The following is a 93,501-nucleotide window of genomic DNA, read 5'->3' on the forward strand; positions in this document are numbered from 1 at the left end:
GGTCCTGCGGCAATTGCGTTGCTGCAGCCGATACAGGTTGGGCCGGGTTCAAGCAAGAAGCCTCGATCGGTCCACAGCGCGGCCCTTTGACGGGACAGGCAAAAATGCTAGGAGGCGCGCGAAACCGGCGAAATCGGGGCTCCCCATGGATGCAAGGCAGTTGAAGGTCGAAGCCGCGCGGGCCGCGCTCGCCCATGTCGGCGACGGCATGCGGCTCGGCATCGGCACCGGCACCACGGCGGAAGAATTCGTGCGGCTGCTGGCCGAGAAGGTTGCGACCGGCCTCAAGGTCATCGGCGTGCCGACTTCCGAGCGTACCGCGGCGCTCTGCCACGAACTCGGCGTGCCGCTGTCTACACTGGAAGAAACGCCGGAGCTCGACCTCACCATCGACGGCGCCGACGAGGTCGATCCGGACCTGACCCTGATCAAGGGCGGCGGCGGCGCACTGCTGCGCGAGAAAATCGTCGCGGCGGCATCCGACCGCATGATCGTCATCGCCGACAAGTCCAAGATGGTCGGGACGCTGGGCCGGTTCCCACTGCCGATCGAAGTCAACAAATTCGGCCTGCGCGCCACCGAGATCGCGGTTCGAACCGCCGCGGCAGAGCTCGGTCTTTCCGGCCCGGTTACATTGAGGATGACGGGGGGCCAGCCATTTGTTACAGACGGCGGCCACTTTATCCTCGATGCATCTTTTGGCCGCATTCCGGATACAAGAGCGCTGTCGAATGCTCTCTTCGCCATTCCAGGCGTTGTCGAGCACGGTCTATTCATCGGGCTGGCGTCAACGGCCATCATCGCCGGCGGCGACGGTATCGAAACCGTCCATGCAGCCTGAAACCAGGGAGTTCTATCGACCATGATGTTGCCTAAACGAGTTCGCCGTTTTTCGATGCTTCTGGCGGCCTCGGCCGCCCTTGCGCTGTCTTCGCCGGTGTTTGCGCAGGATGTCAGCGAATCGCATCTGAAGGCGGCGCGCGCGGCCGTCGCGGCGATCCATGCCACAGACACGTTCGACAACATCCTGCCACAGGCGGCCGGCGCGCTCGAGGCGCAGCTCATCCAGAAGAACCCCGACATGCAGGAGCTGATCGGCAAGACCGTGGCCGAGAAAGCGCTCAGCCTCGCCTCGCGGCGCGCCGATCTCGAAAAAGAAGCAGCACTTGCCTATGCCAAGGTGTTCTCCGAGCAGGAGCTCAACGACATCGCCGCCTTCTACAGCTCGGAAGCCGGCAAGAAGCTGCTGGACAGCGGTCCCGCGGTGACGCGCGACCTCGTGAAGGCTGCCGAGATCTGGCAGAACGGCGTCGCCCGCGACCTCGCCCAGCAGGTCGGCGAGACGATCGCCGCCGCCGCCAAGGCCGCGGCGCCGGCAGCACCGGCTCCGGACGCCACCGCGCCCGCCGATGGTTCCGCTCCGGCGGACAATTCGGCTCCCGCCGACAATTCGGCCCCGGCGGACGATTCGCAGAACTGATCCCAGTCAATCCGCCGACGGCGGCTGGACCACAAAGCCCGGGTTTGCCCGGGCTTTTCTTTTGCCGCTTTGCAGCCTACCTGTGACCTGTCTTTCTCATCCGCAGGAGCCCATGCGATGGCTGGTTATGACTATGATCTGTTCGTCATCGGCGGCGGCTCCGGCGGGGTGAGGGCAGCCCGGGTGGCGGCGGCTCTCGGCAAGCGCGTCGCCGTCGCGGAGGAATACCGCTTCGGCGGCACCTGCGTCATCCGCGGCTGCGTGCCGAAGAAGCTCTATGTCTATGCCTCGCAATTTCCCGAGCATTTCGCCGACGCCGCCGGCTATGGCTGGACGGTGCCCGAGGCAAGCTTCGACTGGCAGACGCTGGTCGCCAACAAGGACAAGGAGATCGCGCGGCTTGAGGCGATCTACAAGAGGAATGTCGAGGGCTCCGGCGGCGAGACCTTTCATTCACGTGCAGTGGTCGTCGACCAGCACAGCATCTATCTGGTTGCCGAGGACCGCACGGTCAGCGCCGACCAGATCCTGATCGCGACTGGTGGGCGGCCTGCGCCGCATCCGGCGCTGTCAGGCCACGAATACTGCATCTTCTCCAACGAGGCCTTCGATCTCAAGGAGCTGCCAAAGGCGATCATGATCGAGGGCGGCGGCTACATCGCCGTCGAATTCGCCAATATCTTCCATGGCCTTGGCGTCGACACCACGCTGGTCTATCGCGGCCAGGAAATACTCAGCCGCTTCGACATGGATTTGCGCCGCTCGCTGCACGAGACCATGGAGAAGAAGGGCATCAAGATCCTCTGCCCCGCCATTTCGGAATGGGTGCGCAGGACCTCGGAGGGTCGGCTCGACGTGCTGCTGTCTTCCGGCCAAACCCTGACGGTCGACCAGGTCATGCTGGCGATCGGGCGTATCCCCAATACCGAGAATATGGGCCTGGAGGGCGTCGGTATCGAACTCAGCAAGACGGGCGCGATCGTGGTCGACCAATATTCGCGCACCAATGTCGACAACATCTGGGCGATCGGCGACGTAACCCATCGCGTGCAACTGACGCCGGTCGCTATCCACGAGGCGATGTGTTTCGTCGAGACGGCCTTCAAGGACAACCCGACTGCGCCGGATCACGACACCATACCGACGGCGGTGTTCTCGCAGCCGGAGATCGGCACCGTCGGCCTCTCGGAAGACGACGCGATCAAGCGCTATCCGGATGTCGAGATCTACCGCGCATCGTTCCGTCCGATGCGGCATACGCTGTCCGGCCGCGACGAGAAGATGCTGATGAAGCTGGTGGTCGACGGCGCGTCCAGGAAGGTGGTCGGCGCGCATATTCTCGGGCCCGACGCCGGCGAGATGGCGCAGCTTCTCGGCATTGCGCTGAAGGCGGGCCTGACCAAGGACGATTTCGACCGCACCATGGCCGTGCATCCGACCGCGGCCGAGGAACTGGTGACGATGTACAAGCCGACCTATCGCGTGAAGAACGGCGAACGCGTCTGACATTTTAGCTGGTCCGTCATTCCGGATTTCAAGGAGCCCGTAATGTCCGCCACCGCCGCGCCGCCAGACCGCAATTTCGCCCGGCGCGTCGATCAGGTCGCGGATGGCGCGATCGAGGAGCGCCGTATCGTCGGCGCGGTCGTTGTCGTCGCCCGGCGCGGCAAGATTCTTTATGGCCGCGCAGCCGGGGTCGCCGACCGCGAGGCGAACGAACCCACGCGATCTTCCGCCCGGCCTCGGCGATATCCTGAAGCTGCTCGAAGCGCTGCGGCGCGGAGACCGCCCCGAGACGGCGGCAGCAATGATCAGGGATGCGATCGCCGGCATGATGGGCGCTTTCCCGGACGCGCTGCGCGACGCGATCTACGGCTGGCAAGCCGGATGACGGAGACAACCCGCCGCCGGCGATACCGGCGGCGGTAGAGTCTTCTACAGCAGCGTGCCGCGCAGGATCACCAGCGCCACCGAGAAGTAGATCACCAGCCCGGTGACGTCGACCAGCGTGGCGACGAAGGGTGCCGAGGCGCTCGCCGGGTCGAAGCCGACGCGCTTCAGCGCGAAGGGCAGCATCGATCCCGACAGCGAGCCGAAGGTGACGATGCCGACCAGCGCCGCGCCCACCGTCGCCGCGATCAGCATCCAGTGCGGACCGTAGTCGTAGAAGCCGAAATACTGCCAGAGCGCGATGCGGCAGATGCCGACAATGCCGAGGATCGAACCGAGCACCACCCCGGTCGGCAGCTCGCGCAGCGCCACCCGCCACCAGTCGCGCAGCCCGATCTCGCGCAGCGCCAGCGCGCGGATGACGAGCGACGTCGCCTGCGAGCCGGAGTTGCCGCCGGAGCTCATGATAAGCGGGATGAACAGCGTCAGCACGATCGCCTTTTCCAGCTCGCTCTCGTAGCTCTGCATGGCGTTGGCCGTCAGCATCTCGCTGAGGAACAGCGCGCAGAGCCAGCCGGCGCGCTTCTGAATCATGGCGAGGAAGCTCATCTTCATATAGGGCTCGTCCAGCGCCTCCATGCCGCCGAAACGATGCACGTCCTCAGTCGTCTCCTCGATCATCGTGTCGATGATGTCGTCGACGGTGACGATGCCGAGGATCCTGCCGTGGTCGACCACCGGCAAGGCGAGCAGGTCGTATTTCGAGATCGTCTGCGCCAGGTTCTCGCGATCGGTGAGCGGCGTCACCGTCACGGGCACGCGATCGGGCGCTACCGACAGGATCGGATCCTCCGGGTTGCCGGTGATCAGCCGGCGCAGTCCGGTCGAACGCAGCAGGAGCTGCGTCTCCGGATCGACGATGTAGATGGCGTAGATGGTTTCGCGGGTGCGCTCGACCTTGCGGATGTAGTCGAGCGTGCGCCCAACGGTCCAGTCCGAAGGCACGCTGACGAATTCCGTCGTCATGATCGAGGCGGCACTGCCTTCCGGATAGCCAAGGATGGATAGCAGCGTCGCGCGCAGCGGCGTGGCCAAGGCGCCGAGCAGCTCCGAGCGGGCCGGCTCATCCAACTCGCGCAGAATGTCGGCCGCGCGGTCGACCGACATGGCGGTCAAAAGCTTGCTTGCCTTGGGACGGGGCAGGGCTTCGGCGAGCTCGGGCGCTGCTTCGAGCTCCGGCTGGTCGAAAATCTCGACCAGCCGCTCGAACGGCACGGCGCAAAGCAGCTCGATGGCCGTCTCGCAACGTTCGTGGTTGAGGGCTTCGACGACGTCGGCGACGTGATCGTTGGCAAGAACACGGGCGACGGCGGTTGCTTCGTCGTCCAATACGGGGGCGAATTCGTTCATGGCTCACTCCTTGCCGTCCGGCAGGACGTGAGCCATCAGGTCACGTCAGGGCGGACGGCGGTTGCGTTCGACTGTGACTGTCGCCAGGCATGGGCGGATTGACCTTTCTGCTCGCCGGGTTCGAGTTTGAATTTGGCGAGCGGGCGCAACATAGGAGCGCTTTTTGCCGAGTCAATTGTCAAAAGCTCGGAAATCGGGTGAGGGGAGGTCGGATCGCGAGACTGTGATCGGCAGCCGCAGCAGCCAAGCCATGGAATCAGTTAAAAGCTTGGCCTGACTGCTATTTCTGCTTCAGCCGGCGGAACCGCAGCCATTTGTCCTCGGCCGGCCGCGGCGGCTGGGCGAGGATGGTGGTGAGCTCGCGCGGCAGGCTGGGAGCGAGCGGCTTCTTGGTGGCGACGCCGTCCGCGATCGCGACCACGCTGTGGTAGAAATCCTCGCCCGTAAGCGAGCGCGGTGGCACTGCCTCATGCATGACGCTGATGACGGTGACGTTCGCGCAATTGTCCTTGATCGCTTGGTGGAAGGCGATCTTGCCTTCGGGATCGAGCGCGCCGGTCGCTTCGTCGAGGAACAGAAGTCCGGGCTGCTGCAGGATGATACGTGCGACCACCAGCTTCTGCTTCTGGCCGCCAGAAAGCACCTGGTCCCAGATCTTGCCCTCGCGGCTCTCGTCGGCCAGGTGCCCGATGAAGTCGCCGAGGCCGGCCTTGTGCAAGGCCGCCGCGACCTGCGTGTCGCTATGGTCGTTCTCGGAACCCGGCAGGCATACGAGCTGCTTCAGCGAGACCTGCTGCAGCTTCACCTCCTGCGCGGCGTAGAAACTCGTCACGCCCTCTGGGAAGACGATGGTGCCGCGGCCATATGGCCACAGGCCGTTGATCGCCTTGATCAGCGAAGTCTTGCCGCAGCCGGACTCGCCCTTGAGGAAGGTCCATTCGCCACGGCGGAAGCGCAGATTGGCGGCGCTGAGAAACGGCGTCGCGTCCTCGCCCTGATGCGCCAGCTCGAGCTTCTGGATGGTCAGGCCGAACACCGGGTTCTGGGTGGCGTAGCCGAAGTCGGAGCGGCCGGTCTGCTGATAGAATTCGCGCGGGTGCTGGACGTTCTCGATGGCGTTGGCGAGTTCGGTGACACGCTGGCTGTTGGCTCTGAGTGTCGCGATCGCCGGCATCACATGGATGAACCACGAGCACTGGCTGATCAACTGGGCGACCATTTCGGAGCCGGTGATGTAGCCCTTGTAGTCGAGGCGGTTGTGGATGAACGACACAAGGCCTGGCGAATAGGCAACAATACGGGCGCCGACGAAATTGTAGATCAGCTCGAACGACGTGTAGCTGGTGTTGACGACATTGAGCCGTCCCCATGTCTTGTCGATGTCTACATAGAGCCTGTCATGCATCGACTTTTGCACGCCCTCGCCATGCGAGGCGGCGACGTGGAAGCTGCGGCGCAGGAATGTCGTCAGTTCGCTGCGGTAGCTGCCCTCGGCCTGCTGCATGCGCACATTGAGCCGCTCGAGCAGCCGCCCGAGCTTGACCGCGATCCAGGTGTTCAGCGGCACGTAGATGGCGACGGCAAGGAAAGCCAGCACCGCGGTGCCGTAGCTGCCCAGGAATTCCAGACCCTTGACCTCGACCGAGGACCCAATCAGGTTTTCACCGATGAAATAGAGCGAAGTCGCGACGCCCAGCACGCCCATGGCAAGCCCGATAGCGCCGCCGGTCATGTCCTTGATCGATTCCTGGATGCGCTGGTCGATGTTGTCCGGAGCGACGATGCCGCCGGCCACCGAACCGTGCTGAGCATGGAAATGGGTGTGGTTGCCGTCGAGCAGGGCCTGGTTGAACTGGTTGTTCAGCCAGCCCCGCCATTTGCGGTGCAAGGTCGTTGAAACGAGATTGCGCACGCCGGTGAAGCAGGCATCCTTCAGCACAACCAGCAGCACCAATATGCCGGCATTGGTCAGGATGGTCTGCAACGGGTGAGTGTTGGCGGCGTCGTGGAGGAAGGCGATCGAATTGCCCAATTCGCCCAACGCCACGGCAAACCAGACGCCGGCCTTGCTGGACAACGCCGTCAGCAGCGCGATGACGATGGTGAGGGTCCAGGCTTCCTTCCAACGGTCGGAGAACCAGTAAGCCCGCATCAGCCCCCAGAATGTACGCATCGACGATACCGGCGTCAGGGACGAGGTCTTTGCCTCGCTGGATGTTTGCTCCGGTACTGTACGTTGCGGTCTACCGACCCAAGTCACGATCCCGCCCAAACCTTTCTTAGTTTTGTTACACAGGGTAACACCAATTGATCATTTTCCATTAATTTTCTGCCGAGGAATGTGAGCAGGGTTACCCGCCGTGGCGCGATGGCAACAGAGAGGCCGTACCGGGCGGTCGCCAGCCACGCCGATTTCGTCTTTTATTCCAGCGCGTTAAAGACGATTGCGCCAGCCGGCGGCAACCTTCCCTTGGGGAAGCGGAAAACACGGGTTTGTGAATGGAAAAGAGGTATCCGCGCGCCGGGATGGCTACTGGGCGGTGACCGGAATGCCCGAAAACTTACCGTCAATGAGATCTTCGGGCTTGCCCGATTCGTCTTTTCCCGACGCGCTGAAACGACCGGAAACGGTCATCGCGGCGGGATCGTATTTGTCGACGACGATCTCGCCGCTGGCGAAGCGGACATGGCCGACCATGGCGCCGGAATCGAGAACGTTGAAGCTGGCGCTGTTCGCGGATGACCCGGTCTTGAGCGGATAGGTGCCGGCAAAGTCGTTCGGATCTTTCAAAACCAGCATCGAATTGAAGGTCATGGTCGGCGAGCCCTGTTCTGTTCCCGACAGGTTCAAAACCGGCTTGCCGCCCATCTGCATCGTCTGGGCCAAGGTAAAGGACGCCGTCCAGGGTTTGCCTTCGAAGGTCGCCGACATAACGGCTTCCTCGGCCGATACGCGCTGCAACGACAATGGGAGCCCCAGGGCAAAAGGCAAGGAGAGCAGCAACAATGCGCCACGCCTGACTGCCATTTATGTCGTCCTCAAATCAGCCAAACCCCTCTCAGTCCTAACCCAGCGCCGTGTCCGAGGCGATTCACCAGATCGTGTTCGGCCAGGACGGGCATGATTTGACAACACGGCTCCTCGGGTCGAACCTTGTCGGTGTGGGCTTGCTGGGGGGTATGACATGCCTGCACGGGTATTTGCTGTCGGCAGCGCATGCCGGCAACCAGAGCATTCCGGCAAGCGCCGAGGGCCAGATCGAGTTCAACACGCCGTCCGGCAATATCGGCTGCATTTTATACGCCGAAGGGCGGCACCAGCACCTACCAGCCGCGGGATGGCGGGCCGGAGCTTTCCTGCTCGCGCGTCGAGCCGAGCTACGTGAGCGTAATCCTGGGCCGAAGGGGCCGGCGACACTGATCAAGAATCCCAGCCTTCCGTCCCGATTGTGCGGAAGGAGCCTTCAGTTCGCGGTTTCCAGCTCGCCTCGCGCCTTGGCCTGGGCCACCTGGCGGATCGCGTCGGCAAGCGTGTCGGCATCCTGCGCGCCCATCACCGCGTATTTGCCTTCGAGCAGGAAGCAGGGCACGCCGGTGATACCCATGCGCGAAGCGGTGGCGATCTCGTTGCGGACTGCCTCGACATCGGCGTCGGTCGGCAGCAGCGTTTCGACCACCGACGCATCCATGCCGGCCTCGCCGGCGGCGTTTGCCAGCACGGCGTGGTCGCCGATGTTCACGCCTTCCTCGAAATTCAGCTGGAAGAGGCGGCGCACCAGTCGGTTCTGCACATCTTCACCCGCGGCTCCCGCCCAGCGGATGACGCGATGAGCGTCAAGCGTATTGGCCGCGACCTTGATGGCGCCAAATGCAAAATGGATGCCCTCGGCCTCGCCGAGCGGCTCGATGCGCGCGTGGATCTGTTGGACGCGTTCCTCGCTGCCGAACTTGCCGAGCATATATTGACGGCGATCCATGCCCGCCGGCGGGATGGTCGGATCGAGCTGGAACGGCCGCCAGCTGACATGCACGTCGACGTCGCTTGCAGCAGCAATGGCCTTGTCCAGCCGCTTCTGGCCGATGAAGCACCAGGGGCAGACAACATCGGACACGACATCGACAGTGATGGAGTTCTCGGCACTCATGCTCGTCTCCTTTTCGGTTCCGATCGTCGCTGGGCTTGCGTCAGTTGGACTTTCGCCACCAGGTCGGCAGCTGATAGCCGAATATGGGGGTCTTTTGCGGATGTTCCAGATAACTCCAGTAAGCGAGCCATTGCTGCGTGTTGTATTGCATCGGCACCAGGTAATTGCCCGAGATCAGCAGCCGGTCGAGCACACGCACCGCGGCGACATAGTCTTCCTTGGTGCGGGCGTTCAGCATGGCGTCGATCGCGGCGTCGATCGCCGGGTCGGCGACGCCGGCGAGATTGAACGATCCTTCTGTCTTCGCGGCGATCGATCCCCAACGGCCGAGCTGCTCGCTGCCGGGCGACAGCGAATTGCTGAAGCCGCTCGTCCCGATCAGAACCTCGAAGTCGAAACGCTGCTTGCGCGACTGGATCTGGTCGCCATCGAGGCTGCGGATGCCGACGTCGATACCGATCTTCTCCAACGTGCGCTGGTAGATAGCGGCCAGCCGCTCTTCGTCCTGCGATGAGGTCAGGATCTCGAAGCCGAACGGGTTTCCCAGCGGGTCGAGCATCTTGCCGCCCTGCACGCGGAAGCCGGCGCTCTTCAACAATTCGAAGGCCGCTTTGAGCACCTTGCGATCCTGGCCCGAACCATCCGTCACGGGCGGGCGCCAGGTGCCGTCCATCACATCGGGCGGCACGCGGCCGGGGAAGGGGGCAAGCAGCGCCTTTTCGCGATCGTCGGCCGGGTGGCCAAGCGCGGACAGGTCCGAATTCTGCCAATAGCTCATGGTGCGGTTGAACTTGCCGCCGAACAGATTCTTATTCGCCCACTCGAAGTCATAGAGCGTGCCCAGCGCGCGGCGCACGACCGGGTTGGCGAACTTCGGCAGCCTGGTGTTGAACAGGAAGCCGGTCACCACCGGGGGAATGCCGGTGGTGAAATACTCTTCCTTCACATCGCCTCGCCGGAAGGCTGGAAAGTCGATGTCGCGCTCGCGCTTGACCGGATCGGCCTCGTCATCGAGGGCGCAAATGCCTTTCTTGAATGCTTCCGTCTTGGCGTTGGCGTTGAGAAAATACTCGATGGTGATCTGGTCGAAATTGTCGAAGCCGCGTTTCGACGGAATGTCCTTGCCCCAATAGTCCGGGTTGCGCTTGAAGACGATCCGCTGCCCCGGCAGCACCTTGTCGACGGTGTAGGGTCCGCTGCCGATCAATGGCTTCAGCGTGGTTCTGTCGAACGTGTCCTTGTCGAAGGCGTGCTTAGGGACGATCGGCGTCAGCGCGACGATCAGCGGGAATTCGCGGTTGGCCTTGTCGTTGAAGGTGAATTTCACACTGTGGTCGCCGGTCTTTTCCAGCTTGGCGATCATGCTCATGCGGTCGCTGTAAGGCGGGCGGCCCTTGTCGGTGAAGACGTCATAAGTGAACAGCACGTCCTCCGGAGTCACCGGCTGCCCGTCCGACCATTTTGCGTCGGGGTTGAGATGGAACTCGATGCTCTTTCGTTCAGGATCCATGTCGGCGCTGTCGGCAAGCAGCCCGTAGAGACTGAAGGGCTCGTCATAGCTGCGCTGCATCAGCGGCTCGAAGACGAGATTGCCGTAAACGATATCGATCATGCCGCGCGCCGTGGTGCGCAGGCTTTTCAGGATGAAGGGGTTGAGGTTGTCGAAGGAGCCGACGACGCAATAGGTGACGCTTCCGCCTTTCGGCGCGTCTGGATCGACGTAGTCGAAATGCTGGTAGTCGGGCGGCAGCGCCGGCTCGCCCTGCATGGCAATGCCGTGCTTCGGCTCCGACTGTGCCGGAAGGAGCGCGAGAGCCAGAAACGAGGTCGCGGCGATCAGCCGAACGAGAACGCGGTCCATGACCGTCTCCTTGCCGGGCGGCTTTGTGATTCGCTATGCACCCTAGAGCATTTCCTTACCCGATTGAATCGGCGCCCGATTGGGAATCGGGTTCAGCCGCTCCGGCACCGATCGATGCTCGCCCCCGAGAGAGGAAACCGCGAAGAAATCGCGGAAACCGGGCTGGATTCGATGCCGCTGGCAGTGTAACACGCGCTCCGAAGTCATCCTGTTGCCTCATTTGGGCAACAGGTAGCTGGACCACGGCACGAAGAAGCCGGTCCCCGGGATCATTTGAGAGGAAAGTGCACCATATGACGATCAACGCGTACCGCCTTTCGGTGCTGGCCGCAGGCGTGGTCGGCGTTCTGGGCGCCGGGCTTTTCACCGCCTCGGCCCAACAGCAGCCGCAGATCCCGCAGGGCTGGTTCAAGGCCTGCACCAAGCAGGAAGACGTCGACATCTGCAATGTGCAGAACATCGTCACCGCCGGCAACGGCCAGCTCGTCACCGGCGTCAGCCTGATCGAGCTCAAGGGCAAGGTGAACCGCAAGGTCTTCCAGGTCACGGTTCCGACCGGCCGCCTCGTTCCTCCGGGCATTGCGCTCCAGATCGATGCCGGCAAGGCGCAGAAGCTCGATTATGTGATCTGCTTCCCGGATCGCTGCGTGGCGGAAGTGCCGCTGAGCGACCAGCTCGTCGCTTCCTTCAAGAAGGGGCAGGGGATCACGCTCACGTCGATCAACTTCCAGAACCAGCCGAACCCGATCAAGATCGCGCTCACCGGCTTCAGCGGCGCCTATGACGGCCCGCCGCTGCAGCAGTCGGACATCGAGGACCGGCAGAAGAAGCTGCAGGACTTCGTCGCCAAGAACAATCAGGATTTCGCCAAGAAGCTCAAGGACGAGCAGGACAAGGCCAAGACCGCGAACTGATCCCGGAAGCGTATTTCTCGGAAAACAAAAAAGCGGGGCAAATGCCTCGCTTTTTTGTTGTCGCCGCGCCGCGCGCGATGGGCAACATTCGTTGGCCTCAGTGCCTCGACTGGCGCTTTGGCTCGTAGCGGCCATCCGGCAGTTTGTCGAACATTTCGCCGATCTGCGGATGCCGAACCGGCTCGCCCGACCGGTCCTCGAGCAGGTTCTGCTCGGACACATAGGCGATGTATTCGGTCTCCGAATTTTCCGCCAGAAGATGGTAGAAAGGCTGGTCCTTGCGCGGACGCACATCGGCGGGAATGGCCTCGTACCATTCCTCGGTGTTGGCGAATTCGGGATCGACGTCGAAGATCACGCCGCGGAACGGAAACAGCCTATGGCGAACCACTTGTCCGATCGAGAATTTGGCCGTTTTCATCACGTTCACCACTTAGGTTCCGAGGCGCCTGTCGTGGCTGCGCGCAAGGCGCCTAAGACCTTGAATTTACACGTCACCCGGCCAAAAATCGACCCCGACTTTCGGCTTGGTGCTATTTGGCGCAGACGCTGCGGCAATTCAATAGCCGAACTCCTTGACCTTAGCCGAAGCGACGGGTTAGCCCGCATGGGAGTTTCCCGCCCGAGCGAAAATGTCTGAAATCATCGGTCTCGTTCTTCCATTCTTCGGCATGATCTTTGTCGGTTTCCTGGTGGCGCGCATCACCAGGCAGCCGCTGGAGGCGCTCGGCTGGATGAACATTTTCATCGTCTATGTCGCGCTGCCGGCCTTGTTCTTCCAGCTGCTCGCCAAGACGCCGTTCGAGCAGTTGACGGAGTGGAGCTTCATCCTCGGTTCGCTAATCGCCACCTACGCGATCTTCACGCTGATGTTCGCGTGGTCGGTCTTCATTTCCCGCGGCGGTATCGCGCCTGCGACGATCACCGCCCTTGCAGCCGCTTACGGCAACATCGGCTATATGGGGCCGGGCCTTGCTTTGCTGGCGTTCGGCGAGCAGGCGGCGGTGCCGGTGGCGCTGATCTTCTGCTTCGAGAACATCGTGCATTTCACCGTCGCGCCGATGATGATGGCGTTGTCGGGCAAGGAGAAAGCGCCGCCGCTCCAACTGGCGTTCGGCGTCGTGAAGAAGATCGCGCTGCATCCCTTCATCATCGCGACGGCCCTTGGCGTCGCCGCCGCCTATGTGGAATTCCGGCCGCCGCTGCCTGTCGATCGCTTCCTCGACTATCTTGCCCGCGCGGCCGCGCCTTGCGCCTTGTTTGCGATGGGGGTGACGCTCGCGCTCAGGCCGCTCAACCGCGTGCCGCACGAACTGGCATTGATCGCCGGGCTGAAGCTGGTCGTCCACCCGCTGCTTTGCTATGTCGTGCTGAGCTGGATCGGCAATTTTTCGCCCACCTGGGTCTTTTCCGCCATGCTGCTGGCGGCGCTGCCGACGGCGACCAACGTCTTCGTGATCGCGCAGCAATACGATGTGTGGGTGCAGCGGGCTTCCGCCAGCGTGCTGATCACGACATGTTTTTCGGTGGTGACGGTGACCGCGTTGCTCTATGCGATCCGGCACGGAATCCTACCGGCCGACCTCTTTCCTTAAGCCGCCGGCAATCGCGCGAAAACCACTGCCGGGCCGCAGTCCCTCGCGCATGAAGAACGCGCGCAGCGGCGCGGAGCCGCCCAGCGCGTTAAGGCCGGCGCTGCGCGCCAGCTGCGCCGGCAGCATGTCGGACAGAAGCGACATGTTGAGCAGGTTCACCGCACCGCTGCGCGCCCATATGTCGGGTCGACGTCTTGTGTCATAGGCGGCGAGGGGCCCGCGTGCACCGGGATCTCCGCTGTTTTCACTCGCGATTCCAATCAGATCGTCGATATCCCTGATGCCGAGGTTGAGGCCCTGGGCGCCGATCGGCGGAAACACATGCGCCGCCTCACCGACCAGCGCCACGCGGTTTTGCGCGAAGCGGCCGGGCGAGGCCGCCGACAAGGGATAGACTTGGCGACCCGGCTCGACCGAGACGCGGCCGAGCATCGACTGCATCTGCTCCTCGACACGCTCCGACAGGCTTGCATCGTCGAGCGCGGCAAGCTCCTGCGCCGTTTCCGGCTTCACCACCCAGACAAGGCTGGAGCGCCTGCCGGGCAGCGGCACCTGCGTGAATGGCCCCGTTTCGGTGTGGAATTCCGTCGAGACGAAGCCATGCTCGCTGCGGTGGCCGAAATTGAGCACGAGCGCCGATTGCGGATAGGGCCGCGCGAAGGCGCGAATGCCGGCGGCTTCCCGTGCCGGGGACAGGCGACCGTCGGCGGCGACCGCCAGGGACGCAGAGACTTCGCTGCCGTCGGCCAGCCGGGCGCGGGCCTGATCGGCGCCGAGGCGCCATGACTCGACAATGGATTTCAGCCATTCGATGCCGCGATGGGCTGACACGGCCTTGGCGAGGATCGGGGTCAGAACCATGTTCGGCAAATTGAGCCCGAACTGTTCCTCGCCGATCTCGCTGGCGCGAAAGGTCACGGTCGGGCTTCGGATCAACCGGCGGGTTGCGTCGACGATGCGCATCACCTTGAGCGGCGCGGCCTGCGGCCTCAGTTCGGCAAGGATGCCCAGCCGGTCGAGAACCTTCAGCGCTGGATTCATCAGGGCGGTGGTGCGGCCGTCGGTGGTGTTGGCCTCGGGGCCGACCAGCATCACGTCAAAACCGGCCTCGGCAAAGCCGAGCGCCGCGATCAAGCCGGCCGGACCGCTGCCGGCAACCAGGATGCGGGCTTTGTCGTTGTGCTCCACGCCAAGCTTCCACAATGCGAGGCGACCCGTCGGGCCTTTGTGCGGATATAGGGCAGATCAGCCGGCTTGATCAACGCGACGATTCAGCCCATTCGAATGCCATGAGTGGTGAGCAGCACGATTTCAGCCATCTCGACCGGGCGGGCCGCGCGACGGCGGGCGTGGCGCGCAGCCCGCGCCGCGCTGTCATGCTGACGATCGGTATGGGCGTCGCTCTTGCCTGGCTCCTGCTCGGCGCGATGGCGATACGCGGCGCTGAAAGCAGCCCCGCCGGCGTCCCCGGCGACATGCTGCTGAAGAATCTGCCGAGCCTGCCGTTGCCGGGTGTTCTGGACCGGTTCTTCGCTCTTTGCCTCGCGCCCGCGCCGCTTGCCGGCCCGTCCGGTCTGCAGGCGCCGGCGCTGGTGCTGATGTGGTTTCTGATGGCCGTGGCAACGATGCTGCCTTCGGCGGCGCCGCTGATCCGCACCTATTGCGAAATCGCCGACACGGCGAGGATCAAGGGCGAACCCGCCGTTCATCCGCTGTTGCTTGTCGCCGGATACCTTACCACGTGGCTTGGCGCATCCGTGGGCTTCACGCTGTTGACGCTTGCGATCTACACCTTTGCCGGTTCCGGCCGGATGCTCGATCCCGCCATCGGCATTGCCGGCGCCGCCGCGCTGCTCGTCGCCGGCCTCTATCAGTTCAGCGGCTTGAAACAGGCATGCCTGGAAAAGTGCCGTAACCCGTTCTCAATCCTGTTCGCCAACTGGAGCGCGAAACCAGCCCGCATCTTCCGTTTGGGGCTGGAGCAGGGCGTCTGGTGCCTCGGTTGCTGCTGGGCGCTGATGCTGGTGATGTTCGCCGTCGGCGCGATCAACGTCTTCTGGATGGCGTTGATCGGCCTGTTCACCCTGATCGAAAAACAGACTACCGGCAGGGTGGTCAGCCGGGTTGCCGGTGCGATACTGCTTGTGTGGGCGGCTGCCCTGCTATTAGTTTCGGCGTGACGGGGAGATTTCGATGAGCGATCAAAGCTGGGCAATGAAAGGGGAGTTGGTACTCTCCTGCAATTGCACGGTTTTCTGCCCCTGCGTGCTGTCGCTCGGCAGCCATCCGCCGACCGAGGGCTATTGCCAGACCTGGGCCGGCTTCCGCATCGACGCGGGCCATTTCGGCGACGTCGACCTGTCGAGCCTCAATCTCGGGCTGGTGATGGAAATCCCGGGCTATATGAGCCGCGGCAATTGGAGCGCCGGGCTGTTCATCGACAAGCGCGCCTCGGTCTATGCGGTGAAGGCATTGACGAAGATATTCACCGGCAAGGCCGGCGGCACGACATCGCTGCTTTCGATCCTCGTCGGGAGATTCCTCGGCGTCGAGCAGGTACCGATCACCTACGAGACGCGCGACAAGACGCGCGTCTTCCAGATACCGAAGATCATAGACGGTGCGGTGACGCCAATTCCCGGCAAGGATCGCGAGAAGGATACGGTGATCACCAATTCGGAATATTGGATCGCGCCGGAAATCATCGTGGCGAAGTCCGACAAGAGCAAGATGCGGGCCTTCGGCCGCAACTGGAATTTCGCCGGCCGCTCGGCCGAAATCTGCAAGCTGGACTGGCGGGGACCGTGAGCAAGAACACAGCGGCCAGGAAGGCAGCCAAGAAGATCGCGGAGCGGCTTCCGCTGCCGAAGAAGAAGGTGACGTGGCCGCAGGCGCGCGCGTTCTCCGTTCATCTGCTCACGGCGTCAGGATCATTCCTTGCCTTCCTGTCGCTGGTGGCGGCGAGCGAGGAACGCTGGACGGCGATGTTCTGGTGGCTGGGGCTGGCGCTTTTCGTCGACGGTATCGACGGCCCGATCGCCAGGAAGCTCGAGGTCAAGGAGATCCTGCCGACTTGGTCGGGCGAACTTCTCGACAACATCATCGACTATGTCACTTACGTGCTCATACCGGCCTTCGCGCTCTATCAGCGCGGCTTCATGGGCGAGAACCTGTCCTTCCTATCCGCGGCCATCATCGTGGTCTCCAGCGCGATCTACTATGCGGACACCGGCATGAAGACGAAGGAGAACTTCTTCAAAGGGTTCCCCGTCGTCTGGAACATGGTGGTGTTCACGCTCTTCGTCATAGAGCCCGGGCAATGGGTGTCTTTCGCCGTGGTGGTGGTCGCCGGCATCCTGACCTTCCTGCCGATCAGCTTCATCCATCCGGTGCGCGTCGTGCGGCTGAGGCCGGTCAATCTCGGCATGACGCTTCTATGGTGCGCCTTCGGCGCGCTGGCGCTGGCGCAGGCAGCACTTGCCGCCTTCTATGACAAGATCGGCGTGCTGGGAGAGCAGGTCAGCAGCTTCACCAAGATCGGCATCACGATCACCGGCCTCTATCTCGCCTGCATCGGAGGCGTCATGCAGATGTTTCCCAATCTGGGCACCAAAAAGTCCTGATCCTGGATCAGGATAATTTTTGGTCGAATGGTCATCCTGGCGCAGCCGTCTATCGGCGCATCACGTTTCGAAAACCGGTTCTCCCTTTCGGGATCATGTTTCAGATTGTGTACGTATCCTTCAGAGAGTTGAGCGATGTCCAAGGCAATCCGCATCCACGCCAATGGCGGCCCCGAAGTCCTGGCCTATGAAGACGCCGATCCGGGCCAGCCGGGAGAAGGCCAGATCCTGATCCGGCACACGGCGATCGGCCTCAATTTCATCGACGTCTACCACCGCTCCGGGCTTTACCCGCCACCCGGCGGCTTTCCGCTGATCCCGGGCGGCGAGGCGGCAGGGGTCGTGCTGGCGCTCGGCACCGGCGTCGACTGGCTGAAGCCCGGCGACCGCATCGCCTATGCCGTCAATGTCGGCGCCTATTGCGAGAAGCGGGTAATCGCCGCCGACCGTGTGGTCAAGGTGCCGGACGGCATCAGCGACGAGCAGACTGCGGCCATGATGCTGAAGGGCATGACGGCCGAATACCTCTTGCGCCGCACCTTTCCCGTCAAGGCCGGCGACACGATCCTCTATCACGCGGCCGCCGGCGGCGTCGGCCTCATCCTCGGGCAGTGGGCAAAGCATCTCGGCGCGACCGTGATCGGCACCGCGAGCTCGGCGGACAAGATCGAACTGGCGCGGGCGCATGGCTTCGACCACGTCATCAACTACAAGGAGCAGGATTTCGTCGCCGGCGTCGCGGCGCTTACGGGCGGGAAGAAATGCGACGTCGTCTACGATTCCGTCGGCGCCGACACCTTTCCGGCATCGCTCGATTGCGTGCGGCCGCTCGGCATGTTCGTGAGTTTCGGTCAGTCGTCCGGGCCGATCCCGCCTTTCTCGATGTCGCTCCTGGCGCAGAAGGGCTCAATCTACGCAACCCGGCCGACCCTGTTCGTCTACAACGCCGGACGCGAGGAACTGGTGAAATCGGCCGAAGCGCTTTTCGACGTGGTCAAGAGCGGCGCCGTCGAGATCAAGATCAACCAGCGCTATGCGCTGAAGGATGCGGCAAAGGCGCAAGCGGATCTCGAGGCCCGCAAGACGACGGGAACGACCGTCCTCATTCCCTAGAGCGTTTCACTGCTTCGCACTTTTCGGCGCCATGCTGTAGCCGGCTGCCCTGTTTTTCGGCGACTTGCCGTCCCCGAAGGCAGGGCCTTGCCCGAAAAGCGCTGTTGATTTGCTGTCGTTCTCTATGGGTCTATCTTAGCCCTTGAGTTTCCGCTGAAATTCTTGAAGCTCTTTCAAGTTGGGTGCTGCTTTCCGATGGGAGCCGGCCGCGCATACCATGCTTTCGGGAACACAGAACATATCCAGGAAACTGGATGGGAGGCACTGTGAGTGCAAATCATGACAGGGCGAACCTGCTTGAGGTTCGTGGTCTAACCAAGATTTTCGGCACGCTGACGGCGTGCGATCACATCGATCTCAATATCGCAAAAGGCGAGATCCACGCGTTGCTCGGCGAGAACGGCGCCGGCAAGTCGACGCTGGTCAAGATGCTGTTCGGATCGCTCGAGCCGAACTCGGGCGAGATCTTCTGGGACGGAAAGCCGGTCAAGATCACCAGCCCGGGCGTGGCCAAGAAGCTCGGCATCGGTATGGTGTTCCAGCATTTCTCGCTGTTCGAAGCGCTCACTGCGGCCGAGAACATCGCGCTTTCGCTCAATGACGGTTCGCCGATCGGCAGCATCGCGGCGAAGGCAAGGGCGCTATCCTACAGCTACGGCCTGCCGCTCGATCCGGATTCGCTGGTCGGAGACCTCTCGGTCGGCGAACGCCAGCGCATCGAGATCATCCGCTGCCTCTTGCAAACACCGCAGCTCATCATCCTCGACGAGCCGACCTCGGTGCTGACGCCGCAGGAAGCCGACAAGTTGTTCGAGACGCTGGAGCGGCTGCGCTCGGAGGGCAAATCGATCCTCTACATTTCGCACCGGCTGGAAGAGGTCAAACGCATCTGCGACCGCGCCACGGTGCTGCGCCACGGCAAGGTTGTCGGCCATTGCAACCCGCGCCAGGAGACCGCCGCGTCGCTCGCTCGCATGATGGTCGGCAGCGAAGTGAAGGCGGTGGTGCGCGCGCCGGCGGAAGGCATCGAAACGGCGCCGGCGCTGCTGGAAATCCGCGGCCTCAGCCGCAAGCCGGCGACGCCCTTCGCGATCCCGCTCAAGAACATCAACCTCACCGTGCGCGCCGGCGAAGTGATCGGCATCGCCGGCGTCGCCGGCAACGGCCAGGGCGAGTTCTTCGAATCCGTTTCCGGCGAAGTGCAGCAGCAGGACGCCGGCTCAGTGCGCATTCGCGGCAAGGACGCCGGAGGCCTGTCGATCACCGGCCGCCGCCTGATGGGGGCCGCCTTCGTGCCCGAAGAGCGCCTCGGCCATGGCGCGGCGCCGCGCATGAAGCTTTCGGAGAACCTGCTGCTCTCGCGTCACGCCACCGACGGCAAGGCTTTCGTCGGCTCAGGCGGCATGGTCAAGAACGGCGCGGTGTACAGCGCCGCGCAGCGCATCATCACGGCCATGGACGTGCGCAAGAGCGCGCCTGATCCGGAGGCGGCTGCGCTGTCGGGCGGCAATCTGCAGAAATTCATCGTCGGCCGCGAGCTCGACCGCAAGCCGAGCGTGATGATCGTCAACCAGCCGACATGGGGCGTCGATGCAGGTGCAGCTGCCCACATCCGCCAGGCACTGATCGAGCTTGCCCGCAGCGGCTCGGCGGTCCTCGTCATCAGCCAGGACCTCGACGAATTGTTCGAACTGTCGGATGCGATTGCCGTCATGCACAACGGAGAACTGTCGGTGCCGCTGCCGATCGCCGAAGCGACGTTCGAGAAGATCGGCCTGTTGATGGGCGGCGCCGAGCCCGGCCACGCCGAACACAGCCTGGAGGTGGCATGATGCGCATCGAACTCGTCAAACGCCCGCAGCGCTCGGCGCTGTTCTCGATGCTGTCGCCCTTCATCGCCTTCGCGCTGACGATCATCGCCGGCGCCATCATGTTCGCCTTGCTCGGCGTCAATCCGCTCAATGCCTTCGAGATCTATTTCGTCGAGCCGATCAGCCAAGTCTGGCAGTTGCACGAGCTGGCGATCAAGGCAGCACCCCTGATCCTGATCGCGGTCGGCTTGTCGGTCTGCTACAAGGCCAACATCTGGAACATCGGCGCCGAAGGCCAGTTCATTTTCGGCGCGATCTTCGGCTCGATCATCCCGGTGCTGTTCCCGCAATTCGAAGGCCCGCTGGTGATTCCGCTGATGCTTCTGCTCGGCATGGTCGGCGGGGCGTTCTACGCCTCCATCCCGGCGTTGTTGAAGACCCGCTTCAGCACCAACGAGATCCTGACCAGCCTGATGCTGGTCTATGTCGCGCAGCTCTTCCTCGATTGGCTGGTGCGCGGTCCGTGGCGCGATCCGCAAGGTCATGGTTTCCCGCAGACGATCCAGTTCGGCGATTCCGCCGTGCTGCCCGAACTGATGCCGGATGCCGGCCGCGCCAATTGGGGCTTCGTCTTCGCCTTGGTGGCCGCCGTGCTGGTCTGGCTGATGATGAGCCGCATGCTCAAGGGTTTCGAGGTGCGCGTGATGGGCTCCAGCCCAAGGGCAGGGCGCTTTGCCGGCTTCGGCTTCAACCGGATGGTGTTCTTCACCTTCCTTCTGTCCGGCGCGCTGGCCGGCCTTGCAGGCATCTCGGAAGTCTCCGGCGCCATCGGTCAGTTGCAGCCGGTGATATCGCCCGGCTACGGCTTCACCGCCATCATCGTCGCCTTCCTCGGGCGGCTCAATCCGCTGGGTATCGTGGCCGCGGGCCTGGTGCTGGCGCTGACCTATCTGGGCGGCGAGGCGGTTCAAAGTGCCCTCGGCATTTCCGACAAGGTGGCGCGCGTGTTCCAGGGCATGCTTTTGTTCTTTGTGCTCGGCTGCGACACGCTCATCCATTACCGCATTCGCCTGATCGGCATGGCGCTGACGAAGCCGAACGGCGCGGCGCAGCTCGAAGCGGCGCCCAAGCTCGAGGAGGCCCGCTGATGGACATCGCCGTCAACATCCTTTTGACCATTGCGACCGCGGCGACGCCGCTTTTGATCGCGGCGATCGGCGAGCTGGTGGTCGAGCGCTCCGGTGTGCTCAATCTCGGCGTCGAGGGCATGATGATCATGGGCGCCGTCGGCGGCTTCGGCGCCGGCTACCTCACCGGGTCGCCGTGGCTCGGCCTACTTGCCGCTATCATCGTCGGCGCGCTGTTCTCGCTGCTGTTCGCCGTCATGACGCTGTCGCTCGCGACAAACCAGGTGGCGACCGGCCTGTCGCTGACGCTGCTCGGTCTCGGCCTTTCGGGCATGATCGGCACCAGCTTTGTCGGCCAGCCGGGCGTGAGATTGCCAAATCTCGACATCCCGGGGATCAGCTCGATCCCGGTCGTCGGCAGGCTGATCTTCGGTCAGGATCCGGTCTTCTACATCTCGATCGCGCTCACTGCGGCCGTCATGTGGTTCCTGTTCAAGACGCGCACAGGGCTTACGCTGCGCTCGATCGGCGACAGCCATACGTCGGCGCACGCGCTCGGCATCAAGGTCATCCGCTATCGCTACCTGTCGGTGATCTTCGGCGGCGCCTGCGCCGGCCTTGCCGGCGGCCACCTGTCGCTGGTCTACACGCCGCAGTGGGTGGAGAACATGAGCGCGGGCCGTGGCTGGATCGCGCTGGCGCTGGTGGTGTTCGCTTCCTGGCGCCCATGGCGGGTGCTGGCGGGCGCCTATATCTTCGGCGCGGTGTGGATCGGCCAGCTTCATGCACAGGCTTTTGGCATTCCGGTGCCTTCGCAGTTTCTTTCTTCGCTGCCCTATCTGGCAACCGTCGTGGTTCTCGTTCTAATCTCGCGCAACAAGCGGCTGACGATGATGAACACGCCGGCTTCGTTGGGGCAGCCATTTGTTCCGGATCGTTGACAACAACAAAAAGACGGGAAGCTCCAAGGCTTAACTCAGAGAGGTAACACAATGAAAAAACTGCTTATTGCGTTGATGACCACGGCCGCGGCCCTGTCGCTGGCGGCAACCGCCCAGGCCGCCGACAAGCTCAAGGCCTGCTGGGTCTACACGGGTCCGATCGGCGACTTCGGCTACTCCTACCAGCATGACCAGGGCCGGCTCGAGGTCGAGAAGGCGCTCGGCGACAAGGTCGAGACCGCGTATCTCGAAAACGTCTCGGAGGGCCCGGACGCCGACCGCGCTTTCGAGCGCCTGGCGCGCGAGAATTGCAAGATCATCTTCGGCACTTCCTTCGGCTTCATGGATGCCGAGGTGAAGGTCGCCAAGAAGTTTCCCAAGGTGATGTTCGAGCATGCCACCGGCTTCAAGACCGGCGACAATCTCGGCATCTACAATGCGCGCTTCTATGAAGGCCGCTATGTGCTCGGCCAGATCGCGGCAAAAGAATCGAAAAAGGGCCTCGCCGGCTACATCGTTTCCTTCCCGATCCCGGAAGTGGTGATGGGCATCAACTCCTTCATCCTCGGCGCCCAATCGATCAATCCCGACTTCAAGGTGAAGATCGTGTGGGTGAACTCCTGGTTCGATCCGGGCAAGGAAGCCGATGCCGCCAAGGCGCTGTTCGACCAGGGCGCCGACATCATCGTCCAGCACACAGATTCGACCGCCGCGCTGCAGGTCGCCGAGGAGCGCAAGCTGCATGGTTTCGGCCAGTCGTCCGACATGATCAAGTTCGCGCCGAACGCGCAGCTGACCTCGCTGACCGACGAATGGGGTCCATACTATATCAGCCGCGTCCAGGCGGCGCTCGACGGCAGCTGGAAGCCGGACAATGTCTGGCTCGGCATCAAGGACGGCGCCGTCAAGCTCGCGCCCTACACCAACATGCCGGACGATGTGAAGGCGATGGCCGAGGCGACCGAGAAGAAGATCGCCGGCGGCTGGAACCCCTTCACCGGACCTGTCGCCAAGCAGGACGGATCGCCCTGGCTGAAGGACGGCGAGGTCGCCGACGACGGCACGCTGCTCGGCATGAATTTCTACGTCAAGGGCATTGACGACAAGCTGCCGCAGTAAGCGGCAAGCCGCGGAACCGAAACGAAAAGGGCGCCCCGGGCGCCCTTTTTCTGTGAAACTGCGAAGGTTCGCGTGGGCTGTCAGACCGCCGAGCCATAAAGGTCATACGCGTCGGCGCGGTCGATCTTGACTGTGACGATCTCGCCGGCGCGCAGCGGCCGCCGCGACTGGATGTGCACCGAGCCGTCGATCTCCGGCGCGTCGTATTTGGTGCGGCCTTTGCCGGACGTGCCATGCGCCTCGTCGATCAACACCGGCAGGCGCTTGCCGACCTTCCTGGCGAGCTGCGCTGCCGAGATTTTCTGCTGGCGCTGCATGAAACGGTGCCAGCGCGCTTCCTTGATCTCCTGCGGCACCTGCTCCAGCCCGAGGTCGTTGGAGCGCGCACCCTTGACCGGCTCATATTTGAAACAGCCGGCGCGGTCGATCCTGGCTTCGTCCAGCCAGTCGAGCAGCATCTCGAAATCGTCTTCGGTCTCGCCGGGAAAACCGACGATGAAAGTCGAGCGGATGGCGAGGTCAGGGCAGACCTCGCGCCAGCCGCGGATGCGGTCCTGCGTCTTTTCGCCATGCGCGGGACGGCGCATGTTCTTCAGCACCTGCGGCGAGGCATGCTGGAAGGGGATGTCGAGATAGGGAAGGATCTTTCCCTCCGCCATCAGCGGAATGACGTCGGCGACATGCGGGTACGGATACACATAATGCATGCGTATCCAGATGCCGAGCTTGCCGAGCTCCTCGGCGAGGTCGAGGAATTTCGCCCGCACCTCGCGATCGCCGAACATCGACGTCTGGTATTTGATATCGATGCCGTAGGCGCTGGTGTCTTGCGAGATGACGAGGATCTCCTTGACGCCAGCCTTGGCGAGCTTTTCGGCTTCGCGCAGCACATCCGCGGCCGGGCGCGAGACGAGGTCGCCGCGCAACGCCGGGATGATGCAGAAGGTGCAGCGGTTGTTGCAGCCCTCGGAAATCTTCAGATAGGCGTAGTGGCGCGGCGTCAGCTTCACGCCCTGCGGTGGCAACAGGTCGACATAGGGATCGTGGCTGGGCGGGGCCGCCTCGTGGACCGCGGCCATCACGCTCTCATAGGCCTGCGGGCCGGTAATCGCCAACACATTGGGGTGCTTTTCGCGGATGACTTCCGGCTCGGCGCCGAGGCATCCTGTGACGATGACGCGACCGTTCTCCGACAGCGCCGAGCCGATGGCGTTGAGCGACTCGTCGCGCGCGGAATCGAGGAAGCCGCAGGTGTTGACCACGACGAGGTCGGCGCCGTCATGCTTGCGCGCGATCTCATAGCCCTCGGCACGCAGCCGCGTGATGATGCGCTCGGAATCGACGAGCGCCTTCGGGCATCCAAGACTGACGAAACTGACGCGTGGGGCGGACATGAATTTTGTTTTCCAAGAGATGAGAGCGAGATCGAGGATTGAGCCTCAGGCTCCGGAGATCGATCAACGCGCGCGGCTTTGAGCCATTTCGCGCGGCGCAATAGCACGCTTCGGCAGAGAAGCAAACCTGTCAGCCGGCCAGGAAAAAGGCGATGCGGCAAACGCTCGCCTGAAAGGGCGTCAGTGGCCGTCCGGTCCGAACCACGGCGCCAGGAAGGCAAAATGGTCGGGAAACTGCTGTACGGCGCCTCCGAGAAGCATGTTCACCGCGACGTAGAGAATGATCAGCAGGCCGATATAGGCGATCCAGCGATACCTGTGCAGCAGGCGCGCGACGAAGGATGCGGCAAAGCCCATCAGCGCGATCGAAAGCACCAGGCCGATGATCAGAACGGTGGGATGCTTCATGGCCGCGCCAGCGACAGCGAGCACGTTGTCGAGCGACATCGAGACGTCGGCGATGACGATCTGCCAGGCGGCTTGCGAGAAGGTCTTGCGCGGTGCTTTGCCAGCGATCCTGCCATCCTTGTTGTAGTCGCCGTTCGACAGCGCTTCTGTCGCGTCGCGCTCATCCTCGTGGCTGACGCGCAGTTCGCGCCACATCTTCCAGCAGACCCACAGAAGCAGGAGCCCGCCAGCGATGAGCAGCATCGGGCCGATGCTCAGCAGCCATTGCGTGATCAGGGCAAAGATTATGCGCAGGACGGTGGCTGCCGCGATGCCGACCAGGATGGCGCGCTTGCGCTGATCCGCGGGAAGGCCGGCTGCCGCGAGGCCGATCACAATCGCGTTGTCGCCCGCGAGCGCGAGATCGATTGCGACGACCTGGAGGAGAGCCGAAAGGCCTGCGGCAGTGAATATTTCCATCGACTAGAAATCCTTGCCTGAAATGAGCGTAGCCCTTACCGAGACGGCCCTAAAGGCATGGCCCATCGGCGTCAAGGCGCAGGTTTGGACATCGCCGGAAAACAACGCCGGCAACGCAAGCCGCAAGGATTTCGGGTGGTCGCCGGCAGGCGGATAGCGCCGAAAACTAGTCGTAGAGATTATATTTCGCCCAGTCGGACTCCGGGATTTCGTCGCCGATCTTGTAGCGGAACTGCAGCACTTCCATATGGTCCGGCGCGGTCTGACATTTGAACTTCAGCCGGTACCATTGACCCTTGCTGCGGAAGGCGGCGCCCGAGCTCTTGATGGCATCGGCGCTCATTTGCGGCGAGGCGAAGGCGTAGGCCACGACGCGGTCGGCCTTGTAGTTGCGGTCGTCGCGACTGATACGGTCGAGCACTTCGGCGTCACAGCGCTGCTCGAGGCGAGTCTGCGGGTCGAGTTTCATCAGGCCGGCGCGCAACGCATTGTCCATCGCCTTGGCCGGCAAGACCGGCGTCAGCGACGCCAGAACCATCAGGCAGAGCTTTTTCATGGGCGCGAGAAGCAGCATATTTTGCCCGAGAAATCAAATGAACGCTGCTTCACCAACCGTTGATCGTTCCACCAATGCGCGCCGGAAGCCGCTTCGGTCCATCAACCGCTGCACCCGGCGCACAACTCTCGGCGGCTGCGACTTGCAGAATCGCTAATGCTCGCGAAACACTCGCGTCTGCGCGGGGCGCCATGTCCGTGCGCCTCTCCTTCAATCGGGTCGCGATATGCCCAGAAAAAGTCAGCCCCGACAGGGCATATCCGGCCGCGTGCGCGGGCGCCATGCGCGTCGCATGGCGGGGCTGGCAGGGACATCGATCGGGTGAATTTACCTGCGGTAAAAAATCAGGAAATCCAAATGGTTCAATACTTTTCATCGCAACCAGTCGTAAGCCGGATTACTTGGCGCCGATAACAAATCCGTGAAATCACTCGGGTATTGATGGTTGGAGCGAAGTTGACAACACGCTTCCCTTGGGTCACGCCATGGCCGGACGGGGACGGGCTGGTTGGACGGCCCGGGGGGAACTGCGGCAATGACGAAGATCGAGACGGCCAAAGGGTCGAAGTTCGGCCTGGGACGTGTATTGCGTGCCCGTCATAACGATCCAGTTGCAATCGCCGCCGTCGCGGCCTCGCTCCTGTTGTTCAGCGCGGAGGCGGCGGTGGCCGTTCCTATCGTGGTGGGCCAGCAGATCACCAACCCGGATACCGGCGCGCTGGAGACGGTGGACAGAGATCTCGGCTCTGGCTGGGCACTCACCAAGGTTACCGTCGGATCGGTCGTCGAATACAACGCGATCCTGGTAAATGCGCCGGCCGCGCTGAACGACACGTATGTCTCAGGTGGAATCACCTATAAGGTCACTAGCGAAACGCGTGACCCCGTCACCAATTTGATTCTCGATTTCACGGTCGAAAACGAGACTGACAGTAATCATCCGACGACGGTTATCGACGCCTATAAGCCGAACATCTTCGACAACAGCGGCGCAGCGGGCTCCGCGGGTAACGGCGGCAGCAGCAGCAACACCAATGGCGAAGTCTATGTAAACCGTCAGGTTGGTACGCAGGGCGCGGGCGGAAGCAATGGCTATGGCGTCCATATCGACCTTGGCCTGCTGGGCAGCATCACCATCGGTTACGACGGGTCCAACGGCAGCCCCGGCGGCAACGGCCCGACCGTCGACATCACGCTGGTCGGCGGCGTCGATGGTCCCTATGGGAACGATGCCGACAACACGCCTGCCGTCACAGTCGCCAGCATCGGCGGCAATGGCGGCAATGGTGGGGACGCCTATGGAGCGCTCGGCCCCTACGATGGCGGCGCGGCCGGCGCCGGTGGCTCCGTCACGCTGCACAATTCGGTCGACCTGACCACCGGCGGCACCAATTCGCCCGGCATCTTTGCGCTCAGCAAGGGCGGCAAAGGCGGCAATGGCGGCGGCGGCTACATCCTCAGCCCCAGCGGTTCGGGCGGCCCGGCGACCACGGGCGGCGCGGTAACAGTGATCAATAGCGGCCACATCGTCACGACCGGCCAGAAGTCACCCGGCATCCTTGCCCAGTCCATCGGCGGCGCTGGGGGCGGCAGCGGCGACAGCTTCGGCATCGTCGGCCTGCCCGGATCGGCCACCTCAGGCGGCAATGGCGGCACGGTGACCGTCACCAATAGCGGCGTCATCGAGACATCGCAGAAGGAATCGCATGGCATCTGGGCGCAGTCGCTCGGCGGCAGCGGCGGCAACGCTGGCGATGCGGGCGGCATCGTCGCGCTCGGTGGCAAGCTCGGCGGCGGCGGTGGCACCGGTTCCACCGTCACAGTCAACAACGATCTGGGCGGCGACATCACCACCCATGGCATCGGCGCGTATGGCATCTTCGCCCAGTCGATCGGCGGCGGCGGCGGCGCGGCGGGCGATGTCGGCGGCCTCGTCGCTATCGGCGGCACCGGCGCGGCCGGTGGGGACGGCGGCACCGTCGTCGTCAACAATGCGGCAGGAACCATCATCAGAACGTTTGGCGGCACCAATCCCGACGCCCATGACGTGGGCGCTGACGCGATCGTGGCCCAGTCAATCGGCGGCGGCGGCGGCTCGGGCTCGAACGGCGGTGGCCTCGTCGCCATCGGCGGCGACGGATCCGCGGGCGGCATCGGCGGCTCGGTCACCGTCAACAATGACGGCACGCTGTTCACAACCGGACCGAAGGCGCGCGGCATCTATGCTCAGTCTGTCGGCGGCGGCGGCGGCAATGGCGGCGACAGCGGCGGCGCGGTCGCAATTGGCGGCAAGGGCAGCGCCACGAGCAACGGCGGCGAGGTTACCGTCAACAATACCGGCGTCATCATGACGGCAGGCACCGCCATCCAGGCGGAGTCGATCGGCGGCGGCGGCGGCGATGGTGGTTCCAGCGGTGGCCTTTTCTCCATCGGCGGTTCTGGGGGCGGGGGCGGCGACGGCCAGAACGTCACCGTTAACTCCTCAAACAGCTTGACGACAACCGGCGACAATTCGGTCGGCATTCTTGCCCAGTCACTGGGCGGCGGCGGCGGCAATGGCGGCGGCTCGTATACTGTCGGTGAAGCCGTGGCGATCGCCATTGGCGGCTCCGGCGCCAAGGGCGGCAATGGCGGATCGGTCGAGGTCAACCATGTGGCCACGCCGGGCAATCTCAGCGGCCTCCTCGCCTCCGACATCACCACCGGCACGCGCACCACCAACAATCTGGGCCAAACCGTCGTGACAGGCGCCAAGGCCTACGGCGTCTTCGCGCAGTCGGTCGGCGGTGGCGGCGGCAGGGGAGGCCTTGCGGTCGCGGTATCGAGCGGCACCTCCGGCGCCGGCGCCAGCTTCGCGCTCGGCGGCAAAGGCGGCCCTGGTGGCGACGGCAAGGACGTGACCGTCAACTACAAGGGCGACATCACCACTCAGGGCGACGGCGCCTATGGCATCTTCGCGCAGTCGGTCGGCGGCGGCGGCGGCGATGGCGGCGGCGCCGTCGCGGTGAGCGGCGGCGGCGCATTCAACTTCGGCCTCGCCATGGGCGGCGCTGCCGGCGTCGGAGGCAGCGGCGACATCGTCACCGTCAACACCACGGGCGGCACGATCGAGACCTACGGCCTCCAGGCCTACGGCATCTTCGCGCAGTCGGTCGGCGGGGGCGGAGGCAATGGCGGCTTTGCCGGCGGCGGCACGATCGGCGCTGTCGCGCTGACCGTCACCCTCGGCGGCAAGGGAGCCGCGGGTGGCATCGCCAAGGCCGTTACAGTCAACAACGCCTCCTCGATCATCACCCATGCGGACGGTTCGATCGGTATCAACGCGCAGAGCATTGGCGGCGGCGGCGGTAATGGCGGCTTCTCCATCGCAGGCGCGCTCGCGGTCGGCGCGATATCGGCCGCCATCGGCGGCAATGCCGGCGACGGCAGCAGCGGCGGCACCGTCACAGTCGACAACCAAGGCGATATCAGCACCACGGGCATCAAGGCTTATGGCATCTTCGCGCAGTCGGTCGGCGGGGGCGGAGGCAATGGCGGTGGGGCGATCGCCTTCTCGCTCGCGGTTTCGCCTGATCCGGAAGAGATCCCGGCGGTTGCCGTTTCGGTCGCGGTCGGCGGCAGCGGCGGCGATGGCAGCATAGGCGACACGGTGCAGGTCACCAATGGCGGCGACATCACCACCCGTGGCACGGGGGCTCACGGCATTTGGGCGCAATCGGTCGGCGGCGGCGGTGGCACCGGCGGCTATGCCGGAGCGGGCTCCGGCTCAATGGGGCCGGGCGCCAATATATCAGTCGCCGTCGGCGGTACAGGCGGGACAGGCGGGAACGGCGGCGCCGTCATCGTCAATGCGGGCAAGGACGCGCTCGGCGCGATCGTCCCTGGCTCCACCGTCACCACTTTCGGTCTCGGCGCCGACGGCGTCCGGGCACAGTCGATCGGTGGCGGTGGCGGCGATGGCGGCTTTGCGATCGGTGTCAATCTCGGCATCAACAACAGCAACCTGCCGCTCGCGTCGATCGGCGTTACAGTCGGCGGCCAGGGCGCGCTCGGCGGCGACGGTTCGACCGTCACAGTCAACAACTGGGCGGTCATCCGGACCTATGGCAGCAATTCGGCCGGTGTCTTCGCGCAGAGCGCCGGCGGCGGCGGCGGCGATGGCGGCAATGCCATCACGGCGGTCGGAAGCTGGGCCAACGCGACCAGTTCGAGTGCGCAGAACACCAATATCTCGGTGGCCATTGGCGGCAATGGCGCGCTCGCCGGCGACGGCAAGGACGTCACGGTCAACAACCACGGCAACATCGAGACCGGCCTCATCACCACCAACACTGACACCGCCGGCGATACGGTGACCACCGGCAACAGTGCGTATGGCATCTTTGCGCAGTCGATCGGCGGCGGCGGCGGCATCGGCGGCCGCGCCAATTCGATCAACGTGCTGGTCGGCAAGGGCGAGGCTCCCCCGGACGCGTTGATCAACGTCGCCATGTCGGTCGCGGTCGGCGGGCAGGGCGGCGCGGCCGGCGACGGCGGGCACGTGACGGTCACCAATGACGGCAGCATCACGACAAACGGTTCGCTTGCCGACGGCATCTATGCGCAGAGCGTCGGCGGCGGCGGCGGCGCAGGCGGCAACGGCATCCTCGGCACGGACGAGCTGATCCCGGTCCCGGCGGCGCTGATCGCCAACGTGCTCTTCGGCAAGACCAAAATCTACAGCGCGCTTGGCGCCGCCGTTGGCGGCAACGGCGGCGGGTCAGGCACTGGCGGCGATGTCGAGGTCACCAACACCGGCAACATCACCACGAAGGGCAGCAACTCCAACGGCATCTTCGCCCAGTCGGTGGGCGGCGGCGGCGGTGTCGGCGGCAAGGCCAATATCGGTGCCACCGGCACGGTCGGCGTCGGCGGCAAGGGCTCCAGCGGCGGCGATGGCGGCATCGTCAACGTCATCAACAACGGCAACGGCAAGATCGAGACCTTCGGCGCGGCCTCCAACGGCATCTTCGCGCAGTCGGTTGGCGGCGGCGGTGGCGTTGCCGGCAACGTCGATCGTGTGCTGGCGAACGGTCTGGGTCCAGTACCGGCGCTCAACCTCGGCATCGGCTTGGCCTTCGGCCAGGGCGGCGGCAATGGCGGTTCGGGCAAGGACGTCACGGTCGAGGGCAATGGCGCGATCATCACCCACGGCTCATCCTCGGCGGGCATCTTCGCGCAGTCGGTCGGCGGCGGCGGCGGCATCCTCGGTACGCTCGGCAACGAGTTGATACCGGGCGTCCACACAGTCACAAACTGGGCCGTCGGCAGCAATGGCGACGCCGGCGATTCCGGCATCGTCCTTGTCGACTATGCGGGCACGATCGATACCTATGGCGATGGCTCCATCGGCATCTTCGCCCAGAGCAATGGCGGCAAGAAGGACACGACGCAGACCTATCTCGGCACGGCCGGCAACGTCACCGTGGATTTGACCGGTTCGGTCGTCACCCATGCGGCAGGCACCGACGCCATCGTCGCGCAGAGCAAGGCCGTGGACGGCAATGGCGACATTGCCATCAACCTGACAAGCGCAGCCGGCAAGGTCGTGGGCGGCGCCACCGACGCGGGCCATATCGGTGTCGGCGTCTGGATCATCGACGGCAATAACAACACGATCAGCAACAAGGGCACGATCGCGACCGCGAGCGGCACGGCTGGCGGCTGGGCGATCCTGTCCGGCGACGGCAAGGAGGCGGTCGCCAATTACGGCACGGTCACCGGCTCCTTCGATCTCGGCGCAGGCGCCAACAGCTTCACCAATGCGGCCAGCGCCACTTTCAATGCCGGCGCCGATGCCAAACTCGGCAGTGGCAACCTGTTCGCCGACAGCGGCTATTTCTCGCCGGGCGGCGACAACAATGTGATGACGACCAACCTCGTCGGCAATTGGAACCAGGCTTCGACCGGCGCCTATAAGCTCGACGTCGACCTCGACCCGCAAGCCGACCTCATTAACGTCGCCGGCGCCGCGGATCTCGGCGGCGCGATCGACCTCAACATCATGGATGCAGCCGCGGCGAAGCCAGGCAGCCAGACGTTCCACATCCTGCATGCCGACGGTGGTGTCGCGCATACTGGACTGGAGCTGAGTTCGATCCAAAGCGCGGTCGCGCAATATCAGTTGCAGTATCCTGACGTTAACAATGTCTATCTCGGTGTCGACATAACCTTCGCCCCCACCGGCCTGACCGGGAACCAGATCCCGGTCGCCAACGCGGTCAATGCCATCCAGAGTGGCCCGACCTCGCCGGATTTCCAGAAGATCGCCGAGGCGCTGTTCTACATTCCGACGGTCGAGCAGCTTGGCGCCGTCTATGATTCGATCTCGGGCGAGGGCGTTTCCGGTGTCGAGCAACCGCAGTTCGGCGCGTATGCAAGTTTCTTCGCCTCGATGGGGCGCCAGGCCGATTTCTGGCGCACTGGCCTGGGTATCGACCCGACGGATGTCACCGCGGCACCGCAGGCTTATGACGAGCCGGCGAAACCCAAACAGAATCCATTCAAGGCCATGCAGCCCGACCAGCGGCGCTGGAGCCACTGGGCGAGCGCCGGCGGCAATGGCGGCGAGATCAGCGGCGACGCGGCAGCGGGCAGCGCCGGCAACACCTACAGGGGCGGCAATCTCGCCGCGGGCATGGAGACCACCGGCGATCCCGACATGCTGGTGGGCTTCGCGCTGGGCGGCTCGGCGGGTTCATTTGCCGTCGACGACCGGCAGACTTCCGGCAACATCGTCGGCGCCCAGGCCGGCGCCTATGTCACGCGCAAATGGGACCAGTTCTATATCGACGGCGCGCTTGCCTTCGGCCTCTACAACAACAACATCCACCGGGCCACGGCCGTGCCCGGTTCGGACTCGCCGATCGACCCGGTGGCCGGCATCACGCCGGAGAACTGGCGTAGCAACTTCCTGAGCGCCGGCTTCGGCACCAACGTCGAGGCCGGTTGGCGGCAGCAGGTAGGCGAAGGGGCGATCACGCCTTTCGCCGGGCTGCAGTTCGCATTCCTGTCGATGGACTCTTTCGACGAGACGTCGCCTGACGGCGGCGCGCTGGGGCTGAGCTTCGATCACCGCGTCGTCACCTCGCTGCCAGTCTCGCTGGGCCTGCAGCTCGACACCACGATCGGCGTCAGCGACGGCCAGTCGCTGCAGGCCTGGGGCCGCGCGGCCTGGGTGCATGAGTTCGAGCCGGACCGCTCGGTGAAGCCAAGCTTCCAGGCGGCTCCGGGCACCTCCTTCGTCATCCAGGGCGCCTCGGCCGCCGAGGACGCGGTTGCGGTCAATGCCGGACTGAAGATGAATTGGAGCTCAAACACGTCGATGTTCGCCGCCTTCGACGGCAAGTTCGGTGACGGCTTGCAGAGCTATGGCGGCGATGTCGGTCTCAAGGTGAACTGGTAGAGGGACTGGCGACCAAACTCGACCGAGGATCGCGCGGATCCTGCGAAGCTCGACCGCGAATGCCTTCCCGAGAGATGGGTGACGCTTGACGTGGCGGAGGGAGTGGGATTCGAACCCACGGTGAACTTGCGCCCACGCCGGTTTTCAAGACCGGTGCCTTAAACCGCTCGGCCATCCCTCCATCGTGATTTTCACGAGGCGCTTCGTCCTGTTGGTGCCAAAGGCCGTGCCGACAGGATCGAGAGCGCCCATGCTCTAGTGCGACGCGCAAAGACCTGTCAATCGCAGGAACGGCTCAATCCATTGTTTTGCGGAGCCGGGGACAGCCAGTTCGTTGCATTGACAGTGCCGTCAAGAGCCTGTCAATCTCAATTTGCTAATATTTCAAATAGGGGGCAATCATGAAGAAAACCTACGAGAAACCCGTGCTGACGAAGCGTGACATGCTGTCTCGTGCGACGGCCCAGCAGGTGTCGTCCGATGCGCGGGCGGACTAGCGGACAACCTTTGTTCTTATTCGGATTTGATGCCGTCGATCTTGTGGGTCGACGTTGTTGGCAGCAGGGCATTCTCGAAGAGCGCGGATTTTCCGAGCGTGGTGGTACCCGCCTCTCGCCATAATCTCGCCCTGTTGCGGCCATAATCGATTAACATCGTGATAAGCAATTCCTGTGCAAAAGGGATTGGGGATCAAGGTGTTGGCCTGGTGGGCGACTTCTGGCCCCGTCGGGTGACAACACGGTAGGGGACAATCGAAAACATGCAGATTTCGGCGCGCCCGCGTCTTCGTCGCGCTTCTGTTTTCGCCCTGTGCGCCCTTTCGGGCGTGCTGCTGGCTGCCTGCGCCTCGCAGCCCGAACCCAAAGGGATGGTCCACAAGAAGGCCCGCTCCAAGGAATATTTCGCCGAATCCGAATATGGCGTGAAAGCGAGCCCGCGTGTCCAGTTCATGCGGCGCGGCGGCGGCCGCGACCAGCTCGGCAAGCCCTACCAGGTGCGCGGCAAGTGGTACTATCCCAAGGAAGACAAGGGCTACGCCAAGGTCGGGCTTGCTTCCTGGTATGGCGATGCGTTCCACGGCCGTCTGACCGCCAATGGCGAAATCTATGACATGACGCATCTGACGGCGGCGCATCCGACGATGCCGCTGCCGAGCTATGCCCGCGTCACCAATCTGGAGACCGGCAGCTCGGTGATCGTGCGCGTCAACGATCGCGGCCCCTATCACGAAGGCCGCATCATCGACGTCTCCGAACGCGCGGCGCAGATGCTCGACTATGCCAAGGTTGGCACGGCCAGGGTCAAAGTCGAATATGTCGGCCGCGCGCCGCTCGACGGCGATGACGACCGGTATCTGGTAGCCTCGTACCATCCCGGCAACAACCGGCCGGATCCTTCGGACGGCCTGCCGACCGGCGTGATGGTGGCCATGAACGGCCCATCGCCGAGCCTGCCGGCGGGCGCGCCGCCGGCCCCCGTGCCGTTCCCTGGCCAATTGACCAATTCCGGGGAGGCCTTTGCCGCGCAGCCGGGCCTGTCGGAGCAGCCGGCCGTGCAGCCGGTGGCATTCTCGGTGCAGGGCGCCAGCGATGTCGTGCTGCCCGATTTCGGGCCGATCGTACCGGAACGGCCGGATCTTACGCTCCCGTCGAACTCGCCCTTCGCCATGGCTTCGCTGTCTTACGCGGACGAACGGGCAAAGCGCGCCGATGTCTTTGCGGCGCTCGATGCCGGCGGCATGTCGCCGGCCGATGTCCTGCAGTCGTGGCGGAAATCGAACCGTCAGGAACAGGCGCCCGCATCCGACTACGTCGCCGCCGGCTCCTTCGACGAGGCCGCGGAGGCAAAGCGCGTGGCCGCGGCGCTCGAGCCGTTCGGCCGGGCCGAGATCCAGCGCACCGAGCTCGACGGCAATGACTGGTATGCGGTCAACGTCTATCCGGACGGCCATGGCAGCATCGACGACCTGCTTCAGGCAGCCTGGTCGCATGGCGCGCCGGATGCACTGGCTGTGCGTAACTGATCAAATTCGCGCGGCCCGTTGATCCGGTCGAAAAAACCCTGATAGCTTGGCCGCGGGGTAGTTTTGCGCAATTCCGGGTGGCTCCACGCTTTCCGGCATTGCCCAGATTGGGTCGACATTTCATGCAATTGCGCCTTTTTCCACCTTTCGCCAGCCTTCTGGGATTGGTGCTGGCGCTGCTTTGCTCCGCGCCTGCATGCGCGCAGCTTTTCGAGACCAAGGCGACGCAGGCGTTCATGATCGATGCCGACACCGGCACCGTGCTCTTCGCCAAGGACCCCGACAAGCCGATCCCGCCGGCCTCGATGGCCAAGCTGATGACGATGGAAATGGTCTTCAACGCCATCAAGTCGAAGCGGATCACGCTCGACGACACTTTCGTCGTCAGCGAAAACGCCTGGCGCACCGGCGGCGCGCCGTCCGGGACCTCGACCATGTTCGCCAAGCTCAAATCCGAGGTCCGCGTCGAGGATTTGATCCAGGGCGTCACCGTGCAGGCCGCCAATGACGGCTGTATCGTGCTCGCCGAGGGCATGGCGGGCTCGGAAGCGAATTTCGCCGCCCAGATGACCGATCGCGCCCGCCAGCTCGGCCTCTCGAAATCCACCTTCGCCAATTCGACCGGCCTGCCGGCGGACGGCCAGCAGACGACGGTGCGGGAGCTGACGATGCTGGCGCTGCATCTGTGGCGCGACTATCCGGAGTTCTTCCACTATTACGGCCAGCCGGACTTCACCTGGAACAAGATCTCGCAGAGAAACCGCAATCCGCTGATCGCCATGGGCATCGAAGCCGACGGCTTCGTGGCCGGCGCCAGCGAGCAGGCGGGCTTCGGCCTGGTCGGCACCGTCAGCCACAATGGCACGCGCGTGATCGCCGCTCTCAGCGGACTGGCAAATGACCGCGAACGCTCCGAAGAGGCGCGCAAGCTGCTCGACTGGGGCTCGCGGTCATTCCAGAAGACCGAGATATTCGCCAAGGACGAGGTGGTCGGCGAAGCGCAGGTTTTCGGCGGTGCCAAGTCGGGCCTGGCCTTGAAAGCGAAAGGTCCGGTAGACATCTTTCTGCCGATCGCCAACCGCGACAAGCTGACCGCCAGGATCGTCTACCAGGGTCCGGTATCGGCGCCGGTCGAGGAAGGGCAACCGGTCGGGGAACTGCGCGTTTGGATAGGCGACATGCTGAGCCAGCAGACGCCGCTCTATGCAGCCGAGTCGGTGAAAGTGGGCACGCTGCCGGAGCGCGCGCTGGACGCGGCCAAGGAACTCGCTGTCGGCTGGCTGCGTCAGAAACATTTGTGATCGGGCAAGTTCGTGGACCTTTTGTCGGACGGGAGCTATGACAGCGGCCAGCACGGGCAAAGGCAGTCTCGATTGGCGAGCGGATTTTTCATCACCTTCGAGGGCGGCGAAGGAGCAGGCAAGTCGACACAGATCGAGCGGCTGGCGCGGCGCATGCGCGCCAAGAAATACGAGGTGCTGGTCAGCCGCGAACCGGGTGGATCGCCCGGCGCCGAGGCCGTAAGGCATGTGCTCCTGTCCGGGGCGGCCGAGCCGTTCGGCCCAAAGATGGAGGCGATCCTGTTCGCCGCCGCGCGCTCCGACCATGTCGAGCAGGTCATCCGGCCGGCGGTCGAGCGCGGCTCGATCGTGCTGTGCGACCGTTTCATCGATTCCTCGCGCGTCTACCAAGGGGTCACGGGCGGCCTCGATGCCGATTTCATGAAGGCGCTGGAGGCAGTGGCCATCAACGGCATGATGCCGGACATGACGCTGATCTTCGACATCGATCCCGCTGAAGGCCTGAAGCGGGCGGCCGCGCGGCGCGGCGCCGGTGACGCCGCCGACCGCTTCGAAAAGGAGACCTTGGCCATCCACCGGCGGCGGCGCGAGGCTTTCCTTGCCATCGCCGAGGCGGAGCCGGCGCGCTGCATCGTCATCGACGCTTCCGCCGATCCCGATACGGTGGAAAATGTCGTCACCGCCGCCGTCTTCGCGGCGCTGGAAGAACGGATGCCGGCGCAAAGGATTGAGACGGCGCCGGCATGATCTTCGAACGCATCGCCCCCGAGCAGCACGACACGCTGGACGGCGTGCCTGAGCCGGCTGAAACGCCGCGGCTGATCGGCCACGCGACGGCGGCAGGGATGCTTGCCGGCGCCTACCGCGCCGGCAAGCTGCCGCATGCGCTGATTTTCGCCGGGCCGCAAGGCATCGGCAAGGCGACGCTGGCGTTCCACATGGCGCACCATCTCCTGAGATATCCGGATTTCAAGACGGCGCCCGACGCGCTCGCCGTTCCCGATCCGGCCTCCTCGCTGTTTCGCCAGATTGCCACCGGCGCCCATCCTTCGGTGTTGCACCTCACCCGTCCGGCCAACGACAAGACCAAGAGCTTCAAGACGGTGCTGACCGTCGACGAGATACGCAAGGTCAGCCGCTTCCTGTCGATGACCTCGCATGACGGCAGCTACCGCGTCGTCATCGTCGATCCGGCCGACGACATGAACGTCAACGCCGCCAATGCCTTGCTCAAGAATCTCGAAGAGCCGCCGGCGCGCACCCTGTTCATTCTGGTGGTGCATGCGCCGGGCAGCCTGTTGCCGACGATCCGCTCGCGCTGCCAGATGGTGCGGCTGGCGCCCTTGGCCGCCGGCGAGCTGATGTCGGTGCTGGAAAATGTCGAGCCGCCGCCGCCGGACGATCCGGCCGCGCGCGCAGCACTTGCCGAGCGGGCAGGGGGCAGCGCCCGCAACGCGATCCTCCTCACCCAATATGGCGGGCTGGAGATCGCCGGCGCGCTCGACACGCTGGTGGCGGCCAGGAAGCCCGACATTGCCGGCGCCCACCGCCTTGCCGAGGCCGTGGCGGGACGCGATCAGGCTATCCAGTTCGACATCTTCAACCGCCGCGCGCTCGACCTGCTTTCGGCCGCCGCCAGCGAAGCGGCGTTGGCCGGCGACCTCGCCAGGGCCAAATCGCTGTCCGAGGCTTGGCACGAAGCGTTGAACACGATATCTGAGGCCGAGACCTACAACCTCGACAAGAAGCAGCATGCCCTGACCATGATCGACCGCCTGAATTCTGCGATGCGAATGTGAATGCGCCCTTGTCCTCGGGATGGCAATCGCCGTCTCGATGAGATATCCACCGCCACACTTCCCATTCAGACATTCATGGCGATTTCATCCATGGCACGCGAAAAATTCTATCTGACCACCCCGATCTTTTATCCGAATGGCAAGCCGCATATCGGCCATGCCTATACGGTCATTGCCAGCGACGCACTGGCCCGCTTCCAGCGGCTGGACGGCAAGGACGTGTTCTTTCTCACGGGCACCGACGAGCATGGTCTCAAGATGCAGCAGACGGCCGAGAAGGAAGGCATCACGCCCTTAGAGCTTGCCGACCGCAATTCAGCAATCTTCCGCTCGATGACCGAAACCCTCGGCGCCTCAAATGACGAATTCATCCGCACGACCGAACCACGCCACTACGCGTCCTGCCAGGCGATCTGGAAGGCGATGGCCGCGAATGGCGACATCTATCTGGACCGCTACAGCGGCTGGTATTCGGTGCGGCAGGAGGCCTATTTCGACGAGAGCGAAACCACGCTCGGCGAGGATGGTGTGCGCCGCGAACCGCTTGGGTCGCCTGTCGAATGGAACGAGGAGGAAAGCTATTTCTTCCGGCTGTCCGCCTACCAGGACAAGTTGCTGGCGCTGTATGAAAGTCAGCCGGATTTCGTCGGTCCGGCGGAGCGCCGCAACGAGGTGATGAGCTTCGTCAAGTCCGGCCTGAAGGATCTGTCGATCTCACGAACCACCTTCAAGTGGGGCGTTCCGGTGCCCGGCGACGACAAGCATGTGATGTATGTGTGGGTCGATGCATTGACCAACTACATCACCGCCGCCGGCTATCCCGATACCAAGTCCCAGAAATGGAGCTTTTGGCCGGCCACGCATATCATCGGCAAGGATATCGTGCGCTTCCATGCCGTTTACTGGCCGGCTTTCCTGATGTCAGCCGGGATCGAGCTGCCGAAACGGGTCTTTGCCCACGGCTTCCTGTTCAACCGCGGCGAGAAGATGTCGAAGTCGGTCGGCAATGTCGTCGACCCGTTCGCCATGGTCGAACATTACGGTCTCGACCGCGTGCGCTACTTTTTCCTGCGCGAGGTGCCGTTCGGCCAGGACGGCAGTTACAGCCATGAAGCGATCGTCAACCGCACCAATGCCGATCTCGCCAACGGCCTCGGCAATCTGGCGCAGCGGTCGCTGTCGATGATCGCCAAGAACTGTGGCGGCAAGGTGCCGGCGCGCGGCGACCTTGCCGAGGCCGACGCGGCGATCCTCGACCAGGCGATCGAAGCGTTGGCCGTTTCGCGCCGGGCGATGGCGGAGCAGGGCATCCACCTAGCGCTGGCGGCGATCTTCGGCGTTGTTGCCGAAGCCGACCGCTATTTCGCTTCGCAGGAGCCCTGGGCGCTCAAGAAGACCGACCCGGAGCGCATGGAAACAGTCTTGTGGACAACGGCCGAACTGGTGCGGCGTGTGGCACTGCTTTGCCAGCCCTTCGTTCCCGGGTCGGCTGCCAAGCTGCTCGACCTGTTGGCGGTGCCGGCGGACAAGCGCGCCTTCGAGCATGTCCACGCCGACCACGCGCTGGTGCCCGGCGCGGCATTGCCGGCGCCGGAGGGCGTGTTTCCGCGCTATGTCGAGCAGGACGGCAACAGCTGATGCTGGTCGACAGCCATTGCCATCTCGACTTTCCTGACTTCGCCGAGGAGCGGGCGGCTATCGTCGCCCGCGCCCTCGCCGCCGGCATCGGTCGCATGGTGACGATCTCGACGCGCGTGAGGCGCTTTCAGCAAATCCTTGAAATCGCTGAAATTTTCAATGAAGTCTATTGCTCGGTCGGCACCCATCCGCACAATGCCGCGGAAGAGCTGGACGTCACCGCCGACGAGCTGGTGCGGCTTTCCGACCATCCCAAGGTGGTGGCGATCGGCGAAGCCGGACTCGATCACTATTATGACAAGGCGCCGCGCGATGCGCAGGCGCAAGGCTTTCGCACCCATATAGCGGCCGCGCGCCGGACCGGCCTGCCGCTGGTCATCCATTCGCGCGATGCCGACGACGACATGGCGGCGATCCTCGAGGACGAAACAGGGAAGGGCGCCTTCCCCTTCATTCTGCACTGTTTTTCGTCCGGACGCAGGCTGGCCGAAGTCGGCGTGGCGCTGGGCGGCTATGTCTCCTTTTCCGGCATCCTGACCTTCAAGAATTCCACCGAATTGCGCGCCATCGCCGCCGATGTCCCGCGCGACCGGCTGCTCGTCGAAACCGACGCACCCTACCTTGCGCCGGTCCCGTATCGCGGAAAACGCAACGAACCGGCCTATGTGGCGAACACGGCAAAGGTGCTGGCCGAGACTATCGGCGTCAACGAGGCCGAGATCGCCGATATCACCACCGGAAACTTCTTCCGGTTGTTCACCAAGATGCCGCGTCCGGACGTGGCGGCAGGCTGAGGCATGGGCGACCGGCTGCGCTTTACCGTTCTTGGCTGTGGCTCATCGCCCGGCACGCCGCGCATCACCGGCGATTGGGGCAATTGCGACCCCAAGAATCCGAAGAACCGACGCATGCGCACGGCCGCGCTTGTCGAGCGTATTGCCGCCGACGGCGCGCGTACCACGGTCGTCATCGACACCGGGCCGGATTTCCGCGAGCAGATGCTGCTGGCCTCCGTCAAGCGCATCGACGCGGTCGTCTACACGCATCCGCATGCCGACCATATCCACGGCATTGATGATCTGCGCGGCTACGTGCTCGAGCAACGCCATCGCATCGATGTCCATGCCGACGAGCCGACCATGCTTCGGCTGCGCCAGGCGTTCGGCTATTGCTTCGAGACGCCACCCGGCAGCTCTTATCCGCCGATCGTTGAGGCTCACATCATCGACCACGCGAAGCCGGTGGTGATCGAAGGCGAGGGGGGCGCCCTCGCCCTTGAGCCGCTGCCGCAGATTCATGGCGACATCATCTCGCTGGGCTTCCGCGTCGGCGGGTTCGCTTATTGCCCTGACATCAGCGACTTTCCGACCGCCACGGCAGAGCGTTTGCGCGGCCTCGACACGCTGGTCATCGATGCGCTGCAGTACAACACGCATCCCAGCCATTTGTCGCTCGGCCAGGCGCTGGAATGGATCGAAAAGCTGGCACCGAGGAATGCCGTGCTGACGCATATGCATGTGCCACTCGACTACGCCGCCGTGATGGCCGAAACGCCGGATCACGTGGTGCCGGCCTATGATGGCATGGTTCTCGAAATCCCTTACGAGTCAGAACGATAGCGTCGGCTGCTCAGTTCGTGCTGCAGTTCGTCTGTCGACCGTTTGGTCGAGATCTCGAAGTCGCGAAGCGTTGCAAGGAGTAATCCGCGGAGTTCGTCGCAGCAGCGAAAGCCGCAGCAATTCCTGGGTATGCGCCCCGACCCGATAGTTCCATAATCTATCTTATGCGACTTTCTCACGATCGCGCATGGCGCTCGATCAGCATACGAATCAGCATACGAAACCGCCGCCCCGCGTATCCTCAACCTCGGCCTTGATCGCGAAGGCCATGCCCTTATGGCTCCCGGTTGAGGCCGATCCGGTAGCTCAGCACGCGCCGGGCGCCCGGCTCGATCAGCATGACACCCGGCTTGTCAGCGAACTCGCCGTCGAAATCGATGGGGCTGGCGATGCCATGCCACGGCTCGATGCACAGGAACGGCGCGCCGCCGGGCTTGGACCAGATGCCCAGCTCGTTGAACCCTTGCCACGATATCTCGATCGCCGGCCCGCGCCCGGCGGCATAGCGCACGCTGGTGCTGGCCGGCCTGTCGAGGATGACGGCGTCATCGTCGAACAGTTTTTCGGAAAGCGGCAATTTCTTTCCCTCGATTGGTGTCGGTTGCGGGTCCGGTAGCAGCAGGCCGTCCTTCAGCCGGCGGACCGGCGCCGGCTCATCGTCGGCGAAGGTCAGCCGGTAGGCCTCCTTGGGCAGTTCCGGCAGCAGCGGCCAGTTGAACGCCGGATGCGCGCCGATCGAGGCGGGCAGCGGCTCGTCGCCCTTGTTGGCGATCTCGAAGGTCACGCCGAGCTGCCGGGGTTTCAGCTCGTAGCCGATGGCCAGGCGAAAGGCGAAAGGGTAGTGCGTCCGGGTCTCGGCGTCATCGGTCAGCACCAATGTGCAGGCGGACGGCCCCTGCTCCGTCCAGGCGAAGCTTCTGTCGCGCGCGAATCCATGCTGCGTCATCGGATAGGTTTGGCCGCGATGCCGCAGCTGGTCGCCCTTGAGCCGGCCGACGATCGGGAACAGGACGGGCGAATGACGGCGCCAGACGGGGCCTGCCTGCCACAGAAGCTCGGTGCCGTCGGCATCGCGCAGCGAGACCAGCTCGGCCCCCTGCCCGACGACGGTCGCCGAAATGCCGTCAGCGTGAAGCGTCAGTTGTTCCATTGCGTCCTCGCGGCTGGCTGGTCTGGCCGGCAGGCTAGCAAAAGGCCGCGCGTGAACTCAAGCGCGGCGGACATGCCGCACCTCACCTTGGCCGTGGATGCCTCGATGCAGAGTCAAAAAATGGCCGGAGGTTTCCCTCCGGCCATGCCGAGGTCAGCAGCGTTGCCTGCTGCGGCCCGGCCTATTCGCGCTCGCCGGTGAAATTCAAGAGCAGCTGGAAGATGTTGATGAAGTTCAGATAGAGCGAGAAGGCGCCGAAGACGGCGAGCTTCTGCTGCGATTCCGCGTCGAAATTCTCTGCATACTGCTCCTTGATCGTCTGCGTGTCCCAGGCGGTCAAGCCGACGAAGACGGCAATACCGATCACCGAGATGGCGAACTGCAGCGCGCTTGAGCCGAGGAACAGGTTGACCAGGCTAGCGATGACCACGCCGATCAGGCCCATGATCAGGAAGGACGAGAACTGCGTCAGGTCGCGCCTGGTCGTGTAGCCGTAGAGGCTGGTGGCGCCGAACATCGTGGCGGCGATGAAGAAGGTGCGCGCGATGCTGGTCGAGGTGAAGACCAGGAACACCGAGGCGAGCGAAAGGCCCATGACGGCGCAGAAGGCCCAGAACATCGCCTGCGCGCCCGAGGCCGACATGGTCTGCATCCTGAACGAGAAGAGCATGACGAAGGCGAGCGGCGCCAGCATCACCACCCATTTCAGCGGGCTGGAGAAGATCGGCACATAGAGCGCGGGCGTCGAGGCCACGAAGAAGGCGACGAGGCCGGTGACGACGAGACCGAGGCCCATATAGTTGTAGACGCGCAGCATGTGCTTGCGCAGGCCCTCGTCATAGACGGCTCCGGCCTGGACGCCGGCGCCCGTTCGGTATCCCAGATTGGGGCTGTTCATTTGGTTCTCCTTGGTTCTCAGTAGAGGGTCTGTTTTCAGTAGAGCGTTCTGGCGAGTTTCTCGGCGGCATGGTCGAGATTGCCGGCGCCGCTGCGTCCGACCACGGCATAGGCGACCTCGCCGATCTGGAAATAGGCGGTTGAAATGTCATCGGAGGGCGCGACCGTCGGCTTCACGACGTCGAAAGTGCCGGGCCTGATGGCGAACAGCGAGACGAGGCCGAGGTCCTTGGTCTCGACCGCCACCTCGACGCTCGGCCCGAATTGCGAGGGGTAGACCTGGACGTCGCGAACCTTCCAGTCGTCGGGCAGCGACGGCATGACGATCGCGGTGGCGGCGCGGATCTCGTCGGCATCGTAGTCCGGCGCCTCCTGCTGCGACGGCATCGTCTCGCGCACCAAAGTCGTGCGGTGCGCCCTGACCGCATCCTCGACATAGGCCGGCGGCTGCGTCGAGGCGACCACCTTGGTCACCGCGATCGGCCCGAAAATGCCGTTGGCCAGCCAGCCCGCCGCGACCAGCACGGCCGCGGCCGCGGCCCGCTGCAGCACGGCAAGGATACGTCCCCTGGCAAGTGCCCTTTCCAGCCGCCGCGACGCTTCTGTCGTGGCCGGACGCGCCATGCCGATGGGGCCTGCAAGCGCGACTCGCAGTTCGTCGCGCGTCCTCAAATCAGACATCACGCGCGCCGCCGCTTCCGGGCGCGCGGCGAGGAACGCTTCGACCTCGATGCGGCGGGCGACATCCAATTGGTCGTCGACATAGGCGTCGAGGTCGGCATCGGTTACGGGGTCGACAATGGCGGTCATTGATCGTCTCCCACGATCCTGAGATGAGGCTTGGTTTTCGGCGCCGCGCCCTCTTCGACCTCGCGCAGCGCGGCACGCGCGCGGCCGATGCGCGACATCAGGGTCCCGAGCGGGATACCGATGACTTCGGCTGCCTGCTGATAGGACAGCCCTTCGATGGCGACGAGGTGCAGGGCGGAGCGCTGCTCCTCGGGGAGCGAGAGAAACGCCTCCCGGACCTGGGACAGGCGCACCGCATGGTCCTGCGACGCCGGCATGCTTTGGTCGGCAACAAGGCCGGCCTGTTCGATGCGCGCTGCCTCGGAGCGGCGTGAGCGCATGCGGTCGATGAAGATGTTGTGCACGATCGCCAGAAGCCAGGCGCGCAAATTGCCGCCCGAACGAAAGGTCGTGCGTCGCTCATAGGCGCGCACCAGCGCGTCATGGACAAGATCCTCGGCGTCGGCGCTGTCGCGCGTCAGCGAGCGCGCGTAGCGCCGCAGCGACCCCAGTTGCCCGACGATATCGAAGCGTGCCATCGACCCTTTCATGCTCCTGTTTACGGAGCATGTAGGGATTTTAATCCCCTGCCCGGCATTTCTTTTCGTGCCGCCATGTCTGAGGAAACCGCTGGCGCGGCGGGGTCGATTTGCGTATCACTCCGCCGCCATTGGAGTCCTTTTCGATGTTCGAGACCCTGCAGTCCGCGCCCGCCGACAAGATCCTTGCCCTGATCGGCCTCTATCGCAACGACCCGCGGCCCGGCAAAGTCGACCTCGGTGTCGGCGTCTACAAGGACATCGACGGCAGGACGCCGGTGATGCGCGCCGTGCGCGAGGCCGAGAAGCGGCTGCTGGCGAGCCAGGACACCAAGACCTATCTCGGCCTTGCCGGCGACACCGGCTTCAACGCCGCCATGATCAAGCTCGCCTTCGGCGAGACTACCGACCATTCGCGCATCCGCGCGGCACAGGCGCCGGGCGGATCCGGCGCGCTCAGGCTGGTGGCGGAGCTTCTGCTGCGCACGCGCGCCGGCGCGACCGTGTGGCTGTCCGACCCGACCTGGCCGAACCATCTGCCGGTGATGCGCGCCGCCGGCCTCGAGGTTCGCAACTATCCATATTTCGATGCCGCTTCGGGCGCTGTCCGCTTCGACGAGATGTTGGCGACGCTCAGGACGGCCAACAGCGGCGATGTCGTGCTGCTGCACGGCTGCTGCCACAACCCGACCGGCGCCAATCTCAATGCCGCGCAGTGGGCCAAGGTCGCCGACGTGCTGCTGGAGCGCGGTCTGCTGCCTTTCGTCGACATTGCCTATCAGGGCTTCGGCGAGGGCCTCGACGCCGACGCCGCCGGTCTGCGGCTCTTGGCCGGCAAGGTGCCGGAAATGGTCGTCGCCTCGAGCTGCTCGAAGAATTTCGCCGTCTATCGCGACCGCGTCGGCGCCGCGATGATCATGGCCAAGGACGGCGCCCAGGCGGACGTGGCGATGAGCCAGATGCTGGCGGCGGCGCGCGCGCTCTATTCGATGCCGCCGGACCATGGCGCGGCGGCCGTGCGTATGGTGCTGGAGGACGCCAGCCTGAGAAAGGATTGGGAGACGGAGCTCGAGGAGATGCGGCTGCGCATGCTCAGGCTGCGCGTCGCCTTCGCCGAAGCCCTCAGGCGTCAGTCCAACTCCGATCGCTTCGATTTCGTCGCCAGCCATCGCGGCATGTTTTCGCGGCTCGGCTTGACCGAGGCGCAAGTCGAACGCCTGCGCGCCGAGCACGCCGTCTATATGGTCGGCGACAGCCGCATCAACGTGGCCGGCCTGCCGGAGGACGGCATGGACGACCTCGCCAAGGCGATCGTTTCGGTGCTTGACTGAGGCTGTGGACAACTCTTTTCAGTGTCCGGCCAGGATTGGTCGGACGCTGACCGCGAGATAGGCTCAACTCATGAAGCCCTCCAAGGACATTTCCCGGCTGATCGAGATCATGGCAGCGCTGCGAGCGCCGAAGACCGGCTGCCCCTGGGATATCGAGCAGAATTTTACGACCATCGCGCCCTACACGATCGAGGAGGCCTATGAAGTGGCCGACGCGATCGCGCGCGGCGATTTCGACGATCTGCGCGAGGAATTGGGCGATCTGCTGCTACAGGTCGTCTACCACGCGCAGATGGCCGAGGAGATCGGCGAGTTCGCTTTCGGCGATGTCGTCGAGGCCATCACCACCAAGATGATCCGCCGCCATCCGCACGTCTTCGGCGACGAGAAGGCGCGCAGCGCCGGCATGGCCAAGGGCATGTGGGAGAAGATCAAGGCGGTTGAAAAAGCCGAGAAGCGCGACGCCCGGCTCGCGCGCGGGCTCGATCCGGAAGATCACGGCAAGGGATTTCTCGATAGCGTGCCGGTCGCGCTCCCTGCCCTGACGCGCGCCCTGAAGCTGCAGGAGAAGGCAGCGCGCGTCGGCTTCGACTGGAGCGAGGCAGCCCCGATCCTCGACAAAATAGAGGAAGAGATCGGCGAATTGCGCGAGGCGCTCGCCACCGGTGACGCGACTCCGATCAAGGACGAGTTCGGCGATATGCTGTTTGCCGTCGTCAACCTCGGCCGCCACCTCAAGCTCGATTCGGAAGCGGCGCTCAGCGGCACCAACGACAAGTTCCGGTCGCGCTTTCACTATGTCGAGCAAGCCTTGGAGGCTTCGGGCGGTTCACTGGAGAAGGCAACGCTCGACGAAATGGAAGCGCTCTGGCAGCAGGCCAAAAGCGCCAAGGAATCAGCCGATTAGCTGCCCTTGCGATGCAGGCGGCTCTCGATTTCCTGCCTGGCGCTATGCGTGGCCGTGAGCGAAAGGGTGACGCTGCCGTCCTCATTGTCGGTGCGCGAAACGACGTCGCCGTTGCGGTAGAGCCAGTCGACCTGGCCGAGCTGAGCCGGGCTCAACGTCACGGTCATCGTTTCCAGTTCGCCCGACACCCGCGTTTCGATGAGCGCTTTCAGCGTGTCCAGTCCTTCGCCGGTCACCGCTGAAATGGCTATCGGCGGAGACTTGCCGCTTGCCCCTTCGTCAAGCAGCCGCTCGCGATTGCCTTCGTCGAGCAGATCGATCTTGTTCCAGACCTCGATCACGCGGTTCGCGTCGGCGGCGTCGACGCCAAGATCGCCGAGGATGCGTTCGACGTCTTCGGCCTGGGCCGCCGTATCGGGATCGGAGATGTCGCGCAGATGAAGCACCAGATCCGCCTCGACGACTTCTTCCAACGTCGCCCGGAAGGCCGCCACCAGATGCGTCGGAAGGTCGGAAATGAAGCCCACCGTGTCGGACAGGATGACCGGCGTGCCGTGCGGCAGCCGCACGCGCCGCAACGTCGGATCAAGCGTCGCGAAAAGCATGTCCTCGGCCAGCACCCCTGCCCCGGTCAACCGGTTGAACAGCGTCGACTTGCCGGCATTGGTGTAGCCGACGATCGCCACCACCGGGAAAGGCACCTTCTTGCGCTTGGCGCGATGCAGGTCGCGTGTGCGCCGCACCGTTTCCAGCTCGTGCTTCAGCTTGGTGATCTTGTCCTGCAGGATGCGACGATCGGATTCGATCTGGGTTTCGCCGGGACCGCCGAGGAAGCCGGCGCCGCCGCGCTGCCGCTCGAGGTGAGTCCAGCTGCGCACCAGGCGGCCCTTCTGGTAGTTGAGATGGGCGAGCTCGACCTGCAGCGCGCCTTCCTTGGTGCGCGCCCGCTCGCCGAAGATCTCGAGGATGAGCCCGGTGCGATCGAGCACCTTGGCGTTCAGTTCCTTTTCGAGATTGCGCTGCTGCACCGGGGTCAGCGGATGGTCGACAATGACCAGCTCCGCCTTGCGTTCCTTCACGATATCCGCGAACTCGGCCACCTTACCGCTGCCGAGTAGCGTGGCCGGCCGCGGATCGGCAACCGTCACCACCGCGGTGTGAACCGGGTTGAGATCGATGGCGCTGGCAAGGCCGACCGCTTCGTCGTGGCGTGCATCCGCCGAACGGCTCAGACGCGGGCGACTCGATTCATCGTCGCCGCGCGGCTGGCGGGTAAGCACCGGCACAATGACGACGGCCCGGGTCGGATCCTTGGAATCCGGCCCGAGTTGATGTCCTTGTTTTCCGCGAACGCTGCGGTCCGCGTCCTTATCACGTGCCAATCAGGCGCCCTGGCTTTCCTCGCCATCGAACATCTGAACCGGCTGGCTCGGCATGATCGTGGAAATGGCATGCTTGTAGACGAGCTGGGAGTGCCCGTCACGCCGCAACAATACACAAAAATTGTCGAACGAAGTGACGACGCCGGTCAGCTTCACGCCGTTGATGAGGAAGATGGTAAGTGGATTTTTGCTCTTGCGAACTGAATTCAGGAACAGGTCCTGAAGATTTTGCGATCGTTCCGCCATTTTTCTTGTCTTTCGCCGATCCCCTTCGGTTTGCGGGCCAATGCGCCAAATTACGCGGCACCTGTCAAGCGCGCAAACCCCCTCTTGCCGACACAATGGCAAGCAGAATGAGATAGTTGAGGTTAATTCCAGCTGTGCGGTTATCAGGCTGGACTTTTTTCCGCAACGTCAAAAAAGGCCTGCCGCAACGAAAGTGTCATGGAACCAGGATGGCCATTTGCGATCGGCGCACCGTCAATTTCGACCACCGGCATGGCGATTGTCGTCGCCGAACTGATGAACGCTTCCCTGGCCGCCTTGGCCTCGGTGACCGAAAAACCACGTTCTTCGATCTTGAGGCCGAGCTTTGCGGCGACATCGAAAAGCGTCGTGCGGGTGATGCCGCGCAGGATGCCGTGCTCGGCCGGCCGGGTCACCAGGACGCCGTCCCGGGTGACGATCCAGGCGTTGGACGAGCCGCCTTCCTTGACGTTGCCGTCGGTGTCGACGAACCAGGCTTCCTGGGCGCCGGCTTCCTTGGCCTTCTGCTTGGCGAGCACATTGGGCAAGAGGCCCGTGCTCTTGATGTCGACGCGATCCCAGCGGTTCTCAGGCACCGTGATGACCTTGATGCCGGCTTCCACCCGCTTTGCCGCCGCGGCCGGATCGGCCTTTCTGGCGGTTATGACCAGGGAAGGCCTCGTGCCTGCCGGCGGAAACACGAACTCACGGCTGGCGACGCCGCGCGTCACCTGCACATAGACAAGGCCGTCGATAACGCCGTTGCGATTGACCACCTCGCGCAGCAGCATCGGCAGGACGCCTTCCGAGACCGGCCAGGCGATCGACAGTTCCTTCAGCGAGCGCTTGAGCCGGGCAAGATGACGCGGCATGTCGACGATATGGCCGCGCGCCACTTCGCAGACCTCATAGACGCCGTCCGCGAACTGGTAGCCACGGTCCTCGATATGGACGCTGGCTTGGGCATGGACGACATAGCGCCCGTTGACATAGGCAATGCGCGGCATGGGCATCCTCAGGGAAATATCTGGCTTTCTTAGGCGATTCCGCCCCTGCCGTAATGAACAATCGCGTGGGCCAAGCCGGGCCTGGCAAGCCGGCCCGGGGGCTTACGCGATTCCGCACGGACAGCTACGGCGAAACCGCCGAGCCTAACCGCTGCGCACCTTCTTGGAATTGCTTTTACACACCCAGCGACTTCAGCTTGCGGTGGAGCGCCGAGCGTTCCATGCCGATGAACTCGGCCGTCTTCGAGATGTTGCCGCCGAAGCGGTTGATCTGGGCGATCAGATAGTCCTTCTCGAATTGCTCGCGGGCCTCGCGCAACGGCAGCGCCATGATGTGCTGGTCCGACTGGTTGGGCGTGCGTGGCATCACGTCGCCGATCTCGGAGGGCAGAAGATCGGCGGTGATCGGCGCATCGGCCTCTTCGCCTCGCGCCAGAATCATCAATCGCTCGACATTGTTGCGCAGTTGGCGAACGTTGCCCGGCCAGTTATGCGCCTGCAGGACGGCCAGCGCATCGTCGCCGATGCGGCGCGGCTTGATGCCGGCCTGGCGCGCGATCTGCTTCATGAAATTGTCGACGAGATAGGGAATGTCCTCGCGCCGCTCGGCGAGCCCCGGCACGATGACCGGAACCACCGCCAGGCGATGGTAAAGGTCCTCGCGGAAGCGGCCGTCGGCGATCATCGCTTCGAGATTCTGCGAGGTCGAAGAGATGATGCGGACATCGACCTTGACGCGCTTGGTGCCGCCTACCCGCTCGAATTGCTGCTCGACCAGCACGCGAAGGATCTTGTTTTGCGTTTCGCGCGGCATATCGGCGACTTCGTCGATGTAGAGGATGCCGCGATGCGCCTCCTCCAGCGCGCCGACCTTGCGCTCGGTGCCGTTCGATTCTGTGCCGAACAGCTCGATCTCCATGCGTTCGGGCGTGATGGTGGCCGCGCTCAGCGTCACGAACGGACCGGTCTTGCGCGACGAAAGCGTGTGGATGGCGCGCGCCGTCAGTTCCTTGCCGGAGCCTGAGGGACCGACGATCATGACGCGGCTGTTGGTGGGCGCGACGCGTTCGATGGTCTGCCGCAGCTGACTCATCGCCGACGACATGCCGATCAGGTCGAAGGTCTCGCCGCTGCGCTGCTTGAGGTCGGAAACCTCGCGCCGCAGCTTGGACGTCTCCAGCGCGCGCTCTGCGACCAGGATGAGGCGATCGGCCTTGAACGGCTTCTCGATGAAGTCGTACGCGCCGCGCCGGATGGCCGACACCGCCGTCTCGATGTTGCCGTGGCCGGAAATCATCACCACCGGCATGTTCGGGTGCATGGTCTTGATCTCGTCGAGCAACGCCAGGCCGTCGAGGCGCGAACCCTGCAGCCAGATGTCGAGGAAAATCAGCCGCGGCGCGCGATCGGCGATCGCCGCGAGCGCGCTGTCGGCATCATGCGCCGTGCGTGTTTCATGACCCTCGTCGCTCAGGATACCGGCGACAAGTTCGCGGATGTCTTCCTCGTCATCGACTATGAGAATGTCAGACGCCATTACCGACCTTTTCAGTTTCTCTTTCGTGTTCGCTTCGACCCTCACCGCGTGGCGGCGCAGCTACGATCGTCGCCGGGGGCAGGATGATCGAGATCATCGCGCCCCGGCCGCCATGGAAATCCGCTGGCGCGTCGTGCAATTCGAGACGGCCGCCATGGTCCTCCACGATCTTCTTGACGATAGCGAGACCAAGCCCGGTGCCCTTCTCGCGTGTCGTCATATAGGGCTCGAGAAGCCTTTGGCGATTCTCGCGCGGCAGCCCCTTGCCGTTATCGATAACGTCGATTCGTATGGCGCCATCTTGGCGCCCGGCCTGAATCCGGATTGTGCCGTCCGAACGGTCTTTCGCATCAAGTCCGTCGATCGCCTCGGCCGCGTTCTTGATGACGTTGCCGAAGGCCTGCGCCATCAGGCGGCTGTCGAAAGTGCCTTTCAACGGCTCGCTGCCGAAATCACGTTTGAAGGCGATGTCGGAGCGGCTGACCTCGACCAGGAAGGACGCCTCGCGCAGCGATTCACGCAGGTCGATAGCCTTCATCTCGGGCTTCGGCATGCGGGCAAAGGCCGAGAATTCGTCGACCATGCGGCCGATGTCCTCGACCTGGCGGATGATGGTATCGGTGCACTGGTCGAAGACCTCGCGGTCCTCGGTGATGACCTTGCCGTAACGGCGCTTGATGCGCTCGGCCGAAAGCTGGATCGGCGTCAGCGGGTTCTTGATCTCATGCGCGATGCGCCGCGCGACGTCGGCCCAGGCCGACGAGCGCTGCGCCTGGACGAGATCGGTGATGTCGTCGACCGTGACCACATAGGATTTCTCTTCCTCGCCGTCGTCGCCGGCTTCGACCGTCACCTGGACATTGAAGGTGCGCTCCAGACCGCTGCGGAAGAAGGTCACCTGCTCGCGATAGACCGGCTTGCCGGACTGCCGCCCGATCTCGAAGACGCGGCCGACAAGCGGCAGGACCGCCGACAGGTTCTGGCCGAGCGTCGCATTTGCCGAAATCGCCAGCATGGTTTCGGCCGAACGATTGACGATGGTGATGACGCCGTAAGGATCGACGCCGATGACGCCGGCGGTGACACCGGCCAGCACGGCCTCGGAGAAGCGCCGCCGCTCGTCGATCAGATCCTTGGCCGAGAGCAACTCGTTGCGCTGCGATTTGAGCTCCAGGATCATGTTGTTGAAGGTCTCGCCGAGCGAGGCGACGTCGCCATCGGACTGGCGCACCGGAACTGCAGCGTCGAGATTGCCGGTCGCCACCTCGTCGGCGGCGCCGATCAGCTGGCGGATCGGCCGCACGATCCGGTCGGCGACCGCGATGCCTGTCCAGATAGCCGAGAGCGTGATGATCAGCGTGAGCGACAGATAGGGCAGCGCGAAGGCGACCTGCGAGGTCCGGCGGTTGTCCTCGAGATTGCGGTATTCGTCGGTGTTGGACCTGACGATCTGACGCGCCTTGATCACGTCGGGATCGACGAGCCGGATCGTATACAGGTAAAGCCCTTCGATCTCGCGCAGCTTGATGATGGCGCCCATGATGTTGCGGGTGCGCGGCTCGATCAGCACCGGCTTGCCGTCGGACGCGGTGTCGACAGCGCCCGAGGGCGGCTCTGGCATGGGGAAATCGGCATCGGTCTTGGCGTTCATGACGAACGAGCCATCCGGCTTGATCAGGGCCGCATGCGCCAGTCCGCGTCCGACGGCTTCCTTGTTCAACAGGTCGAGGAAACCGCCCCGGTCGAGGCCGTAGAGCGTGCGCGAGGCGTCGAGATCGTACGCCATGGACAATGTCGTGCCCTGCAGGTTGCGCGCGTTCTCCTGCACATAGGCGTCGGCAATCGACAGCGATGAATTGACGATCGTCTTGGTGCGGATTTCAAACCAACGGTCGAGGCCGATGTCGAGCGTGATCGAGGCGATGATCGCCACCATGATGGCCGGAATGGCGGCAACCAGCGCGAACATCGCGACGATGCGCACATGCAGCCGCGAGGCGGCCCTGCCGTGGCGCCGCGCCAGGATGATGCGGCGCACCTCGCGGGCGATCAAGGCGATGAGGAACAGGACAAAGACGGCATTGGCCGCGATCAAGGCCCAGGTCGCGTCGGCCGTCGGCGCGATCGGCGTCGCGCCGACCAGGATCGCGAACGAGATGGCCGCCGTGATCATCGCGCCGGCAATCGCGACGACGCCGGGCAACGCCAGCAACCGCCGCCCGTCGCGCGCGCCGGTCTGGTTGAAAGGCGATTGGTTCAGGGTCGGAGCCTCAGCTGCCATGTCGCGGTACAGAGTCGATCATCGCGTCGGATGTATGCAACGCATTGTGGCGATTATGCAACAAGTGTGGCCGGGAAGATAATCTTTCCCAGACAAAATTCACCGAAGGGACGAGGTGACGCTACGGCTGCCTGGCTGATTTGTAGACGTTGACGCCGAGTTCGCGGATCTTCTTGCGCAGCGTGTTGCGGTTGAGCCCCAAAAGTTCCGCCGCCTTGATCTGGTTGCCGCGCGTCGCCGTCATCGAAGCCAGCACCAGCGGATATTCGACCTCGGCAAGAATGCGCTGATAGAGCCCGGCCGGCGGCAATTCACCGGCGAAGGAGGCGAAATATCGCTGCAGGAAGTGCTCGACCGCCTGGCCGATCGACAGATCGTCGGGGATGAGCGCGCCGCCGTCGGGCACGACCGGCCTTTCGCCGGTCTTCAGCTCGGATTCGATGATCTCCGACGAAATCTCGTCCTGCGAATAGAGGGCGGCCAGCCGGCGCACCAGGTTTTCCAGCTCGCGCACGTTGCCCGGCCAGGGGTAGCGCTTCATGAGCTCGATGCCGCCGGACGATATGCGCTTGGTCTGCAAGCCCTCGCTGGCGCCCTGCTTGAAGAAATGCCGCACCAGATCGGGAATGTCCTCGGAACGCTCGCGCAGCGCCGGCAGCCTCAGCGGCACGACATTGAGGCGATAGAACAGGTCCTCGCGGAAGAGGCCCTGGTTGATCAGCGTGCGCAGATCCTTGTTTGTGGCCGCGACGATGCGCACGTCTGTCTTGATCGGCGTGCGGCCGCCGACCGTGGTGTATTCGCCCTGCTGCAGCACGCGCAGCAGCCGGGTCTGTGCTTCCATCGGCATGTCGCCGATCTCATCGAGAAACAGCGTGCCGCCCTCGGCCTGTTCGAAGCGGCCGCTAGAGCGGTTCTGCGCCCCGGTGAAGGCGCCCTTCTCGTGGCCGAACAGTTCCGATTCGATCAGGTCGCGCGGAATCGCCGCCATGTTGATGGCCACGAACGGGCCGCCGCGGCGGCGGCCATACTCATGCAGCGCGCGCGCCACCAGCTCCTTGCCGGTGCCGGACTCGCCGCTGATCATGACCGTGAGGTCGGTCTGCATCATGCGCGCCAGCATGCGGTAGATATCCTGCATGGCGGCGGAGCGGCCGACCAGCGGCATCGTCTCAGGCTGGTCTTCCGCGCGAGCATCGAGCTTCGGCCGCTTCGGCTCGGCCAGCGCCCGGCTGACGATGTTAAGCAGTTCAGTGAGGTCGAACGGCTTCGGCAGATATTCGTAGGCGCCGGTCTCGGAGGCGCGGATCGCGGTCATGAACGTGTTCTGCGCGCTCATGACGATGACCGGCAGCTCGGGCCGCGCCTTCTTGATGCGCGGCAGCATGTCGAAAGCATTCTCGTCGGGCATCACCACGTCGGTGATGACCAGATCGCCCTCGCCCGCCGCCACCCAACGCCACAGCGTCGAAGCATTGGAGGTGACGCGCACCTCGTGGCCGACCCGCGACAGCGCCTGGCTGAGCACGGTGCGGATGGCCGCATCGTCGTCGGCGACGAGAATATTGCCGCGAGCAGTCATGTGCGGTCTCCTTCAGCTCCCTCGCCCGCGCCGGGCGCGGTCTGCTTCCAGGCCGGAAGCAGGATGCGAAATGTCGTCCCGCGCGGCGTCGAATCGCATTCGATGATGCCGCCATGCTCGCCGACGATCTTGGCTACCAGCGCCAGCCCAAGTCCCGAGCCATTGGGTTTGGTGGTGATGAACGGATCGAACAGGATCGGCAGGATGTCCTCGGAGACGCCGGGCCCGTTGTCATGCACGCAGAATTCCAGCGGCAGCGAGACCCGATCCTGCGTGCCGGGCACGGAAACACGGATGCCAGGGCGGAAAGCCGTCGACAGCATGATCTCGCCCTGCGGGTCGGCGGCGATCGCCTCGGCGGCGTTCTTCACCAGATTGAGGAAGACCTGGATCAGTTGGTCGCGGTTGGCGAAGACCGGAGGCAATGATGGATCATATTCCTCCAAGATCTTGATCCGCCTTGCAAAACCATTCTTGGCAATCGCCTTCACATGATCGAGCACGACGTGGATGTTGACCGGATAGCGCTCGATCGGCCGCTCGTCGGAAAACACCTCCATGCGGTCGACCAGCGAGACGATGCGGTCCGTCTCGTCGGTGATCAGGCGGGTCAGCGCGCGGTCCTCGTCGGAAGCCGACAACTCGAGCAATTGGGCGGCGCCGCGGATGCCTGAAAGCGGGTTCTTGATCTCATGCGCCAGCATGGCGGCGAGACCGGTGACGGAGCGCGCGGCACCGCGATGCGTCATCTGGCGATCGATCTTGTCGGCCATCGACCGTTCCTGGAACATGACCACGATCGAGCCCGGAAACTCCGTCACCGGCGCGACATAGAGGTCGACCATCTTCTCGATGCCGAGGCGCGGCGATGAGACGTCGACGCGGTATTCGTTGACCGGCGCACGGCGTTCGCGCACCTGGTCGACCAGCGTCAGCAGCGGGCTACCGAAGGGCACCAGCTTGGACAGCGTGTTGCGGGCGAGCATGGTCGCGCTGGAGCGGAAGAAGTCCTCGGCATCGGCATTGGCAAAAGTGATAAAGCCGTCGAGGTCGACCATGATGACCGGGCGGCGGATGGTGTTGAGCACGATATTGGCGGCATCCGCCATATCGGCCGGCTGGGGAACGTTGGCCTTCATGCCGCGCTCCGCAGGCTGATCGAGGACAAGCTGTCAGTGAACGCGCGGCGCAGCTCGGCGACGACTTCCCGCGGGTCGAAGGAAGTCAGAATGCGTTTGCGCTGCTCGGCTGAAACATCGGCCGTATGGCGGTCAAGATACCAGCCGAGATGCTTGCGCGCCTGGCGCAGGCCGCTTTCGATACCGTAGAGCGAGAGCATGTCCTCGTAGTGGGACACGACGTAGTCGGCGAGCGCCCGCGGCATGCGCGGAATTGCTTGCGCGCTTGCACCGGCGGCGGTTGTGGCAATGTCACCAGCGATCCATGGTGCGCCATAGTGCGCGCGGCCGATCATCACCGCGTCTGCTCCGGACTGTTCGAGGATTGTCGCCGCCTCTTCCGGCGAGCCGACATCGCCATTGGCCACCACGGGTATCGATACAGCTTCCTTGACGCGCGCAATGGCACGCCAGTCGGCCTTGCCCTGGTAGAACTGGCAGCGCGTGCGGCCATGCACTGTTACCATCTTGACGCCAGCCTGTTCGGCGCGGCGGGCCAGCATCGGCGCGTTGAGCGCGCTTTCGTCCCAGCCGAGCCGCATCTTGACCGTCACCGGCACCGAGACTGCGCCGACCACCGCCTCGATCAGCGACAGCGCATGGTCGAGGTCGCGCATCAGCGCCGAACCGGCATAGCCGCCGGTCACCTTCTTCGCAGGGCAGCCCATGTTGATGTCGATGATATCGGCGCCCTCGCCCGCCGCTATGCGCGCGCCCTCGCCCATATCGATAACTTCGCGTCCGGCCAACTGAACCATATGCACCGGCAGGCCGGAATGGCGGATGCGCAGGTCGCAGCCGGCCCTGCCCTTGGCCAGTTCGCCGCTTGCCACCATTTCCGATACGACCAGCCCCGCGCCATGCGCGTGGGCGCGCTGCCGGAACGGCTCGTCGGTGATGCCCGACATCGGCGCCAGGAAAACGCGATTGCGGATTCTCACGCCGCCGACATCGAGTGGCGATGCCAAAGTGGTCAGTTCAACCATGCACAAAAACCAAGCATGTTCAATCGTTGCACATTCTCTAGCCAGAAGTGTGGCATTGTGCAACGCGCAATGACGTCACATTAAGGCGCATTTTGGAAAATGCTGGCCTTCGGCCATCACGCCGACTAGGACCGATCGGAATGAGCGAGGCAAGCGAAAAGCAAGCGGCGGGCCCAAGCGGTGGGATCGGGGTGGTGATCGTCGCCGCCGGACGCGGCGCGCGCGCCGGACAGGCCGACGGTCCGAAGCAATATCAGCGCATCGGCGGCCGTGCCGTCATCGCGCATACATTGGATATCTTCCTCTCGCATCCAATGATCGGCCCGGTGGTCGTGGCGATCCATGCCGACGATGCCGAACTCTTCCAACGCGCGGCCGAGGTGCATGGCGATCGTCTTGTCGCCGTGATCGGCGGCCCTTCGCGCCAGGCTTCCGTCCGGCTCGGCCTCATGGCGCTGAGGGACCAGGCACCCGCAAAAGTGCTGGTGCACGATGCCGTACGCCCGTTCGTCGACGCCGGGCTGATCGACCGCACCATCGAGGCGATCGGCGAGCGCCAGGGCGCGCTGCCGGCGCTGCCCGTCGCCGATACGCTGAAGCGGGAATCGGCTGCCGGCATGATCGATGAGACGGTGTCGAGAGCCGGCCTTCATGCGGCGCAGACGCCGCAGGGCTTTCCGTTCTGGCCGCTGCTCGCCGCGCACGAAAAGGCGCATCATTTGGGGAAAACGGAATTCACCGACGACGCGGCGATCGCCGAATGGGCGCAGATACCGGTCAAGATCGTTCCGGGATCGCCGGACAACGTCAAACTCACCTGGGCAAGGGATATTGCATTGGCCGACCAGCGGCTCTTGAGCGCGCAGCAGCGCTTCCCGGATATTCGCACCGGCAATGGCTACGACGTGCACGCCTTCGAGCCCGGCGACCATGTAACGCTCTGTGGCGTCGCCATTCCCTACGAGCGAAAACTGTCCGGCCATTCGGACGCCGATGTCGGGCTGCATGCGCTGACCGACGCGTTGCTTGCCACCTGCGGCGCCGACGACATAGGCACGCATTTCCCGCCGTCCGACCCGCAATGGAAGGGAGCGGCCTCGAAGATCTTCGTCGAGCACGCGGCAAAGCTGGTGCGCGAACGTGGCGGCCGCATCGCCAATGCCGACATCACGTTGATCTGCGAGGCGCCGCGCGTCGGGCCGCATCGCGCGGCGATGACGGAGGCGCTTTCGGCCATGCTTGGCATCGCGCGCGAGCGTATTTCGATCAAGGCGACAACCAACGAGAAGCTGGGCTTTGTTGGGCGTGGCGAAGGCATCGCAGCGATCGCCACCGCCAGCGTCGTCTACCCGGGAGAGGTGCCGGCATGAGCAACGCCGAACTCGCTATCGCTTTGCTCCAGGCCTGTCAGCAGCGCGGCATCATGCTGGCGACGGCCGAAAGCTGCACCGGCGGCCTGATCATCGCGGCGCTGACCGACATCGCCGGGTCCTCCGCGGTGGTCGATCGCGGCTTCATCACCTATTCCAACGAAGCCAAGATGGAGATGCTCGGCGTCTCCGCCGCCACGCTCGATGCGCATGGCGCGGTCTCGCGCGAGACGGTTCTGGAAATGGCGGCGGGCGCGCTGGCGCATTCGCAGGCAAGCCTGTCGCTCGCCGTCACCGGCATTGCCGGCCCCCGCGGCGGCTCGGCCGACAAGCCGGTCGGTCTTGTCTGGTTCGGGATAGCGCTTGCCGGACAGCCGGTTATCGCCGAGCGGCAGCTGTTCGGTCACAAGGGCCGCGAATTCATCCGGCACGAGACGGTGCGGCACGCGCTGCAGCTTGGGCTGCGCGCGCTCGGTGAGCGTTAGGCTTGCTTCACCCCATAGATGACGTCTGCCCGTTTCTCGAAGGCTTCCGAGAACATGCGGAAGGCGCGATCGAACATCGTGCCCATCACCGCGCCCAGGATGCGGCTCTTGAATTCGTAGTCGATGAAGAAATGCACCTCGCAGCCGCCGCCAGCGGGATCGAAGCGCCAAATATTGCTGAGATATTTGAACGGACCGTCGATGTATTTGACATCGATGGCATGCTCGGCCGGATTGAGCAGCACCTGCGTGGTAAAGGTCTCGCGGATCGCCTTGTAGCCGATGCTCATGTCGGCAACCAGGATGGTGCGGCCGTCGCGCTCCTTGCGAGAGCGCACGGTGAGCGACTCACAGAGCGGCAGGAATTGCGGATAGGCTTCGATGTCCGCAACCAGCGCGAACATCTCTTGCGGTGTATGCGCGACGCGGCGTGTCGCCTCGAATTTCGGCATTGAAGGTCAGCTGGCCTTCGCGAGCTGCGCCTCGCGCGCCGCGCGCAACCTGGCGAAATCCTCGCCGGCGTGATGCGAGGAGCGGGTAAGCGGGCTCGAAGCCATCAGAAGGAAGCCCTTGGTCTTGCCTATCGTCTCATAGGACTTGAACTCGTCCGGCGGGATGAAGCGGATCACCGGATGGTGCTTCTTCGAGGGCTGCAGGTACTGGCCGATGGTCATGAAGTCGACATTGGCCGAACGCAGATCGTCCATCAATTGCAGCACCTCGTTCCGCTCCTCGCCGAGGCCGACCATGATGCCGGATTTGGTGAAGATCGACGGGTCGAGTTCCTTGACCCGCTGCAAAAGCCGGATCGAATGGAAATAACGCGCGCCGGGACGGACCGTCAGGTAATTCGACGGCACGGTTTCGAGATTATGGTTGAAGACGTCGGGCTTGGCCGCGACGACGATCTCCAGCGCGCCGTCCTTGCGCAGGAAGTCGGGCGTCAGGATCTCGACCGTCGTCGAGGGCGTCGCCGCGCGGATGGCGCGGATGACGTCGGCGAAATGCTGCGCGCCGCCATCGGCCAGGTCATCGCGATCGACGGACGTGATGACGACGTGGCTCAGCCCCATCTGCTTGACGGCGTGCGCGACGCGCGCCGGCTCATCCGCATCGAGCTCGGTCGGGATACCGGTCGCGACATTGCAGAAAGCGCAGGCGCGAGTGCAGATCTCGCCCATGATCATGAAGGTGGCGTGCTTCTTGTCCCAGCACTCGCCGATATTCGGGCAGCCGGCCTCCTCGCACACCGTCACCAGCTTGTGCGACTTCACGATCTCGCGCGTTTCGGCATAGCCCTTGGAAACCGGCGCCTTGACGCGGATCCAGTCGGGCTTGCGGAGCACCTCCTGGTCGGGCCGGTGCGCCTTCTCGGGATGCCGCGGGCGCGGCCGGTTGGCGATCGTGTCTACGACTGTGACCATCTCAAACCCTTCGCGGCCGCGATTTCGCCAGCCACCTGTCTTTCGTCATCTAGGACTTTTCGAGGCAAAGAAAAAGGCCGTGGCAGCGCATGCCGCCACAGCCTTTTCGCATAGCGGTTCAGCGGCGAACGAGCCGTCCGACGAAGATCAGCAGGCAGGCACCTATGAAGCCGGTGATCAGATAGGCCACCCAGCCGGCACCGAAGGCCCCGATATTGAGGGCCTGCAGGATCGCGTTCAGCACCACGGCGCCGACAATGCCCATGATGATGTTCATGACGATGCCGGTGTTGCTCTTCATGACCATCTCGGCGAACCAGCCCGCCAGACCGCCGACGATGATGGCTGTGATCCAGCCGACGCCATTCATATGCATATGCCAATTCCTCCTCGATCAGGTGAAAATGCATCCGGATACGAACTGCCTTGCCGTCAGCTTTCTCCGGCTGCCGCGAGTGAGTCTCGCCCAACCAATTTAGCATGGATTGACCGTCTATCACCGATTGGTGATCTGTCACCGGTTGGTGACTTGTCATGCGTTCAAAGCGCGGCCATAGGCGTCGAGCACGCTCTCCTTCATCATTTCCGACAACGTCGGATGCGGGAAGATCGTGTGCATCAGCTCTTCCTCGGTGGTCTCCAGGTTCATCGCCACGACAAAACCCTGGATGAGCTCGGTCACCTCGGCGCCGACCATATGCGCGCCGAGAAGCTGGCCCGTCTTCTTGTCGAAGATGGTCTTGACGAAGCCCTGGTCCTCGCCGAGCGCGATGGCCTTGCCGTTGGCGCTGAAGGGGAAGCGGCCGACGCGGATATCCTTGCCTTCAGCCTTGGCCTTGGCTTCCGTCAGGCCGACGGACGCAACCTGCGGGCTGCAATAGGTGCAGCCGGGGATCTTCAGCTTGTCGATGGCATGCACGCCCGGGAAATTGGCTATTTTCTCGATGCAGACGACGCCTTCATGCTCGGCCTTGTGGGCAAGCATCGGCGGTCCGGCGACGTCGCCGATGGCGTAGACGCCGGGCACATTGGTCTTGCCGTAGCCATCGACGACGACGCAGCCGCGGTTTGTCTTCACGCCGAGCGCTTCCAGGCCAAGATTTTCGATGTTGCCCTGCACGCCGACGGCAGAGATCATCCGGTCGGCGGTGATCTTCTCGACCTTTCCGTCCTTCATCTCGACATGCGCGGTGACCGAATTGGCGCCCTTTTCGACCTTGGTCACCTTGGCCTCGAGGAGTATCTTCATCCCCTGCTTCTCGAACTGCTTCTGCGCGAATTTCGAGACCTCGGCGTCCTCGACCGGCATCACCGCCGGCAGCAGTTCGACCACCGTCACATCGGCGCCCATGGTGCGGTAGAAGGAAGCGAATTCGATGCCGATGGCGCCCGAGCCCATCACCAGCAGCGATTTCGGCATTTCCTTCGGCACCATGGCCTCGAAATAGGTCCAGATCAGCTTGCCGTCCGGCTCGATGCCGGGCAGCGCGCGCGGCCTTGCGCCGGTCGCGAGAATAATGTGCTTGGCGGTGTAGGTGCCCTCGCCCTTGACGCCCTTCGGCACCGGCGGCTGCGGCTCCATCGCCTTCTTCGCGGTCTTCGAAACGATGACCTCGCCCGGTTTGTCACCGGCTGGAGCCTTCGAAAGCTTCGCCTCGCCCCAGATGACGTCGACCTTGTTCTTCTTCATCAGGAAGCCGACGCCGGTGTTCAGCCTGAGCGACACTTTTCGCGATCGGTCGACCACGGCTGATGTGTCGGGGCTGACCTTGCCGCCTTCGAGCTTCAGGCCGTAGTCCTTGAGGTGATCCGAATAATGCATGATCTCGGCCGAGCGCAACAGGGCCTTGGTCGGGATGCAGCCCCAGTTCAGGCAGATGCCGCCAAGATGCTCACGCTCGACGATCGCCGTCTTGAAGCCGAGCTGGGCGGAACGCACCGCCGTGACATAGCCGCCTGGGCCTGAGCCGATGATGATGACGTCGTAGGATTCAGCCACGGGTTTTCTCCCTGATCTTTCTAAGGGTTAGAGTGAGAGCATAATGCGCACGAGCGGCGCCAGAGCGTGGCCGATCCGTCGCGTGTTTTCCGCATCGAGATGGACGCCGTCGAGCGGCGTGGTGGTGGCGACGGCGCCGGCGTCGAAGAAGCCGCAGCCGGCCTCGTCGGCAAGTGCCGAATATTGCGATGCCAGCCGCTTGGAGGCGTCGTCGCCGCCGGCGAACATTTCCTTGAATTCGGCATTGTCGGTGCGCGTTACCGCCGGCGGAGCGACGATCAGGATCTGCGGCGTATCCCAGTCGAACGGATAGTCGTGGCCGCGCACGATATCGATCAGGCGCTGCATGCCCTGCTTGGCGGCGACCGGATTGCCATGGATCCATGGCTTCATGTCGTTGGAGCCGAGCATGATGATGACGAGATCAAGCGGCGCGTGGCTGGTCAGGACCGTCGGCAGGACGCGGGCGCCATTGCGGTCGGCGCCGGCCAGATGGTCGTCGAAGGCCGTGGTGCGGCCGTTGAGGCCTTCGGCGATGACCTCGACGTCGTCGCCGAACTCAGCCCCAAGCACGCTCGGCCAGCGGTCTGCCAGCGGATGGCGGCCGAGGCTGGCGGCATCATAGCCCCAGGTCAGGGAGTCGCCATAGCACAGGATTGTCTTCATGCTGATGCTCCACCCCTGCCAAAACCTGGCTGCAAGCGCCTGACGCGCCGTCGTGCGAAGATTTCGCCGTCGGGATTGAAAATGATCAAGGCGAAAAGGCTGGTGAAGAATTTCCGCACCGCCTTTTCCCTTCTCACACCAGCATGCCCATCGGGTTTTCGATCAAGCGCTTGAAGGCGCCGAGCAGTTCCGCTCCAAGCGCGCCGTCGACGGCACGGTGGTCGGTCGACAGCGTCACCGACATCACTGTGGCTATTCTGATCTCGCCCTTCTTCACCACCGCCCGCTCCTCGCCGGCGCCGACCGCCAAAATCGTCGCGTGCGGCGGGTTGATGACGGCGGCAAAGTCCTTGATGCCGAACATGCCGAGATTGGAAACAGCGGTGGTCCCGCCCTGATACTCTTCCGGCTTCAGCTTGCGGCTCCTGGCGCGGCTCGCCAGGTCCTTCATCTCGTTGGAGATCACCGACAGCGTCTTTTCATCCGCATGCCGGATGATCGGCGTGATCAGGCCGCCGGGGATCGACACCGCAACGCCGACATCGGCGTGCTTGTGCTTGACCATGGCGCTCTCGGTCCACGACGCATTGGCGTCCGGCACCGCCATCAGCGCCATCGCCATCGCCTTGATGACCATGTCGTTGACGGAGAGCTTGTAGGCCGGTGCCTCGCCCTTGTCGGTCTTCCTCATCGGCGCTGCCGCATTCAACTGCGTGCGCAGCGCCAGGAGCGCGTCGAGCTCGCAGTCGAGCGTCAGGTAGAAATGCGGAATGGTGGACTTCGCCTCGACCAGGCGGCGCGCAATCGTCTTGCGCATGTTGTCATGCGGCACAAGCTCGTAGGAGCCTTCGGCGAACAGCTTCAGCACCTGGTCGTCCGACATCGGCTTGGGTGCTGGGGACGGAGCGGATGGGGCGCCGGCGGGCGCCTTCGCGGACGGTGCGGCCTTGGCGCCGCCGGAAGCGATCGCCGCCTCGACGTCGACCTTCACCACGCGGCCATGCGGGCCGGAGCCGGTCAATGCCGTTACGTCGACGCCGGCATCCTTGGCGATGCGGCGGGCCAGCGGCGATGCGAAGACGCGATCGCCGGCGGCGTGGCCGTTGGCGACGGGAGCAGGCTCGGCCTTCGCTGGAGCGGACGCCGCCGCGGCTGCTGCCGGCTTGGGTGCTTCCTTGGGCGTTTCGGCTTTCGGGGCGTCCGCCTTCGGCGCTTCGGCCTTTGGCGCGGCGCTGCCGCCGCTCTTGGCAGCGGCCGCGGCATCCTCGCCTTCACCAGCCAGAATGGCGATCAGCGCGTTGACCTTGACGCCTTCGGTGCCGGCCGGAACCACCAGCTTGGCGACGGTGCCTTCATCGACGGCTTCGACTTCCATCGTCGCCTTGTCGGTTTCGATTTCGGCGATCACGTCGCCGGGCGAAACCTTATCGCCTTCCTTGACCAGCCATTTGGAAAGATTACCCTCTTCCATGGTGGGCGAGAGCGCGGGCATGGTGATGTTGATTGGCATGATGTCCTCCCGACCGGCTCAGCGATAAGTGACGGCTTTGACCGCCTCGATGACTTCGCCGACGTTTGGCAGTGCCAGCTTCTCGAGGTTCGCCGCATAAGGCATCGGCACGTCCTTGCCGGCAATGGTGATCACCGGCGCATCGAGGAAGTCGAAGGCACGCTGCGAGACCTGGCTGGCGATGTGGTCGCCGACCGAGTTCTGCGGATAACCTTCTTCCACCACCACGAGACGGTTGGTCTTCTTCACCGAAGCGATGATCGTGTCGAAGTCGAGCGGCCGAATGGTCCTGAGATCGATGATCTCGGCATCAATGCCCATGCCGCGCAACTCGGCCTCCGCCTTGACCGCATAGGTCATGCCGATGCCGAAGGAGACGAGCGTGACGTCCTTGCCCTGCTTGTGGACACGCGCCTTGCCGATCGGCAGCACGAAGTCATCAAGCTTCGGCACATCGAAGGAATGGCCGTAGAGGATCTCGTTCTCGAGGAAGATGACAGGGTTTGGATCGCGGATCGCCGCCTTGAGCAAGCCCTTGGCGTCGGCGGCCGTGTAAGGCATCACCACTTTCAGGCCGGGGATATGGCTGTACCAAGCGGCATAGCACTGCGAGTGCTGCGCGGCGACGCGGGCCGCCGCGCCGTTGGGACCGCGAAACACGATCGGCGCGCCCATCTGGCCGCCGGACATATAGAGCGTCTTGGCGGCCGAGTTGATGATCTGGTCGATCGCCTGCATGGCGAAGTTGAAGGTCATGAATTCGACGATCGGCTTCAACCCGGCCATCGCGGCGCCGACGCCGACGCCGGCAAAGCCATGCTCGGTGATCGGCGTGTCGACGACACGGCGCGGCCCGAACTCCTGCAGCAGGCCTTGCGTGATCTTATAGGCGCCCTGGTATTCGGCGACCTCCTCGCCCATGACGAAGACATCGCCGTCGCGGCGCATTTCCTCGGCCATCGCGTCACGCAGCGCCTCGCGCACAGTGGTGGAAACCATCTCGGTGCCGGCGGGAATATCCGGATCGGCGGCGATCTCCGCCTTCGGCGCGGCGGCCACCGGCGTGGCAGCGTCGCTCTTGGTCGCGGCGGGTGCCGGCGCCGGTGCGGCTTTTTCAGCCTTGGCGGGCTCTTCTTCGCCGATGCCTTCACCGGCCTTGTCGACGTCCTCGCCGTCGACGGCAAGCACGGCGATGACCGCGTTGACCTTGACGCCTTCGCTGCCGGCGGGAACCACGATCTTGGCCAGCGTGCCTTCGTCGACGGCTTCGACTTCCATCGTCGCCTTGTCGGTCTCGATCTCGGCGATGACGTCACCGGCGACGATCTTGTCGCCTTCGTTCTTCAGCCATTTGGAAAGATTGCCCTCTTCCATCGTCGGCGAGAGCGCGGGCATGAGAATTTCGATCGGCATGTCCTTGCCCTCTCCTTAGAGTACGATGTCGGTCCAGAGCTCGGACGGATCCGGCTCGGCGTCGTTCTGGGCGAATTCGGCGGCGTCGGCGACGATGTCGCGGACTTCCTTGTCGATGGTCTTGAGCTCGTCCTCGCTTGCCCACTTCTTGTCGAGCAGCCGCACCCGGACCTGCTCGATCGGGTCATGCTCGGAGCGCATCTTCTGCACTTCCTCCTTGGAGCGGTATTTCGCCGGGTCGGACATCGAATGGCCGCGATAGCGGTAGGTCTGCATCTCAAGGATGAGCGGACCGTTGCCGGACCGGCACCATTCGGTGGCCATATCGGCCGCCGACTTCACGGCGCGGACGTCCATGCCGTCGACCTGGATGCCCGGGATCTTGAAGGAAGCGCCGCGATGCGAGAAGTCGGTCTCGGCCGACGAGCGCGACACGGACGTGCCCATGGCGTAGCGGTTGTTCTCGATGATGTAGATCACCGGCAGCTTCCACAGCGAAGCCATGTTGAAGCTTTCATAGACCTGGCCCTGGTTGGCGGCGCCGTCGCCGAAATAGGTCAGCGAAACGTTCTTGTTTTCGCGGTAGCGGTTGGCGAAGGCGAGCCCGGTGCCGAGCGACACCTGCGCGCCGACGATGCCATGGCCGCCATAGAAATGCTTCTCCTTGGAGAACATATGCATGGAGCCGCCCTTGCCCTTCGACAGGCCGCCGCGGCGCCCGGTGAGCTCGGCCATGACGCCGCGCGGCGACAGCTCCATCGCCAGCATGTGGCCATGGTCGCGATAGGCGGTGATCATCTGGTCGCCTTCGACCAGCGCCATCTTCATGCCGGTGACGACGGCCTCCTGGCCGATATAGAGGTGGCAGAAGCCGCCGATGAAGCCCATGCCGTAGAGCTGTCCGGCCTTCTCCTCGAAGCGGCGGATCAAAAGCATGTGCCGGTAGGCGGAAAGCTCTTCTTCCTTGGTGAAATCGGCCGGCTTGGGCGCTGACAGATTGGGCTGTTTTTCGGATCTGGATTTGGCGGGCGCTTTTTTGGCGGCGGTGGCCATGCGTCACTCCCTGTTGGCGTCTCTTCGCGGACATTCAGGGAGATCGATCGTCTCCCCACCGATTTGCGAGAGGCTAACACGCAAGAATGCATTGCGCCATGCTGAAAAATGCATGGCTGGCATGCATCTAAGCGATTAGAATCATTGAAAATAAAGACGATTAACCGAAATTCGGTTATTTCGTCGAGGCGGGCAGCATGATGGTGATTTCGTCAGGATGAGACAGATTGAGCGCCTTTCGGGCCTGCTCGTCAAGCATATCCTTCTCCAGCGTGCCTTCATGCATCAACTGGACACGACGCTCGAAATCGATCCGGCGCGCCTTCACGGCGTCAAGCTGGGCCTGCAATTCAACCGCCCGGGCCTGCAGCCGATATTTGGAATAGATGCCGAATTCGCCGTGATAGGCATGGAAGCCGAAATAGGCCAGGAAGAGCACGCAAAGCGAAGGGATGATCAGCCTGCCGGTGTTTCTCTGCTTGTGCTGACGTGTCCACATGACCCGAACCCTCGCGACCGCGAACGCGAGCGGCCATGAGTCGTATTTCGCCCGATTGTGCTTAATGGACGGTTACGGGCGGCCTTATCGAGGATCGCCAAAACGAAAAAGGGCGGGAATGACCCGCCCTTTTCAGACTGTTCGAACGGGCTGGATCAGCCCTTGACCACCGACTTGCCGGCATAGCGCGCCTGCTTGCCGAGCTCTTCCTCGATGCGGATGAGCTGGTTGTATTTGGCGGTGCGGTCCGAGCGCGACAGGGAGCCAGTCTTGATCTGCCCGCAATTGGTGGCGACCGCGAGGTCGGCGATGGTCGAATCCTCTGTCTCGCCCGAGCGATGCGACATGACGGCGGTGTAGCCTGCCTTGTGCGCGGTCTCGACGGCATCGAGCGTCTCTGTCAGCGAGCCGATCTGGTTGACCTTGACAAGGATCGAATTGGCGACGCCCATGCGGATGCCGTCGCGCAGCCGCGCCGTGTTGGTGACGAAGAGATCGTCACCGACGAGCTGGGTCTTTTTGCCGATCAGGTCGGTGAGGATCTTCCAGCCTTCCCAATCGTCCTCGGCAAGGCCATCCTCGATGGTGATGATCGGATAGTCGGCGGCGAGCTTGGCTAGGTACTTGGCCTGCGCCTTCGGATCGCGGGTCTTCTTCTCGCCCTCATAGACGTAGTTGCCGTCCTTGAAGAACTCGGTCGCCGCGCAATCGAGACCGAGGGCCACGTCCTCACCAGGCTTGAAGCCGGCCTTCTCGATCGATTCCATGATGAAATCGAGCGCCGAAGGCGCGCTCTTCAGGTTGGGAGCGAAGCCGCCCTCGTCGCCGACATTGGTGTTGTGGCCGGCATCCTTGAGCTTCTTGCGCAGCGTGTGGAAAATCTCCGAGCCCCAGCGCACGCCGTCGCGCAGCGTCGGCGCGCCAATCGGCAGGATCATGAATTCCTGGAAATCGATCGGATTGTCGGCATGCGCGCCGCCATTGATGATGTTCATCATCGGCACCGGCAGGATGTGCGCCTTGGTGCCGCCGACATAACGGTAGAGCGGCAGGCCCGCGGCTTCCGCCGCGGCCTTGGCGACCGCCAACGACACGCCGAGGATGGCATTGGCGCCGAGGCGGCTCTTGTTCGGCGTCCCGTCGAGCTCGATCATCGTCTGGTCGATATGGATCTGGTTCTCGGCTTCCATGCCGCCGATCGCCTCGAACAGCTCGCCGTTCACCGCTTCGACGGCGCGCTGAACGCCCTTGCCGAGATAGCGCGGCCCGCCGTCCCGCACCTCAACCGCCTCATGCGCGCCGGTCGATGCGCCCGACGGCACCGCGGCGCGGCCCATCGAGCCATCTTCCAGCACCACGTCGACCTCGACGGTCGGATTGCCACGGCTGTCCAGGATTTCACGCCCGACAATGTCGATGATGGCGGTCATTTGCGATGTCCCCGATTGATCGATTGAAGCGTCGCGCCCCTCTTAGCCAAAGCGGCGCAAAAGGCAATCGGCGGCGCCGCAATTATTGCCGCGGGCCGGATTCACGAAGCGCAAATTTTTGTCATCATAAGTCATGCGCATCGCGCGACGGTCTCGTCTATGGTCACGTTCGCGCGGGGCGAAACAGGAGGAGTTTCGCCATGTCCCAGTTGAGCGGTATCGTGAGTTTATTCCTGATCGCCGCGGCGTTCCTGACGTCATGCGACGATCAGAAACCCCAGCAGAGTTCGGTAGAGCTGTCCACCCTCCAAGCGGCGCGATAGCGCCAAGCCGAAAGGCTCCCGGCAGGCCGGGAGCCTTTCGATTTCCGTGTGCCGATCAAGCGATCAATGCCAATAGGGCTCCACGTGGTAGTACTGGAATGAGGCATCGCGAGCGGCTTCGCCGTCGGCGCCGGTCAGCTCCTTGATCGAATATGCCGGCGCGGCCTGCAACTGCTCTTTGGTGAACGGGACGACGTAGCCGCCCCGATCCTCGTCATAATCGAGCGTCGCCCACGGAACTGCGTGGTACTTCTCGCCCATGCCGAGGAAGCCGCCGAAGCCGATCACGGCGAACATGATGCCGTTCGACATCTTGTCGAGCATCACGTCCTCGATGCTGCCGATGCTCTTGCCTTCGGTATTGTAGACAGACGTGCCGATGACGCGCGAGGCGGCAATGGCTTCGGTGTGCCCGGACGGGGTGGTCATGGTGGTGCTCCTCTTTGTCGTTGCGATATGTTGACAATGAGGGGCTCGGGCGAAAGTTCCGGCTTGCGGCTCAGCTGTCGGTGAGAATGAAGGTGACCTTCATGTTGACGCGGTAGGCCGCGATCTTGCCGTCCTCGACGACGATCTTCTGGTCCTGGATCCAGGCGCCCTCGACGTTCTTCAGGGTCTTTGCGGCGCGCGCGATGCCCTTCTCGATGGCATCCTGAAAGCTCTTCTTGGACGACGATGTGATTTCGGTGACGCGGGCAACGGACATGGCTTCCTCCTGCCAAGACGCTCAGTTACGAAAACGAGCGTAGCGCCGGCTCAATGCAACCACAAGCCGGCGCAGGATCAGGTCGGCCGCTGGAATCAGTGTCCCTTGGCGATCCGGTCGAAGGCCATCAGCTTTTCCAACAGCGCCGGCATGTCCTTGAGCGGCACCATGTTAGGGCCATCCGAAGACGTGGAATTATCGGGATCTTGGTGGGTTTCGATGAAGACGCCGGCGACGCCGACGGCAACGGCCGCGCGCGCGAGCGTCGCGACGAAGCGCCGTTCACCGCCCGACGAACCACCCTGCCCACCCGGCTGCTGGACGGAATGGGTGGCGTCAAAAATCACCGGGGCGCCGATCTCGGCCATGACCGGCAACGCGCGCATGTCCGAGACCAGCGTGTTGTAGCCGAACGAGACACCGCGCTCGGTGGTCAGCACGTTCGGATTGCCGGAACCGGTGATCTTGGCGACGACGTTCTTCATGTCCCAAGGCGCCAGGAACTGGCCCTTCTTCACATTGATGACCTTGCCGGTCCTGGCGGCGGCGACCAGCATGTCGGTCTGGCGCGAAAGGAAAGCCGGGATCTGCAGGACATCGACATGCGGCGCGACGATCGCGCACTGCTCCTCGGTGTGGACGTCGGTCAGCACCGGGAGCCCAAACTCCTTGCGCAGATCGTCGAAGATCGGCATCGCCGCGTCGAGGCCGGTGCCGCGCGTCGCCGACAGCGAGGTGCGGTTGGCCTTGTCGTAGCTGGTCTTGTAGACGAGGCCGATGCCCAGACGTTCCGTCAGTTCCTTCAGCGCGCCGGCCATGTCGAAAGCATGCTGGCGCGATTCAAGCTGGCACGGGCCGGCGATCAGCGACAGCGGCGCATTATTGGCAAAGACCACCTTGCCGACGGTTACCGATGAATTGGGCGCCAGCGGCTTGCTCATGGGATCTCCCGGAAGATGAAGGCGGTGCCCTGCCCGGGCGCCGGCGGAACGACGATATCATTGCCGCTCATGTTGTGATCGATCGCGCCGGTCGCAAGCGCGCGTATAGCTGGAGCTTTGTCGCGGATCGAGAAAACAATCGCCTCAAACCGGAAATGCGACGACGGCTTGGCCGCCAGGCCGAAGCGCCGCGCGTAGGTTTCAGGCGTGACGACGCTCAGGATCGCGTTCGGCAGCCGCACCGCGTCGCCCGCCCCAAGGTCGTCGGCGCTCGCGCCGGCGGCGATAGAGATCAGCCCGATCTGCGCGGAAGGCGCGTCACTGACCGCAACCACTTCGACGATGCCGGTCACGCCATTGGCATGCGCCTGGAGCGCCGTGCGATCGATCTTCGGCGCGTTGACGCGCTCGCAGGCGAAGAGGAAGGCGTCCGACGCCTCCTTGGCGACCGCGAAGGCCAGCTTGAAAGACGCCGTATCGCTCTTTCCGTTCGCGTCGGTGAACACGCGTGAGAAACCAAGCATGTCGCCGGCCGACAGGCCGGCTTCGACAAAGCGCATATGGTCGGCATCGGCATTGCCGGTTCCAAGTACGACGGCGGAAAAACCCTCCTCGCCCAACCGCTCGCGATAAAGGCGGTCGCGCGCTATGAAGACATTGCCGGCCGCGATCGCTTCTCCTGCCGTCTGTTCATTTCCCACCGCCAGCGGCTCGACATAGGTGCCGTCGGCGAAAAAGACGCAGGCATTTTCCGTGCCGAAGGGGTGGATGCCCGTGGGCGCGACGACAAAGCCGAGCGAGGCCAGACGCGAGCGCGCGGCATCGAGGCTTCCGGTAGGCAGCACGAGGTGGTCGAGCGGATGGGCGGAGCTTTTGATCATGCCGGCGCGGTGTGCCCCATTCCGGCCGGCTGTTCAAGAGCGGCGGACCGACGGAACGTGCTCTGCCGCTTCAGGCCGCGGCCACGACATCCGCCGAATAGCGCAGTTCGCGCAGCGGCTTCACCTTGCTGGTCGTATCCGCATAGATCGGATGCGCCTTGTAAGCGGCAAGCGCCGCCTCGTCCTCGAACTCGGCATAGACGACGACATCGATCGCGTTGGAGAACAGATCGACCTTGGTGTTGAGCGTCACCTCGAAATGCTTCGAGTGGGGAATCTTGCCGAGCGCCAGCAGGCCCGAGCGCACAGCCTCGACATCTTCCCTGCGTCGCACGCTGAAGAAAACGATGTGCCGGATCAAGCCAGCCTCCCTGGTCTTCGGTTCAGCGGTGTTTCTGTGGGAGCGAGGCCTGGGCGTCAACCGGCAACGATGTCGCGCCGCGATGCGAAAGCGGCGAGACCTTACCCGGTGACGTAGCGCACGATGCGTGACACTTCCCGTACGGTCACGTCGAGGTAGCGGCCATGGTTGTAAAGACCATCCCATATCAGAAAGAATGCGATGGCGGCGATGACGATCACATAGCGCATGGCTAAAACTATCGCATGTGAAATTGCGGAACCAGAGGGGGAGCGACGGCAGTTGTTCCAGTTCACCGCTTTTTGCTTGGCGGCTTCGGCCAGCGGCGCGTACGCGTCGTGAGCGCGAAGCCACGCTCGTGACGCAACGGAATGAAACCGCGATCGGCCATCGGGCATTTCCGCTGCCGGCAGGCGACGGCCAGGGTATCAGTTGTTATTGTCGTCGTCGCCCTGCGTGATCAGCCGCGCGCTGCGCTGGCCTGTAAGATATATCCATAGCCAGCTAAGCGAGACCGCCAGGCGGTTGCGGAAGTCGATCAGGAAATAGATGTGCGCTATGCCCCAGAGCCACCAGGCGAGCCAGCCGGTGAGCTTGATCCAACCGAAATCGATGGCGGCCGCGCGCTTGCCGATCGTCGCCAGGTCGCCGGCATGTTTGTAGCGGAAAGGACGCGGTGCATTATCGCCGGCCAGCCGCGCCTTGATCGTCGCGGCCACATGCTTGCCCTCCTGCTTCGCCGAGGGCGCCACGCCCGGCACCGGCTTGCCATCCGGCCGCAATACATGCGCGGTGTCGCCGATGACGAAAATGTCGGGACTGCCTGGAACCGTGAGGTCGGGCTCGACCAGCACCCTGCCCGCCCGATCGGCCGGCACAGCCAGCCACTCAGCCGCCGGCGAAGCTGCGACGCCGGCCGCCCAGATGATCGTCCTTGCCGGCAGGCGCCTGTCGCCGAAGACGACGCCTTCGGCATCAAGCTTGGTAACCGGACGCCCGAGCTCGACGGTGACGCCGAGCCGTTCCAGCGCCTTGCGGGCATAGTCGGAAAGCTGCGGCGCGAAATTGGCCAGGATCCGGTCGCCGGCCTCGATCAGCACGACGAGCGCCTGTCGGGTGTCGATGCTGCGGAATTCGCCGCGCAGCGTGTCATGCGCGAGCTCGACAATCGTGCCGGCGAGTTCGACGCCGGTCGGCCCGCCGCCGACAATGACCAGCGTCAGCAGCGCCTGGCGCTTGTCCGGGTCAGTTTCGCGCTCCGCCTGCTCGAAAGCCAGCAGGATGCGTCGCCGGATCGTCGTGGCGTCCTCAAGCGTCTTCAGACCCGGCGCGAACGGCTCCCATTCGTCATGGCCGAAATAGGCGTGGCGTGCGCCGGTGGCGAGCACCAGCGTGTCGTAAGGAACCGGGCTGCCGTCTTCGAGCAACACGCGTTTGCCGGCGCGGTCGACGCCGGTGACATTGCCGAGAAGCGTCGTCACGTCCTTGCGCTTGCGCAGCAGATGACGGATCGGCCAGGCAACCTCCGAGGTCGCAAGCGACGTCGTCGCCACCTGGTAGAGCAGCGGCTGGAAAAGATGGTGGTTGCGTTTGTCGATCATGGTGATGCGCACGGGTGCACCAGACAGCGCGCGGGTGAGCTCGAGGCCGCCGAACCCGGCGCCGACGACAATGACCTTGTGCTCGTCTTCGCTCATTTCATTCCGTCTCGCCAAGTGTAACCGTCACCCGTGATGTAAGTATTTTTGTGCGCTGCAACAATGTTGATCGGGCAATAACCATACCCGGGAGTCGTCGCGCGGCGTCGTGAATGCACATGCGGCCGCAGAGCCATGAGTATAGCGTGAAACAAATCGACAGGAGCCAAGCATGGCTGACAACCGTGACGACGAAGGGCCGGCGCAATACGCCTCGCCGCCCTGCTTCATGCATGAACTCGACCCGGAATACCGGGAGCCGCTCTCCGACTGGACGGATGTCAGACGCTGGCGCAAGGCCGAGCGCGAGCGGCTCATCGGCGCCCGCCTTGCCGTCTCGGCCGATGCGCGCGCGGCCATGTCTGCGCGCATCGGGGACGGCCTCGACGCGCTGATCGGAGACATAGCCGGCCGGATGGTCAGCCTCTACTGGCCGTTTCGCGGCGAGCCGGATCTGCGTGGCTGGATGGCCTCGATCAACGATCGTGGTGGCCGCACCGCGCTGCCCGTCGTCATCGAGAAGGGACAGCCGCTGGTGTTTCGCGCCTATAGACCGGGCGACCGGCTGGAAAAGGGCGTCTGGAACATTCCGATCCCTGCCGAAGGCGATCCGGTGCTGCCCGACATCGTGATTTCGCCGATCGTCGGCATCGATCCCGGCAACTATCGGCTGGGCTATGGCGGCGGCTTCTTCGACCGCACGCTGGCCGCCATGCCGTTCAGGCCGCTCGTCGTCGGCGTCGGTTACGAACTGCAGCGCATTCCGACCATCTACCCCCAGCCGCACGACATTCCGATGACGACTGTGGTTACGGAGGTTAGCGCTTAAGCCATCTCTGGCCGCAGCCCGACCGCCGTGCGATCGACGATCTCGCGCAGCGCGAAGGATGAGTTGATCTTCGTGACATGCGGCATGGCCGACAGCCATTCCTTGTGAATACGTTCATAGTCGACGAGATCCTTCGCCGCGATACGCAGGATGTAGTCGTATTCGCCTGACATCAGATGGCAGGAGAGCACGTTCGGACAGCGCTTGATCGCCGCCTCGAAATCCGACAGCGTCTTTTCGAATTGTCCTGACAGCGATATGTGCACGATCGCCGTCATCTGGTGGCCGAGCGCGGAATTGGACAGCCTGGCGTGATAGCCGCGGATGGTCCCGGTTTTTTCCAGATTGTCGAGCCGGCGCGAACAGGCCGACTGCGACAGCCCGACTTTCTCGGCAAGCGCCGCGTTGGGTATCCGCCCATCCTTCTGCAAAGTCTCCAGAATAGCGATATCGATCCTGTCGAGCGGCATTTTTCGTGGTTCCTGCGAATTTCTAGTGATTTTGCGCAACGATTATCGAAGAGCGACCGTTGCCGCAAGTGCATTCGCAAACACATACGGAACGATTCGTGGTTGACTGCGGTTACTGCGTGTCCACCTCCGAACTTGGAGCCGGTGGCATGCACCGATGACAGGGAGAGCGCCCCTTGAAGGGCGCGGACAGGAGAAAAAAGATGCGTGTCGGCTGCCCCAAGGAAATCAAGAACCATGAATATCGCGTCGGCTTGACGCCCGGCTCGGTCCGCGAATATGTCGCGCATGGCCACGAAGTGCTGGTCGAGACAGGCGCTGGCGCCGGTATCGGCGCCGACGACAACGCCTACCGCGCCGCCGGCGCGACCATCGCCAAGACGGCCGCCGACGTGTTCGCCAAGTCGGACATGATCGTCAAGGTCAAGGAGCCGCAGCCCAACGAATGGGTCCAGCTGCGCGACGGCCAGATCCTCTACACCTATCTGCATCTCGCTCCCGATCCGGAGCAGACCAAGGGTCTTCTTGGCTCGGGCGTGACCGCGGTCGCTTATGAGACCGTGACAGACGATCGCGGCGGCCTGCCGCTGCTTGCGCCGATGTCGGAAGTCGCCGGCCGCCTTTCGATCCAGGCCGGCGCGACTGCGCTGCAGAAGGCCAATGGCGGCCGCGGCGTGCTGCTCGGCGGCGTGCCCGGCGTGCTGCCCGGCAAGGTCACCGTGCTTGGCGGAGGCGTCGTCGGCCTGCATGCGGCCAAGATGGCGGCCGGCCTTGGCGCAGATGTCACCATCATCGACCGCTCGATCCCGCGCCTGCGCCAGCTCGACGACATTTTTGGCGGCCGCGTGCATACGCGTTACTCGACCGTCGAAGCGCTGGAAGAGGAGTGCTTCTCGGCCGACGTCGTCATCGGCGCCGTGCTGATCCCGGGTGCCGCCGCGCCCAAGCTCGTCACCCGCGAAATGCTCTCCGGCATGAAGAAGGGCTCGGTGCTGGTCGACGTCGCGATCGACCAGGGCGGCTGCTTCGAGACCTCGCATGCCACGACGCATGCCGATCCGACCTATGAGGTCGACGGCGTGATCCATTATTGCGTCGCCAACATGCCCGGCGCCGTGCCGGTCACTTCGGCGCACGCGCTCAACAACGCGACGCTGCATTACGGCTTGCAACTCGCCGACAAAGGCCTCAAGGCGCTGGTCGACGACCATCACCTGCGCAACGGCCTCAATGTCCATAAGGGCAAGATCACCAACCGCGCCGTCGCCGAAGCGCTCGGCTACGAAATGGTCGAACCGAAGGCGGTTCTTGCCGCCTGATAAATTCGCCGAGATTTCCTTCAGTCGCCCGCCGGGTCATTCCGGCGGGCTTTTTCTTGCGCAAACTGGTCACGCCAAGAAAACCGGGCAACAAAAAAGCGGAGCAAAAGCCCCGCTTCCTCGAATGTCGCGATCTGCCGCCGGTCCATCCGCGGTCGACAAATCATCAACAACCGCTTTTTAGCGCAGTAGTGCGACGGGAATACGACAGTCTTGAAATGCGCCTTCTCTCGCCTTCCGCCAATATGCGTCTTGTGTGAAATGCTTCACATTCGCTCGACAAGAAAGACGCCTAGAGACGGACCGTTACTGGCGGCCTGAGCCTGCCGGGTCGGACAAGTCCGGCCCGGACAGCACTGGCCGACAGCTTCTGTCAGACCCTCCAACGGCCCGCCCGACCATCGGCGGGCTTCTTTTTCGGGTCATGCCCGCTCGATGCGGCATTGATAGCAATTGTTCCGGGCCGAGCGGACATGGATGTAGGCGATGTCGTCGCGCCCAAACAGCGTCCGCGCCCGGGCGGCAATCTCGCCGGTCGCCGTGACGGCGCCGCTGCCATAGACGATGCGATCGTCCTCGCCATAGCCCCTGACGATATAGTCGCTGCTCTCGAGCATCTCCGGCGGCGCATCGCCCTCGGCGGCGCGCTCGCATTCCTCGGCGTGCAGGAAGATCGGGCCGGTTTCGGCATAGGGCTGCAGTTCCGGGAACGGCCGGTAAGCCACGATCAGGTAGCCTTTGCCCGCGGCGACATTCTTCATGCAGTGCCTGCAGGGTACGCCGTCGCCATCGGAGATCCGGTGCTCCGGGGTGCGGTCGTAGGCATCGGGCCCTCCCCGCTGCAGGGCGCGCACGGCTCCGGTCGGCAGGGCTTTGAACTGGATGCTCATGGCAAATCTCCGGTGTCGATTTCCGGAAATTATGCCTGTGCGACGGTGTCTCCCACCCGATTCCTGACTAACGCCGCGCACAAGTGAAAGAGCCCAACCGCTTCGAACAGGCCAGGCTCCGTTGTCGGCATTATCGGCTCAGCTTCACCGCACGAAGTCGTCGAAGCGACGCAGCGTCACGCGCCGGTTGCGCCAGTTCTCCTGCTGGGTCTGCACAAGCAGGAATTCCTCGCCATAGCCGACGGTGTCCAGCGTATAGGGCGGCACGCCGAACTCGCCCACCAGCGTCCGCTTCAGCGACGCGGCGCGCCGTTCGGACAGGATCTGGTTCGATTCGAAGGAGCCCACGGCATCGGTGTGGCCTTCGATCAGGATGCGGGCGCCGCGGTCTCGGCGCAGGATGCGGTGGAGCGCGTCGGCAATGATTTCGACCTTGCCGTATTGCGAGGGGGCGATAGCGGCCGAGCCGAACTCGAAATTGATCGACTGGATGTCGATCGAGCGCGCCATGCGCCGCAGATCTGGCCGGCGCTTGAACTCGCGAATGGTGACGCGCTCGTTCGGGCGAAGTTTCTTCCTGGGCGCAGCGTCGAGCTGGCGCTCGATCGTGGCAGCCGAAGGCGTGGTCGCCTGCGCGGATGCCAGGCTCGGCATGGCAATTGCCGCAATCATGGCTACGGCGAATGTACGTCGGGTCAACATGTCTTTTCTCCTAAAGCTCGGCCTCGTAATGCGGCCGGGACAATGGCAAAGACAGTGTTAAGCGGCGATGAACGAGGCGTTCAGGCGGTGAGACATTATGGCTTGCCGTTCGGAATCGCTTGAACGGCTTAGTCTCGCATAACGCTGGCCGAGCGCTCGGCGAAGCTCAGCGGATGCACGACCTCCTTCTTCTGCGCCACCGGCGTGAAGCCGAGCTTCTGGTACAGCGGGAGAGCCGCCGGATGATCGAGCGTGCAGGTCTGCACGGTGACGCGCCTTGGCCCATATGCCCAGGCCGCCGAGATCGCGGCGCCAAGGAACCAGCGGCCGATGCCCTGGCCGTGCGCATGCTCCATCATGCCGAAATAGGCGAGATCCACCTCGTCCGGCAAATGCGGCTTGAGGTCGAAGAAGCCGGCGGGAGCGCCGTCGAGATAGAGCACCCTGATGTCGCGATCCTCGCGGTGCAGGCCGGCGGCAAGCTCCTCGTCGCTCAGCCTCAGCACATTGACCCAGTGCCATTTGCGCCCGACGCGATCCATCAGATAACGATAGAAATGGAGCGGGATATCTTTCGTCCTGAGCAGCGCGATCTGGCGGTTGTAGGGGATCGGCGGCGAAACCGCCGGCGCCGCATGCATCTCCAGGAACGTGACCGTGACATCGATATCTTGCAGCGCGCCGTTTTCCATCATTCTTTCCCCGTCACCACCGGCGTGTCGCCGAGACCGCCCCATTCTGTCCAGGAACCATCGTAAAGCCGGTTGTCGGTATGACCGAGCGTCTCCAGCGCCAGCGTGATCGCCGCCGCGGTGATGCCCGAGCCGCAGGACGTGACGACCGGCTTCGAGAGGTCGATGCCAGCGCCCTCGATCACCTTGCGCAAGCGATCCTTGGGAAGCAATTCGCCATTTTCGGCAAGCGCCGTGATCGGAACATTGCGCGCGCCAGGCATATGACCCGAACGGACGCCTGGGCGCGGCTCCGGATCGGTGCCGGCAAAGCGGCCTGAAGCGCGCGCGTCGGCGATCTGGCTCTTCCGGTCGCCGACGATCCTGCGCATCTCGTCGAGCCCCACAACCCGGCCCGCGTCGAAATCGGCGTGGAAGACGCTTGGCGCGATCTTCGTCGGCTCAGCCGTCACGGGTCGCCCCTCGGCCTTCCAGCGGTCGATACCGCCGTTCAGGATGTAGACCTGGAAGACGCCCATGACGCGGAACATCCACCAGGCGCGCGGCGCCGAGAACAGACCTGGACCGTCATAGACGACGATCGTGTCGTCGGCGGAAACGCCCATGGCGCCGACATATTGAGCGAAGTGCTGCGGCGAGGCCAATGTGTGCGGCAGTTTCGAATCCGGATCGGAAACCGCATCCTGGTCGAGGAAGCGCGCGCCGGGAATGTGAGCGGCATCGTATTCGGCGCGGGCGTCGCGCTTTTGGGCCGGCAGGTACCAGGAGGCGTCGATGATGGTGAGACCTGGCTCGCCAAGCTGCTTTTCCAGCCAATCGGCGTCGACGATGAAAGGGCTGTCCTGCGCCATTTTTGTTCTCCCTGCCACGCCTTGCCTTAACGTCAATTCGCCGGTATCGGTCCGAAGCGGATACGGAAGCGCCGGTTCTCGCGGCCTTTCTTCTCGATCTTGCCGATATGGATCTCACCGACCTCGCCGGTCGACTTCACATGCGTGCCGCCGCATGGCTGGCTGTCGATCGAACCGTTGTCGCCGATGCAGACCAGGCGGATTTTCCCTGTGCCGACAGGTGGGCGGACGTTCTTCGATTTGACCAGGCCAGGATTGGCGGCGAGTTCCTCGTCGGTGATCAACTTTGTGAAGATCGGATGATCGGCGCGCACCAGCTCCATCAGCCTCGCCGTCACATCCTCCTTGCTGAAGCCGGCATCGGGAATGTCGAAGTCGACGCGGCTGTCATCCTCGGCGACCGCCGCCCCGGTGATCGGAAACGGACAGACCACTGTCAGCAGGTGGCAGGCGGAATGCATGCGCATCAGGAGGTGCCGCCGTTCCCAGTCGATCAAGAGCTTCAGCTTTTCGCCGACGGCGGGCAGCGCCTGCTCGGGTGCCGGTACATGGATGATCTCGTCCTTGGTCTCTCCGGTGATGGTGGCGGCGATCGCGATGCGGCCGCCGTCGGCACGTTCGAGCATGCCGGTATCGCCCGGCTGTCCGCCGGACGTGGCGTAAAAGATCGTCCGGTCGAGCAGGATGCCGCCACGGTCGTTGATGGCGACAACCTCGGCCTCCGCCGTCTTCTGATAGGCGTCGTCGCGAAACAGCGTCTCGGTCTTGCGCGCCATCATGCCACCTTTTCGAATGGCACGGAAATGTCGGTCTTCGCTTCCATCCAGCCCGGCACCGGAAGATTCTTGCCGCGCAGGAACTCCGGATTGAAGAGCTTGGACTGGTAGCGCGTGCCGTAGTCGGCAAGGATTGTCACGATGGTGTGGCCGGGACCGAGCTCGCGCGCCAGCCGGATGGCGCCGGCGATGTTAATGCCGGTCGAGCCGCCGACGCAGAGCCCCTCCTCCTGGATCAGGTCGAAGATGATCGGCAATGCTTCCTCGTCCGGGATTTGATAGGAGAAGTCGGGTGTGAACCCATCGAGATTGGCGGTGATGCGGCCCTGTCCGATACCTTCGGTGATCGAGCCGCCATCGGATTTCAGTTCGCCGCTGGTGTAGAAGCTGTAGAGCGCGGCGCCCAGCGGATCGGCGAGCGCGATCTTGACGTCCTTGCTCTTGCCCTTGAGCCCGAGCGCGACACCGGCGAGCGTGCCGCCGGAGCCGACGGCCGAGACGAAGCCATCGATCTTGCCGTTGGTCTGAGCCCAGATTTCCTGCGCGGTCGTGCGGATATGGCCGTCGCGGTTGGCGACATTGTCGAACTGGTTGGCCCAGATCGCGCCGTTCGGCTCCGAGCGCGCCAGTTGCCCGGCAAGGCGGCCGGACAGTTTTATGTAATTGTTGGAGTTCTTGTAGGGCACGGCCGGCACCTCGATGAGCTCCGCACCCAGGATCTTGATCGTGTCCTTCTTTTCCTGGCTCTGCGTGTCGGGGATGACGATCACGGTGCGGTAGCCGAGTGCCTTCGCGACTAGCGTCAAGCCGATGCCGGTGTTGCCGGCAGTGCCTTCCACGATAAGCCCGCCAGGCTTCAGGAGCCCACGCTGTTCGGCATCGCGGATGATGAACAGGCCCGCGCGATCCTTCACCGATTGCCCTGGATTCATGAACTCGGCCTTGCCGAGGATCTCGCAACCGGTTGCTTCCGAGGCCTTGTTGAGCCGGATCAGGGGCGTGTTGCCGATCGCTTCGATCACAGAACGGGGCATGCGGGATTCCTTCATGTGTGCGGCGAGACCCTAAAAACCGGAAGCCGCGGTTTCAAGGCAAGATTTTGCCTGGTCCAGTCGCATTCCGGATGGTGCAATGCTCGCGATCATTTCAACGCCATACGCAAAACCGCTCTTTTCAACCGATTTCTCCGCCGCTAGAGCAAACCGGAACATTCGCAGGACATCCCATGGCACTCTACCGGGCCAATCCGAAAGACGGTGTCGCCTGGATCACAGGCGGCAGCAGCGGCCTTGGCCGAGCGTTGGCCAAGGATCTCGCCAATCAAGGCTATGCCGTCGCGGTGACGTCGCTGCCGGAAGATCCAGCCGACACGCTGATCGTGGAAACGGCGCAGATGTCCGGGCATGTGAAGTCTTTTCCCTGTGACGTGACCGACGAGCACGGCATGGCGCGCGCGGCCGCCGCGATCGAAGAACAGATGGGGCCGATCGTGCTTGCCGTCTTCAACGCCGGCAACTATATCGCCACACCCGGCGAGAACCTGGTGGTGCGCGATTTCCATCGCTCCTTCGCCGTGAACTATTTCGGCATCGTCAACGGCGTGGTGCCGGTCGTCGAGCATATGCGCGTGCGCGGACGCGGCCATGTCGTGCTGGTCGGATCGGTCACCGCCTATTCCGGCTGGCCGACCACGGCGGCCTATGGCGGCACCAAGGCCGCCATCAACATCCTGGCGGAGTCGCTGAAATACGACTTCGACAAGATGAACATCCGCGTTCAGGTCATCAATCCGGGATTCGTCGACACGCCGCTGACCGAAAAGAACAAGCTGCCGATGCCGGGCCTCATGCCTGTGCATCGCGCGTCGCGCCGCATGGCCCGCGGCATCAGGAAGGGTGGCTTCGAAGTCACCTTCCCGTACCACGTAAGCTTGCCCCTGAAGCTGCTCAGCCTGCTGCCGCGGCCGATCTGCCGGTTCGTCATCGGTCTCACCACCCACTGGTGGGGGCGGCCATTGCATTTCGACCGCAGGCTGCCCGGCAAAAAAGATCCGCCCGACGACGACAGGCCAACATAAGCCGGCGAAACAGCGATTGCCTGCCGGCGGGGACGGCCATAGGTTGAGAATCATTGCTTGGAGACTGTAATGGGGCGGCGGATCGTGCTTGCGGAGCTTGGCCTTGCAGTCGTCCTGGTCGCCGGTTTCTTCCTTGGCCCGCGCGTGTCGGTCGATACGACAATCCGTTTCAATCCGTCGGCGATCGGCGACGATCCGCAGGCCTATCTGGCGCGTGAAGAGGCTGCCATGCCCGACATCCGCGACGGGCTCGACAAGGAGATCATCTGGGCAAACCCGATGGTCCATGCCAAGACGCCCTTGGCCATCGTCTATATCCACGGCTTTTCCGCCTCGAAGGGCGAGGTCCGCCCCTTGCCGGACGACATTGCGGATGAACTGGATGCCAACCTCTTCTACACGCGCCTGACCGGTCACGGCCAGGACGGCGCGGCAATGGCGCAAGGCAGCGTCAATGCCTGGATCAACGACTATGAGGAGGCGTTGGCCATCGGCCGCGCCATCGGCGACAAGGTGATCGTCATCGGAACCTCGACCGGAGGCTCGCTGGCGGCGTGGGCCGCAACGCAGCCGAGCGCTTCGGACGATGTTGCCGCGATCGCGTTCATCTCGCCCAATTTCGGCGTCAAAGCCTCCGGCGCCGAGTTGCTGACCATGCCCTGGGGCGGGCAACTCGCCGAGCTCATCGGTGGCAAGGAGCGCAGTTTCCCCCCGCGCAACGCGCTGCACGAAAAATTCTGGACCACCAGATACCCCATGAAGGCGGTGCTGCCGATGGCCGCGCTCACGGAACTCGCCTATGCCGCGCCGGTCGAGAAGGCGACGATCCCCGCGCTGTTCATCTTCTCCGACTCCGACAAGGTGGTGCGACCCGACCGCACGCGCGAGATTGCCGGACGCTGGGGTGCTCCGCACGAGCTGGTGCCGGTCGACGACACCGGCGATCCGGACAATCACGTCATCGCCGGCGATGTGCTGTCGCCGCAGACCACGGCCTTTCTCACCCAGCGCATCGTGGTGTGGGTGAAGGCGCTGATGCAGCAGCAGTCAGGCCAGTGAAAGGCAAGCCAGTTAAGTCAGGCCAGTGAAATGAAAAACGGCCGAAGCATCGCTCCGGCCGTTCCTGTTCGCGTGGTTCTGATGGGCTCAAGCGGCCCTGTTCGCCGGACGCTTGCCGCCGAAGCGGCGCTTGTTATTGCCTTTGAAGCGCTTGAAGCCGTCAGGCTTGCTCGAGCCATTCGGCTTGGCGGCAGCCGGGCGTTCGCCCTGCGGCTTCGGAGCGCGCTCGCCATGAGGCTTACCGCCGAAACGCTTGTTGTCGCCACCGTTGCCAGGGCGGCGGCCATCGCGGCGGGCGCCGTGATGCTCGCGGTCATTGGCCGGCTCGAAATGACGCTCGGTCTTTTCCCTGGGGTCGCGCTGCGGATCGGGGCTGCCGAGGTGATCGGCGACGACCGGCAGCTTCATGCGGATGATACGCTCGACCTGCCGCAGCTTGGCGTTCTCCGAAGGATCGCAAAGCGTGATCGCAATGCCGTCCCTGCCGTTGCGGCCGGTGCGGCCGATACGATGGACGTAGCTTTCCGCCTCATCCGGCAGGTCGAAATTCACGACATGGCTGATGCCGGGCACGTCGATGCCGCGCGCCGCGATGTCGGTGGCGACCAGGATGCGAACCGAGCCATCGCGGAAATCGTTGAGCGCCTTCTGGCGGGCGTTCTGCGATTTGTTACCGTGGATGACGGCAGCCTCGAAACCGTCACGGGCCAGGTCCTTGGTGACGCGGTCGGCGCCATGCTTGGTGCGCGAGAACACGATCACCGAGCGCATTGCCTCGTCGGCGAGCATCCTGGACAGCACCTGGCGCTTCTGCTTGGTGCGGGCGAGCACCACACTCTGCACGATCTCGGCTGCCGCGGTGCTTTGCGGCGAAACTTCGATGCGGACGGGGTTCTTCAGCAAGCCCTTGGCAAGCTCTGCGATCTCATCGGGCATGGTGGCCGAGAACAGTGCCGTCTGGCGGTCCGGCGCGGTCGCCTTGGCGATGCGCTTGACGTCGTTGATGAAGCCCATGTCGAGCATGCGGTCGCCCTCGTCGAGGACGAGCCATTTGGTGTCGGCGAGGATAAGGTCGCCCTCGCGCACCAGGTCGGTCAGGCGGCCGGGCGTGGCGATCAAAATGTCGACGCCGGGCGCAACCTTCTTCACCTGGCTGAAGCGCGAGACGCCGCCGAGCACCAGCGCGGTCGAGACATGCGCGCCCTTGGCGAGGATCTTGATGGTGTCCTCGATCTGCACGGCGAGTTCGCGCGTCGGCGCCAGGATGAGCGCACGCGTCGTCTTCGGTCGGCGCTTGGTGCCGAGGCCGATGATCTTGGACAGGATCGGCAACGCAAAGGCCGCGGTCTTGCCGGAGCCGGTCTGGGCGATGCCAAAAATGTCGCGGCCTTCCAACTGCGGCGGGATCGCCTGCATCTGGATCGGCTTGGGATCGGCGAAGCCGGCGGCATGAGTGGCCTTCAGCAACGCGCCCGAAATACCAAGTGCGGCGAAACCGCTCAGTTCCGCTATGTTTTCGTTGGTCAAAATATTCTTCTTTCACGCGGCCTTGTGGCCGCAAACATCAATTGCGGCAGGGCGCAACCTGCCGTCGGATAAATTATCATGGAACGACAAGGCGGCGGACGATCGTCCGCGCGGCTGCGCTGTCGTGCCCGCAAGCATCATGCCTCGGGGCTTTTTCGCCAGCTTGCCGATCGACCAGGGCCGATTTGCCGGAAAGAGGGAAAACAGACGCAACCAGTCTCATTCGTCGAGAAGGCCGGATTCGTCCCGGCCCAAGCGCCTATGCCGCTGCATATGGCCGAGTCCGGCCCGAAATGCAAGGGGCTTCATGTTGCAGTGCAACAAAAATGAGGGCGCTTGCGCTCCCCTATCCTGGCGATTACCACAAATCACTTATCCGTTTTGGGGACCAGCGATGAAAGACGTGCTGAAGGAACTCGAGCGTCGCCGCGAGATTGCCCGCATGGGCGGCGGCAAGGACCGCATCGAGGCGCAGCACAAGAAGGGCAAGCTCACCGCTCGCGAGCGTATCGAGGTCTTCCTCGACGAGGGCTCGTTCGAGGAATTCGACATGTATGTCGAGCACCGCTCGACCGATTTCGGCATGGAGAAGACCAAGATCGCCGGCGACGGCGTCGTCACCGGCTGGGGCACCGTCAACGGTCGCCCGATCTATATCTTCGCCAAGGATTTTACCGTGTTCGGCGGCTCGCTGTCGGAGGCGCATGCGGAGAAGGTCATCAAAGTCCAGGAGATGGCGCTGCGCAATCGCGCGCCGATCGTCGGCCTCTATGACGCCGGCGGCGCGCGCATCCAGGAAGGCGTGGCGGCTCTCGGCGGCTATGCCGAGATATTCCAGCGCAACGTGCTCGCCTCCGGGGTCATTCCGCAGATCTCGCTGATTATGGGTCCCTGCGCTGGCGGCGACGTCTACTCGCCCGCCATGACCGATTTCATCTTCATGGTGCGCGACACCTCCTACATGTTCGTCACCGGGCCGGACGTGGTGAAGACGGTGACCAACGAGACGGTGACCGCCGAAAGCCTCGGCGGCGCTTCCGTCCACACCACCAAGTCCTCGATCGCCGACGGCGCCTATGACAACGACGTCGAGGCGCTCTTGCAGATGCGCCGGCTGGTCGATCTGCTGCCGGCTTCCAACACCGCCGAAATTCCCGAGGTCGAGTGCTACCAGTCGGTGACGGACCACGACCTGTCGCTCGACCGGTTGATCCCGGACAATGCCAATAAACCCTATGATATCAAGGAACTGATCCTGAAGGTTGCCGACGAGGGCGATTTCTTTGAGATCCAGCAGAGCTTTGCCAAAAACATCGTCACCGGCTTCGGCCGGGTCGACGGCCGCACGGTGGGCTTCGTTGCCAACCAGCCGATGGTGCTGGCAGGCGTGCTCGATTCCGACGCCAGCCGCAAGGCGGCGCGTTTCGTGCGCTTCTGCGATTGTTTTTCTATTCCGATCGTCACCTTCGTCGACGTCCCGGGCTTCCTGCCGGGCACCGCGCAGGAATATGGCGGGCTGATCAAGCATGGCGCGAAGCTGCTCTTTGCCTATGCCGAGGCGACCGTGCCGAAGATCACCGTGATCACCCGCAAGGCCTATGGCGGCGCCTATGACGTGATGGCGTCGAAGCATCTGCGCGGCGACATGAACTATGCATGGCCGACGGCGCAGATCGCCGTGATGGGCGCCAGGGGCGCGGTCGAGATCATCTATCGCAAGGACATCGGCGATCCGGAGAAAATCGCCGCCCATACAAAAACTTACGAGGATCGCTTCCTGTCGCCTTTCGTTGCCGCCGAACGCGGCTATGTCGACGAGGTGATCATGCCGCATTCGACCCGGCGCCGCGTGGCGCGCGCGCTGCGCATGCTGCGCAACAAGGATATGGAGAACCCCTGGAAGAAGCACGACAACATCCCGCTGTGAAAATGCCTCCATCAGCCGAAAGGACGACAACCGCTAACATGAGCGCGGGGACGAAATGCGAATAACGCTTGCGGCCCAGGGCCTTATTCCGTGCAAAGGCTATGGCGGCATTCAGCGGCAGGTCGAATGGCTGACCACGGAAATGGTCAAGATGGGACATCACGTGACGTTGATTGCCGGCCCGGGGTCGTCGCATCCGATGTGCGAGGTCCGCCACGCGGTGACCAATGACGAGTGCCGCGCGGCCGTTCCCAAGGACACCGACATCGTCCATCTGCATGCCTGGAAGGTCGAAGTTCCGTTTCCGACGCTCAACACCGAGCGCGGCCACCTGCCGGATTACCCGAGGCCGCAGCCGAACTGGAGCTTCATCAGCGCCCGCCATGCCGAGTTGCATGGCCGCAAGACCTTCGTCTACAACGGCTTTCCGGTCGATGCCTATCGCCTGGCGCCGTCGAAGAACGACCATCTGTTTTTCATGGCGGCCATCGCGCGGGCCGGAAAGGGTCTCAACCGCGCGGTGGACCTCGCGAGAAAATACGATTTCAAGCTCGATATCGCCGGCGGCTCGCGCTGGAAGCTGCTTGGCCGCAGCAAGACCCGCCGCGAGGGTGTCTTCTTCAAAAGCCTGTCGCCCCGCTTCCGCTATCACGGCATGGTCGATGGCGAACCGAAGGTGCGCCTGCTGGGCGAGACCAAGGCCTTTCTGAACCCGATTTCGTGGGAAGAGCCATTCGGCAATGCGCCGGTCGAATCCATGCTGTGCGGCACGCCGGTCCTCACGACGGCACGCGGCGCGCTGCCCGAAACCGTCGATGCCGATACCGGCCGCTTCTTCGACACGGACGAGGAGTTCGCGCGCGGTTTCGGCGAAATCGGCGGTTTGCCGGCGCAAAGATGCCGTGAATCCGCGGCAGACCGGTTTCCGATCGAGAAGGCCGCAAAAGCCTATGTCGAGCTCTATCACCGCATTCTTGATGGCGAAGCGCTTCCGTGACAAATCATGCAGGCATTTCCCGTCGGCGATGGCCGTTCCGGATCGAGAAGGTATCGCGCATTGCGCCCCATCCTGGTTTTCTGTCTGCCGGCGATCGGTGACTTCATCCGCTGCCACGCGGCTATCCAGATCGTCGCCGAGAGATTCCCGGGGCAGCCGATCGACATCATCACCTCGAGGATCGCCGCACCGCTGGCGGGGCTGATGCCGCATGTTCGCAAGATTTGGATAGCGGAGAAGGACTGGAAGCCAGGGCTGGAAGAGCGGGCGCGCCTGGCGCGAACACTGCGCGAAGAGGATTATCAGGCGGCCTATATGCTCACCAGCAGCACCAAGGCCTCGCTGGTGCCGTGGCTTGCCGGAATACCGGAACGCATCGGCTATCCGCGCGAGTTCCAGTTCGGCATCGTCAACCGACTGCCTGCAGGTTGGCTGAAGGCGATGGTGGCCTTCGGCCCGCGCAAGACGCGGCTGGCGGAACAGGTCTGCGCAATCGCACGTCTCGGCAAAACGCCGGACGAAGACCGACCGTTGCCGGCTCCGCAATTGGTGGTCTCCGCCGAGGAGCTTTCCGGCTGGCGTCGGCGCAACGGAATCGATCCGGCGAAACCTGCGCTCGCGCTCTACACTTCGGATTTTGCCAACAAGCGCTCGTGGCCGGTCGAACGCTTCGTCTCGGTCGCGCGCGACCATGCTGCCCGCGGTTGGTCGGTTTGGCTCATCGGCGGGCCGCGCGAGCGGCAGGCCGCGGCGGAAATAAAGGCGCGACTGCCTGAGGCGATCGATTTCACCTCCACACCCGATATTGCGGAAGCGATGTGCCAGATCGCGGCCTCGACCGTCTTTCTTGGCGTCGACGGCGGCATTTCCCATGCCGCCGGCGCGCTGGGCGGTCCGTGCGTGCTCATCTACGGTTCGAACCGAGCCTATGTGCACGGTCCGGTCAACGAGCAGGTGATCTTCCTCGAGCCGCCGATTTCGACGCCGGGTTGGGTGGAGAACACGCGCGCAGTGACTGAAGACAGGGTTCGCGAGGCGCTTGCGGCAGCGGTCCGAAAAAACGCGCCGCAATTCGCCTGACCTATTCCTCGGCCGCCGCTCCGAAACCCGCGCCTAGGCTCGCGCGAGCCGTGGTCGCCCATGGCGTCGCATGGTTGTCGATGCGCATCTGGAAAATGAAATAGGTCGGCGAGCAGAAGCCGATACCCCTGACCTTGGCAGCACCCGGCGTGTCCGCCGGCAGCGACTGGCACATATAGTCCTCGCGGCAGAAATGATCGGCCGAGCAGGCTGGACGGTTGCCGCGATTGACGGCGCCACCGAGACACTGGTCGAAATTGTTGGTGGCAACGCAGATGTCGAACTTCTTGCCGCCGACCAGTCCGCAGATCTCGCTGGGCTTCGGCTTGCCGGGCTTGAAGGCGGCGAAGGCGCGATCCTTGTCATCGCAGGCGCGATAGGCGAAGCCGCCTGGAACGCCGATCTTCGGCGGCCGGCAGGTATAGGCGGTGCGCGAGATCGCCGGCGCGAAGGCGGCAAACTGGCCGGTGACCTTGTAGCGGTCGTTGAAAGGCTGCGCCGCATTGCTGGCGATAGTACCGGTCAGGCATGGATGGCCGGAAAATATTTTGTCGCTCTCCTTGGGCAGCAGGCATTGCGCGAGCGTGGTTCTCACGCCAGAAGCGGTCGCGATCGGCGTGCAGACCGTGCCGGCGCCGCATTGCCAGGTGCTGCCGAAGCGGCCTGCGTCTTCCGGTATCAGGCATGGCATCGCCGTTTCGGCCGGCGCATAGGCAGCCTCGCCCGTGTCCTTCCAGGCGGCGGGCGGGGCGAAGGAAAGCGGGCGAAAACGGTTGGGCTGCTTGCCCTCGGCGGTCGCCTTGAGCCACGCCTCGCGGCGCGGAATTTCGGCGTGGAGGTGCGGCGAGATGCCGACCTCGATACGGTTCAACGGCGAGGTCGTGGCGTCGTCCAGACCGATGAAATGGAAGCCGGCGGTCGAGCCCGCCTGGTGGCAACCCTGGCAGGCGCCGTTGTCGAGCCGCTCGACCAGAGCGTCCGGCGTGCGTACCAGTTTCAGCTTGGAATAGTCGAGCCCGGCAAAGTCCTTCGGGTCGAACAGCGGCGTGAACGGGTGGTTGGCCTGCCTGGCGCTGCCGAAGGTCGACCAGGAGATGACTTTTCGGGCGAGAAATTCATCCGGGATTTCGTAGACGCCGAGATCGACCGCCGCGGTATTGGCGCGAACATAGTCGGCAAGCCGTGCTTTGAGGTCAGCATCCTCGGCAAGCCGGGCCGTGTCCGGCGTATTTTCCAGCGGCTTTTCGCCGACCGTCGAACCGTCGATGCTGAAGATGCGCATCAGGTAAGCGGCCTGGCCGCCGAACTCGGTTTCCTGGCCGGAAGGAAAGCGCACAACCTGCGCGTTGAGCTCGAGCTGCTTGAAGGATAGCGAGGCCTTTTCAAGCGGTCCTCCGGTCAGCCAGCCGGCATCGACCGTTTCGTCGAGCTGCGGCGTCCAGCGGCCGGCAGCGCCCACGCAGCCGCCATCGGCGTCTTGAGCGACGCGGTATATCGCGCTGAAGTTGAACGGCAGGCGCGAGGCCAGTTGCTTGCCGTTCTTCTTGAAGCTGTAGGCCAGGCGATAGATGAACCGCACCTCGCCGCAGCCTGTCTCGTTGCCAAGTGCTGCGAAGTCGCGCCGGTCGAGCCGGTTGACGACGCCGACAAGGCGGAAGCGCGCGGCGTTCGTCTTCAGCCAGCGCATGTCGATGATGCGGCCGACATTGCCGTCGGTCACTTCGTAGAGAGTGCGGCCGCCAGTCTTCATGTCGCCGCGCAACGCGGCGACATCGCCGGCCACCGTGTCGACGATGGCGTGGTAGGCGGGCGCCTCGTCGTAGAGGGATTTCAGGTCGTCGCTGCCGTCGACGCCGAACAGGCCGGCGAAACCGTATCCCCTGGCGTCGAGCGTGGCGATGATGCGCGGGTCGTCGACGATGGTGATCGGGCGGTCGGCGGCGCGCGCCGACTGCGTCGCGAATAGAGCCAGGAGAAAGACTACGATAGAGAGCATCAGCCGTTTCATCGGACAGCGCTCTCCGCCAGTTCGCGAAGAACCGGCACCATGGCCAGAGGCAGATCCTCGGCGATCAAGCCCGGCCCAAAACGGCTGCCGGTCTCGGCGTGGATCCAGACCCCGGCGCAAGCCGCTTCGAAGGCCGGCATGCCTTGCGCGAGGAGCCCGGCAATGATGCCCGCCAGCACGTCGCCCGAGCCGGCGGTGGCGAGCCAGGGCGCGCCGTTGCTGTTGATCGCGGCGCGGCCGTCCGGCGAGGCGATCACGCTGTCGGCACCCTTATAGACGATCACGGCGTTGGCGCGGCGCGCAGCTTCGCGCGCCTTGGCCAGTTTGGACAGAGCCTTGTCACCCGCAATGTCCGCAAACAGCCTGCCGAACTCGCCCTCATGCGGTGTCATGATCAGGGCCGGCGCGCCAGCCCTGCCGGCGGCCTCGAACAGCGTCGAGGCCGCGTTGCGAAAAGACGTGATGCCGTCGGCGTCGAGCACAAGTCCCTCGACGCCGCCGTCCCGGCGGTTCCTGGCGAGCACGGCAAGAGTGAAATCGCGCGCCTTGTCGCCGATGCCGATGCCGAAGCCGGGGCCGAGGACGAAGGCGGATGGTCTGCGATCGCCGATAAGGTCGTGCACGTCCTCGATCGCGTCGACCTTGCGCAGCATGATCGAGGTAAGATGCGCCGCGTTGACCTGCATGGCGTTCGCCGGCGAAAGCACGGTGACGGCCCCTGCCCCGCTTCGAGCTGCCGCAAGCGCCGAAAGGCGCGCCGCGCCGGTCGCGGATGGTCCGCCCGAAAAGACGCTTGTATGGCCGCGCCTGTATTTGTGCGTGTCGACGGCTGGCGCGGGAAAGCTCGCGATCCAGAGCCCGGGCCGGTTCTCGAAGGCGCGCGGCGCGATCTCGTCGATGATCTCGTCGCGAATGCCGATGTCGGCCAACACGACCTCGCCGCATCGTTCTCGGCCAGGTAGCAGAAGATGGCCGGGCTTTTTTCGGGCGAAGGTCACCGTGAGGACCGCGCGGAATGCCTCGCCGAGCACCTCGCCGCTTTCGCCGGAGACGCCCGAAGGCAGATCGATCGCGACAACCGGCAGGTTCATCGCCGTCACGATGTCGACCGCGCCCCTGGCGTCGCCGGACAGCGGTTTCGACAAGCCTGCGCCATAGATCGCATCGACAACCAGCGAGCCAGCCTCCGCGGTGAAGGCCGAAAGCAGGTGCCGCTCCAGAGTGCAGTCAGCCGCCGCAAGCGCGGCATCGCTGCCTGCCCGCGGTTCGCCCGATGTCCACAGGGCTACATCCACGCCCGCCTCGGCAAGCAGCCGCGCCACGACATAGCCGTCGCCGCCATTGTTGCCGGGGCCGCACAGCACGTGGACCCTCTTCGCGCCAGGGTAGCGCGCCAGCACGACGGCAGCGACCGCCTCGCCGGCACGTTGCATCAAGCGATAGCCGTCGAGCGGCCCGGCCGCGATTGTCAGCCTGTCAGCCTCGGCCATTTCGGCCGGCGACAGAAGTTCACTGTGCATGGGATTGCCGATCTCCATGCGATCAAGCATTGTCCAGTTTTCGGTTCGAAGCAAACCAGCGCGATTGCGGCATTATCTTGCACATGCCATCGCGTCCGAGAGGGGTTCTGCTTGCAAGTTGCGCTGTCTGCCCATTTTTTGTGCAGAGGTGAGGAGGGGCGATGTATAGGGTTTGGGCGTCCATGACGCATGCGATGCAGCGGATGACGCGAATGTGCATCCGGACGCGGCATGGGCTCGAAAACGCCCCTCGCCGCCTGCGCTCCTCAGGATTGGCACGGTTCCTGCTTGATGGAGGCGCAAGCGGGGCACACAACCCGTCTTCTTGGCAGTGGAGGCCACTTTTTACATGAAAAAGATCGAAGCGATCATCAAGCCATTCAAGCTGGACGAAGTGAAGGAAGCGCTTCAGGAGGCCGGATTGCAAGGCATCACCGTCACCGAAGCCAAGGGCTTCGGCCGCCAGAAGGGTCACACCGAGCTTTATCGCGGCGCCGAATATGTCGTCGACTTCCTGCCCAAGGTGAAGATCGAGGT

General features: G+C 63.8%; 83 protein-coding genes and 1 tRNA gene. 34 read left to right on the top strand and 50 right to left on the bottom strand.

Going from position 1 to position 93,501, the window contains the following annotated elements; genetic code table 11:
• Window positions 1-145: 145 nt before the first annotated feature.
• From rpiA to FJW10_RS30895, 4 genes are all read left to right on the top strand, one after another.
• The gene (gene rpiA, locus FJW10_RS24705; protein ID WP_140902013.1) at window positions 146-841 is read left to right on the top strand and encodes a ribose-5-phosphate isomerase RpiA; all 696 of its coding nucleotides are present in this window, start codon (window positions 146-148) and stop codon (window positions 839-841) included.
• 21 nt (window positions 842-862) lie between these two features.
• Window positions 863-1,480 carry a DUF2059 domain-containing protein gene (locus tag FJW10_RS24710; RefSeq protein ID WP_140829928.1) on the top strand — a complete coding sequence of 206 codons (618 nt, stop codon included), beginning with the start codon at window positions 863-865 and terminating at the stop codon, window positions 1,478-1,480.
• A gap of 117 nt (window positions 1,481-1,597) precedes the next feature.
• On the top strand, window positions 1,598-2,986 hold the full coding sequence (gene gor, locus FJW10_RS24715) for a glutathione-disulfide reductase (RefSeq protein ID WP_140902014.1): 1,389 nt from the start codon (window positions 1,598-1,600) through the stop codon (window positions 2,984-2,986).
• A gap of 172 nt (window positions 2,987-3,158) precedes the next feature.
• Entirely contained in the window at window positions 3,159-3,371 is a 213-nt protein-coding gene (locus FJW10_RS30895; protein WP_246674367.1) for a hypothetical protein, read from the top strand.
• Between the two features lie 44 nt (window positions 3,372-3,415).
• On the opposite strand, the gene mgtE is transcribed toward FJW10_RS30895, so the two are convergent.
• From mgtE to FJW10_RS24750, 5 genes are all read right to left on the bottom strand, one after another.
• Window positions 3,416-4,780 carry a magnesium transporter gene (gene mgtE, locus FJW10_RS24725; protein ID WP_140902016.1) on the bottom strand — a complete coding sequence of 455 codons (1,365 nt, stop codon included), beginning with the start codon at window positions 4,778-4,780 and terminating at the stop codon, window positions 3,416-3,418.
• Between the two features lie 280 nt (window positions 4,781-5,060).
• Window positions 5,061-6,953 (bottom strand): ABC transporter ATP-binding protein/permease, encoded by a 1,893-nt coding sequence (locus tag FJW10_RS24730; RefSeq protein ID WP_181177655.1) that lies wholly within the window; start codon window positions 6,951-6,953, stop codon window positions 5,061-5,063.
• Window positions 6,954-7,310: 357 nt separating this feature from the next.
• Entirely contained in the window at window positions 7,311-7,808 is a 498-nt protein-coding gene (locus FJW10_RS24735) for a DUF6252 family protein (protein ID WP_140902018.1), read from the bottom strand.
• A 436-nt stretch (window positions 7,809-8,244) separates the two neighbouring features.
• The gene (locus FJW10_RS24745) at window positions 8,245-8,925 is read right to left on the bottom strand and encodes a DsbA family protein (protein WP_140829914.1); all 681 of its coding nucleotides are present in this window, start codon (window positions 8,923-8,925) and stop codon (window positions 8,245-8,247) included.
• A gap of 40 nt (window positions 8,926-8,965) precedes the next feature.
• Entirely contained in the window at window positions 8,966-10,786 is a 1,821-nt protein-coding gene (locus FJW10_RS24750) for an extracellular solute-binding protein (RefSeq protein WP_140829911.1), read from the bottom strand.
• 293 nt (window positions 10,787-11,079) lie between these two features.
• Here FJW10_RS24750 and FJW10_RS24755 point away from each other — a divergent pair, with 293 nt between their 5' ends.
• Window positions 11,080-11,700 (top strand): invasion associated locus B family protein, encoded by a 621-nt coding sequence (locus FJW10_RS24755; RefSeq protein WP_095765425.1) that lies wholly within the window; start codon window positions 11,080-11,082, stop codon window positions 11,698-11,700.
• A 97-nt stretch (window positions 11,701-11,797) separates the two neighbouring features.
• Here the strand turns inward: FJW10_RS24755 and hspQ are convergent, their stop codons facing one another.
• Complete coding sequence (hspQ, locus tag FJW10_RS24760; RefSeq protein ID WP_181177656.1) at window positions 11,798-12,121, bottom strand: heat shock protein HspQ; 324 nt, start codon at window positions 12,119-12,121, stop codon at window positions 11,798-11,800.
• A 211-nt stretch (window positions 12,122-12,332) separates the two neighbouring features.
• On the opposite strand from hspQ, the gene FJW10_RS24765 reads away from it, so the two are divergent.
• Window positions 12,333-13,295, top strand: a complete 963-nt coding sequence (locus FJW10_RS24765; RefSeq protein ID WP_140902019.1) for an AEC family transporter — start codon at window positions 12,333-12,335, stop codon at window positions 13,293-13,295.
• Here FJW10_RS24765 and FJW10_RS24770 read toward each other — a convergent pair.
• Entirely contained in the window at window positions 13,272-14,483 is a 1,212-nt protein-coding gene (locus FJW10_RS24770) for a UbiH/UbiF family hydroxylase (protein ID WP_140902020.1), read from the bottom strand. The genes FJW10_RS24765 and FJW10_RS24770 overlap by 24 nt on opposite strands.
• Window positions 14,484-14,584: 101 nt before the next feature.
• On the opposite strand from FJW10_RS24770, the gene FJW10_RS24775 reads away from it, so the two are divergent.
• The 8 genes from FJW10_RS24775 (at window position 14,585) to FJW10_RS24810 (ending at window position 23,029) form a co-directional block, all read left to right on the top strand.
• Window positions 14,585-15,475, top strand: coding sequence for a DUF2182 domain-containing protein (locus tag FJW10_RS24775; RefSeq protein ID WP_140902021.1), 891 nt, complete (start codon window positions 14,585-14,587; stop codon window positions 15,473-15,475).
• A gap of 13 nt (window positions 15,476-15,488) precedes the next feature.
• On the top strand, window positions 15,489-16,103 hold the full coding sequence (locus FJW10_RS24780; RefSeq protein ID WP_140829900.1) for a DUF1326 domain-containing protein: 615 nt from the start codon (window positions 15,489-15,491) through the stop codon (window positions 16,101-16,103).
• A complete protein-coding gene (gene pcsA, locus FJW10_RS24785; protein ID WP_181177657.1) occupies window positions 16,100-16,918 on the top strand; it encodes a phosphatidylcholine synthase in 819 nt (272 codons plus the stop codon). Before FJW10_RS24780 ends, pcsA begins: the two co-directional genes overlap by 4 nt.
• 135 nt (window positions 16,919-17,053) lie before the next feature.
• Window positions 17,054-18,031: a quinone oxidoreductase gene (locus FJW10_RS24790; protein ID WP_140902022.1), complete on the top strand. Its 978-nt coding sequence runs from the start codon at window positions 17,054-17,056 to the stop codon at window positions 18,029-18,031.
• Between the two features lie 254 nt (window positions 18,032-18,285).
• Window positions 18,286-19,863, top strand: coding sequence for an ABC transporter ATP-binding protein (locus FJW10_RS24795; RefSeq protein ID WP_181177658.1), 1,578 nt, complete (start codon window positions 18,286-18,288; stop codon window positions 19,861-19,863).
• The gene (locus FJW10_RS24800; protein WP_140902024.1) at window positions 19,860-20,990 is read left to right on the top strand and encodes an ABC transporter permease; all 1,131 of its coding nucleotides are present in this window, start codon (window positions 19,860-19,862) and stop codon (window positions 20,988-20,990) included. Before FJW10_RS24795 ends, FJW10_RS24800 begins: the two co-directional genes overlap by 4 nt.
• On the top strand, window positions 20,990-21,910 hold the full coding sequence (locus tag FJW10_RS24805; RefSeq protein ID WP_140829891.1) for an ABC transporter permease: 921 nt from the start codon (window positions 20,990-20,992) through the stop codon (window positions 21,908-21,910). The genes FJW10_RS24800 and FJW10_RS24805 overlap by 1 nt, the downstream gene beginning before the upstream one ends.
• Before the next feature lie 51 nt (window positions 21,911-21,961).
• Window positions 21,962-23,029: a BMP family ABC transporter substrate-binding protein gene (locus FJW10_RS24810; RefSeq protein WP_140902025.1), complete on the top strand. Its 1,068-nt coding sequence runs from the start codon at window positions 21,962-21,964 to the stop codon at window positions 23,027-23,029.
• Window positions 23,030-23,109: 80 nt separating this feature from the next.
• On the opposite strand, the gene rimO is transcribed toward FJW10_RS24810, so the two are convergent.
• The 3 genes from rimO to FJW10_RS24825 form a co-directional block, all read right to left on the bottom strand.
• Entirely contained in the window at window positions 23,110-24,423 is a 1,314-nt protein-coding gene (rimO, locus tag FJW10_RS24815) for a 30S ribosomal protein S12 methylthiotransferase RimO (protein ID WP_140902026.1), read from the bottom strand.
• Window positions 24,424-24,603: 180 nt separating this feature from the next.
• Window positions 24,604-25,290: a TerC family protein gene (locus FJW10_RS24820; protein ID WP_140902027.1), complete on the bottom strand. Its 687-nt coding sequence runs from the start codon at window positions 25,288-25,290 to the stop codon at window positions 24,604-24,606.
• Between the two features lie 166 nt (window positions 25,291-25,456).
• Entirely contained in the window at window positions 25,457-25,864 is a 408-nt protein-coding gene (locus tag FJW10_RS24825) for a DUF930 domain-containing protein (RefSeq protein ID WP_181177659.1), read from the bottom strand.
• A 517-nt stretch (window positions 25,865-26,381) separates the two neighbouring features.
• Here FJW10_RS24825 and FJW10_RS24830 point away from each other — a divergent pair.
• Window positions 26,382-33,290, top strand: coding sequence for a hypothetical protein (locus FJW10_RS24830; RefSeq protein ID WP_140902028.1), 6,909 nt, complete (start codon window positions 26,382-26,384; stop codon window positions 33,288-33,290).
• Between the two features lie 91 nt (window positions 33,291-33,381).
• Here FJW10_RS24830 and FJW10_RS24835 read toward each other — a convergent pair.
• Window positions 33,382-33,471: transfer RNA gene (locus FJW10_RS24835), tRNA-Ser, on the bottom strand.
• A 579-nt stretch (window positions 33,472-34,050) separates the two neighbouring features.
• Here FJW10_RS24835 and FJW10_RS24840 point away from each other — a divergent pair.
• The 7 genes from FJW10_RS24840 to FJW10_RS24870 all read left to right on the top strand — a co-directional run bounded on the left by FJW10_RS24840 (window position 34,051) and on the right by FJW10_RS24870 (window position 41,670).
• Window positions 34,051-35,313 carry a septal ring lytic transglycosylase RlpA family protein gene (locus tag FJW10_RS24840; protein ID WP_140902029.1) on the top strand — a complete coding sequence of 421 codons (1,263 nt, stop codon included), beginning with the start codon at window positions 34,051-34,053 and terminating at the stop codon, window positions 35,311-35,313.
• Window positions 35,314-35,435: 122 nt separating this feature from the next.
• A complete protein-coding gene (locus tag FJW10_RS24845) occupies window positions 35,436-36,614 on the top strand; it encodes a D-alanyl-D-alanine carboxypeptidase family protein (RefSeq protein WP_140902030.1) in 1,179 nt (392 codons plus the stop codon).
• Between the two features lie 72 nt (window positions 36,615-36,686).
• Entirely contained in the window at window positions 36,687-37,361 is a 675-nt protein-coding gene (gene tmk / locus FJW10_RS24850; RefSeq protein ID WP_140829874.1) for a dTMP kinase, read from the top strand.
• On the top strand, window positions 37,358-38,413 hold the full coding sequence (locus FJW10_RS24855; RefSeq protein WP_140902031.1) for a DNA polymerase III subunit delta': 1,056 nt from the start codon (window positions 37,358-37,360) through the stop codon (window positions 38,411-38,413). Before tmk ends, FJW10_RS24855 begins: the two co-directional genes overlap by 4 nt.
• 90 nt (window positions 38,414-38,503) lie before the next feature.
• The gene (gene metG, locus FJW10_RS24860) at window positions 38,504-40,051 is read left to right on the top strand and encodes a methionine--tRNA ligase (protein ID WP_140902032.1); all 1,548 of its coding nucleotides are present in this window, start codon (window positions 38,504-38,506) and stop codon (window positions 40,049-40,051) included.
• Window positions 40,051-40,845 (top strand): TatD family hydrolase, encoded by a 795-nt coding sequence (locus FJW10_RS24865; protein WP_140902033.1) that lies wholly within the window; start codon window positions 40,051-40,053, stop codon window positions 40,843-40,845. Before metG ends, FJW10_RS24865 begins: the two co-directional genes overlap by 1 nt.
• A gap of 3 nt (window positions 40,846-40,848) precedes the next feature.
• On the top strand, window positions 40,849-41,670 hold the full coding sequence (locus tag FJW10_RS24870; protein WP_140829862.1) for an MBL fold metallo-hydrolase: 822 nt from the start codon (window positions 40,849-40,851) through the stop codon (window positions 41,668-41,670).
• A 274-nt stretch (window positions 41,671-41,944) separates the two neighbouring features.
• Here the strand turns inward: FJW10_RS24870 and FJW10_RS24875 are convergent, their stop codons facing one another.
• The 4 genes from FJW10_RS24875 to FJW10_RS24890 all read right to left on the bottom strand — a co-directional run bounded on the left by FJW10_RS24875 (window position 41,945) and on the right by FJW10_RS24890 (window position 45,045).
• Window positions 41,945-42,820: an aldose 1-epimerase family protein gene (locus tag FJW10_RS24875; RefSeq protein WP_140902034.1), complete on the bottom strand. Its 876-nt coding sequence runs from the start codon at window positions 42,818-42,820 to the stop codon at window positions 41,945-41,947.
• Between the two features lie 181 nt (window positions 42,821-43,001).
• A complete protein-coding gene (locus FJW10_RS24880; protein ID WP_140902035.1) occupies window positions 43,002-43,718 on the bottom strand; it encodes a Bax inhibitor-1/YccA family protein in 717 nt (238 codons plus the stop codon).
• Window positions 43,719-43,753: 35 nt separating this feature from the next.
• Complete coding sequence (locus tag FJW10_RS24885) at window positions 43,754-44,527, bottom strand: anti-sigma factor (RefSeq protein ID WP_140902036.1); 774 nt, start codon at window positions 44,525-44,527, stop codon at window positions 43,754-43,756.
• A complete protein-coding gene (locus tag FJW10_RS24890) occupies window positions 44,524-45,045 on the bottom strand; it encodes a sigma-70 family RNA polymerase sigma factor (RefSeq protein WP_181177660.1) in 522 nt (173 codons plus the stop codon). The genes FJW10_RS24885 and FJW10_RS24890 overlap by 4 nt, the downstream gene beginning before the upstream one ends.
• A 146-nt stretch (window positions 45,046-45,191) precedes the next feature.
• Between FJW10_RS24890 and FJW10_RS24895 the strand changes: the two genes are divergently transcribed.
• Window positions 45,192-46,376 carry an amino acid aminotransferase gene (locus FJW10_RS24895; protein ID WP_140902038.1) on the top strand — a complete coding sequence of 395 codons (1,185 nt, stop codon included), beginning with the start codon at window positions 45,192-45,194 and terminating at the stop codon, window positions 46,374-46,376.
• A 70-nt stretch (window positions 46,377-46,446) separates the two neighbouring features.
• Complete coding sequence (mazG, locus tag FJW10_RS24900) at window positions 46,447-47,283, top strand: nucleoside triphosphate pyrophosphohydrolase (RefSeq protein WP_140902039.1); 837 nt, start codon at window positions 46,447-46,449, stop codon at window positions 47,281-47,283.
• Here mazG and hflX read toward each other — a convergent pair.
• The 8 genes from hflX to dusB all read right to left on the bottom strand — a co-directional run bounded on the left by hflX (window position 47,280) and on the right by dusB (window position 57,482).
• Complete coding sequence (gene hflX / locus FJW10_RS24905) at window positions 47,280-48,665, bottom strand: GTPase HflX (protein WP_140902040.1); 1,386 nt, start codon at window positions 48,663-48,665, stop codon at window positions 47,280-47,282. The two genes, mazG and hflX, sit on opposite strands and share 4 nt — an antisense overlap.
• The gene (hfq, locus tag FJW10_RS24910; protein ID WP_006202172.1) at window positions 48,666-48,911 is read right to left on the bottom strand and encodes an RNA chaperone Hfq; all 246 of its coding nucleotides are present in this window, start codon (window positions 48,909-48,911) and stop codon (window positions 48,666-48,668) included.
• 143 nt (window positions 48,912-49,054) lie between these two features.
• Entirely contained in the window at window positions 49,055-49,918 is an 864-nt protein-coding gene (locus FJW10_RS24915; protein WP_140902041.1) for a D-amino-acid transaminase, read from the bottom strand.
• Between the two features lie 175 nt (window positions 49,919-50,093).
• Entirely contained in the window at window positions 50,094-51,455 is a 1,362-nt protein-coding gene (locus FJW10_RS24920; RefSeq protein WP_140646227.1) for a sigma-54 dependent transcriptional regulator, read from the bottom strand.
• The gene (locus FJW10_RS24925) at window positions 51,445-53,736 is read right to left on the bottom strand and encodes a PAS domain-containing sensor histidine kinase (RefSeq protein WP_140902042.1); all 2,292 of its coding nucleotides are present in this window, start codon (window positions 53,734-53,736) and stop codon (window positions 51,445-51,447) included. Before FJW10_RS24925 ends, FJW10_RS24920 begins: the two co-directional genes overlap by 11 nt.
• Before the next feature lie 121 nt (window positions 53,737-53,857).
• The gene (ntrC, locus tag FJW10_RS24930; RefSeq protein WP_140902043.1) at window positions 53,858-55,318 is read right to left on the bottom strand and encodes a nitrogen regulation protein NR(I); all 1,461 of its coding nucleotides are present in this window, start codon (window positions 55,316-55,318) and stop codon (window positions 53,858-53,860) included.
• Window positions 55,315-56,457 carry a nitrogen regulation protein NR(II) gene (locus FJW10_RS24935; protein WP_140902044.1) on the bottom strand — a complete coding sequence of 381 codons (1,143 nt, stop codon included), beginning with the start codon at window positions 56,455-56,457 and terminating at the stop codon, window positions 55,315-55,317. Before FJW10_RS24935 ends, ntrC begins: the two co-directional genes overlap by 4 nt.
• Entirely contained in the window at window positions 56,454-57,482 is a 1,029-nt protein-coding gene (gene dusB / locus FJW10_RS24940; protein ID WP_140902045.1) for a tRNA dihydrouridine synthase DusB, read from the bottom strand. The genes FJW10_RS24935 and dusB overlap by 4 nt, the downstream gene beginning before the upstream one ends.
• Before the next feature lie 140 nt (window positions 57,483-57,622).
• On the opposite strand from dusB, the gene FJW10_RS24945 reads away from it, so the two are divergent.
• The gene (locus FJW10_RS24945) at window positions 57,623-58,852 is read left to right on the top strand and encodes a bifunctional 2-C-methyl-D-erythritol 4-phosphate cytidylyltransferase/2-C-methyl-D-erythritol 2,4-cyclodiphosphate synthase (protein ID WP_140902046.1); all 1,230 of its coding nucleotides are present in this window, start codon (window positions 57,623-57,625) and stop codon (window positions 58,850-58,852) included.
• Window positions 58,849-59,337 (top strand): CinA family protein, encoded by a 489-nt coding sequence (locus FJW10_RS24950; RefSeq protein ID WP_140902047.1) that lies wholly within the window; start codon window positions 58,849-58,851, stop codon window positions 59,335-59,337. The genes FJW10_RS24945 and FJW10_RS24950 overlap by 4 nt, the downstream gene beginning before the upstream one ends.
• Here the strand turns inward: FJW10_RS24950 and FJW10_RS24955 are convergent.
• The 17 genes from FJW10_RS24955 to FJW10_RS25035 form a co-directional block, all read right to left on the bottom strand.
• Window positions 59,334-59,789 (bottom strand): type II toxin-antitoxin system RatA family toxin, encoded by a 456-nt coding sequence (locus tag FJW10_RS24955; protein WP_140785016.1) that lies wholly within the window; start codon window positions 59,787-59,789, stop codon window positions 59,334-59,336. The genes FJW10_RS24950 and FJW10_RS24955 overlap by 4 nt on opposite strands.
• Before the next feature lie 6 nt (window positions 59,790-59,795).
• Window positions 59,796-60,761, bottom strand: a complete 966-nt coding sequence (gene lipA / locus FJW10_RS24960) for a lipoyl synthase (protein WP_140657228.1) — start codon at window positions 60,759-60,761, stop codon at window positions 59,796-59,798.
• A gap of 118 nt (window positions 60,762-60,879) precedes the next feature.
• Window positions 60,880-61,137, bottom strand: coding sequence for a GlsB/YeaQ/YmgE family stress response membrane protein (locus tag FJW10_RS24965; protein ID WP_140646236.1), 258 nt, complete (start codon window positions 61,135-61,137; stop codon window positions 60,880-60,882).
• Window positions 61,138-61,293: 156 nt separating this feature from the next.
• Entirely contained in the window at window positions 61,294-62,760 is a 1,467-nt protein-coding gene (gene lpdA, locus FJW10_RS24970; protein ID WP_140902048.1) for a dihydrolipoyl dehydrogenase, read from the bottom strand.
• A 27-nt stretch (window positions 62,761-62,787) separates the two neighbouring features.
• Window positions 62,788-63,426: an SGNH/GDSL hydrolase family protein gene (locus tag FJW10_RS24975; protein ID WP_140902049.1), complete on the bottom strand. Its 639-nt coding sequence runs from the start codon at window positions 63,424-63,426 to the stop codon at window positions 62,788-62,790.
• A 133-nt stretch (window positions 63,427-63,559) separates the two neighbouring features.
• Window positions 63,560-64,936 carry a pyruvate dehydrogenase complex dihydrolipoamide acetyltransferase gene (locus FJW10_RS24980; RefSeq protein ID WP_140902050.1) on the bottom strand — a complete coding sequence of 459 codons (1,377 nt, stop codon included), beginning with the start codon at window positions 64,934-64,936 and terminating at the stop codon, window positions 63,560-63,562.
• Between the two features lie 18 nt (window positions 64,937-64,954).
• Complete coding sequence (locus FJW10_RS24985; protein WP_140902051.1) at window positions 64,955-66,349, bottom strand: pyruvate dehydrogenase complex E1 component subunit beta; 1,395 nt, start codon at window positions 66,347-66,349, stop codon at window positions 64,955-64,957.
• 15 nt (window positions 66,350-66,364) lie between these two features.
• Window positions 66,365-67,402: a pyruvate dehydrogenase (acetyl-transferring) E1 component subunit alpha gene (pdhA, locus tag FJW10_RS24990; RefSeq protein WP_140829813.1), complete on the bottom strand. Its 1,038-nt coding sequence runs from the start codon at window positions 67,400-67,402 to the stop codon at window positions 66,365-66,367.
• Between the two features lie 175 nt (window positions 67,403-67,577).
• Complete coding sequence (locus FJW10_RS24995; protein ID WP_140646243.1) at window positions 67,578-67,901, bottom strand: septum formation initiator family protein; 324 nt, start codon at window positions 67,899-67,901, stop codon at window positions 67,578-67,580.
• A 155-nt stretch (window positions 67,902-68,056) separates the two neighbouring features.
• Window positions 68,057-69,331 (bottom strand): phosphopyruvate hydratase, encoded by a 1,275-nt coding sequence (gene eno / locus FJW10_RS25000; protein WP_140646244.1) that lies wholly within the window; start codon window positions 69,329-69,331, stop codon window positions 68,057-68,059.
• A gap of 386 nt (window positions 69,332-69,717) precedes the next feature.
• Complete coding sequence (locus FJW10_RS25005; RefSeq protein WP_140829807.1) at window positions 69,718-70,083, bottom strand: PRC-barrel domain-containing protein; 366 nt, start codon at window positions 70,081-70,083, stop codon at window positions 69,718-69,720.
• 70 nt (window positions 70,084-70,153) lie between these two features.
• Window positions 70,154-70,360 (bottom strand): dodecin family protein, encoded by a 207-nt coding sequence (locus FJW10_RS25010; protein ID WP_073986887.1) that lies wholly within the window; start codon window positions 70,358-70,360, stop codon window positions 70,154-70,156.
• Between the two features lie 95 nt (window positions 70,361-70,455).
• A complete protein-coding gene (gene kdsA, locus FJW10_RS25015; RefSeq protein ID WP_140829805.1) occupies window positions 70,456-71,301 on the bottom strand; it encodes a 3-deoxy-8-phosphooctulonate synthase in 846 nt (281 codons plus the stop codon).
• Window positions 71,298-72,182: a VOC family protein gene (locus tag FJW10_RS25020; protein ID WP_140902052.1), complete on the bottom strand. Its 885-nt coding sequence runs from the start codon at window positions 72,180-72,182 to the stop codon at window positions 71,298-71,300. Before FJW10_RS25020 ends, kdsA begins: the two co-directional genes overlap by 4 nt.
• Window positions 72,183-72,252: 70 nt before the next feature.
• On the bottom strand, window positions 72,253-72,543 hold the full coding sequence (locus tag FJW10_RS25025) for a Dabb family protein (RefSeq protein WP_140829801.1): 291 nt from the start codon (window positions 72,541-72,543) through the stop codon (window positions 72,253-72,255).
• A 101-nt stretch (window positions 72,544-72,644) separates the two neighbouring features.
• Entirely contained in the window at window positions 72,645-72,941 is a 297-nt protein-coding gene (locus FJW10_RS25030) for a hypothetical protein (protein WP_140829799.1), read from the bottom strand.
• A gap of 30 nt (window positions 72,942-72,971) precedes the next feature.
• Window positions 72,972-74,240 (bottom strand): NAD(P)/FAD-dependent oxidoreductase, encoded by a 1,269-nt coding sequence (locus FJW10_RS25035; RefSeq protein ID WP_140902053.1) that lies wholly within the window; start codon window positions 74,238-74,240, stop codon window positions 72,972-72,974.
• A 172-nt stretch (window positions 74,241-74,412) separates the two neighbouring features.
• Between FJW10_RS25035 and FJW10_RS25040 the strand changes: the two genes are divergently transcribed.
• Window positions 74,413-75,069, top strand: a complete 657-nt coding sequence (locus FJW10_RS25040) for a 5-formyltetrahydrofolate cyclo-ligase (protein ID WP_140902054.1) — start codon at window positions 74,413-74,415, stop codon at window positions 75,067-75,069.
• On the opposite strand, the gene FJW10_RS25045 is transcribed toward FJW10_RS25040, so the two are convergent.
• Complete coding sequence (locus FJW10_RS25045; protein WP_140829793.1) at window positions 75,066-75,539, bottom strand: Lrp/AsnC family transcriptional regulator; 474 nt, start codon at window positions 75,537-75,539, stop codon at window positions 75,066-75,068. The genes FJW10_RS25040 and FJW10_RS25045 overlap by 4 nt on opposite strands.
• 203 nt (window positions 75,540-75,742) lie before the next feature.
• Between FJW10_RS25045 and ald the strand changes: the two genes are divergently transcribed.
• Window positions 75,743-76,858 (top strand): alanine dehydrogenase, encoded by a 1,116-nt coding sequence (gene ald / locus FJW10_RS25050; protein WP_040982961.1) that lies wholly within the window; start codon window positions 75,743-75,745, stop codon window positions 76,856-76,858.
• 422 nt (window positions 76,859-77,280) lie between these two features.
• Here the strand turns inward: ald and FJW10_RS25055 are convergent, their stop codons facing one another.
• From FJW10_RS25055 to FJW10_RS25080, 6 genes are all read right to left on the bottom strand, one after another.
• Window positions 77,281-77,748: a DUF1203 domain-containing protein gene (locus tag FJW10_RS25055; RefSeq protein ID WP_140902055.1), complete on the bottom strand. Its 468-nt coding sequence runs from the start codon at window positions 77,746-77,748 to the stop codon at window positions 77,281-77,283.
• A 144-nt stretch (window positions 77,749-77,892) separates the two neighbouring features.
• Entirely contained in the window at window positions 77,893-78,450 is a 558-nt protein-coding gene (locus tag FJW10_RS25060) for an OmpA family protein (RefSeq protein WP_140902056.1), read from the bottom strand.
• 128 nt (window positions 78,451-78,578) lie between these two features.
• Window positions 78,579-79,142 (bottom strand): GNAT family N-acetyltransferase, encoded by a 564-nt coding sequence (locus FJW10_RS25065; protein WP_140902064.1) that lies wholly within the window; start codon window positions 79,140-79,142, stop codon window positions 78,579-78,581.
• A complete protein-coding gene (sseA, locus tag FJW10_RS25070) occupies window positions 79,142-79,993 on the bottom strand; it encodes a 3-mercaptopyruvate sulfurtransferase (RefSeq protein WP_140902057.1) in 852 nt (283 codons plus the stop codon). Before sseA ends, FJW10_RS25065 begins: the two co-directional genes overlap by 1 nt.
• Window positions 79,994-80,025: 32 nt before the next feature.
• The gene (locus tag FJW10_RS25075; RefSeq protein ID WP_140902065.1) at window positions 80,026-80,769 is read right to left on the bottom strand and encodes an alanyl-tRNA editing protein; all 744 of its coding nucleotides are present in this window, start codon (window positions 80,767-80,769) and stop codon (window positions 80,026-80,028) included.
• Window positions 80,769-81,803, bottom strand: coding sequence for a cysteine synthase A (locus tag FJW10_RS25080; protein WP_140829779.1), 1,035 nt, complete (start codon window positions 81,801-81,803; stop codon window positions 80,769-80,771). The genes FJW10_RS25075 and FJW10_RS25080 overlap by 1 nt, the downstream gene beginning before the upstream one ends.
• 191 nt (window positions 81,804-81,994) lie before the next feature.
• On the opposite strand from FJW10_RS25080, the gene FJW10_RS25085 reads away from it, so the two are divergent.
• The gene (locus FJW10_RS25085) at window positions 81,995-82,846 is read left to right on the top strand and encodes an SDR family NAD(P)-dependent oxidoreductase (protein WP_140829777.1); all 852 of its coding nucleotides are present in this window, start codon (window positions 81,995-81,997) and stop codon (window positions 82,844-82,846) included.
• Window positions 82,847-82,915: 69 nt separating this feature from the next.
• Window positions 82,916-83,905 (top strand): alpha/beta fold hydrolase, encoded by a 990-nt coding sequence (locus FJW10_RS25090; protein ID WP_140902058.1) that lies wholly within the window; start codon window positions 82,916-82,918, stop codon window positions 83,903-83,905.
• Window positions 83,906-83,992: 87 nt separating this feature from the next.
• Here FJW10_RS25090 and FJW10_RS25095 read toward each other — a convergent pair whose 3' ends face one another.
• Window positions 83,993-85,432: a DEAD/DEAH box helicase gene (locus FJW10_RS25095; RefSeq protein ID WP_181177661.1), complete on the bottom strand. Its 1,440-nt coding sequence runs from the start codon at window positions 85,430-85,432 to the stop codon at window positions 83,993-83,995.
• 394 nt (window positions 85,433-85,826) lie between these two features.
• Here FJW10_RS25095 and FJW10_RS25100 point away from each other — a divergent pair, with 394 nt between their 5' ends.
• Genes FJW10_RS25100 through waaF form a run of 3 tightly spaced genes read left to right on the top strand, consistent with a single transcriptional unit; the run spans window position 85,827 to window position 89,436 of the window.
• A complete protein-coding gene (locus FJW10_RS25100) occupies window positions 85,827-87,359 on the top strand; it encodes an acyl-CoA carboxylase subunit beta (RefSeq protein WP_140829772.1) in 1,533 nt (510 codons plus the stop codon).
• Window positions 87,360-87,414: 55 nt separating this feature from the next.
• Window positions 87,415-88,356 carry a glycosyltransferase gene (locus tag FJW10_RS25105; protein ID WP_140902060.1) on the top strand — a complete coding sequence of 314 codons (942 nt, stop codon included), beginning with the start codon at window positions 87,415-87,417 and terminating at the stop codon, window positions 88,354-88,356.
• Between the two features lie 6 nt (window positions 88,357-88,362).
• The gene (waaF, locus tag FJW10_RS25110) at window positions 88,363-89,436 is read left to right on the top strand and encodes a lipopolysaccharide heptosyltransferase II (protein ID WP_246674364.1); all 1,074 of its coding nucleotides are present in this window, start codon (window positions 88,363-88,365) and stop codon (window positions 89,434-89,436) included.
• Between the two features lies 1 nt (window position 89,437).
• On the opposite strand, the gene FJW10_RS25115 is transcribed toward waaF, so the two are convergent.
• Window positions 89,438-91,432 (bottom strand): hypothetical protein, encoded by a 1,995-nt coding sequence (locus FJW10_RS25115; RefSeq protein ID WP_246674365.1) that lies wholly within the window; start codon window positions 91,430-91,432, stop codon window positions 89,438-89,440.
• 8 nt (window positions 91,433-91,440) lie between these two features.
• Window positions 91,441-92,964, bottom strand: coding sequence for an NAD(P)H-hydrate dehydratase (locus FJW10_RS25120; protein ID WP_140902063.1), 1,524 nt, complete (start codon window positions 92,962-92,964; stop codon window positions 91,441-91,443).
• Window positions 92,965-93,313: 349 nt separating this feature from the next.
• Between FJW10_RS25120 and FJW10_RS25125 the strand changes: the two genes are divergently transcribed.
• A partial coding sequence (locus tag FJW10_RS25125; RefSeq protein ID WP_140720804.1) for a P-II family nitrogen regulator occupies window positions 93,314-93,501 on the top strand: 188 nt, incomplete at its 3' end.

Source organism: Mesorhizobium sp. B4-1-1, assembly GCF_006439375.1.
Taxonomy (GTDB): domain Bacteria; phylum Pseudomonadota; class Alphaproteobacteria; order Rhizobiales; family Rhizobiaceae; genus Mesorhizobium.

Bases quoted from the DNA above. Each gene is read 5' to 3' on its own strand.
- rpiA (WP_140902013.1), top strand. From the start codon at position 146: ATGGATGCAAGGCAGTTGAAGGTCGAAGCCGCGCGGGCCGCGCTCGCC.
- FJW10_RS24710 (WP_140829928.1), top strand. From the start codon at position 863: ATGATGTTGCCTAAACGAGTTCGCCGTTTTTCGATGCTTCTGGCGGCC.
- gor (WP_140902014.1), top strand. From the start codon at position 1,598: ATGGCTGGTTATGACTATGATCTGTTCGTCATCGGCGGCGGCTCCGGC.
- FJW10_RS30895 (WP_246674367.1), top strand. From the start codon at position 3,159: ATGGCCGCGCAGCCGGGGTCGCCGACCGCGAGGCGAACGAACCCACGC.
- mgtE (WP_140902016.1), bottom strand. From the start codon at position 4,780: ATGAACGAATTCGCCCCCGTATTGGACGACGAAGCAACCGCCGTCGCC.
- FJW10_RS24730 (WP_181177655.1), bottom strand. From the start codon at position 6,953: ATGCGTACATTCTGGGGGCTGATGCGGGCTTACTGGTTCTCCGACCGT.
- FJW10_RS24735 (WP_140902018.1), bottom strand. From the start codon at position 7,808: ATGGCAGTCAGGCGTGGCGCATTGTTGCTGCTCTCCTTGCCTTTTGCC.
- FJW10_RS24745 (WP_140829914.1), bottom strand. From the start codon at position 8,925: ATGAGTGCCGAGAACTCCATCACTGTCGATGTCGTGTCCGATGTTGTC.
- FJW10_RS24750 (WP_140829911.1), bottom strand. From the start codon at position 10,786: ATGGACCGCGTTCTCGTTCGGCTGATCGCCGCGACCTCGTTTCTGGCT.
- FJW10_RS24755 (WP_095765425.1), top strand. From the start codon at position 11,080: ATGACGATCAACGCGTACCGCCTTTCGGTGCTGGCCGCAGGCGTGGTC.
- hspQ (WP_181177656.1), bottom strand. From the start codon at position 12,121: ATGAAAACGGCCAAATTCTCGATCGGACAAGTGGTTCGCCATAGGCTG.
- FJW10_RS24765 (WP_140902019.1), top strand. From the start codon at position 12,333: ATGTCTGAAATCATCGGTCTCGTTCTTCCATTCTTCGGCATGATCTTT.
- FJW10_RS24775 (WP_140902021.1), top strand. From the start codon at position 14,585: ATGAGTGGTGAGCAGCACGATTTCAGCCATCTCGACCGGGCGGGCCGC.
- FJW10_RS24780 (WP_140829900.1), top strand. From the start codon at position 15,489: ATGAGCGATCAAAGCTGGGCAATGAAAGGGGAGTTGGTACTCTCCTGC.
- FJW10_RS24790 (WP_140902022.1), top strand. From the start codon at position 17,054: ATGTCCAAGGCAATCCGCATCCACGCCAATGGCGGCCCCGAAGTCCTG.
- FJW10_RS24795 (WP_181177658.1), top strand. From the start codon at position 18,286: ATGGGAGGCACTGTGAGTGCAAATCATGACAGGGCGAACCTGCTTGAG.
- FJW10_RS24800 (WP_140902024.1), top strand. From the start codon at position 19,860: ATGATGCGCATCGAACTCGTCAAACGCCCGCAGCGCTCGGCGCTGTTC.
- FJW10_RS24805 (WP_140829891.1), top strand. From the start codon at position 20,990: ATGGACATCGCCGTCAACATCCTTTTGACCATTGCGACCGCGGCGACG.
- FJW10_RS24810 (WP_140902025.1), top strand. From the start codon at position 21,962: ATGAAAAAACTGCTTATTGCGTTGATGACCACGGCCGCGGCCCTGTCG.
- rimO (WP_140902026.1), bottom strand. From the start codon at position 24,423: ATGTCCGCCCCACGCGTCAGTTTCGTCAGTCTTGGATGCCCGAAGGCG.
- FJW10_RS24820 (WP_140902027.1), bottom strand. From the start codon at position 25,290: ATGGAAATATTCACTGCCGCAGGCCTTTCGGCTCTCCTCCAGGTCGTC.
- FJW10_RS24825 (WP_181177659.1), bottom strand. From the start codon at position 25,864: ATGCTGCTTCTCGCGCCCATGAAAAAGCTCTGCCTGATGGTTCTGGCG.
- FJW10_RS24830 (WP_140902028.1), top strand. From the start codon at position 26,382: ATGACGAAGATCGAGACGGCCAAAGGGTCGAAGTTCGGCCTGGGACGT.
- FJW10_RS24840 (WP_140902029.1), top strand. From the start codon at position 34,051: ATGCAGATTTCGGCGCGCCCGCGTCTTCGTCGCGCTTCTGTTTTCGCC.
- FJW10_RS24845 (WP_140902030.1), top strand. From the start codon at position 35,436: ATGCAATTGCGCCTTTTTCCACCTTTCGCCAGCCTTCTGGGATTGGTG.
- FJW10_RS24855 (WP_140902031.1), top strand. From the start codon at position 37,358: ATGATCTTCGAACGCATCGCCCCCGAGCAGCACGACACGCTGGACGGC.
- metG (WP_140902032.1), top strand. From the start codon at position 38,504: ATGGCACGCGAAAAATTCTATCTGACCACCCCGATCTTTTATCCGAAT.
- FJW10_RS24865 (WP_140902033.1), top strand. From the start codon at position 40,051: ATGCTGGTCGACAGCCATTGCCATCTCGACTTTCCTGACTTCGCCGAG.
- FJW10_RS24870 (WP_140829862.1), top strand. From the start codon at position 40,849: ATGGGCGACCGGCTGCGCTTTACCGTTCTTGGCTGTGGCTCATCGCCC.
- FJW10_RS24875 (WP_140902034.1), bottom strand. From the start codon at position 42,820: ATGGAACAACTGACGCTTCACGCTGACGGCATTTCGGCGACCGTCGTC.
- FJW10_RS24880 (WP_140902035.1), bottom strand. From the start codon at position 43,718: ATGAACAGCCCCAATCTGGGATACCGAACGGGCGCCGGCGTCCAGGCC.
- FJW10_RS24885 (WP_140902036.1), bottom strand. From the start codon at position 44,527: ATGACCGCCATTGTCGACCCCGTAACCGATGCCGACCTCGACGCCTAT.
- FJW10_RS24890 (WP_181177660.1), bottom strand. From the start codon at position 45,045: ATGGCACGCTTCGATATCGTCGGGCAACTGGGGTCGCTGCGGCGCTAC.
- FJW10_RS24895 (WP_140902038.1), top strand. From the start codon at position 45,192: ATGTTCGAGACCCTGCAGTCCGCGCCCGCCGACAAGATCCTTGCCCTG.
- mazG (WP_140902039.1), top strand. From the start codon at position 46,447: ATGAAGCCCTCCAAGGACATTTCCCGGCTGATCGAGATCATGGCAGCG.
- hfq (WP_006202172.1), bottom strand. From the start codon at position 48,911: ATGGCGGAACGATCGCAAAATCTTCAGGACCTGTTCCTGAATTCAGTT.
- FJW10_RS24915 (WP_140902041.1), bottom strand. From the start codon at position 49,918: ATGCCGCGCATTGCCTATGTCAACGGGCGCTATGTCGTCCATGCCCAA.
- FJW10_RS24920 (WP_140646227.1), bottom strand. From the start codon at position 51,455: ATGGCGTCTGACATTCTCATAGTCGATGACGAGGAAGACATCCGCGAA.
- FJW10_RS24925 (WP_140902042.1), bottom strand. From the start codon at position 53,736: ATGGCAGCTGAGGCTCCGACCCTGAACCAATCGCCTTTCAACCAGACC.
- ntrC (WP_140902043.1), bottom strand. From the start codon at position 55,318: ATGACTGCTCGCGGCAATATTCTCGTCGCCGACGACGATGCGGCCATC.
- FJW10_RS24935 (WP_140902044.1), bottom strand. From the start codon at position 56,457: ATGAAGGCCAACGTTCCCCAGCCGGCCGATATGGCGGATGCCGCCAAT.
- dusB (WP_140902045.1), bottom strand. From the start codon at position 57,482: ATGGTTGAACTGACCACTTTGGCATCGCCACTCGATGTCGGCGGCGTG.
- FJW10_RS24945 (WP_140902046.1), top strand. From the start codon at position 57,623: ATGAGCGAGGCAAGCGAAAAGCAAGCGGCGGGCCCAAGCGGTGGGATC.
- FJW10_RS24950 (WP_140902047.1), top strand. From the start codon at position 58,849: ATGAGCAACGCCGAACTCGCTATCGCTTTGCTCCAGGCCTGTCAGCAG.
- FJW10_RS24955 (WP_140785016.1), bottom strand. From the start codon at position 59,789: ATGCCGAAATTCGAGGCGACACGCCGCGTCGCGCATACACCGCAAGAG.
- lipA (WP_140657228.1), bottom strand. From the start codon at position 60,761: ATGGTCACAGTCGTAGACACGATCGCCAACCGGCCGCGCCCGCGGCAT.
- FJW10_RS24965 (WP_140646236.1), bottom strand. From the start codon at position 61,137: ATGCATATGAATGGCGTCGGCTGGATCACAGCCATCATCGTCGGCGGT.
- FJW10_RS24975 (WP_140902049.1), bottom strand. From the start codon at position 63,426: ATGAAGACAATCCTGTGCTATGGCGACTCCCTGACCTGGGGCTATGAT.
- FJW10_RS24980 (WP_140902050.1), bottom strand. From the start codon at position 64,936: ATGCCAATCAACATCACCATGCCCGCGCTCTCGCCCACCATGGAAGAG.
- FJW10_RS24985 (WP_140902051.1), bottom strand. From the start codon at position 66,349: ATGCCGATCGAAATTCTCATGCCCGCGCTCTCGCCGACGATGGAAGAG.
- pdhA (WP_140829813.1), bottom strand. From the start codon at position 67,402: ATGGCCACCGCCGCCAAAAAAGCGCCCGCCAAATCCAGATCCGAAAAA.
- FJW10_RS24995 (WP_140646243.1), bottom strand. From the start codon at position 67,901: ATGTGGACACGTCAGCACAAGCAGAGAAACACCGGCAGGCTGATCATC.
- eno (WP_140646244.1), bottom strand. From the start codon at position 69,331: ATGACCGCCATCATCGACATTGTCGGGCGTGAAATCCTGGACAGCCGT.
- FJW10_RS25005 (WP_140829807.1), bottom strand. From the start codon at position 70,083: ATGACCACCCCGTCCGGGCACACCGAAGCCATTGCCGCCTCGCGCGTC.
- FJW10_RS25010 (WP_073986887.1), bottom strand. From the start codon at position 70,360: ATGTCCGTTGCCCGCGTCACCGAAATCACATCGTCGTCCAAGAAGAGC.
- kdsA (WP_140829805.1), bottom strand. From the start codon at position 71,301: ATGAGCAAGCCGCTGGCGCCCAATTCATCGGTAACCGTCGGCAAGGTG.
- FJW10_RS25020 (WP_140902052.1), bottom strand. From the start codon at position 72,182: ATGATCAAAAGCTCCGCCCATCCGCTCGACCACCTCGTGCTGCCTACC.
- FJW10_RS25030 (WP_140829799.1), bottom strand. From the start codon at position 72,941: ATGCCCGATGGCCGATCGCGGTTTCATTCCGTTGCGTCACGAGCGTGG.
- FJW10_RS25035 (WP_140902053.1), bottom strand. From the start codon at position 74,240: ATGAGCGAAGACGAGCACAAGGTCATTGTCGTCGGCGCCGGGTTCGGC.
- FJW10_RS25040 (WP_140902054.1), top strand. From the start codon at position 74,413: ATGGCTGACAACCGTGACGACGAAGGGCCGGCGCAATACGCCTCGCCG.
- FJW10_RS25045 (WP_140829793.1), bottom strand. From the start codon at position 75,539: ATGCCGCTCGACAGGATCGATATCGCTATTCTGGAGACTTTGCAGAAG.
- ald (WP_040982961.1), top strand. From the start codon at position 75,743: ATGCGTGTCGGCTGCCCCAAGGAAATCAAGAACCATGAATATCGCGTC.
- FJW10_RS25055 (WP_140902055.1), bottom strand. From the start codon at position 77,748: ATGAGCATCCAGTTCAAAGCCCTGCCGACCGGAGCCGTGCGCGCCCTG.
- FJW10_RS25060 (WP_140902056.1), bottom strand. From the start codon at position 78,450: ATGTTGACCCGACGTACATTCGCCGTAGCCATGATTGCGGCAATTGCC.
- FJW10_RS25065 (WP_140902064.1), bottom strand. From the start codon at position 79,142: ATGGAAAACGGCGCGCTGCAAGATATCGATGTCACGGTCACGTTCCTG.
- sseA (WP_140902057.1), bottom strand. From the start codon at position 79,993: ATGGCGCAGGACAGCCCTTTCATCGTCGACGCCGATTGGCTGGAAAAG.
- FJW10_RS25075 (WP_140902065.1), bottom strand. From the start codon at position 80,769: ATGGCGCGCAAGACCGAGACGCTGTTTCGCGACGACGCCTATCAGAAG.
- FJW10_RS25080 (WP_140829779.1), bottom strand. From the start codon at position 81,803: ATGCCCCGTTCTGTGATCGAAGCGATCGGCAACACGCCCCTGATCCGG.
- FJW10_RS25085 (WP_140829777.1), top strand. From the start codon at position 81,995: ATGGCACTCTACCGGGCCAATCCGAAAGACGGTGTCGCCTGGATCACA.
- FJW10_RS25090 (WP_140902058.1), top strand. From the start codon at position 82,916: ATGGGGCGGCGGATCGTGCTTGCGGAGCTTGGCCTTGCAGTCGTCCTG.
- FJW10_RS25100 (WP_140829772.1), top strand. From the start codon at position 85,827: ATGAAAGACGTGCTGAAGGAACTCGAGCGTCGCCGCGAGATTGCCCGC.
- FJW10_RS25105 (WP_140902060.1), top strand. From the start codon at position 87,415: ATGCGAATAACGCTTGCGGCCCAGGGCCTTATTCCGTGCAAAGGCTAT.
- waaF (WP_246674364.1), top strand. From the start codon at position 88,363: ATGCAGGCATTTCCCGTCGGCGATGGCCGTTCCGGATCGAGAAGGTAT.
- FJW10_RS25115 (WP_246674365.1), bottom strand. From the start codon at position 91,432: ATGCTCTCTATCGTAGTCTTTCTCCTGGCTCTATTCGCGACGCAGTCG.
- FJW10_RS25120 (WP_140902063.1), bottom strand. From the start codon at position 92,964: ATGCACAGTGAACTTCTGTCGCCGGCCGAAATGGCCGAGGCTGACAGG.